The organism is Collinsella aerofaciens (genome assembly GCF_964243765.1).
GTDB classification, from domain to species: domain Bacteria; phylum Actinomycetota; class Coriobacteriia; order Coriobacteriales; family Coriobacteriaceae; genus Collinsella; species Collinsella aerofaciens_BU.
The window spans coordinates 230,000-345,342 of the sequence record NZ_CAXTGI010000001.1 but is presented as its reverse complement, the minus strand read 5'-3'; the positions used below and the strand labels follow the sequence as shown (position 1 = coordinate 345,342).

89 protein-coding genes (2 of these 89 running past the window's edge) are annotated in these 115,343 nt (G+C 61.3%); 27 read left to right on the top strand and 62 right to left on the bottom strand.

What is annotated here, in order from left to right; translation table 11 throughout:
• A protein-coding gene (locus ACESSC_RS01505; RefSeq protein ID WP_055252053.1) for a histidine phosphatase family protein crosses the window boundary here: on the bottom strand, nt 1-465 show its 5' portion. 78 nt of this gene lie to the left of the window's left edge; 465 of the gene's 543 nt are visible here — the first part of the coding sequence; its start codon is at nt 463-465; its stop codon lies off the left edge, out of view.
• Between the two features lie 82 nt (nt 466-547).
• Nucleotides 548-1,219 (bottom strand): nitroreductase family protein, encoded by a 672-nt coding sequence (locus tag ACESSC_RS01500; protein WP_118226686.1) that lies wholly within the window; start codon nt 1,217-1,219, stop codon nt 548-550.
• A 235-nt stretch (nt 1,220-1,454) separates the two neighbouring features.
• Between ACESSC_RS01500 and ACESSC_RS01495 the strand changes: the two genes are divergently transcribed.
• Together ACESSC_RS01495 and ACESSC_RS01490 are read left to right on the top strand one after the other, a co-directional pair.
• Nucleotides 1,455-2,057: an HdeD family acid-resistance protein gene (locus ACESSC_RS01495; RefSeq protein WP_117797862.1), complete on the top strand. Its 603-nt coding sequence runs from the start codon at nt 1,455-1,457 to the stop codon at nt 2,055-2,057.
• Entirely contained in the window at nt 2,058-2,540 is a 483-nt protein-coding gene (locus ACESSC_RS01490) for a YaiI/YqxD family protein (RefSeq protein WP_373160950.1), read from the top strand.
• 19 nt (nt 2,541-2,559) lie between these two features.
• Here ACESSC_RS01490 and ACESSC_RS01485 read toward each other — a convergent pair whose 3' ends face one another.
• Nucleotides 2,560-3,648: a putative manganese transporter gene (locus ACESSC_RS01485; protein ID WP_373160949.1), complete on the bottom strand. Its 1,089-nt coding sequence runs from the start codon at nt 3,646-3,648 to the stop codon at nt 2,560-2,562.
• Between the two features lie 172 nt (nt 3,649-3,820).
• Between ACESSC_RS01485 and ACESSC_RS01480 the strand changes: the two genes are divergently transcribed.
• From ACESSC_RS01480 to ACESSC_RS01460, 5 genes are all read left to right on the top strand, one after another.
• Nucleotides 3,821-4,789, top strand: coding sequence for a 3'-5' exonuclease (locus ACESSC_RS01480; protein ID WP_373160948.1), 969 nt, complete (start codon nt 3,821-3,823; stop codon nt 4,787-4,789).
• A gap of 350 nt (nt 4,790-5,139) precedes the next feature.
• Entirely contained in the window at nt 5,140-6,330 is a 1,191-nt protein-coding gene (locus tag ACESSC_RS01475; RefSeq protein ID WP_373160947.1) for a putative endonuclease domain-containing protein, read from the top strand.
• Nucleotides 6,331-6,749: 419 nt separating this feature from the next.
• Complete coding sequence (locus tag ACESSC_RS01470) at nt 6,750-7,115, top strand: ArsR/SmtB family transcription factor (RefSeq protein ID WP_373160946.1); 366 nt, start codon at nt 6,750-6,752, stop codon at nt 7,113-7,115.
• Between the two features lie 63 nt (nt 7,116-7,178).
• Nucleotides 7,179-7,397: a cation transporter gene (locus ACESSC_RS01465; protein ID WP_117583778.1), complete on the top strand. Its 219-nt coding sequence runs from the start codon at nt 7,179-7,181 to the stop codon at nt 7,395-7,397.
• A gap of 100 nt (nt 7,398-7,497) precedes the next feature.
• Nucleotides 7,498-9,450 carry a heavy metal translocating P-type ATPase gene (locus ACESSC_RS01460; RefSeq protein WP_373160945.1) on the top strand — a complete coding sequence of 651 codons (1,953 nt, stop codon included), beginning with the start codon at nt 7,498-7,500 and terminating at the stop codon, nt 9,448-9,450.
• Nucleotides 9,451-9,870: 420 nt separating this feature from the next.
• Here ACESSC_RS01460 and ACESSC_RS01455 read toward each other — a convergent pair whose 3' ends face one another.
• The 9 genes from ACESSC_RS01455 to ACESSC_RS01415 all read right to left on the bottom strand — a co-directional run bounded on the left by ACESSC_RS01455 (nt 9,871) and on the right by ACESSC_RS01415 (nt 19,677).
• Nucleotides 9,871-10,260 (bottom strand): metal-dependent transcriptional regulator, encoded by a 390-nt coding sequence (locus tag ACESSC_RS01455; RefSeq protein ID WP_373160944.1) that lies wholly within the window; start codon nt 10,258-10,260, stop codon nt 9,871-9,873.
• A gap of 242 nt (nt 10,261-10,502) precedes the next feature.
• The gene (locus ACESSC_RS01450; RefSeq protein WP_373160943.1) at nt 10,503-11,276 is read right to left on the bottom strand and encodes a Cof-type HAD-IIB family hydrolase; all 774 of its coding nucleotides are present in this window, start codon (nt 11,274-11,276) and stop codon (nt 10,503-10,505) included.
• 6 nt (nt 11,277-11,282) lie between these two features.
• Nucleotides 11,283-13,142 carry an ABC-F family ATP-binding cassette domain-containing protein gene (locus ACESSC_RS01445; RefSeq protein WP_373160942.1) on the bottom strand — a complete coding sequence of 620 codons (1,860 nt, stop codon included), beginning with the start codon at nt 13,140-13,142 and terminating at the stop codon, nt 11,283-11,285.
• Between the two features lie 205 nt (nt 13,143-13,347).
• Complete coding sequence (pstB, locus tag ACESSC_RS01440; RefSeq protein ID WP_373160941.1) at nt 13,348-14,220, bottom strand: phosphate ABC transporter ATP-binding protein PstB; 873 nt, start codon at nt 14,218-14,220, stop codon at nt 13,348-13,350.
• Complete coding sequence (gene pstA, locus ACESSC_RS01435) at nt 14,217-15,143, bottom strand: phosphate ABC transporter permease PstA (protein ID WP_373160940.1); 927 nt, start codon at nt 15,141-15,143, stop codon at nt 14,217-14,219. The genes pstB and pstA overlap by 4 nt, the downstream gene beginning before the upstream one ends.
• Nucleotides 15,136-16,044: a phosphate ABC transporter permease subunit PstC gene (gene pstC / locus ACESSC_RS01430; RefSeq protein WP_117862051.1), complete on the bottom strand. Its 909-nt coding sequence runs from the start codon at nt 16,042-16,044 to the stop codon at nt 15,136-15,138. Before pstC ends, pstA begins: the two co-directional genes overlap by 8 nt.
• A 25-nt stretch (nt 16,045-16,069) precedes the next feature.
• Nucleotides 16,070-17,008 (bottom strand): phosphate ABC transporter substrate-binding protein, encoded by a 939-nt coding sequence (locus ACESSC_RS01425; RefSeq protein WP_373160939.1) that lies wholly within the window; start codon nt 17,006-17,008, stop codon nt 16,070-16,072.
• Between the two features lie 482 nt (nt 17,009-17,490).
• A complete protein-coding gene (locus ACESSC_RS01420) occupies nt 17,491-18,927 on the bottom strand; it encodes a M20 family metallopeptidase (RefSeq protein WP_373160938.1) in 1,437 nt (478 codons plus the stop codon).
• Between the two features lie 54 nt (nt 18,928-18,981).
• Nucleotides 18,982-19,677 carry an HAD hydrolase-like protein gene (locus ACESSC_RS01415; RefSeq protein ID WP_373160937.1) on the bottom strand — a complete coding sequence of 232 codons (696 nt, stop codon included), beginning with the start codon at nt 19,675-19,677 and terminating at the stop codon, nt 18,982-18,984.
• A gap of 123 nt (nt 19,678-19,800) precedes the next feature.
• Between ACESSC_RS01415 and ACESSC_RS01410 the strand changes: the two genes are divergently transcribed.
• The gene (locus tag ACESSC_RS01410; RefSeq protein ID WP_373160936.1) at nt 19,801-20,661 is read left to right on the top strand and encodes a DegV family protein; all 861 of its coding nucleotides are present in this window, start codon (nt 19,801-19,803) and stop codon (nt 20,659-20,661) included.
• Between the two features lie 221 nt (nt 20,662-20,882).
• On the opposite strand, the gene ACESSC_RS01405 is transcribed toward ACESSC_RS01410, so the two are convergent.
• Nucleotides 20,883-21,134 (bottom strand): hypothetical protein, encoded by a 252-nt coding sequence (locus ACESSC_RS01405; protein ID WP_147324151.1) that lies wholly within the window; start codon nt 21,132-21,134, stop codon nt 20,883-20,885.
• A gap of 266 nt (nt 21,135-21,400) precedes the next feature.
• Here ACESSC_RS01405 and ACESSC_RS01400 point away from each other — a divergent pair, with 266 nt between their 5' ends.
• On the top strand, nt 21,401-24,385 hold the full coding sequence (locus tag ACESSC_RS01400) for a TOTE conflict system archaeo-eukaryotic primase domain-containing protein (protein ID WP_373160935.1): 2,985 nt from the start codon (nt 21,401-21,403) through the stop codon (nt 24,383-24,385).
• 64 nt (nt 24,386-24,449) lie between these two features.
• Here ACESSC_RS01400 and ACESSC_RS01395 read toward each other — a convergent pair whose 3' ends face one another.
• The 5 genes from ACESSC_RS01395 to ACESSC_RS01375 all read right to left on the bottom strand — a co-directional run bounded on the left by ACESSC_RS01395 (nt 24,450) and on the right by ACESSC_RS01375 (nt 28,544).
• The gene (locus tag ACESSC_RS01395; protein ID WP_117583790.1) at nt 24,450-24,758 is read right to left on the bottom strand and encodes a type II toxin-antitoxin system RelE/ParE family toxin; all 309 of its coding nucleotides are present in this window, start codon (nt 24,756-24,758) and stop codon (nt 24,450-24,452) included.
• A gap of 2 nt (nt 24,759-24,760) precedes the next feature.
• Nucleotides 24,761-25,060, bottom strand: coding sequence for a type II toxin-antitoxin system RelB/DinJ family antitoxin (locus tag ACESSC_RS01390; protein ID WP_117583791.1), 300 nt, complete (start codon nt 25,058-25,060; stop codon nt 24,761-24,763).
• A 112-nt stretch (nt 25,061-25,172) separates the two neighbouring features.
• Nucleotides 25,173-25,931, bottom strand: coding sequence for an LOG family protein (locus ACESSC_RS01385; RefSeq protein ID WP_373160934.1), 759 nt, complete (start codon nt 25,929-25,931; stop codon nt 25,173-25,175).
• 235 nt (nt 25,932-26,166) lie between these two features.
• The gene (gene tgt, locus ACESSC_RS01380) at nt 26,167-27,306 is read right to left on the bottom strand and encodes a tRNA guanosine(34) transglycosylase Tgt (RefSeq protein WP_055250876.1); all 1,140 of its coding nucleotides are present in this window, start codon (nt 27,304-27,306) and stop codon (nt 26,167-26,169) included.
• Between the two features lie 437 nt (nt 27,307-27,743).
• Nucleotides 27,744-28,544 (bottom strand): SDR family NAD(P)-dependent oxidoreductase, encoded by an 801-nt coding sequence (locus ACESSC_RS01375; protein ID WP_373160933.1) that lies wholly within the window; start codon nt 28,542-28,544, stop codon nt 27,744-27,746.
• 294 nt (nt 28,545-28,838) lie between these two features.
• Here ACESSC_RS01375 and ACESSC_RS01370 point away from each other — a divergent pair, with 294 nt between their 5' ends.
• Nucleotides 28,839-30,602, top strand: coding sequence for a coiled-coil domain-containing protein (locus ACESSC_RS01370; RefSeq protein ID WP_373160932.1), 1,764 nt, complete (start codon nt 28,839-28,841; stop codon nt 30,600-30,602).
• Between the two features lie 332 nt (nt 30,603-30,934).
• On the opposite strand, the gene queA is transcribed toward ACESSC_RS01370, so the two are convergent.
• From queA to ACESSC_RS01355, 3 genes are all read right to left on the bottom strand, one after another.
• A complete protein-coding gene (queA, locus tag ACESSC_RS01365) occupies nt 30,935-32,146 on the bottom strand; it encodes a tRNA preQ1(34) S-adenosylmethionine ribosyltransferase-isomerase QueA (protein ID WP_373160958.1) in 1,212 nt (403 codons plus the stop codon).
• 70 nt (nt 32,147-32,216) lie between these two features.
• Entirely contained in the window at nt 32,217-32,792 is a 576-nt protein-coding gene (locus tag ACESSC_RS01360) for an epoxyqueuosine reductase QueH (RefSeq protein WP_373160931.1), read from the bottom strand.
• 10 nt (nt 32,793-32,802) lie between these two features.
• The gene (locus tag ACESSC_RS01355; protein WP_373160930.1) at nt 32,803-33,369 is read right to left on the bottom strand and encodes a DUF3267 domain-containing protein; all 567 of its coding nucleotides are present in this window, start codon (nt 33,367-33,369) and stop codon (nt 32,803-32,805) included.
• Between the two features lie 132 nt (nt 33,370-33,501).
• Between ACESSC_RS01355 and ACESSC_RS01350 the strand changes: the two genes are divergently transcribed.
• Nucleotides 33,502-35,652, top strand: a complete 2,151-nt coding sequence (locus ACESSC_RS01350; protein ID WP_373160929.1) for a methionine--tRNA ligase — start codon at nt 33,502-33,504, stop codon at nt 35,650-35,652.
• Nucleotides 35,653-35,688: 36 nt separating this feature from the next.
• On the top strand, nt 35,689-36,792 hold the full coding sequence (locus ACESSC_RS01345; RefSeq protein WP_117629594.1) for an RsmB/NOP family class I SAM-dependent RNA methyltransferase: 1,104 nt from the start codon (nt 35,689-35,691) through the stop codon (nt 36,790-36,792).
• 24 nt (nt 36,793-36,816) lie between these two features.
• Here ACESSC_RS01345 and ACESSC_RS01340 read toward each other — a convergent pair whose 3' ends face one another.
• Nucleotides 36,817-36,987, bottom strand: a complete 171-nt coding sequence (locus tag ACESSC_RS01340; protein WP_156058414.1) for a hypothetical protein — start codon at nt 36,985-36,987, stop codon at nt 36,817-36,819.
• Between the two features lie 191 nt (nt 36,988-37,178).
• Here ACESSC_RS01340 and ACESSC_RS01335 point away from each other — a divergent pair, with 191 nt between their 5' ends.
• Nucleotides 37,179-38,270 (top strand): beta/alpha barrel domain-containing protein, encoded by a 1,092-nt coding sequence (locus ACESSC_RS01335; protein ID WP_117639734.1) that lies wholly within the window; start codon nt 37,179-37,181, stop codon nt 38,268-38,270.
• Nucleotides 38,271-38,350: 80 nt separating this feature from the next.
• Here the strand turns inward: ACESSC_RS01335 and ACESSC_RS01330 are convergent, their stop codons facing one another.
• Nucleotides 38,351-39,241 carry a DegV family protein gene (locus tag ACESSC_RS01330; RefSeq protein ID WP_373160928.1) on the bottom strand — a complete coding sequence of 297 codons (891 nt, stop codon included), beginning with the start codon at nt 39,239-39,241 and terminating at the stop codon, nt 38,351-38,353.
• A 320-nt stretch (nt 39,242-39,561) separates the two neighbouring features.
• On the opposite strand from ACESSC_RS01330, the gene ACESSC_RS01325 reads away from it, so the two are divergent.
• From ACESSC_RS01325 to ACESSC_RS01315, 3 genes are all read left to right on the top strand, one after another.
• Nucleotides 39,562-41,478, top strand: coding sequence for a fructose-1,6-bisphosphatase (locus ACESSC_RS01325; protein WP_373160927.1), 1,917 nt, complete (start codon nt 39,562-39,564; stop codon nt 41,476-41,478).
• A gap of 78 nt (nt 41,479-41,556) precedes the next feature.
• Nucleotides 41,557-41,952 carry a GtrA family protein gene (locus ACESSC_RS01320; protein WP_117862045.1) on the top strand — a complete coding sequence of 132 codons (396 nt, stop codon included), beginning with the start codon at nt 41,557-41,559 and terminating at the stop codon, nt 41,950-41,952.
• Between the two features lie 219 nt (nt 41,953-42,171).
• Entirely contained in the window at nt 42,172-42,579 is a 408-nt protein-coding gene (locus ACESSC_RS01315; RefSeq protein WP_022095123.1) for a GtrA family protein, read from the top strand.
• A gap of 159 nt (nt 42,580-42,738) precedes the next feature.
• Here the strand turns inward: ACESSC_RS01315 and ACESSC_RS01310 are convergent, their stop codons facing one another.
• The 8 genes from ACESSC_RS01310 to ACESSC_RS01275 all read right to left on the bottom strand — a co-directional run bounded on the left by ACESSC_RS01310 (nt 42,739) and on the right by ACESSC_RS01275 (nt 55,025).
• Nucleotides 42,739-43,632 carry a DUF4430 domain-containing protein gene (locus ACESSC_RS01310; RefSeq protein WP_373160926.1) on the bottom strand — a complete coding sequence of 298 codons (894 nt, stop codon included), beginning with the start codon at nt 43,630-43,632 and terminating at the stop codon, nt 42,739-42,741.
• A gap of 9 nt (nt 43,633-43,641) precedes the next feature.
• Nucleotides 43,642-47,424, bottom strand: a complete 3,783-nt coding sequence (locus ACESSC_RS01305; protein ID WP_373160925.1) for a DUF4430 domain-containing protein — start codon at nt 47,422-47,424, stop codon at nt 43,642-43,644.
• A 431-nt stretch (nt 47,425-47,855) separates the two neighbouring features.
• The gene (locus ACESSC_RS01300; RefSeq protein WP_373160924.1) at nt 47,856-49,619 is read right to left on the bottom strand and encodes an ABC1 kinase family protein; all 1,764 of its coding nucleotides are present in this window, start codon (nt 49,617-49,619) and stop codon (nt 47,856-47,858) included.
• A gap of 8 nt (nt 49,620-49,627) precedes the next feature.
• On the bottom strand, nt 49,628-50,044 hold the full coding sequence (locus ACESSC_RS01295; protein WP_118206541.1) for a hypothetical protein: 417 nt from the start codon (nt 50,042-50,044) through the stop codon (nt 49,628-49,630).
• A gap of 99 nt (nt 50,045-50,143) precedes the next feature.
• Nucleotides 50,144-51,667 carry a C69 family dipeptidase gene (locus ACESSC_RS01290; protein WP_373160923.1) on the bottom strand — a complete coding sequence of 508 codons (1,524 nt, stop codon included), beginning with the start codon at nt 51,665-51,667 and terminating at the stop codon, nt 50,144-50,146.
• Nucleotides 51,668-52,101: 434 nt separating this feature from the next.
• Nucleotides 52,102-53,421: an IS256 family transposase gene (locus ACESSC_RS01285; RefSeq protein WP_373160922.1), complete on the bottom strand. Its 1,320-nt coding sequence runs from the start codon at nt 53,419-53,421 to the stop codon at nt 52,102-52,104.
• A gap of 66 nt (nt 53,422-53,487) precedes the next feature.
• The gene (locus tag ACESSC_RS01280) at nt 53,488-54,390 is read right to left on the bottom strand and encodes a bifunctional 5,10-methylenetetrahydrofolate dehydrogenase/5,10-methenyltetrahydrofolate cyclohydrolase (RefSeq protein WP_373160921.1); all 903 of its coding nucleotides are present in this window, start codon (nt 54,388-54,390) and stop codon (nt 53,488-53,490) included.
• 2 nt (nt 54,391-54,392) lie between these two features.
• A complete protein-coding gene (locus ACESSC_RS01275; RefSeq protein WP_373160920.1) occupies nt 54,393-55,025 on the bottom strand; it encodes a cyclodeaminase/cyclohydrolase family protein in 633 nt (210 codons plus the stop codon).
• Between the two features lie 305 nt (nt 55,026-55,330).
• Here ACESSC_RS01275 and ACESSC_RS01270 point away from each other — a divergent pair, with 305 nt between their 5' ends.
• The 4 genes from ACESSC_RS01270 to ACESSC_RS01255 all read left to right on the top strand — a co-directional run bounded on the left by ACESSC_RS01270 (nt 55,331) and on the right by ACESSC_RS01255 (nt 59,634).
• Nucleotides 55,331-56,002 carry a hypothetical protein gene (locus ACESSC_RS01270; RefSeq protein ID WP_373160919.1) on the top strand — a complete coding sequence of 224 codons (672 nt, stop codon included), beginning with the start codon at nt 55,331-55,333 and terminating at the stop codon, nt 56,000-56,002.
• A gap of 241 nt (nt 56,003-56,243) precedes the next feature.
• Nucleotides 56,244-56,837, top strand: coding sequence for a hypothetical protein (locus tag ACESSC_RS01265; RefSeq protein ID WP_373160918.1), 594 nt, complete (start codon nt 56,244-56,246; stop codon nt 56,835-56,837).
• 305 nt (nt 56,838-57,142) lie between these two features.
• Nucleotides 57,143-57,697 (top strand): hypothetical protein, encoded by a 555-nt coding sequence (locus ACESSC_RS01260; protein ID WP_373160917.1) that lies wholly within the window; start codon nt 57,143-57,145, stop codon nt 57,695-57,697.
• 86 nt (nt 57,698-57,783) lie between these two features.
• On the top strand, nt 57,784-59,634 hold the full coding sequence (locus tag ACESSC_RS01255) for a phosphatidylinositol-specific phospholipase C (protein WP_373160916.1): 1,851 nt from the start codon (nt 57,784-57,786) through the stop codon (nt 59,632-59,634).
• Between the two features lie 92 nt (nt 59,635-59,726).
• On the opposite strand, the gene ACESSC_RS01250 is transcribed toward ACESSC_RS01255, so the two are convergent.
• On the bottom strand, nt 59,727-59,996 hold the full coding sequence (locus ACESSC_RS01250; protein WP_117639757.1) for a hypothetical protein: 270 nt from the start codon (nt 59,994-59,996) through the stop codon (nt 59,727-59,729).
• A 168-nt stretch (nt 59,997-60,164) separates the two neighbouring features.
• On the opposite strand from ACESSC_RS01250, the gene ACESSC_RS01245 reads away from it, so the two are divergent.
• Nucleotides 60,165-61,214, top strand: a complete 1,050-nt coding sequence (locus tag ACESSC_RS01245; protein ID WP_117564489.1) for a PDDEXK nuclease domain-containing protein — start codon at nt 60,165-60,167, stop codon at nt 61,212-61,214.
• Between the two features lie 57 nt (nt 61,215-61,271).
• On the opposite strand, the gene ACESSC_RS01240 is transcribed toward ACESSC_RS01245, so the two are convergent.
• Entirely contained in the window at nt 61,272-62,609 is a 1,338-nt protein-coding gene (locus ACESSC_RS01240) for a TFIIB-type zinc ribbon-containing protein (protein ID WP_117778466.1), read from the bottom strand.
• Nucleotides 62,610-62,827: 218 nt separating this feature from the next.
• Here ACESSC_RS01240 and ACESSC_RS01235 point away from each other — a divergent pair, with 218 nt between their 5' ends.
• The gene (locus ACESSC_RS01235) at nt 62,828-64,009 is read left to right on the top strand and encodes a cation diffusion facilitator family transporter (protein ID WP_117803033.1); all 1,182 of its coding nucleotides are present in this window, start codon (nt 62,828-62,830) and stop codon (nt 64,007-64,009) included.
• Nucleotides 64,010-64,021: 12 nt separating this feature from the next.
• Here ACESSC_RS01235 and ACESSC_RS01230 read toward each other — a convergent pair whose 3' ends face one another.
• From ACESSC_RS01230 to ACESSC_RS01175, 12 genes are all read right to left on the bottom strand, one after another.
• Nucleotides 64,022-65,011: a hypothetical protein gene (locus ACESSC_RS01230; protein WP_373160915.1), complete on the bottom strand. Its 990-nt coding sequence runs from the start codon at nt 65,009-65,011 to the stop codon at nt 64,022-64,024.
• Between the two features lie 179 nt (nt 65,012-65,190).
• A complete protein-coding gene (locus ACESSC_RS01225; protein ID WP_373160914.1) occupies nt 65,191-66,858 on the bottom strand; it encodes a formate--tetrahydrofolate ligase in 1,668 nt (555 codons plus the stop codon).
• A 131-nt stretch (nt 66,859-66,989) separates the two neighbouring features.
• Complete coding sequence (gene ruvB / locus ACESSC_RS01220; protein ID WP_022095140.1) at nt 66,990-68,057, bottom strand: Holliday junction branch migration DNA helicase RuvB; 1,068 nt, start codon at nt 68,055-68,057, stop codon at nt 66,990-66,992.
• On the bottom strand, nt 68,057-68,677 hold the full coding sequence (gene ruvA, locus ACESSC_RS01215; RefSeq protein WP_373160913.1) for a Holliday junction branch migration protein RuvA: 621 nt from the start codon (nt 68,675-68,677) through the stop codon (nt 68,057-68,059). Before ruvA ends, ruvB begins: the two co-directional genes overlap by 1 nt.
• Nucleotides 68,677-69,198: a crossover junction endodeoxyribonuclease RuvC gene (ruvC, locus tag ACESSC_RS01210; protein ID WP_035137351.1), complete on the bottom strand. Its 522-nt coding sequence runs from the start codon at nt 69,196-69,198 to the stop codon at nt 68,677-68,679. Before ruvC ends, ruvA begins: the two co-directional genes overlap by 1 nt.
• Nucleotides 69,199-69,334: 136 nt before the next feature.
• Nucleotides 69,335-71,320 carry an NAD(+) synthetase gene (locus ACESSC_RS01205; RefSeq protein ID WP_373160912.1) on the bottom strand — a complete coding sequence of 662 codons (1,986 nt, stop codon included), beginning with the start codon at nt 71,318-71,320 and terminating at the stop codon, nt 69,335-69,337.
• 117 nt (nt 71,321-71,437) lie between these two features.
• Nucleotides 71,438-71,800 (bottom strand): desulfoferrodoxin family protein, encoded by a 363-nt coding sequence (locus tag ACESSC_RS01200; protein WP_117862021.1) that lies wholly within the window; start codon nt 71,798-71,800, stop codon nt 71,438-71,440.
• Between the two features lie 101 nt (nt 71,801-71,901).
• The gene (locus ACESSC_RS01195; RefSeq protein ID WP_373160911.1) at nt 71,902-75,366 is read right to left on the bottom strand and encodes a DEAD/DEAH box helicase; all 3,465 of its coding nucleotides are present in this window, start codon (nt 75,364-75,366) and stop codon (nt 71,902-71,904) included.
• Between the two features lie 38 nt (nt 75,367-75,404).
• Nucleotides 75,405-79,208 (bottom strand): DNA polymerase III subunit alpha, encoded by a 3,804-nt coding sequence (gene dnaE / locus ACESSC_RS01190; protein WP_373160910.1) that lies wholly within the window; start codon nt 79,206-79,208, stop codon nt 75,405-75,407.
• 178 nt (nt 79,209-79,386) lie between these two features.
• Entirely contained in the window at nt 79,387-83,013 is a 3,627-nt protein-coding gene (locus ACESSC_RS01185) for a UvrD-helicase domain-containing protein (protein WP_373160909.1), read from the bottom strand.
• 3 nt (nt 83,014-83,016) lie between these two features.
• Nucleotides 83,017-86,115, bottom strand: coding sequence for a PD-(D/E)XK nuclease family protein (locus tag ACESSC_RS01180; protein ID WP_373160908.1), 3,099 nt, complete (start codon nt 86,113-86,115; stop codon nt 83,017-83,019).
• A gap of 157 nt (nt 86,116-86,272) precedes the next feature.
• Nucleotides 86,273-86,572 carry a YerC/YecD family TrpR-related protein gene (locus ACESSC_RS01175; protein WP_006235366.1) on the bottom strand — a complete coding sequence of 100 codons (300 nt, stop codon included), beginning with the start codon at nt 86,570-86,572 and terminating at the stop codon, nt 86,273-86,275.
• Between the two features lie 324 nt (nt 86,573-86,896).
• Between ACESSC_RS01175 and ACESSC_RS01170 the strand changes: the two genes are divergently transcribed.
• Entirely contained in the window at nt 86,897-87,262 is a 366-nt protein-coding gene (locus ACESSC_RS01170) for a phage holin family protein (protein WP_022094856.1), read from the top strand.
• A gap of 133 nt (nt 87,263-87,395) precedes the next feature.
• Here ACESSC_RS01170 and ACESSC_RS01165 read toward each other — a convergent pair whose 3' ends face one another.
• A complete protein-coding gene (locus tag ACESSC_RS01165; RefSeq protein ID WP_117842646.1) occupies nt 87,396-87,824 on the bottom strand; it encodes an RrF2 family transcriptional regulator in 429 nt (142 codons plus the stop codon).
• A 253-nt stretch (nt 87,825-88,077) separates the two neighbouring features.
• On the opposite strand from ACESSC_RS01165, the gene cysK reads away from it, so the two are divergent.
• Nucleotides 88,078-89,016 carry a cysteine synthase A gene (gene cysK / locus ACESSC_RS01160; RefSeq protein WP_373160907.1) on the top strand — a complete coding sequence of 313 codons (939 nt, stop codon included), beginning with the start codon at nt 88,078-88,080 and terminating at the stop codon, nt 89,014-89,016.
• A 58-nt stretch (nt 89,017-89,074) separates the two neighbouring features.
• On the top strand, nt 89,075-90,298 hold the full coding sequence (gene mnmA, locus ACESSC_RS01155; protein WP_373160957.1) for a tRNA 2-thiouridine(34) synthase MnmA: 1,224 nt from the start codon (nt 89,075-89,077) through the stop codon (nt 90,296-90,298).
• A gap of 8 nt (nt 90,299-90,306) precedes the next feature.
• Here mnmA and ACESSC_RS01150 read toward each other — a convergent pair whose 3' ends face one another.
• The 4 genes from ACESSC_RS01150 to ACESSC_RS01135 form a co-directional block, all read right to left on the bottom strand.
• Nucleotides 90,307-91,680, bottom strand: coding sequence for a hypothetical protein (locus ACESSC_RS01150; protein WP_373160906.1), 1,374 nt, complete (start codon nt 91,678-91,680; stop codon nt 90,307-90,309).
• A gap of 138 nt (nt 91,681-91,818) precedes the next feature.
• The gene (locus ACESSC_RS01145) at nt 91,819-92,838 is read right to left on the bottom strand and encodes a M42 family metallopeptidase (RefSeq protein ID WP_373160956.1); all 1,020 of its coding nucleotides are present in this window, start codon (nt 92,836-92,838) and stop codon (nt 91,819-91,821) included.
• 335 nt (nt 92,839-93,173) lie between these two features.
• Entirely contained in the window at nt 93,174-94,340 is a 1,167-nt protein-coding gene (gene fucO, locus ACESSC_RS01140) for a lactaldehyde reductase (protein ID WP_117634860.1), read from the bottom strand.
• Nucleotides 94,341-94,505: 165 nt separating this feature from the next.
• On the bottom strand, nt 94,506-95,222 hold the full coding sequence (locus ACESSC_RS01135) for a YoaK family protein (RefSeq protein ID WP_117862013.1): 717 nt from the start codon (nt 95,220-95,222) through the stop codon (nt 94,506-94,508).
• Between the two features lie 253 nt (nt 95,223-95,475).
• On the opposite strand from ACESSC_RS01135, the gene ACESSC_RS01130 reads away from it, so the two are divergent.
• Nucleotides 95,476-97,617, top strand: a complete 2,142-nt coding sequence (locus ACESSC_RS01130; RefSeq protein WP_373160905.1) for a YgiQ family radical SAM protein — start codon at nt 95,476-95,478, stop codon at nt 97,615-97,617.
• On the opposite strand, the gene ACESSC_RS01125 is transcribed toward ACESSC_RS01130, so the two are convergent.
• Nucleotides 97,614-98,525, bottom strand: coding sequence for a CPBP family intramembrane glutamic endopeptidase (locus ACESSC_RS01125; RefSeq protein WP_373160904.1), 912 nt, complete (start codon nt 98,523-98,525; stop codon nt 97,614-97,616). The genes ACESSC_RS01130 and ACESSC_RS01125 overlap by 4 nt on opposite strands.
• Nucleotides 98,526-98,703: 178 nt before the next feature.
• Here ACESSC_RS01125 and ACESSC_RS01120 point away from each other — a divergent pair, with 178 nt between their 5' ends.
• Nucleotides 98,704-99,816: an IS110 family RNA-guided transposase gene (locus ACESSC_RS01120; RefSeq protein WP_373160903.1), complete on the top strand. Its 1,113-nt coding sequence runs from the start codon at nt 98,704-98,706 to the stop codon at nt 99,814-99,816.
• 356 nt (nt 99,817-100,172) lie between these two features.
• On the opposite strand, the gene ACESSC_RS01115 is transcribed toward ACESSC_RS01120, so the two are convergent.
• The 11 genes from ACESSC_RS01115 to ACESSC_RS01065 all read right to left on the bottom strand — a co-directional run.
• A complete protein-coding gene (locus tag ACESSC_RS01115) occupies nt 100,173-100,376 on the bottom strand; it encodes a type II toxin-antitoxin system RelB/DinJ family antitoxin (protein WP_373160902.1) in 204 nt (67 codons plus the stop codon).
• A 215-nt stretch (nt 100,377-100,591) separates the two neighbouring features.
• Nucleotides 100,592-101,947: an ATP-binding cassette domain-containing protein gene (locus ACESSC_RS01110; protein ID WP_373160901.1), complete on the bottom strand. Its 1,356-nt coding sequence runs from the start codon at nt 101,945-101,947 to the stop codon at nt 100,592-100,594.
• 24 nt (nt 101,948-101,971) lie between these two features.
• Nucleotides 101,972-103,030: an ABC transporter substrate-binding protein gene (locus ACESSC_RS01105; RefSeq protein WP_373160900.1), complete on the bottom strand. Its 1,059-nt coding sequence runs from the start codon at nt 103,028-103,030 to the stop codon at nt 101,972-101,974.
• Nucleotides 103,031-103,032: 2 nt separating this feature from the next.
• Nucleotides 103,033-104,844 (bottom strand): NADH-dependent [FeFe] hydrogenase, group A6, encoded by a 1,812-nt coding sequence (locus ACESSC_RS01100; protein WP_443985203.1) that lies wholly within the window; start codon nt 104,842-104,844, stop codon nt 103,033-103,035.
• Nucleotides 104,838-106,670, bottom strand: a complete 1,833-nt coding sequence (locus ACESSC_RS01095; RefSeq protein ID WP_118328150.1) for an NAD(P)-binding protein — start codon at nt 106,668-106,670, stop codon at nt 104,838-104,840. The genes ACESSC_RS01100 and ACESSC_RS01095 overlap by 7 nt, the downstream gene beginning before the upstream one ends.
• Nucleotides 106,671-106,926: 256 nt before the next feature.
• Nucleotides 106,927-108,309, bottom strand: a complete 1,383-nt coding sequence (locus ACESSC_RS01090) for a 6-phospho-alpha-glucosidase (protein ID WP_055310193.1) — start codon at nt 108,307-108,309, stop codon at nt 106,927-106,929.
• A 3-nt stretch (nt 108,310-108,312) separates the two neighbouring features.
• Nucleotides 108,313-109,929: a PTS transporter subunit EIIC gene (locus ACESSC_RS01085; protein ID WP_349108013.1), complete on the bottom strand. Its 1,617-nt coding sequence runs from the start codon at nt 109,927-109,929 to the stop codon at nt 108,313-108,315.
• A 99-nt stretch (nt 109,930-110,028) separates the two neighbouring features.
• Nucleotides 110,029-110,883 carry a PRD domain-containing protein gene (locus tag ACESSC_RS01080; RefSeq protein ID WP_373160899.1) on the bottom strand — a complete coding sequence of 285 codons (855 nt, stop codon included), beginning with the start codon at nt 110,881-110,883 and terminating at the stop codon, nt 110,029-110,031.
• Between the two features lie 18 nt (nt 110,884-110,901).
• Nucleotides 110,902-111,414: a PTS sugar transporter subunit IIA gene (locus ACESSC_RS01075; protein WP_158559620.1), complete on the bottom strand. Its 513-nt coding sequence runs from the start codon at nt 111,412-111,414 to the stop codon at nt 110,902-110,904.
• Nucleotides 111,415-111,757: 343 nt separating this feature from the next.
• Complete coding sequence (locus ACESSC_RS01070) at nt 111,758-112,519, bottom strand: ferredoxin family protein (RefSeq protein WP_117564226.1); 762 nt, start codon at nt 112,517-112,519, stop codon at nt 111,758-111,760.
• Nucleotides 112,520-113,140: 621 nt separating this feature from the next.
• Nucleotides 113,141-115,343 carry the 3' portion of a DEAD/DEAH box helicase gene (locus ACESSC_RS01065; RefSeq protein ID WP_373160898.1) on the bottom strand. It continues 5 nt past the right edge of the window, so only the last 2,203 of its 2,208 coding nucleotides appear in the window; the start codon falls outside the window, past its right edge; it ends in the stop codon at nt 113,141-113,143.

Here is a 115,343-nt window from a genome sequence, read left to right as displayed (position 1 = left end):
GCCAGTCACATACTCAAGAAACTCCTGGCAGGCTGAGCCGTGGGAAACCGCCAGCACGCAGTCGTGCTGCGGCCGGGCCATAATACGGGACAGCGCCGCGACCATGCGCGACTGAAGCTGCACTTCCGACTCGCCGCCAAAGGCCACCGGATAATCGCCCCAGGGCTGCGGCGGCATCTCGCGATTTGATGTGCCCTCCAGCGAGCCAAAATGCCACTCACGCAGGTCATCGACCAGCTCAATGGAACGGCCCTCGCCAACGATAAGCTCGGCCGTATGCCGCGCCCGGCCCAACGGCGAGGAATACACATGATCAAAGGCCACGCCACGCGCCGCAAACGCCGTACGCGCCGTCAGCGCCTGCTCGCGCCCGCGCGCCGTAAGCGGCGAATCGTGCCAGCCCTGCAAAATGCTCTGCACATTGAGCTCAGTCTGCCCATGCCGCACCAAATACAGATCTGCCACACGCCCTCCCCTCGTACCACCACAAAGGGGACAGGCACCTTTGTGGTGGTTTACCGTCTGATCACGCCGCGGTGACGCTCAGCTACACCAGCACGTCGGCGAGCGAACGCTTGGGTACGTGGTGCACCTGTGCCTCGTCGCGCCAATAATTGATGGAGCCATCGGGGTTGGAATCGATCGCATCGATCACCTGTATCTCCGCCGGAACGCCAAAGGCCATGATCAGCTTGAGCTCATACTTGTCGTTATCGAGCCCCATGGCATCGATCGCATGGGGCGTAAAGGCCTTGAACATGCAGGCTGCCACCTCGGGCGTAGCGCTGCGGGCGGCGAGCATCATCGTCTGCGCGGCAATGCCCGTGTCGACCTCGGTAATGGGAGCGGCAGGCTTGCCCGGAACGGCGCGCTCAGCCAGAATCGCGATGTAGCCGGTCGGGCGCTCGCCCTCGGCAGGACCCGGCCAATCCTTAAGTGCGCCGGCCCATGCGAGCTCGTCAAATACACGCGCGCAATCCTCGGCACCGCTCACCACATGAAGACGAAGACGCTGAGCATTGGCACCACACGGGGTCAGGTGCGCCAGCTCCGCCAGCTCGAGCAAAAACTCGCGCGGCACGCGCATGGACTCGTCAAAACGGCGGCACGTGCGGGCGCGGCGGACCAGCGCGTCAAACGTGTCCAGGCCGAGCTTTTCGCAACCTTGCTTCGCCATCGACTCAGCGCTTACCGGCGCCTCGGGAACTGCTTCGTTCATAGGGACCCCCAATACAAGCCAATTGTCCTTAGGAAAATCTAACCTAAAACGTAGGCAATAACGAACAGGGCTGCAATGTTCTACACCTGTTGAATAGAAAATCGCGACGTGGGGAACAACGGAAACAATTCGGGGCCTTTGGGTTACGTTTCGCCCTCCCCGACCCATACGTCAGCGCCCTTAGGGGATACTGGTTGTAACGATCAAGGCTTACGCCGCACGGAAAGGAGACATTATGGGCATCTTTAAGAACGATGACCAAAAATCGAGCCAGTTTGGATTTGACGAGAAAAGCATGGCGGGCAAAGCCGTCAAGGCCGTACGCTGGATCTACGCCATCACGGGCGTCTTAGCACTCATTGCTGGTATCGCGCTGCTTTTTGCACCCGCCAAGTCCCTCGTCTTTTTGACGACCGTCCTGGGTTTTTACTTTGTAATCACTGCTGCCATCAGACTGTTCACTGCCATTTTTGAGCCGCTGCTGCCCACCGGCTGGCGCGTGACGAGCATCATCTCCAACCTACTCATTATCTTGGGCGGCGTCATAATCCTGCGCAACCAGGCCTTCTCGACCGCGACGCTCACCACGATGGTGGTTATCGTGGCCGGCTTTGGCTGGATTGTCGAAGGTGTCATGTCCATTCTGGAGTCCGAGCTTTCGTCCAACCGCGCCCTCGCCATCCTGAGCGGCGCACTTTCCATCATCGCCGGCATGTTCGTGTTTATCTATCCGCTGTGGTCGGCCAAGATGCTCGTCATCTTTAGCGGCGCCGCGCTGCTGGTGTTTGGCGTAACGCTGATTGTTCGCGCTATTCAATTTGGCAAACTGGTGCACTAGATGCCGCGAACGCTCTTTATTGATGCCGACGCCTGCCCGGTCACGCGCGAGTCGATTGGCTGCGCGCGGCGGGCGGGCGTCGCCGTTGTTATCGCCGGCAACAGCACGCAAAACCTGGAACGGCACATTCGCCGCGACGACCCGCGCGATGCCGAGCACGCGCGACGCGGCTTTTGGGTCACGACGCTCGACGTGAGCGTGGGCGCCGACAGCGCCGACTTTGCCATTGTCGAACGCCTGCAGGCGGGCGACGTGGTCGTGACGCAGGACATTGGCTTGGCGAGCATGGTGCTCGGGCGCGATGCCGCCGCTATCGGTGTGCGCGGGCGCGTCTACGACAAAGCAACCATCGACATGCAGCTGTTTATTCGCCACGAGGAAAAGAAGGTGCGCCGCGCCGGCGGACGCACTCGCGGGCCGGCGGCATTTACCAGCGAAGACCGCGCCCGCTTTAAACGCAACCTCACCGAGCTGCTGCGCTAACCAAGGTAGATTTTTGGGCTTAGAGACCAAAGGCAGAGAGAACGATTCCCCAACCGGCGCCGATGACGTACATCATGACCAGGAACATGACGTTCTCGCGGGCACTGCGGTTGGTGCGGAACAACACCAGGTAGCCCACGCCGGCGGAGATAAGCGTGCCGGCGAGCATCGGTGCCAGCTGTAGCGCGCCCTCCAGGTACAGCTGCGTAATGACCACGCTCGCCGAGCAGTTGGGGATCAGGCCGACAAGCGCCGAACCCAGGACGGCGAGCGTCTCGTTGCCACGCAGGAACTGCTCGATCGCGGACTCGCCGAAGGTCTCGAGCACGGCGACCAGAATCAGCGTCACCAGAAAAATGAATACCGATACCTGCACGGTGTGCGAGATGGCGCTGCGAATAATCGACAGGAGGGGCGCGCTCTCGTGAGAGTGGGAGCGACCGTGACCATCATGGTGTTCATGCTCGCCCCCATGACCGTGATCGTGTCCATGTCCGTGTTCGTACTCGTCCTCGTCTTCATCGCAACCGCAATGGTCGCGCTCGCACAGCTCATGGATGTGATCGGCGCTCACGCCCGCCTCGGCCACTTCATCAATGATGTCGCCCCCGGTATGGTCGTCGTGCGCGCAGTTCACATGAGCCGGATTGGAAGCGGTCCCCAGCACGGTACGGCGAATCGCCGCATGCGCGCGAGCGTTACGACGAAGGCCGCGGATAGCCGCGTCCACGATAAAGCCCGTGACCAGCGCGATCAGTGCCTTCGAAGCCAAAAGCATCGCCATGGTCTGCACGGGAACCTGCTCGGCAAGTAGCAGCGGCAGCATCTCGTCGGAGGTCGAAAGGAACACCGCCACCAACGTGCCCAAGGTCACGACGCGACCGGCGTACAGCGTTGCCGCCATGGCCGAAAAGCCGCACTGCGGCACCATACCCAGCAACGAGCCAACCACGGGACCCGCGGCGCCGGCGCGCTTGATGGCCCCGTTAACGCGGTCGCCCGCGACGTGCTCCAAGGTCTCGAGGGCCAGATACGTCACCAACAAAAACGGCACAAGCGAGAGCGTGTCCTTGCCGGCGTCGAGCAGAATATCAATCAGCAAATCCATGACGGATGGAACCTTTCGTGTCTTTCGGCAGCATTGTAAAAGTCCTAGCGGTCAACTAGGGTATTGTAGTTGTCCTAGGCGCGATGCCAATAGTTGCCCATGGTAAACTATCATCTCGCCACATCTCAATGAACCCGAGCCGCGCGCTGCGGCCCGTCCAAGGAGCAGTTATATGAACGTTTCACAAGCACTCGAATACGAGCGCCAGCCGTTTATTCCCATGTTTATCTATGGCGATCACGGCGCCATGGAGTCCGAGCGCCAGAAGGGCGAGGAGGCCCTTAAGGTGCTCGAAACCGAGTACTTTACCGCCGAGGGCGACCCCAGCTTCGACTTTGCCACCGTGCGCGACCTGGCTGACCGCAACCGCGACCTGTGCGACCAGATTGGCGAGGCACGCCTGCGCAACGTGACGCCCGCGACGCTTTCGCGCGGCCTGTCCGATGCCGACACCTGCGCCGCCATCGGTAAGATGCAAAAGCGCACCGCCGCGTCGGTCATGCGCGAGATCCGCGGCGACCGCGACGCGCTCGGCGTGGCCTACGCCCGCAAGCCCATCCAGGGCACCGTGCTCGGTATCGACATCGAGACCACCGGCCGTGCACCCGAGCGCGGCTATATCATCAACGTGGGCTGGGAGATCATGGATCTCACCAGCGACGCCGTGCCGCATGACGCCGAGGCACACTACTGTGGCCTGCCCGACATCTACCGCGGCGAGGATGTGCCGTTGTCGAATATCCACCACATCACCTGGGACGACATTGACAGCAAAAAGCCGTTCCGCGAGAACAAGGAATTGCAGAAGCAGCTGCTCAAGCTTATGAAGAAGTATCCGTACATGGCGCACAACGCGGCCTTTGAGGACAGCTGGTTCAAGATTCACCTGGACGGTTACGCCGAGGCGCGCCGTGCCGGCAAGATCATCGTCATCGACTCGCGCCAGATCTGCCGCAGCTTGGACGCCGACGTGCGCTCGCTCCCCCGCGAGTCCGCGCCCGCTGCGCTCGAGAACTGGGCGCGCCGCCGTGGCACCCTCGCCGCCGACGCCAACGAGCAGCACCTGGGCCTGGACGACACCGACCTCATGCTCCGTACCGTCCAAGCCGAGTTCAACCTCAAGAACCTATTCGCGAAATAGCAACGCCTGTGACAAACACTGCTTGCTCACGAGCGACCTCGCAGCGGGAAACCCCGCTGCGAGGTCGCCCTAAGTTCCATAGGCAGGCCCGCTCCTCACAAATTCTGAACCCTATTTTTTAACTATTTCGACACTTTCCCGACACGTGATTTGTGTTCGGATAGCAATACATCGATACCAAATGTGCAGCAATTGAGTGTTTCTATGCTATAGCCAAGCTGCGAAAACATTAATTTAGGGCGTACCAACCCATAATTGCGTCAAGCTTTTGGACAGCATTTGGTTAGACCTCTAAAACGGCTTTCCCACTCAACGCCATCGACACGGTATTTTCTGACACGATACTTACCATGAGTATCGTATTGTCACATAACACGGCAAAAGCGGTCTACCAGGCCGCCCGCTCAATGTCTGCGAGAGGCATCGAGTCCTGTAGCCCTGTCGCAATTTACGGATCGTGCCCCACCGGAACGCTCCTCGACGCGGCCGCAGAATGGCTTATCAAACATGATGTTGCCCGCGACGCAAATGAATCCCTCGAGGTCATGGTGTTTGATCGCAGGAACGCGCGCTACGCGATGGACTGTCGATGCCACGTTTCGTCAAAGCGATTCTCGTGCTCGCGTTTTATAGAGCTAGAAGATGACATCTACATTGTTGGCGTTGAGCTTTGTGCACTTCAGGCCGCCACTTATCTCCCGTTTCGCGAACTGGTGGAGTACTACTTTGAACTGTGCGGCGCTTATTCCCTTGGAACCGGTTTTTCTACCTCTTATACCGAGCGTTTCCCACTTACCTCGACCGAGCGGTTGAAGCAGTTCTTTAATTCCATTACCAGATGCGACGGTTTGGCCCTTGCCCGAAAGGCTATTCAATGTGTACGCGACGGATGCCGGTCTCCCATGGAAACGGCATTTGTCATGATGCTTACGCTGCCAAAAAGCGAAGGAGGGCTTGGCATCAAGGGGGTTGAGACCAACTACGAGATGAAGGTCGCCGCTGCAGCAAAGGACCTCACAAGACGCAAAAAGTTCTATATGGATGCGTATCTAAAGAAATCTCGCACAGATATTGAATACAACGGTTTTTATCACGACGCGGAAGAAGACCGCGCCATCGACGAAGAACGCAAGAACGCACTTGCGTCCATGGGCTACGGAATCATCACCGTCAGCCGTTATTCCTTTATGCATGCCAGCTCTTTCGTTAGGGTCATGGAGGCAATCCAACGAAAAGAAGGTATACGCCCCTCGCGTCTGCCAAAAGACTTTCGAATCACGCAAGAGGACCTGAGACTGTTTGTGCTCAGACGGTTTATTGAGGAGAAGAAACGAATCCAGGAGGAGCTTCGCCAGGATTCCGAAGAGCGTCAACGAATCGACCTCGAAAAAGCAATGCTCGAAGGCATCACATTGGACGATCCGACGATTAACGAGGCTCCGGCAATCGATGACATGCAGACTGCCGAACCCGACAGCCCATCACTCAACCAAACAAGCAGCTTCACGCCCGAGGGCAGGGTCTTCGGGGCCGGAAACTAGGCTGACTAACAAGGTGGGTACTCTAGCGACGTGCAAAATTGCGAGTATTCAGCAGAGCCGGGTGTCCATTACCCTCGAGTGGATCCAAAAGTGAAGCGAAATCACTCTTGCGTGAGAACGTTAGGCAACATTTGAGGAAGAACTCATCGGTTTACCACCCTAAGATAACTCTTTAGCTGCATTATTTGGCCTGCGATAAATTAACAGACCCCCTATCGTTGCAGAATACTCCAATTTTTGCACGGCGCAGGGGCACCCACCCCGGCATCACCTATCAAAACCGCTTAGTCCGGGATCTCGTCCGCTTTTCCTCATCATTTTGTACGACGGATTGCCTAAACGATATTGACATATGAACATGCGCTCATATACTCGGAAGTAAGTTATATGAGCGCATGTTCATATGAAAGGATATTGCAATGAGCATCCGCGTTGATGAAACGAAACCCGACATCGAGGCCAGCGAACCCGTGATTCCCACCACCTGCTCGCCCGAGGACCTTCCCGACGAGGAGCTTCTCTACGACCTTGCCGACCTGTTCAAGGTCTTCAGCGACACCACGCGCATCAAGATTCTCTATGCCCTCATGGGCCGCGAGCTCTGCGTGGCCGACATCGCCGAAGCGACCGAGACCTCGCAGTCCGCGGTGTCGCACCAGCTGCGCACGCTTAAGCAGTCGCACCTGGTCAAGTTCCGCCGCGACGGCCGCAACATCCTCTACTCACTTGCCGACGATCACGTCTACACCATGCTCAACCAGGGCATGAGCCATATCTGCGAATAGCAACCAACCACGGTACCAGCGCGGCCTGCACCCAAGCCGCAAAACCAGGGAAAGGAACCCACCATGAAAAAGCAGTTTAAGCTCGACGAAATCGACTGCGCCAACTGTGCGCGTGAGCTTCAGGACGAGCTGGCCAAGCTCGAGGGCGTCAAATCCGTGTCCGTCAACTTTATGACCCAAAAGCTGACGCTCGAGGCCGATGACGCCGAGTTCGACGAGGTCCTTGACCGCGTCGTGGAGTTCACGGCCGACGCCGAGCCGGACTGCGAGATCATTCTCTAGCCCAGGTTTACGCCAACCTGCAAGGCCGCGCTTGCCGCGGCCTTTGCTCGCGAAATTATATGAGCGAGTGTTCATACATTCAAATGGGAGGATACGAGTCATGGCCACCGCCGACCCCAAGAAGAAAAAGAAGAAGCGCAAGAAAAAAGAGTCACTCGAGCATAAGCGCAACCGCATCCTGGTAGCGCTGGGCATTTTTGCCGTGGTGTACGCCCTCGACGAGCTCGGTACCCTTACCGCCGCATTCGGCACCCCGGGTGACATCTACGCCAGCTTCGTGCTGTTCCTGGTGCCGTTCCTAATTGCCGGCTACGACGTGCTCCAGAAGGCGTTCAGCAACATCCGCCGCGGCAAAGCCTTCGACGAAAGCTTCCTCATGGCGGTCGCGACCATCGGCGCGTTTGCCATGGTGCTCTTCCCCGATACCGATCCGCACATGGCCGAAGGCGCCGCCGTCATGCTGTTCTACCAGGTCGGTGAGCTGTTCCAGGCATACGCCGTGGGCAAGAGCCGCAAGTCGATCAGTGCCATGATGGACATCGCGCCCGACTACGCTAACGTCGAGCAAGCCGACGGCACGCTCGAACAGGTCTTTCCCGATGACATCGCCGTCGGCACCGTGATCGTGGTCAAGCCCGGCGAGCGCGTGCCTATCGACGGCGTCATCGTCGAGGGCGAGACGCAGCTCGACACCGCCGCGCTCACGGGCGAGTCAGTCCCCCGCCCCGCCAAGTCCGGCGACGATATCATCAGCGGCTGCATCAACATGACGGGCCTCATCCACATGCGCACCACCAAGCCGTTTGGCGAGTCCACCGTCGCACGCGTCCTGGAGCTCGTGGAGAATGCCAGCGAAAAGAAGGCGCGCACCGAGAACTTCATCACGCGCTTTGCCCGCGTCTACACCCCCGCCGTCACCGGCGCTGCCGCGGTGCTCGCGCTCGGCGGCGGCCTGGTCACCGGTGCCTGGTCCGACTGGATTCTGCGCGGTCTGACCTTCCTGGTCGTCAGCTGCCCGTGCGCCCTCGTGATCAGCGTACCGTTGAGCTTCTTTGGCGGCATCGGCGGCGCGTCCAAGCTGGGCGTTCTCATCAAGGGTTCCAACTACCTCGAGACGCTCGCCGACGTGGACACCGTCGTCTTCGACAAAACCGGGACGCTCACCAACGGCACGTTTTCGGTCGTGGCGGTGCACCCCGAGGCTGGCTATACCGAGCAGTCGTTGCTCGAGGTCGCAGCCCTTGCGGAGTCGTTCTCCGATCACCCTATCGCGCAGTCGGTACGCGCCGCCTTCCAGGGCGAGGTCGACCCCAAGCGCGTGACGGATTCCGCTAATAACGCGGGCCACGGCGTGACGGCGACCATCGACGGCAAGCATGTCGTCGTCGGCAACGCCAAGATGCTCGCCACGGCCGGCGTTGAAGCACCGGACTGTGAGGTTGTCGGCACGATCCTCCACGTGCTCGTGGACGGCGTGTATGCCGGCCACATCGTGATTGCAGACACCGTTAAGGCCGATGCCGAGCAGACGATCCGCGACCTGCACGCCGCTGGCATCAACCGTACCGTCATGCTCACAGGCGACCGCGAGGAAGTGGCTGCGTCCGTCGCCGAACAGTTGGGGCTCGACGAGTTCCACGCGCAGCTGCTGCCGGGCGACAAGGTCGAGCGTGTCGAAGCATTGCTGGCGGCCGAAAGCGGCAAGGGCAAGCTCGCCTTTGTCGGCGACGGCATCAACGACGCGCCTGTGCTTACGCGCGCAGATGTGGGCATTGCCATGGGCGCCATGGGATCCGACGCCGCAATTGAGGCCGCCGACGTGGTGCTGATGGATGACAAACCGTCCAACATTTCCCGCGCGATCCGCGTGGCGCGCAAGACCATGTCGATTGTTTGGCAGAACATCATCTTTGCGCTGGGGATTAAGTTGCTGATCCTTGTGCTGGCAGCGCTGGGCATCGCCAACATGTGGCTTGCCGTCTTTGGCGACGTGGGCGTGGCGATCATCGCCATCCTGAACGCCATGCGCGCGATGGGTGTCAAGAACCTGTAGCGTCTGTGGTCCTTCCGGCCGGGACCGGGCTTGATTTTGAAAACATTCTCGCGCATGAGGCCCGCCTTTCCTGCTCCTCCGGAGCAACGGAAAGGCGGGCCTCGCGCTGCGGATTGTTTTCAAACCCAAGCCCGGTCCCGGCCTGCGGTGACGTTGCTGGTGGTTCTTGGGCATCGCTTGCTGGCGGGGTTCCTTGTCTGAGTTGGACTTAGTTGGTGGGGCCACTGGTCCCGGTCGCTGTCCCGCGCCGTTCCGGCGCGGGAGGCGCGCCTCTTTGGGGACGCAGAGATAGCCCAGCTGTGGTGGCGTCGCGCACCGATTGCTGCACTTTGGACTGCGTCGGGCTCGTTATTGTCCGAGCCCCCTCTCCCCTTTTCGCTGGTTCGCGCTTTGCGCGAACTCCGCGCTACTGGGGACCTGTTAGGATTCCGTTGTTGAGTTCGACATCTCTTCCCTAGCGAGCATCGACCTCAGCTTCTCGAAGCTCTCCTCGCTTAGGCAGTGCTCCATGTGGCAGCCCTCCTGCGACGCGACCTCAGCCGAAACGCCTGCATCCTCTAGTAGCTCTACAAAAAAGCAGTGACGCTCCCACATTTGGCGAGCGACCTCAAGCCCCCGCTCCGTCAGACGCACATCGCGCTTGCCCATTTCGACGTAGCCGCTGCGCTCAAGGCTCGACATAGCCTTAGAGACGCTTGCCTTGGTTACGCCCAGGTATTCGGCAACGTCGATTGAGCGCACCGTACCTTGGCGCTGCGACAGAACGTAGATCGATTCGAGATAGTCTTCTCCGGATTCACGCAGGGCCATGGGCCGCCTTTCGCGATGGCTTCTAGTTAGCCTTTTGATACTTTTACCTGATTTACTTTATCGCAAAAGTTGCCCATGTCTTACTAGATGCTTAAAAAGTTAGCCATGTTTCACAAAACACGATGTAGTCATTGGGGACGTTCTTTAACGGCTAGTCGTCGGGGGCAGTCTTTGCCGGTTGGCCGACTCGCCGGTCGGGTTGGCAAGGAGTGTCCCCCGTTGCCGGCAGAAAAGGAACGTCCCTAAATGACGAGTCCGAAGTGCTTGGCGGCGTTGTAGATGCCGTCGTCGTCTACGGCGGTCGTTACGTAGGTCGCTGCGGCCTTCACGGTCTCCTGCGCGTTGCCCATGGCCACACTTGCGCCCACGGCCGAGAACATCGACAGGTCGTTCTCGCCGTCGCCAAAGGCGATCGCCTCGCTCGCGTCGATGCCCAAGCGCTCCAGCGTCGCCGCCACGCCCAGGTCCTTGCCGCCGTTAGCGGGAATAATGTCACAGAACAGGTCGCACCAGCGCGTAGTGAGCGAATGCGACACCGCGTCGGTCACGATATGCTCGTCGGCCGGGTCCACAAAGGCGCAAAACTGGTAGACCGGTGCGTCAAAGGCATGCTCAAACGGCTCCTCGTGGTAGACGATCCCCGCGTTGTTGCCGGCCGCCACCACGCGCTCGGACAGGCGGTTCACAAACGAGTTCTCGCCCTGCATGCACAGCGAGTCGTAGCGTCCCTGCGCCACCTGGTCCACAATCACCGCAACGTCGTCCGGATCGATCGGGCAGCTACGGTAAACGCCCTCGGCATCAAAACAGTGCTGGCCCGAAAGCGTAATGTACGCATCCCAACCAAGATCGAACAGCCAATCGGGCATCTGATAGGTCGGGCGACCCGTAGCAATCACGCACGCAATCCCCTGCTCGCGAAAGCTGTCGAGCACCTGCTGCGCCGACGCCGGAATCCGGTGCGTCTTAAAACTCAGCAGCGTGCCGTCGATATCGAAAAATGCGGCCTTGATCATCCTCGCCTACTCCTCGCCCTCGAGCTTTTCACTCGCCTCGAGCCACGCCATCTCCAGCTCGTCCATGGCGGCGTGGGCCTCGTCAATCTTTGCCTGCTGCTCACCCAGCGCCGTGTAGTTGGTGGGATCGACCTGGGCCATGGCGGCCTCGGCCTCCTCCACGCGAGCGCGCTGCGTTTCCATCTTGCGCTCGAGCGAGCTCACCTCACGACGGAGCTTTTGGCGCTCGGCATTGGAAAGGCCGTTGGGCTGACCGCTCGACTTGGGCTTTTCGGCCGCAGCTGCCGCGGCACCGGTGTCGAACGTACCGGTCTTGGCGCTCGGTGCACCCACGGGCTCGCCCTCGGCGGTGGCGTTGCACAGGCGCAGGTACTGGTCGACGCCGCCGGGCATATGCGTCAGGTGGCCGTCGAGCAGCGCCCACTGCTGGTCGGTCACGCGCTCCATCAAAAAGCGGTCGTGCGTCACCAGAATCAGCGTGCCGGGCCAGCCGTCCAGCAAGTCCTCGACAATCGCCAGCATGTCGGTATCCAGGTCGTTGCCGGGCTCGTCCAGGATGAGCACGTTGGGCTCGTCCAGGATCGTCAGCAGCAGCGACAGGCGACGGCGCTGGCCGCCCGAAAGATCGCCGATGCGGCTCCAGAGCTGCTGCGTCGTAAAGCCCAGACGCTCGCAGAGCTTCTCGGGCGAGGTCTCCTTGCCGTCAATGACGTAGTACTTCTTATAGTGGCTGAGCACCTCGCGGATCGTGTCGCCCATGTAGGGCTCGAGCTCCTCGAGCTGCTGCGACAGCACGCCAAAGCGCACCGTCTGGCCGATCTTCACGCGGCCGCGCAGGGGCGCGATCTTGCCCTGGATCACGTCGAGCAACGTGGACTTGCCGGCGCCGTTCTCGCCCAAAAGACCATAGCGATCGCCCGCACCGATGAGCCAGGTCACGTCGGAGAGCACCTGCTTGGGCGCACCATCGGTATCCGCGTAGCCGGCGTCCACGTCGATGACATCGATAACCTGCTTGCCCAGACGGCTCACCGCCAGGCGCTTGAGCTCCAGCTCGTCACGCACGGGCGGCACGTCGGCGATCAGCTCGCGAGCAGCCTCAACGCGAAACTTGGGCTTGGTGGAACGCGCCTGAGCGCCGCGGGAGAGCCACGCGAGCTCCTTGCGCGCCATGTTGCGGCGGCGTTCCTCGGTAACCGCGGCCATGCGATCGCGCTCCACGCGCTGCAGGATGTATGCGGAGTAGCCGCCCTCGAAGGGATCGACCTGGCCGTCGTGGACCTCCCACATGCTGGTGCAGACCTCGTCCAGGAACCAGCGATCGTGCGTGACCACGAGCATGGCGCCCTGACCGCGCTGCCAGCGAGCCTTAAGATGGCGTGCAAGCCAGTTGATGGTACGCATGTCCAGGTGGTTGGTAGGCTCGTCGAGCATGAGTACGTCGTAGTCGCCGATCAGCAGGCGCGCGAGGTCCACGCGGCGGCGCTGGCCGCCCGAAAGCTCGCCCACCGTGCCCTCCCAGGGCACATCGCTGATGAGACCGGCCAGAATCTGGCGCGTACGCGGGCTCGAGGCCCACTCGTACTCGGGCGTGTCACCGACGACGGCGTGATGCACGGTGTCGGTATCGACCAGGTTGTCCTTTTGGCCGAGTAGACCGATCGTGGTGCCGCGGCGGTGCGTCACGCGGCCGTCATCGGGCTCCAGCGTGCCCGCGAGCACGCTCAGCAGCGTCGACTTGCCGTCGCCGTTTTTACCGACAATACCAATGCGGTCGCCCTCGCCCACGCCGAGCGTCACACTATCGAAAATATGCTTGGTGGGAAACTCTAGGCTGACGGAATCGCATCCCAAAAGAATCGCCATATGCCCTGCTCCTTCGTAGAAATTCAACGTTGTCCATGATAGCATCGAGCCCCACCCCAAACCACCACGAAGGTGCCTGTCCCCTTTGTGGTGGTCGTTTCGGTCGCAGAGCAAAAAGGCGGGCCATCTCGCAAAAGAGATGACCCGCCTCTCCAATCAGCCCCGCGGCAACCGTGGCCGCCGCGGGCCTCAAGCATGTCCCGGACTAGGAGAACATGCCGGTGAGGTAATCATTCAGCCGCTTATCCTTGGGCCGTTGGAAAATCTCGTCGGTCTCGTCGTACTCGACCATATCGCCCATGTAGAAAAACGCCGTGCGGTTGGAAACGCGCGACGCCTGCTCCATGTTGTGCGTCACGATGACGATGGCGCGGTCGGCCACGATCGACGACATGAGGTCCTCGATCGCCAGCGTCGAGATGGGGTCGAGCGCCGAGCAGGGCTCGTCAAACAGGATTACGTCGGGGTTGAGTGCCAGCGTGCGCGCGATGCACAAACGCTGCTGCTGACCGCCCGAAAGCGCGTAGGCGCTCTTGTCGAGCTTGTCCTTGACCTCGTCCCACAGGGCCGCACCGCGCAGGCTTTCCTCGACCATGCGATCGAGCTCGTCGCGGTCGGTGATGCCGTGGCGCTTGGGCGCAAACGTGATGTTGTCTCGAATGGACTTGCGGAAGGGGTTGGGCTGCTGAAACACCATGCCAATGGACCGGCGCAGCTCGTAGGTATTCTCGGTCTTGGTGTTCACGTTGCGTCCGCGGTAGCTGATCTCGCCCTCCACGCGGCAGCCGCGAATCTCGCGATTCATCAGGTTGAGGCTGCGCAAGAAGGTCGACTTGCCGCAGCCCGAAGGCCCGATGAGCGCCGTGATCTCGCCCTTGTGAAAGTCGAGCGACGTGTCGTGCAGCGCATGGTGGTCGCCATAGTACACGTTGACGTCCTTGGTGGAGACCACGACCTCGTCGCTCACGGCCTTGCCGCTCACGCGAACACGTTTCTCGCTCTCCCCCACGCTCGACAAAAAGTCCTGGGTGTCGGACGATGCCGCCTCGGTTGCGGGCGTCGCATTCATCTCGCTCATTCGGCCGTCATCCTCCTTGCCAGTTGCTTGCCCACGATACGGGCGACTACGTTAAACAGCAGCACGCAAATCATCAGCAGTGCCGCGGTGCCCCAGACGATCTGCTGGGCCTCGGAGCTGCCCTCGCCATAGATCTTGTAGATGTGCACGGCCAGCGACTCGCCGGGACGGAACACGTTCCAGGCGCAGGTGGGGCTCGACAGGTTAAAGCTCAAGAAGTTCAGGCGAACCGGCGAGCTCATGCCCGAGGTGAAGAGCAGCGCCGCGGCTTCGCCAAATACGCGGCCGGCCGAAAGCACGATGCCGGTCACGATGGCGGGCATGGCCTCGGGGATCAGGATGTGCAGCGTGGCCTCCCAGCGGGTGAGACCCATAGCCAGGCACGCATCGCGCTGGGCCTGCGGCACGTTCTCGAGCGCCTGCTGGATCACGCGCACCAAGATGGGGATGTTGAACATGGTGAGCGCGACGGCGCCGGAGATGATGGAGTACTTCCAGCCCAGCTGCACCGAGAACACCAAAAAGCCGAACATGCCCACGACGATGGAGGGCAGCGAGGACAGCGTCTCGATGGCGGTCGAGGCGATGTCGCGAATAGGCCCATCGGGCGCGTACTCAACCAAAAAGACCGCGCCGCCCAGGCTGATGGGCACCGAGATGACAAGGGTGATCAGCAGCAGATAGAACGAGTCGAACAGCTGGTAGAGTACGCCGCCCTGGGTTCCGTTGGCGCGCGCGGGCTGCGTGAGGAAGCCCGGCTGGAACAGAGTCGAGATGCCCTCGAACAGGATGTAGGCCACCATGGAGACGACGATGAGCATGACGATGGCGACGATTGCCGTCAGCACACCCGTGGCGATGCGGTCCTGCTTTTGGACACGCCCGAGTCTCGCCTCGTCGATGTGGATGCGCGTGCTAGCCACGAGCCTTCGCCCCCTTGCGGCCAATGAGATGGATGATCAGGATAAAGATGAGGCTCATACCCATCAGCAGCAGGCCGAGCGCCCACAGGACATCGTCCTGGGCCGAGCCCTCGGCATAGACCGCCATGGACGTGGTGAGCGTGGTGGTGATGGTCGACGCTGGCGACAGCAGCGACGTCGGCATGGCCTCGATACCGCCGATAACCATGCGCACGGCAAGCGTCTCGCCAAAGGCGCGGGTCATACCCAGGATGACCGCGGTCATGAGCGACGGCATGGCGCTCTTGAGCACCACGTGCCAGATGGTCTGCCAGCGGGTGTAGCCCAGCGCGAGCGAGCCCTGACGGTAGCTGTCGGGCACGGCGCGCAGGCCATCGACCGAAAGCGTGGTCATCGTCGGCAGAATCATGACGGCCAGCACGATGGCGCCGGGCAGGATGCCCAGGCCCGTGCTCACGTGAAAAACGCTCTTCATAAGGCCGACGACCACGTGAAAACCGATCAGGCCAAAGACGACCGAGGGAATACCGGTCAAAAGCTCAATAAGCGGCTGAAAGACCTTGGAGCCAAACTTAGGCTGAATCTCGACCGCAAAGATGGCAGAGCCGATGGCGATGGGCAGCGCGATGAGCGTGGAGAGCACCATGACCGCAAACGAGGTGACGATCAGAGGCAGGGCGCCAGTGTAGGGCAGGCCGTTTTCGGCTGTGTTGGCCAGGTCCCACTTGGTGCCGGTGAAGAACTCGACGATCGAAACGCCGTCCTTGAGAAAAGCCGAGAGGCCCTTTTGGGCGACCATAAAGATGAGCGCGGCAACGACAAGCGTCACGAGCGCTACGCACGCGCCCGTGACGCCCAGGCCCACGTTCTCAAGGTCGCGCTTTGGCAGCTGTTTTGCCATTGCAAACCTTTCCGGGGGCGATTGCTTATTTAGCAGAGACCTTACCGCTGGCGTCCTTGACGACCTTCATGGCAGAGACGGGGATAAAGCCCTGCTCCTCGACGAGCTTGCCCTGGACGTCGTCGGAAAGCATGAAATCCAGGAAGGCCTTGGTAGCTTCGTCGGCGTCCTTGGAGCAATACATGTGCTCGGTAGCCCAGATCTTGAAGGAGTCGTCGGTGACGTTTGCGCTCTTGGGCTCGACACCCTCGACCTTAATGGCGTTGAACTTGGAGTCGTCGAAGTGCGAGAAGTCGAGGTAGGAGATGGCGTTGTCGGTACTGGCAATCTGAGTCTGGACGTCGCCGGACTTGTCGAGCTCGGCATCGCCCTTAAAGTCGACAGCCTCGTCGCCAAAGACGGCGGCCTCGAAGGTGGCGCGGGTACCGGAGCCGGCCTTGCGGTTGAGAACGACGATCTTGGCGTCGTCGCCGCCGACCTCCTTCCAGTTGGTGATCTGGCCAGAGAAGATGCCTTTGAGCTGCTCGAGGGACAGGTCATCGACCTTGACGTTCTTGGAGACGACGGGGCCCATGCCCACGACGGCGACCTCGTGGTCGACGAGGTTCTTGACCTGATCGGCCTCGAGCTTGGTCTCGGCGAAGACGTCGGAGTTACCGATGGTAACGGTGCCGGCGGCAACAGCGGTCAGGCCCTTGCCCGAACCGTTGCCCGAACCGGAGACGGAGACGTCGGGGTTGGCATCCATGAACTTCTCGGCAGCGGCCTCGACGAGAGCCTGGAACGAGGAGGCGCCGTCGTAGGTCACCTCGCCGGAGACGGACTCGGCAGCAGCGGCGCTACCCTTGTCGGCGGCGTCGGATTCGCCGGAGCCGCCGCAACCAACGAGACCGAGACCGACGATGCTGGCAAGACCACCAGCGAGGCCGAGGAACTGACGACGAGAATAAGCCTGATCGAGCATGATCTTCCTTTCATACATGCGACTCGCGGACACCCTGCCCGCTTTGCTGTTTGGAAAGATACGTCCCCGATCGGGCAGCGCCCGCGCCAACTGCTGTTTCTTACGGGCATTTGATAGACCCTTACCGCAAGCGCGGCTCGGCTTTACAAACGAATAACAAACCCGCCGCCAAGCATGACCCGCCTTTTACAAGGTAGTCATTGGGGACGTTCTTAAACGACCGCCCCAGCGAGCGAGGATTATTGGACACTCAAATAACGAGAGTGGATAATCTCCCACTTTGAGCCTGTACACAGGCCAAAAACGGCAGACTATCCACTCTCATTCCGAGATGAGCTGCTACGCGGGCTGGTAATACCGCGTAACCCCAAGCAAGATATAGGGGTTTCCCAGGTGCCCGAGATTGCCCCGAAAGAGGAGCGCCGCGTACTTTGGTACGCAAGCGACGGTTTGAGGGGCAAGGTCGGGTGCCTGGGGAAGCCCTAGAGCTCGAGTTCGTTGAGGCGAAGGATCGCCACGATATAGATCTTGAGCGCCTGCTTGAGCTGTTCTTCGCTGGCGCACTCGTTGGGGCCGTGCATCTGGCCGCCCCATGCGGGCAGTTCCAGACCAGTCTCCTCGGGACCAAACGAGACGGCGCGGGCAAAATTGCGCGCGTACGTGCCGCCGCCCATGGCAAAGGGCTCGGCATCCTTGCCCGTAAACTCGTTGTAGGTGTCGATGAGCGCCTTCACGGCCGGGTCGTCGGCAGAGACCGAGAACGGCACCTTTGTACGACCCACGCGGCACGTCACGCCAAAGCGGCCCACGAGCGGCTCGAGCTGCTCACGGATGGTATCGGCGCTCGTGCTATCGGGGAAGCGCACGTCGATGACCTGCTCAATGTGGCCATCTGCCACACGAATGACGCCGGGGTTGCAGGTGAGCGGGCCAAACGCCGGGCTCGTCGCGTCGATACCCAGGCCACGACCATAGGCGTCCGCATGCACAAAGGCCAAAAACTTGACAAACTCGTGCTCGGCAGGCGTCAACAGGCGCTCGTTGCGTGCGCCAAACGTATCCTCCACCTCGCGCAGATACCCCACGATCAGGCCGACGGCATTAATCGTTCCCTCGGGCATCGAGGCATGGCCACCGATACCGTGGGCAAAAATCTGCGCATGACCGTTGTCGAGCGTCGTGATCTCAAGGCGATCGGCGTTTTCAACGGGCGCCGGCAGCTCCTCGGCGGCAATCGCAAGTTCGCAGATAGACTGCGACGGAATGGCGTTGCTCGCCTCGGCACCGCTCCAGGACACAATGCGCCCGCCGTCGATCTTGGGGCTCACAAGCGTCGCCCCAAACTGACCCTTCTCGGCATTGCAGACCGGGAACTCGGCATCGGGCGTAAACAGAAAGTCGGGGTTCGCGTAATTCTCCAGATAATGGTGAACGTCGGACATGCCCACTTCCTCATCGCAGCCCAGCAGCGCGCGGAAGGTGTAGCGTGGGGTAATACCGTGCTTGAGCAGATAGGCACCGGCGTAGAGTGACAGCACGGCAGGACCCTTGTCGTCGATAACGCCGCGGCCAAGCAGCCAGCCCTCGCGACGCTCCATCGCAAACGGGTCGGTGTTCCAGCCGGGGCCGGCGGGAACCACGTCCACGTGGCAGATAGTCGCGAGCTGCTTGTCGCCGCGGCCGGGAATGTCGGCGATGCCCACGTAGCCTTCGTCATCGCTTGTCTGGTAGCCGAGCTTTTGCGCAATGCCGAGCGCGCAATCGAGTGCATCACGGACTGGGCGGCCAAACGGCGCACCAGGTTCCGCATCGGCGGCAATGGCAACAGACGGATAGCTCACCAGCTGCTCGATATCGGCGACGACATCATCCCAGACCTCGTCGACATACTCGGCGACGCTCTGCTCCACCTGATTCATGGACGACCTCCTTACCAATGAGCGGCGAGCGCGCTCGCCCCTCACATTACGTCATTAGATAGCGAAAAGTTTAGCAAGCTCGGCCACCGAGTGCACCACTGCATCGGCACCCGCCGCCTCATGCTCACCCGGCGCCGCCGCGCCCGAATAGATGCCGATGCACGGCACGCCCATCGCGTGCGCGCCCTCCACATCGTTAAAGCGATCGCCGATCATCGCGGCATCGTCCGCCGTCGCGCCGAGCGCCGCCAGGGCATCGCGAACCGAATCGGCCTTGGTCTCGCGCCCCTGCGGAGGATTCATGCCAACCACGGCTTCGAACTGAGAAAGACCAAGCTCATGCACCATGTCGATGCATTTGGCCTCCATGCGTGACGTCGCCACGGCCATACGCTTGCCCCGGGCGGCCAACTCATCCAGCAGCTCGGGAATCCCATCGAACACGGGGTACTCCTCCGGTCCCAGCTCATCAAAAAAGGCGCGGTACTCGTCGGCCACCACAAGCGACTCCTCGCGGGAAAAGCCGTAAAAGTCGTGAAAGCTCTTCCACAGGGGCGGCCCGATCATGCGGCGCAGATCACCCATCTGCGTCTCCGAAAACCCGCGCGCAGCCAGCGTCTTGCGCGTCGAGGTCATCACTGCCCGACCCGTATCGGCCACCGTACCGTCAAAATCGAACAGCACAACCGGCCGCTCGCAAAGTTGCAATGCCGCCATCGGCACCCTTCTTCCCCAGTTGATGATTTCCACACCACCGCTTCAAACTGTTGACTATTCAACAATTGAACCTAGCAATGTAGAGCAACTCCACTATACTTGTCGCACTATGCTTTCAGAAGGCGGCGCGCAAGCGCCCCAACGAAAGGTGCAATTATGTCTTTTGCCATCATAACCGACTCCACGTCGGACATCTCCCCCGCCCGTGCCCAAGAGCTCGGCATTTACGTGATTCCGCTGCATGTGATTATCGAGGGCGAGGACCTGCTCGACCAGGTGCAGATTACCGCCGAGGAATACGTCGCCCGCATGGCTGGCTCCGAGCAGCTGCCGCACACCTCGCAGCCGAGCGCCGGCGAGTTCAAGGCGCTGTTTGACCGCGTACGCGCCGATGGCCACGACAGCGCGATCTTTATCTCGCTGTGCAGCGAGTGGTCCGCCTGCTATTCCAACGCATGCCTGGTCGCCGAGACCCACGAGCTCGACGTGCGCTGCATCGATTCGCGCACCGGCTCGGGCGCCGAGGGCCTGCTGGTGGAGTATGCGCTGGCCATGCGCGAGGACGGCCGCAGCTTGGACGAGACCGAGGCGCAGATCCGCGCGACGCTGCCCGACGCCCACCTGCTGCTGATTCCCCGCACGCTCGAGAACCTGGTCAAGAACGGCCGCGCGCCCAAACTCGCCGGCCAGCTGACGCAGATGCTCAACATTCGCCTGGCCGTTTCGCCGGAGTGGCAGTCGGGCGAGATCAAGGCCGTCAAGAAGGGCCGCGGCGCCAAGCGCATCGTCGCCAACACCATGGCCGACTGCCTCGCGTTTTTGGCTGAACACCCGGGTTCGAGCGTGCGCGTGCTCACGACCGGCGCCGCCGAGGAGCAGGAGCTTGTCAACGAAGCACTCGCAGGCCAGGACTACGTAGACGCCGGCACCGGCCCCATCGGCTGCACCATCGCCACCCACGTAGGCGTCGACGCCATCGCCATCAGCTATTGCCCCCGCTACCAACCTGCCAATTAGGGACAGATTTATTTTGGCAGGTTTTATCTGGGCAAACGTTAAACGCTAACAGACCTGTCCGACAAGATCGGACCTGTCGGGGCTGTCGAACAGCCATGGTGCAACCAGCCCCAGCAAAGCCGTCACGCCGGCGCGCCCCAACTCAAAGCGCACCGGCGTTGCTTTAAGAGTTGCGGCGGGACGGTGACCGCTTGAGCCGAAAAGCCGCGAACCGCTTCCCATTACGCCGCAACTTCATTGCCGCCCAACCAGCCAATCGAGAAATTGGCGGCGATCGATGCTTTGTCCAACCCCCTTGCGATACCCTCTGGGCAAAAAATGGCAAATATGAGTACTGTTACCAGTTTAGTAACAGCGAAATCTGGCTGAATATGCCGTCTTCCACCAATTCCGAGCGTCATAAAGTCCCGAATCGCCATGTCGAGAGGGTTGGTTATATCAAATTTCGGCCGATTGGTCTTAAATACGTTCAAAATGATATGATACTACCCCAACAACAGTACTCATATTTGCCATTTTTTGCCCACAGGGTCTATTCGAGGGCGGCTCCCGGGGTCTCCAGCCCGCCTCATAGCCGCTCAAACCCATTCAGCAACAGCCGCCGCACATTTTGACACCAGCTGAACACCACTCACGGAGTCGCATTCCACTATCACCGAACCTAAATCGGAATCGAGCGCCCAAAAAACCAAGATAACGTACCCTCATCTCAATGGACCATGAGAAGAACGGCATTTACATGAGCACCGTCACGCATCAATACGCCCTCATCGGGGGCGCGTTATTCCAATTCAAGGAAGCAGTCTCTCACGTATCGGAGCCGCACAGCCAAATCGTCATCTGCAGCAACGGCCCAGACATCCGCTACGCAACGCTCGAAGAATGGGAGAAAGCCGGAAAATCTTTCGGCAAGCGAGCGCAGGTTAAGGGCCTCGTCACCAGCACGAGTTCAGCGCGCGAAAAACTCGAGCTCTTTCGCAATCTCTTTACTGGCCGCAAAGATGTTTACGCCCATGGGTACCGCAGAAAAGACGGGGGAATCGGCTATACACCCGCCTGCGCAAATGAGTGGAAGTCAGGCATTTGCCCCAAAGCAAACCATCAGAAAGTCAAATGCGCGGAATGCGGCAACCGCGTCTTCCCCGAGTTGAGCGATGCCGCAATCATTGCCCATTTCAGAGGTAACGACGACAGGCTCCGAGACGTCATAGGTCAATACGTTCTCGACAGTGACAGCAACACAAAAGTTCTGGTCATTGATTTTGACGGAGCCGATTGGAAAGAAGCGGCAAACGCCATTCGGCTTGTCGCAAAAAGCCATGGAATCGATGCTGCAGTTGAGCGATCGAGATCAGGCAACGGCGCACATGTCTGGTTTTTCTTCCTAGAGCTCACCGGCGCAAAGACCGCAAGAGATTTTGGAAGCAGCCTTATCGCCGAGGCGGCGATGCTCAACAAGACAATCACCTTCGAAGCTTTTGACCGAATGATGCCCGCGCAGTCCACCATTCCTGAGGGTGGCTTCGGAAATCTCATAGCGCTGCCCTTTCAAGGAAAAGCGCAGCGAGAAGGAAACAGCGTATTTGTTGACGAGCAATTTGAGCCCTTTCCCGATCAATGGCTTTATCTTTCGCAAATCCAGTTGATCCCGCGTACGATGGTGAAAAGTCTGCTCGAGAGCATCGACAATAGACCGCATGGATTATCAGCTGCAGTGGCGGCAAACACCGCCGCACCGCATTCCCAGAGGCCGCGAAAGCGGCTTCCGCTCACGCAGCGGGACTTCCCGCCATCGCTACCCGTCACGCAAGCTGATATGCTCTACATTACCGAAAAGTCCCTGAGTCCCGCAGCCCAAATGGAAGTCCGCAGGCTTGCAACATTTGCCAACCCGGAATTCTTCCGTGCGCAATCAATGCATCAATCAGTATTCGGCAAACCGCGGTACATAGACCTCAGCGAACTTAGAGATGGCTGCGTCGCGATCCCCAGAGGCTGCAAGGCTCAACTTGAGCGGCTGCTTCAAGAAGCCGGCGTTGCTGCCCACTATTCAGACAAGCGCGTATCGGGCAATCCAATTGGGATGGCATTTAAAGGGACGCTTCGCCCTGAACAGCAAATTGCCGCTGAACAGATGCTCGGCTATGAAGACGGGATCATGTCTGCACCGACGGGTTTCGGCAAAACCGTCATTGGAGCCTATCTTATTGCTGCCATCGGTCTTCCAACGCTCGTCATCGTTCCCAAGACTGCGCTCATTACCCAATGGAAATCCCAGCTCGAACGCTTTCTCGACATCACGGACAACAGGGAGCCCGTCCGAACCCCAAAAGGACGAATCAGCAAAAGGCAGCCTCCACTCATTGGACAAATCGGAGGCGGCAAGACCACCATAAGCCGTCTCATCGACATTGCTTCATTCCAGTCTCTGTCCGGCAAGGACCCCCAGACCGGAGAACCAATAGCCAAGGAGCTCGTTCGCGATTACGGTCTCATCATCTGTGACGAATGTCACCATGCGGCCGCGCCACAGCTCGAGCTTGTGCTCAAGTCCGCTCCAGCCAAATATGTATACGGCCTTTCCGCGACGCCTGAACGCTCGGACGGACTCACGCGAGCACTCTCAATGCTCTGCGGCCCGCTTCGCCATGTCATTGATCCAAAAACGCAAGCAATCCAACAGGGAATTCAGCGCGTTATTAGGCCACGTTTTACCGGAGTTCGACTACCCGCCTACGAACCAGGGGCGTCCTTTAATCAAGTTCTCGATCTCCTGTGTGCGCACACAGCGAGAAACAAAGCAATTGTCGACGATGCCCTCGAGACCGCGTCAAACGGTCGACATCCGCTTGTGCTATCCAAAAGGAAAAAACATGCCGAAGAGCTATGTAGACTGCTTCAAAGCCGCGGACACGAACCTATACTCTTAACCGGAGAAATCGACGCCAAAGAAAGAAAGGCAATACTGAACAGCCTTCCCGGCTTCGAGCATGAGCATCGAATTATCATCGCAACCGAAGGCCTTCTGGGCGAGGGTTTCGACCTGTCTTACCTTGACACTCTGCTCATTGCCACGCCGATATCTTGGGACGGCAGCATAACGCAGCAGGCAGGCAGACTACATAGAAGTCACGAGGGCAAGCAGCGGGTTGAGATATTCGACTATGTTGATTTGTCGATACCCATGCTCGCGCGCATGTACCAGAAGAGACTCAAGACCTACGCCAAGCTGGGGTATGAAGTCTTTGCAGCAAATGACAACAAACGGGCCGATCAAAACATCCTCGTTAGGCCGGCAAGGGCCGTGGAGGCATTAGCGGATGACATCGCGCGCGCAATGAAAAGCATTTTTATTGCCGCGCCCTACGCATCCGCTGCATGCCTCGCAAAGCTCGCTGCCGTACTCACAGGCGCCGCCGACCGTGGGATTGCCCTTGAGATTTCAATTGCCTCGACTCCGCACAATGACGTGAAAGCGATTTTTACCGAGATGAACGTCGACTATTCCATCAAAGCCGAAGGGCGCCTGTGCGCGTCAGTAATTGACGAGGAAACCGTCTGGTACGGAACTATTCCATTACTGGCCTTTCCTAAGAAAGAGGACTGCAGCATCCGTTTCAAAAGCAGCGAAGTTGCAGCCGAGCTTTTAAGCGAAATCCAGCGAAGAGGAGAACCGGAGGTCGCAGCCACGAACGGGATGTCTCCAACAGTTACGGTGGAATAGGGGCCGTTTTTGGCCAATCGGCCGCGAATCAATCCCTATTCCCCCGCGAATCATAAGCGAGCAATCAGCCCTGCGGACCCTGGAACAGCTCCTCATGCGAGCCCATTCTGACCAGCCGGATCACAGGATTAGTCTTATGCGGCAAATAAAGAACGACCACATCGACCAAGCCATCGGATAGATGGAAATCGATGTGGCCGTTGTAGTTGCCGCCCGGGTTTGAAAGCTCGTGGGCACCATATTCCGCGGGAAGCGAGCCGTGAGCCGCAAGCTCTGCGACTGCCGCCTTAAACTCGGTTTTTAGCTGCGGATGGATGCGCATCGTCCGTTTGTAATCCGCCTTAAACTGAGCCTCGACCTTAATCTCAAACATCGCTAGTCCTCATCGAGGAATGATATAAGCTCATCAGCGTTATTGAATGACGGGCTGTCGTCCGGCAGAATCCCCAACTCATGAGCTTCGGCGATCACCATGGCACGCCTCGTTGCCTCGTTGGGCACCTCCGCCCTTCCTACGATCTCAAAAGGAATCTTTCGTTGATTTACCAGCTGCCGAACAGCAAGGTTGAGATACGAATTGAGACTCAGACCAACCGTATCCAAGAACTCAGTCGCCTGTTCCTTGAGCCCCTCTTCGATGCGAACCGTCGTAGGCTTAACCGTTGCAGTAGACATACGCGACCTCCTCGCCTCGTCTTTTGCATCAGTATACCCAGTTTAGATAGCATACTGATGTTAAATAGCATCAGTATGCCGTTCACATTGCTATAACAACAGTCACAGCACCCTACATCAGCCCGCTCAGGGCGATATCGACTGCTTCGCTGAGGTCGTCGGTGATGTGCACCAGCTCCTGATCGAGTGGGCTGATCATGCCGGCATCCATCACCGGGCCGTTGAGCCAGTCGAACAGGCCCTGCCAGTACTCGGTGCCCACCAGCACCAGCGGCATGCGCTTGACCTTGTGCGTCTGCACCAGCGTGAGAACCTCGAACATCTCGTCGAGCGTGCCAAAGCCGCCGGGAAATACGATGGCGCCCGAGCTGTACTTAACGAACATGGTTTTGCGCACAAAGAAGTAGCGGAAGTCCATGCCGAGGTTCACGTATTTATTGAGCCCCTGCTCGTGCGGCAATTCAATGCCTAGGCCAACTGACTTGCCGTTGACACTCGCCGCTCCCCTGTTGGCCGCTTCCATGATGCCGGGGCCGCCACCGGTGATGACCGCCACGCCACGTTGCGCGATCTTGCGCCCGACGGTACGCGCCGCCTTGTAGAGCGGATCGGTCTTGGGCGTGCGGGCGCTACCGAAGATAGCCACCGCAGGTCCAAGCTCGGCAAGTGCGCCAAAGCCATCGACAAACTCTGCCTGAATTCGCAGCACGCGCCAGGGGTCGGCGTGCAGCCAGTCAGTCGACTCCTCGGGCGCCAGCAGGTTGGCGTAGGTGTTGTCCTTAGGAATCATGGGGCCGCGCATGACCACGGGGCCGCGGCGGTACGTCTCGTCGTAGGCAGGCTCGCCCTCGACGTTCTCATTCTTAATCATGGGTACTCCTATCGAGAAAAAGAAAAACGGGCGGGGTCGACGCCATGCGTCAAACACCCGCCCGAACATCAACTATTCGGTATGGTACCCACGATGCATCAAGTGCTTGCAAGGCATCGGTCAGCGGTCGTGCAACCGATGCCAGCGAAGGCGATGCCCGGCGCCGGCTGCGCGCGGTCGATTGGCACGCGATCTCGACACCGCGCGAGCGCCCCCGTAAGCGCACCCACAGCTCTTAGTAATCCACCGCCGCTGGGCTGTTCATCCAGTCACTCACGAACGCGCCGTAACGACCCTCGATAATGGCCTGGCGGGCGCGCTGCATCAGGTTGAGCAGGTAGTAGATGTTGTGCATCGACAGCAGAATGCCGCCGAGCATCTCCTTCTGCGTGACCATGTGACGGATGAGCGCACGGCTGTAACCGCCCGTGCACACCGGGCAGGTGCAGGTGGGATCGATGGGACCGTCGTCGTGCGCAAAGCGAGCGTTGCGGAAGTTGAGGCGACCCTCGCTAGAGAATGCCGTGCCCATACGGCCGGTGCGCGTCGGCAGCACGCAGTCAAACATGTCGATGCCCACGCCAACGCCGCGCACGAGCGTGGTCGGGTTGCCGACACCCATCAGGTAGCGCGGCTTATGCTTGGGCATGTACTCGCTCACGAGCGGCGCCAGGGTCTCGAACATGGTCTCGTGATCCTCGCCCACCGAATAGCCACCGATACCATAGCCCGGGAAGTCGCCGCACTCCTCCAGGTGGCGCAGCGATCGCAGGCGCAGATCCAGATGCATGCCACCCTGGACGATGCCAAAAAGTGCCTGGTCATCACGGGTGTGGGCCTTGTAGCAGCGCTCGGCCCACATACTCGACAGCTCCACGGCGCGCTCGACGTAGGCGCGCGTGGCGGGATAGCCGGGGCACTGGTCGAGCTGCATGCAAATGTCGGAACCGAGCTTCATGGCGATTTCCATGTTGTCCTCGGGCGTCCAGAACACGTGGCGACCGTCGTAGTCGTTGACGATAAAGCGCACGCCCTCGTCGGTGAGCTTGACGGCGTCGTTATGGCTAAAGACCTGGAATCCGCCCGAGTCGGTGAGGATGGGGCCGTGCCAGTTCATGAACTTATGCAGTCCGCCCAGCTCGGCGATGGTGTCCTCGCCGGGGCGCATGGACAGGTGATAGGTATTGGCGAGCACGATCTGGGCGCCGAGCTTCTTGACAGTCTCGGTAGGAATGCCCTTGACGTTTGCCTTGGTGCCCACGGGCATAAAGATCGGCGTCTCGATGTCGCCGTGCGGGGTGTGCAGTACGCCGGCGCGCGCGTGCGTCGTCGGATCCTCGGCGATCAGGTCGAATTTAAAAAGGTTCTGGTCCATAAACTGGAACTCCTTGGTTGCGGTTCATACGCAAACCATTATACGAGCAACCCGCAAGAAGCACCGACTCGACAGAAACTGGCGCGAGGAGGATACGGCAGGGACACGGCAAGTGAGCGTGGATTTTTGGACGCTTACCGGATGAGCGTGGATAATCTCCCACTTTTGCCCAAAGCACAGCCCAAAAACGGGAGATTATCCACTTTCATTCTGCGGGCACTCATTTAAGTACGTCCCCGATGAGTGGAGCTATTTACCAGCCACGGCAACGCCGATATTTTGGCAACGTCAGCGAGCGGGCCGCATTTGAGACAAGGTGACGTGAAACGAAAGGGCGCTGACCTTCTGGTCGCGCCCTTGAAGTTGAACGTCAGATTGTCCAAATGCGGCCCGCGCAGCGTCGGCCCGTTACGGCGTTTGGCAAAACGCCGTAACCCCTACGGACGCTGGCCCATGCCACCCTCGAGGGTGACGGTCTCGCCGTTCATGTACTTAAAGTCGGGGCCGCAGAGCTGGACGACCACGCGGCCGATCTCCTTCTCAACATCGCCGTAATGGCCCGCCGGCGGCATGTGAACGTTGGCCTTGAACGCCTCGGGATAGGCATCCTGGAAGTTCTCGAGCGCAGCGGTCCAGGCAAGCGGGCACACAATGTTGACGTTGATGCCGTCCTTGCCCCACTCGTTGGCGGCGACGCGAGTCAGACCGCGGATGCCCTCCTTGGCGGCGGCATAGCTGCACTGACCATAGTTGCCAAACAGGCCGGCGCCCGAAGCAAAGTTGACCACGGAGCCCTTGGTCTCCTTCAGGTGCGGATAGGCCTTCTGCATGTACAGGTAGGTGGCATACAGGCCAGAGTAAATGGCCAGGTTAAACTGGTCCATGGTGTGATCGGCAATGGTCACGCCCGAAGCGCTGGCCTGAGCGTTGTTGACGACGGCGTCGATGCGGCCGAACTCCTCAATCGCCTTGTCGATAACGTTCTGCACGACGGCCTCGTTGTCCTGGCCGGCGGAGACATCGGCCTGAACAGGCAGAATCTTGACGCCGTACTCAGCCTCGAGAGACTCCTTGGCAGCCTCGAGCTTGGCGACGTTGCGGCCGGTGATGACGAGGTTTGCGCCCTCCTTGGCAAAAGCGATATCGATGCCGTAACCGATGGAGCCAGCGGAGCCGTCCTTGAGCGTGGCCTTGCCGCCGCCGGTGACGATCACGGTCTTACCAGTGAAAAGTCCCATACAAAGTCCTTTCAAATCGCGACGGGCCCGCCCGTCGACTGCGCGCATCCAACTTCACGCGCCAAAAGCTGAAATGCAACTTTAGCGGGTTTAAGTTGAAAATAAAGCCCATGGCAGGCGAACGGTGCAACGTCTTTCGGCGAAGGGAATGTCAAGTAAAAATTGGATAGAGCGACCGAGTTTTTGTTAACGCAACGAGTCATCGAACACGTTTTGAAACTTTGCTGCGGGGCGCGGGATGTCGGCGCGAAACTTTATCATAGGGTGACGAACAACGATGAGGAGCACATGCCTATGACAGACGAGCTGGACCCCCAGACTCAACAGCATATTGATGATTCCGCAGACGTCGCCGCAGATACTGACGCTGCGACCTGCAATGATACCGACGTCGACGACGCCACTCTGGATAACGGCGCTGCGACGGAAATCCCTGCGGTCGAAGATGCCGACGAGCAAAACGACGATTCGGCCGCTCAGGACGACGCCCCCGAAAAGGACGCCGCCCCGCAAGCAGCAGGCCCCATCGAGGTGTCTTCGGAAGAAGAGCTCGACGCAGTCATGGACTCCATGATGGATGCCGTCAAAGCGATGAAGGACGCTGTCGCCGATGCCGATGTCGACGCCGAGGAAGAGGAAGCCGCCGAGGCTGCCTCAACGTTTGTACCTGGCGAGACCCCCGTTGCCGATCAGGGCAGCACTATGCCCTCGTTTCTGCAGCTCGAGCATCCCACGATTGGCGCGGACGCCGTCGACCCGCATGCAGCGGGCTTTTCTGTGATCGAAGGCGGCACCGGCAATATCGCCGCGCCGCAGACTGCCGATACGAATGCCGCCGAGGCCGCGCACCCGACCACCTCGCATGCCCCCGCCACGAGCCACGATCTGGGGACCGCTGTCTCGAACACTGCGAACGCCGTGGGCACCTTTATCGCCCAGGGCGCCTCGGCCATGCGCGAGATGAACGCCGCGAAAAAGGCACTTGCCGATGCCCGCGCCCACCTGGCCGAACTTGAGCAGCGCATTGCCGATCAGGCCGAGGAACTCGAGACGCGCCAGGATATCGCAGGCCGCTACGATCAGATCATCGCCGACCAGCGCCAGGCAATCGCCACGGCACAAAAGACCGCTGCGGCCGCCGAGATTGACCGTGACGCCCATGCCGCCAAAGCGACGGAGCTCAAGGGCCAGCTCGAGCAAATGAAGGCAGAGGACGATGCGACCGAGCTCCGCCTGAAGGCTGCACTCGACGCCGTGGAAGCCCGCGAGGCGAGTTCACGCGAGACCGGCAACCGCCTCGTTCGACGTCTTGAGGATTCCAAGCGCATCCGCGACAAGGTGAAGGCCGAGCGAGACGCCGGCATTGCCGCCGCACAACAAACCGTCGACGCCACGCGCGCCCAGCTCGAGACGCTGCGTCATGAGTATGCCGAGCTGCAACGCAATCCCTCGGCAAATCCCGCCAACTATACGGTGCGCACCAGCGAGCTCTCGATGCAGATTTCCGACACGGCAGATGCCCTGCGTAAAGCCGAAGAAGATGTCCCGCGCATCACCGCCGACCTTGAGCACTCGCTTGCCGCAGCCGAGCAGGCCGTCGAGCAGGCTCAAGCCCCTATCGCCGACGCAAAACGCGCGCACCAAGCCGTGACGACCGAAGCCGATGCCGCGCGCGACGAGCTGCAGACGGCGAAGACCGCCGCCGCGACTCGTCAGCGCAAACTGCGCGAGAAGATCGCCGCGGAGGACAAGGCACGCCGCGAGCAGGAGCAGACCATCGCCAACGCCCAAGCAGATGCCGCACATGCACAGTCGATCATCGAACAGGCGACCGAAGTACACGACCACCCAGAAATCACTGAGTCGCTTGCAGGATCCTTGGCCCGAGACAAAGCCGAACACGCCGAGACCGAGCAAGAAGTCGACCAGCTCGAGGCCGCCGAAGACGACGTACGAGAGCGCACCCGCGACTCACGCATCAAATTCACCGGCGCCATCGTCTGCATCGTCGCCGCAATCCTGGCGATCATCCTAGTCTGGCTGTTCGCAAGCAAGTAGTCATTGGGGACGTTCTTAAACGACTAGTCAAACAAGAACGTCCCCAACGACTAGCCCAATGACGAGAGTGGATAATCTCCCACTTTGAGCCCCCAAGCAGGCCAAAAACGGGAGATTATCCACTCTCATTCTGCAGGCACTCATTTAAGTACGTCCCCAATGAGTACCTGCCGATGCTTTGGCAAAGTCAGCGAAAACGCCCCTAAGCGAGCAAGGTGACGTGCAAGAGGAGGGCATTGACCTTCTGGTCATGCCCGACGATTGAACGTCAGATTGCCGCTTAGGGGCGTTTGCAGCGTCGGCCGGTTACGGCGTTTGTAAAACGCCGTAACCTACAAAATGAGCATCGCGTCGCCAAAGCTGAAGAAGCGGTAGCGCTCCTCGATGGCGGCGGCGTAGGCATCCATGATCTGGTCGCGGGTGGCAAGCGCGCTCACGAGCATCATGAGCGTGGAACGCGGCACGTGGAAGTTCGTGATCAGCGCGTCGACCACGTGATAGGTCGAGCCGGGCATGAGGTAGAGCTGCGTCGTAGCGTTCTCGCGCACCACGATATCGCCGCGGCCGAGCGTGTCGGCGCCGTCCTCGCGGCCTTCAAAATAGCGTGCTGTCACGGCCGGGTCGGACACTGGCGCGTTCGTGTCAAAGGCGCTTTCGAGCGAGCGTACTGCGGTGGTGCCGACGGCGATCACGCGGTGCCCCTCGGCCTTCGCCTTATGCACGGCGTCGACAACCTCCTGCGACACGTGGTAGCGCTCGGTGTGCATGACGTGCTGCGTGGGGTCGTCCTCCTCCACCAGACGGAAGGTATCGATACCGACCTCGAGCTCGACGGCGGCAAACTTCGCACCCTTGGCCTCGATGGCGGCCATGAGCTCGGGCGTAAAGTGCAGACCCGCCGTAGGAGCGGCAGCCGAGTGCTCTTCCTTCATGGCGTAGACGGTCTGGTACTTCTCGGGATCGCCCTCGTAATCGGTAATGTAGGGCGGCAGCGGCACGTGGCCGGCAGCGTGGATGGCCTCGTCGAGCGTGCGCGGGTCGCCGGCGGCATTGCAACCGGCCGGCTCAAAACGCACCAGGCGGCCGCCGCGGCTATCGGTGACAAAGTCGACGACCTCGGCCGTCAGCACCACGGGAGCCCCCTCGGGCGCATGGGCTCCGCCGGCGCGATACTCAATCTGAGCACCGGGCTTCAGACGCTTGCCCGGCTTGACCAGGCACTCCCAAACGTGACCCAGCGGGTCAACATCTTCGCGGCGCTTGAGCAGCAGTGTCTCGACCACGCCGCCCGAGCCCACCTTGCGACCGATCAGACGGGCCGGCATCACGCGCGTCTGGTTGATGACGAGTACGTCGCCCGGCTCGATATAGTCGATGATGTCGCGGAAGATGCGGTGTTCAACGGTACCGCCGTGCTCCAGCGGCGTTCCCGCCTGGGAGCCCTTGCGATCCACCACCAGCAGGCGGCAGGAGTCGCGCGGCTCGGCAGGAGCCTGGGCGATCAGTTCCTCAGGAAGGTTGTAGTCAAAATCATCGGTACGCATAGACACGTCGGATACTCCTTATATAGCTAAAGTCCGCTCTACATCCTAGCAGGCTGCCAGCTCAAAAGAACTACTTTTTGGACGCTTTGCGCTCGTCGCGAATGCGGGCGCGGTCCATGGCCGCCTCGACGGCCGAGAATCGGCAGCCGCAGTAATTCTGTCGATACATACCCAGCTCGCGCGAACGACGCGTAGCCTCGGGATAATACGGGCGAAAATCGCGAATCACCGGCGTAAGCCCGCGGGCGGCAGCCAGACGCTCCAACACATCATTGCAGGTATCGAACAGCTGATATGGCGAGACGGCGAGCGTCGTACCCACATATTCGAACCCGCGCTCCTGGGCCACGCGGCACGCCTCGGCCAGACGCAGGGCATAGCACGCGCGACAGCGACGGGGCCGATCGGCGCCCAGCGGTGCCACGCCGGCCTCCCATCGCTCACGGTCCTCCCCTGCCTCAATGAGCTCGATGTCGCCAGCGGCACACCACCGGCGCAGCTCGTCCAAGCGGCGCTGCCATTCATCGCGCGGTTGAATATTGGGGTTGGTCCAGCAAATCGTGGGCTCAAACCCCTCCTCGCGCAGCAGGCGAACCGGCTCAAGCGAGCATGGTGCACAGCACGCATGCAGCAACAACGACTTCATCGACATCTCCTCACCCAAAAAAGCGCACGCCAAAGGACGTATCCTCGCAGGCGACAATGCGGCGGTCGCGCAAAATGGTCCACACGTAATACCAGTCGCCTACACAGCCCGACAAATGCAAGCCGGCCGCCAGATAGCACAGCAGCGGATAGCCCGAAAACGCAAACCCCAGGGCAAACGCTGTCGTCACAACAACCGTCGGCGCCAGGCAAATGGCCATGTACCGAGCACGCGAATACACCACGCCCTCGGCGCAGGCATAGATCATCGCAGTCTCGCGATTCGCCCCAAAAGTCACGTGCGCACCGGCAGGCGCCAGCAGCTTAAAAAACACCGCATGCACCAGCTCGTGCACGGCAAACGACGCTGCAGAAACCGCAACCACACCGACCATCCAGCCCACGACGGTGGTCCAGCCGCCCGCGTCGGCCGCATCCAGATCCGCAGGCCCACCCAGCAGCATAAACACCGGCACCAGGCACACGGCAAATACGCCAAGCACGGCCATCCCCCACACGAAGCAGGCGTGCAGAAAATCCTCGTCCTCAAACGCATGTATGTTGGAAATCTCATTCATAGCATCTTAGGATAGCGCCCCTGCCACGCACCCGTCCGCATGTGCGATAATGTCGAACGATATGCACGAATTGACCACCGCGCTGCCGAACCCCGTGCCCGGCCGCGCTCCCACCATATGCGAAGGAGTCCCATGGCATCCAAATATTCCATGAACGACCGTCCCAGCTGGCCGCGCCGCGCCATCGTTACCGCCGGCGAGCCCTACGGCAACAAGGGCCTGCACTTTGGCCACGTCGGTGGCGTCTTTGTCCCGGCCGACTTCTTCGCCCGCTTCCTGCGCGACCGCCTGGGCCGCGAGAACGTCATCTTCACCTCGGGCACCGACTGCTACGGCTCGCCCATCATGGAGAGCTACCGCAAGCTCAAGGAGAACGAGGGCTACGACAAGTCCATTAGCGAGTATGTCGAGTCCAACCACTCCCGCCAGGCCGCGACCCTCAACAACTACAACATCAGCTGCGATATCTACGGCGGCTCGGGCCTTGAGCCGGCTGCGCAGATTCACAACGAGGTGACCGCCGAGATTATCAAGCGCCTGCACGAGCAGGGCACCATCTCCAAGCGCTCCACGTTGCAGTTCTACGACGCCAAGGCCGGCACGTTCCTCAACGGCCGTCAGGTGATCGGCCGCTGCCCCATCCAGGGCTGCAAGTCCGAGAAGGCGTACGCCGACGAGTGCGACCTGGGTCACCAGTTTGAGCCCGAGGAGCTCATCGCGCCCAAGAGCCAGCTCACCGGGGAGGTGCCCGAGCTGCGCCCAGTCGACAATCTCTACTTTGATCTGCCGGCCTACCTCGACTTTATGAAGACCTATACCGCCAAGCTCGCCCAGAACCCGCAGGTTCGCTCCGTGGTCTCCAAGACCATGGAGGAGTGGCTGCTGCCGGCTCAGCTCTACATCCAGAACAAGTTCCGCGAGGCCTTCGATGCCGTCGAGGACCAGCTCCCCGAGCACACCGTGCTGGAACCCGAGGGCAACAAGAGCAGCTTTACCGTCACCTTCCCCAGCTGGAAGGAGCGCGACGACGCCCACGCGGTGCTCGCCAACGGCGGCGTGCGCTTCCGCAGCGGCAAAGCGCTCGTGCCCTTCCGCATCACCGGCAACATCGACTGGGGCGTTCCGGTACCCGAGGTCGACGGCGTCTCCGACGTCACCTGCTGGTGCTGGCCCGAGAGCCTATGGGCGCCCATCAGCTATACGCGTACCGTGCTCGCACGCGATGCCAAGGCCGCCGGCGTGACCGAGGGCGTCGCCGCCCGGGATGCCGCCCTCATGGGCGAGCCCGCCGCCGACTCCACGCAGGTGCCCGCACCCACCTACCAGCACAGCTCGCTCGACTGGCGCGACTGGTGGTGCTCTGACGACGCTCAGATTTACCAGTTCATCGGTCAGGACAACATCTATTTCTACTGCATCGCGCAGACCGCCATGTGGGAGGCCCTGGGCTGGGACCTCACGCAGAGCACCGTCAGCGCCTGCTACCACCTGCTCTACATGGGCAAAAAGGCCAGCTCGTCCTCGCAGACGCCTCCCCCGCCGGCAGACGACCTGCTCAACCACTACACCTGCGAGCAGATGCGTGCGCACTGGCTGTCGCTCGGCCTGTCCGAGAAGCCGGTAAGCTTTAGCCCCAAGGCATACGACACGCGTGTGACCGGCAAGGACAAGGACGGCAACGAGGTACGCGCCTGCGACGACAAGCGCGTTATCGACCCGGCCCTTAAGGAGAGCGCCCTTTTGACCGGCGTGTTCAACCGTCTGGCCCGCAGCTGCTTCTACGGCGTCGCCGTCAAGGAAGGCGACGAGAGCCCCTACCGCAACGGTTGCATCCCCGCCGGTGCCGCTTCTGACACCGTGGTCGAAGCCGCCCAGCAGGCAGCCCTCGCCTTTGAGCAGGCCATGTACAAGTTCGAGACGCACCGCGCGCTTGCCGTGTGCGACGACTACCTGCGCGCCGCCAACAAGCGCTGGAGCGACGCCTCCAAGGCCGCCAACAAGCTCGAGGGCGAGCCGGCCAATGCCGCGATGACGCAGGCCCTTGTCGACGCCTTTACCGAGCTGCGCGTGGCGACCGTCCTGATGCACGGTATTGTGCCGGCCGGCTGCGAGCTTATCTGCGAGTACTTCGACGTCGACCCGGTCGCTTTCTTTAGCTGGGATAACATCTTTGCCTCCACGGACGAGTTCGTGGAGATCCTGGGCGAGAAGCCCGGCGAGCACCGCGTGAAGCCGCTGCCCCCGCGCTTCGACTTCTTTAGCAAGCACGAGAGCCAGTACTAAACACTCGACATGTAATGGAATGGGAAGGAAAGACGGATGTCCAAGCCGCGTCGTCGTAAGCAGAAAAAGCAGGTCAAGGCCGAGCTCAAGCTCAGGCAGTTTGCCGCCACCGAGCTTTCCGACCAGCTTGCCGCCCTTCCTTGCGCCGCCGACCTGCCGCGCTTTATGGTCGACACGGTCGCCGGCGCCTATGCGCCCGCCGATGCCGAGCTCATGATCGAGGGCTTCGGCGCCGCGGCCACACGCCCGGTCACGCTGCGCGCCAACACGCTCAAGGCAACCGCCGAGGACATCGCTGCGGCGCTCGATGCCGCCGGCATCGCCCACAACGCTGTCGCCTGGTACCCGGACGCCTTTATCCTGCCCGAGGCCCAGGTTTCCGATCTGTGGGATCTCGACATCTACCGCGACGGCAAAATCTACCTGCAGAGCCTGTCGTCCATGATGCCGCCGCTGGTCCTGGGCGCACAGGCAGGCGAGGACATCCTGGACATGTGCGCAGCCCCCGGTGGCAAGACGACGCAGATCGCCGCCCTCACGCAGGGGCAGGCGCACCTTACCGCCTGCGAGATGAGCATTCCCCGCGCCGAGAAGCTCGAAGCCAACCTCCACCGCCAAGGCGCAAAAAACGTGCCCGTCATGCGCATCGACGCACGCGAGCTCGACGAGTTCTTCCGCTTTGACCGCATCCTGCTCGACGCCCCCTGCACCGGCACGGGCACCGTCATCAGCGGCAACGAGAAAAGCCTGCGCGGCCTGACCGAGCAGCTGCTGAGCAAGTGTGCCCGCTCGCAGCGAGCACTTCTGGACCGCGCCATGGGAGCCCTTAAACCGGGCGGCACGCTCGTCTATTCGACTTGTTCGATCTTGCCGCAGGAAAACGAGGACGCCCTGCAAGAGGCCCTCGACAAGCACATGGATTGCGAGCTTATCCCCCTCGACGGCACGCCGAGCGAAAGTGAAACGCGCCGTGCTCAGGAAGTTGGCGAAGAGCCACGCATCGAGTGCAACGCCCTCACCGAGGCCATCGCCGCCAGCCACGTCTCGTCCGTCGCCAACGGTATGCCCGGCACGCTGACCATTCCGCCTAGCCGCGACTTTGAGGGCTTCTACATTGCCCTGATCCGAAAACGCAGCTAGCGCACGGATCCAAAACTCAACAAGCTATCTCTGTGCGCGTTTGCCCTGCTGGTCGCGATGCTGTTTAAGCATCGTGCGCTCCTTGCGTTCGGCCCTTTTGCCCTTAATGGCCGTGACCACAAAGTAGATGACCGCGGCGGCTACGATTGCGCCCACGCATAGGCCAATCGAGCCCAACATTGCCGAAAATTCCATACCGCGTCACCTCTCTTTTAAACGGGACTTTCAAGATAGCACCTCGATCACCGCCACCACAGCTCCTTCACGTTCGCCGGCCCTTCGGTCTAACGGATGGCGCGGCGGGGAAAAATCAACTCGTCAAACGATTTAGCAAGCACAACGCTGCCGGCACCCTGCCGGCCGTCATCACATAGAATCGAGCCTACATGGATACCCTCAACGATCTAAATGAGCGCGTCGACGCCTTCGTCGGCACCAGCTCCTTCGACACGCCTGCCGCGGCAAACGATCAAGCCCCCATCGATGTGCCCGCCGAGGTTCACGAGGATATCGTCGCCTCAGTCGATTTCTCCGAGGTCGAGCTCGCAGACGAGTTCACCGAGCCCCAGGTAGCCGTGACCCCCAACGGACTGCTTCCCATGGAGCCGCTGCCCATCGACGGGCGCCTGCGCAAGGCGGCCCTCCGCATGCCCGACGAGATTGAGGAGGCCAGCGGCTTTACGCTCTTCGGCCGTCGTATCAAATCGCTCATCTACACCACCGACGTGGCTGTCATCCGCAACTCCAATGCCGATGCCGTCTTTGCCGTTTACCCCTTCACGCCGCAGCCGGCCATTACGCAGGCGCTGCTGACCGTCGCCGAGTGCCCGGTCTTCGTAGGCGTGGGCGGTGGCACCACCACCGGCAAGCGCTCCGTTCAGATGGCAGCCGTCTCCGAGATGCAGGGCGCGGCGGGCTGTGTGGTCAACTCCCCCGCCACCGCCGAGATGGTCGAGCACATCACCAACATCGCCGACATCCCCGTCATCGCCACGGTCGTACGTTGCGACGACGATGCTCACGCCAAAGTGCGCGCCGGCGCCAAGATCCTCAACATCGCCGCTGGTAAGAACACGCCGCAGGTCCTGCGCGAGCTGCGCGAGCACTATCCCAACCTGCCGCTCATCGCACCGGGCGGCAAGACGCCCGAGAGCATCCGCGAGACCATCGCCGCCGGCGCCAACGCCATCATCTGGACGCCGCCTTCGGCACAGCAGCTACAGACCGACATGATGCAGCGTTATCGCAAGATGAAGGAAGACGCCACGCCCGTTATCTCGCGCGACGATGTGCCCATTATCGACCAGGTCGCCGCCGCCGAGGTCAGCCAGGTCGAGAACATGAATCCCGACGTGCCGATTCCCGACGAAGTCATCGAGCGCGTCGCTTCGATCCACGAGCGCGTCGAGGAGCGTCGCGCCAACCGCGGCCTCAAGCCGTCACTGCACGGCTTCTTCTTCCGCGGAAAGAAACGCTAGCAAAACATCTTGGCCCGCCCCACAAACGTGAGGCGGGCCGTTTTCGTTTGAGCGATCATGCGGCGATGTGATGGGGCAAATTAATCCACGCGCTTGTCGCCCATAAAGAAGAGCGCCACCGTACCAGGTCCGGTATGCGAGCCAATCAGAGTACCGATGTTATTAATCTCAATCTTGCCTTTAAGCTGCGGAATCTGTTCCTCGATCAGCGCCGCAACTGCCTCGGCATCCTCGCGGCACGCCGAGTGCGACATGACGCACTTACCCGAATAATCCGCACCGTCCTGCACGTGTGCCATCATGGTCTTAGCCATCTCGGAAATCGCGCGCTTCTTAGTGCGAATCTTCTCACGTGGCGACAGCCCACCTTCGCAATCGACCGTCATAAGCGGGCAAATCTTAAGCGCCGTGCCGATGATCGCGCCCGCAGCCGAAATACGACCGCCGCGCAGGTAGCTCGACAGATCGGTCGAGAAGAACCAGTGGTGCAGGTTGAGCTTGTGCTCCTCGATCCAGGCAGCCGTCTCGTCGAGTGAAGCCCCGCTATCGCGCACGTCGGCGGCACATTCCGCCAGCAGGCCAAAGCCCGAAGACGCCGCCAGCGAATCGATGACGCGCACCTTGCCGCCCTGGGGATAGCGATCCGCGAGCATCTGCGCCGCAACGCAAGCCGAGCCATACGTACCCGAAATACCCGACGACAACGTCAGGTGCAGCACGTCTTTACCCTCGGCAACAAGCGGCTCCCAAAACTCCTCGTACTCACCCACGCTCACCTGAGACGTCTTGGGCATGGCGCCCGCGGATATCTGAGCAAAAAACTCGTCCGGCGTAATCGACTGATACAGATCGTCCGTATAGACAACATCGTCGATCTCGTAATGAAAACACACGACAGGGATATTGCGCGATTCAAAGAACCCCCGAGTTCGATCGGCGGCGGATTCACAGGTCAGGACAAAATCACTCATATGAGGCTCCTTACTCATTGCTGCGCAAATTATCGCACAGTGAGCCTACATACGGTACATATGTCCACTATTTACCAAATCGAACCAATAATAGCGAGCATCTTTACCACCATCGTCTCCAGCGACCCCACGCATAAATATCTGAGAAAACACCTTCTGTCGTCTCCACCCAACCGCCATATCTACCTCAACTAAATCGATTTACCAAACCGTTCGGCCAACAATTCGACCTCCCACCCCCAATCGAAACAAAAGCGGCGCATACTGATAAACGTTTGACGCTGTTTATCAGTTTTACCAACCCCATCGGAAGGTGTTTCATGGTCGCATTCGATCGCAATCCGCAAGACTTCAAGTATCTGCGTCTGCTGTCGAAACAATTTCCCACCGAGCAATCCGCGTTTACCGAGATCATCAATCTCTCGGCCATCCTCAACCTGCCCAAAGGCACCGAGCATTTTATGAGCGACGTGCATGGCGAGTACGAAGCCTTTATGCACATCCTCAACAACTGCTCGGGTGTCGTGCGCGAGCATGTCGACGAGATTTTTGGCGACACGCTTTCCTTTGACGAAAAGGGCGAGCTGTGCACGCTCATCTACTACCCGCGCGAGAAGATCGAGCTGGTCCGCAGCCAGCGCGAGGACTCGCCCACCTGGTACAAAACGATGCTTGACCAGCTCATCATGGTCGCTCGTTCGCTTTCAAGCCGCTACACCCGCTCCAAGGTTCGTAAGGCCATCCCACGCGATTACGCCTACATCATCGACGAGCTGCTACACACCCATCCGGATGAGAACAACTATCGTGTGCGCTATCACGAGCGCATCGTGGAGTCCATCCTGGAGACCGCAAGCGCCGACGACTTTATCGAGTCGCTCGCCTCGCTCATCAAGCGCCTGGCCGTCGACCACCTGCACCTGGTGGGCGACATCTTCGACCGCGGCGGCGGCGCGGCCAAGATTATGGACCGTCTGCTCACCTACCATTCACTCGACATCCAGTGGGGCAACCACGACCTGCTGTGGATGGGCGCTGCGGCCGGTGAGCCCGCCTGCATCGCCACGGTGCTGCGCAACAACCTACGCTACGACAACTACGAGATCCTGGAGAACGACTACGGCATCTCGCTGCGTGAGCTTGTCGCCTTTGCCGATGCCACCTACACCGCCGGTGAGTCCATCACCCCGCTGATCAAGGCCATCAACGTCCTACTCTTTAAGCTCGAGGGTCAGATTATCCAGCGCCATCCCGAGTTCGACATGACCGACCGCCTGTTACTCGACAAAATCGATCACGACACCGGCACGGTCACGCTCGCCGACGGCAGCGTGTGGCCGCTCACGACCAATGACTTCCCCACCGTCGACCCGGCGGACCCCTATTCGCTCACGCCCCAAGAGCAGCACATCATCGACAAGCTCGTGTCCGAGTTTGTCACCGCCGATCACCTGCATCGCCATATCGATTTCCTCTATTCCCACGGCTCGATGTACAAGGTCGCCAACGGCAACCTGCTGTTCCATGGCTGCGTGCCGCTCAACGAAGACGGCACCTTTAGCAGCATGAACTGCCTGGGCACCTGGCACGCTGGCCGCGATTATCTCGATTTTTGCGACCACATCGCCCGCCGCGCCTGGCGCGTGGGCGACCGCGACGCTCTCGACTGGATGTGGTACCTGTGGATTGGCTTTAACTCACCCGCCAGCGGACGCCTGGTGCGTACCTTTGAGCGCGCCTATATCGCCGACAAGAGCACCTGGGTCGAGCCGATGGACCCGTACTTTACGCTTACCAAGTCGCCCTCGGTCTGCGACGACATCATGCGCGAGTTTGGCGTCGCGCCCATGGCATGCTCACCGACCGGTCACATCATCAACGGCCACACGCCCGTCAAGACCACCAAGGGCGAGCAGCCCATCCGCGCCGAGGGCAAGCTGCTGGTCATCGATGGCGGATTCTGCCGCGCCTACCATCCCAAGACGGGCATCGCCGGCTACACGCTTATCTCGAGCTCGCGAGGGTGCCGCCTCAAGTCGCACCAGGCCTTTACCACCGTTGCCGAGGCGCTCACCCGCAACATCGATATCGAAAGCGAGACCAACCGCTTTGACGAGGCCGACCGCCGCCGCATGGTGAGCGACACCGATACTGGCGCCAAGATCCGCAGCCAGATCCAGGACCTACGCCAACTGCTCGATGCATATAGAAACGGTGCTATCGAGGAGCGCGCCTAGCTCCACCCGCGGGGATTGGCTAAACTTGCTGGGTTTGTCATCCCCACGGCGCCCCAGCGCCACCCTAAGGCAGGTACCATGCAAAAGCTCCTTGCGCAGATTATGAAGTTTGGCGTCGTCGGCGTCATTGCCACGGTCATCGACTTTGGCATTATGAATCTGCTCCACTACGGTCTGGGCCTCAACATCCTAATCGCCAACACCAGCGGCTTTATCGTCTCACTCATCTTTAATTACGTCGCCAGCATGAAGTACGTGTTTGCGCACAAGGAGGGCATGAGCCGCCGCCGCGAGTTCATTATCTTTGTCGTGCTGTCCATGATTGGTTTGGTGCTCAACGACGGTATCGTGCTGGCGCTCAACGCCGGTCTGGGGCTCGAAGCCAATATCGCCAAGATTTGCGCCACCGCGCTTGTCATGGTCTACAACTTTGTGACCCGAAAGATCTTCCTGGAGGGCGACGAGACCAAATAGCTCGACACCCCTGCAGCATTACGGCGCCCACGGACGACGCGCGCTCAGCGCAGTATCGTCCGTGGGTGCCGCTCGTTTACGGGCAAATTTTCAACGTTTGCGGATTAGCACTTGATAATTTGGCGAGTTCGTATAGTTCTTGGCAAAGACCTTACGTTTCCCTTGCAAAAGCTCTAAAGTATCCTCTGCTCGATTCATCAACGCATTGGATGTGATTACGTGCGCAAGGCACTGGCACAACCTCATACTAAGCAGTTCCTCAAGTTCGCTGTCGTGGGCCTTATCTCCTTTGGCATCGACTGGGGTATGCTCATTGCGCTCGTCGAGCTGTTCCACCTCGACTTTTTGATGAGCACCACGGTCTCGTTCATCACGTCCGTCGTGGTCAACTACTGGCTCAGCATGAAGTACGTGTTCGACCACCGCGAGGGCATGAGCCGCAAGCGCGAGTTCACGATCTTCACCATCCTGTCGGTGATCGGCCTGGGCCTCAACGACCTATACATGTTTGTGGGCGTCACGTTTTTGAGCATCGGCTACCAGGCCATGAAGGCCATCGCTACGTTCCTCGTCACCTGGTACAACTACTTCAGCCGCCGTTTCTTCCTCGAGGGCGCACGGTCGTAGTCGATTCGCTATTTGCTTGAATGTATAACCGGTTGGAATTCCCATTCCAACCGGTTTTTTGTTTGCCGAGAGACCCGGCACCCCAATCCCATTCGCATGAAAAACGGGCGGCCCGGATGTTTGTCCGAACCGCCCGTCTGGCGCGCTATGTCGAGGCCTCTAGCCTGTAACGTAATACCAGACCACGTTGTCGCCGTTGGAGAGAACGTAGTTGCTGCACGCCGTCATGGGCGTTGTGCCGTTGACGGAGTACATCCAGCCGCTCGTGCCGCCGTACTGTTTCTCGGCCAAACCACCAATCGCGGAGACATACGTGCCGTACGACGAGCCATGTGCGTTGACAGAAAGGCCCAGCGCGCACAGGGCATCGTAGACGGTAGCGCCTTCGTTAAAGGTAAAGGTGCCACCAGAAGACACAGGATTGCCCACAGCGCTCGATGTGACCGAAACCGTCACTGTTATGTAGCTGGACTCCTGCGAGCCGCTCTGGCCGCCCGAGGAGGCGTTTCCACCATTAGAGGATGAGGCTCCATCAGACGACTGGCCACCGCCAGACGCATTGGAAGTATCACCGGCTCCCGTATTTTGGGCAGCGGATTTATCGCTAGACTTCTTGCCATCCTTGCCTTCGGACTTTTTGCCATCCGAGCCCTTGTTTGACTCCTTGTTTGAAGACTCGGAATCGTCCTTGGACTTGGACTCATCAGAATGCTTGGACTCATCTTTTGCGTCATTCGATGACTTGGAATCCTTGGAACTGGCCTCGCCCGAAGTCGTAGTCGAGCCAGACACCTTGGTGTCCTTGGTGACGACGCTCTCCCCCGTCACGGTCTGAATGATCCAGTCGATAGACCAGGCACCGCTTGTGGAAGGATGGACGAAACCCAGCGAGACGACGATCAGAATGGTGCACGCGGCAGTCAGAACGCCGAGGAGCGCCTTGCGGCGAGGGGCGGACGCCGCCGAAGCGGCGCCCTTTTGCTTTGCATCGTCAAGCTGGATAAACGAGGAATCTGGTTGCTTGGGGTCAGCGTCCTTGGATTTATTGGACACAGCCCTCACCTACCGACGTTTGGTGAACACGAACACGCCGACGATGGCGAGACCGATGACGCCGGCGGCGATGCCGACGATGGCGAGCGGGTTGGTGCCAGTCTCCTGCTCGGAAACACCAGAGGACTTCTTAGCAGTGGTCGTGGATGCAGCACCCGTATCGGACTTGGAATCGGACTTCTTGTCGGACTTGCTGTCCTTCTTGTCAGACTTCTTCTCGTCCTTCTTATCGGACTTATCGGAGTCCTTCTTGTCGGACTTGTTGTCCTTGGTCTCGGTCTTGGTCGACACCGTCGTCTTGGTCACCGGCTTCTGACCCGGGGCGATAGCGCCGCCGGCCTGCTGGCCCTTAGAGCCGGAGCCGGAACCCGTGCCAGTGCCAGCGCCAGCACCGGAACCGTTGCCAGCGCCACCGTTGCCACCATTAGTGCCAGAACCGCCATTGCCGCCAGGGTTAACAGCATTCTTGGTCCACTTGGCATACAGCGTCAGATCGGCCGTCACCGGCGTACTGAAGTCATACGCCTGCGTGCAAGCCTCATCGGTGAACCAACCGCCGAAAGTGTAGCCATCGCGCGTCGGATCGGCCGGCTTGACCAGCTTGCCGTCGGCCGTAGCAACAAACTTAGTGTCGCAAGCAGACCCGCCGTTGGAATTAAAGGCAACCGTCCAAGACTCAACAGCCCCCAGCTTGAACAGAGTACCCGAATCATTGATGTAGTACAGGTTGCCAGAAGCATCGGCAATGACCGGAGAGTCACAGTACTGGTAATGGCCGGCCGCATCATAGATCTGCGTCGCCTCTGCATCGCCGAGCGTATAGCGATACACGCCACCACCAGCAGAGTAGTTGACGTAATCCTTGCTATCCGCGCTGTTCACGGTGAAGTACACATAGGTCTTGCCGCCCTGAACACTCACCAGCGGAGTAGCGGCAATACCGTTGAGGCCAGCCGGCAGCGTCTTGCCGTCGGCAGCAGCGACCATCGTGGTCTTGTCCGTCTTCAGGTTATAGAGAACCAGAGCAGAGCCCGTAGCCGTCTGTCCGCCGACAATCAGATTGTCACCAGACACCGCAGGGGCGCTCAGATTATTCGTAAGGCCCAGATCAACCGTCTTCTGTTCACTCAGCACGCCCTTTGCCGAAAGCAAAATCACATGGAGCTTTCCGTCGTGCGTCATCTGATAGAAGGTCGAACCATTGGACGGATCGGCAATGCAATCGGCATTTGCGACAGCGCCGAGCTTCATGGTCGAAACGACATCGCCCGTCGTCTTATCAATGCACTTAAGCGTGCCCGCGCTCGTAGGAACAATGGTGTACTTATCCGTCAGCGCAGCGCCAGTCCAATAATAGCCCTCGGAAGGGTCAATGTTCTGCCAAGAGACTTCGCCCGTGGCAATCTTGATACGCTTCAGGGAGCCGTTGCCGTAGGTCGCGTTGTAATTCTCGTCATACGAAATATCGACCGAGCCTACATAGACGTACTCGCCGTCCGAAACGACGGTGCAGGAGCTCTGCGTCAAGTCCGTCAAACCAGGCGTCAGCCACTTGCAGATCAGCTTGTCTGCAGTAATCGCCTGGACCGCACCGCCGTTGAGCGGAACGATGATAAGGCCATTGGTATAGATCGGACGAGAGGTATAGCTCACCTTGGAGGCAAGCGGCGCAGAGGCAACCTTTTTGCCCGTGGACGAATCGATCTTAATGAGCTCGTTCTCGGTCGCGATGTACACAAAACCGTTAGCAATGACAGGCTCGCTGCAGTTGGCATACTGCTGACCAGACTCGGCCTTCCAATCGAAGGCCCACTTAAGACCGGCGGCCTGCGCAGGCGTCTTGGCGTCCGTAACGGACGTACCGTTGCCGCTGTTGCCGTAGCCGGCCCACTCGGCATCCCAATCAGGAGTCGTCGCACTCGGGTCCACGACAATCTTGTCGGGATCGGGCATGGGCGAATCGTCGGTGGTATAGGCAAGCATAACCTTATCGCCGCTCTTGAGCGTAATCTGGTTGGCGCAGAGTAAGGAGGGCTCTCCATTGATATACAGGTGCCAAGATTTATTGGTCGCAGCATCCCAGGCATACGGCTTGTGATCGAACGGCGAGTTGATGGAATTGAGGAACCAGTACTCACCACTCTGGGAGCCGTTGTACGTAACGCCCTTGGCCTTCAGGACCGTCTCAATAAGGTTCTGGGCAGTAGAGCCTTCGGGCAAAGAAACACTGCTTGCCGAGCCCCAGCAAGTATTGTTGCCGTTGACATCGGGGCCGACAACATCGACAGACCCAAGAACCTGACCGGGGAGGGCATCGGCGTCAGCACCATACATAAAGGTGACGGCGTCGCCCTCTTGGAGCTCGTAGTTGCCGGCACCGACCGTGGCGGACTTGCCATTTACATAGAATTGCCAATAACTGCGGGTCGCAGGATCATACTTATAGGTCTTACCGTCAAGCGGCGATTTAATGCCGCTGAGGTACCAGCCCCAAGACTCTTCACTAGCAACGAGATCAAGACCAGTCTGCTCCAGCAGATCCTTGGCAGTAGAGCCCGCCTTGAGACTCATCTGACCCGTCGAAGCCCAAACCTGCTGCTTGCCGTCCTTGTCCTTACCGAGGACCTGAACGGAAGCATGGACAGAATCGGAGGGCAACTGGTCGCCCCAGCCACCGTAGAACCACGTAACGGTATCGCCAGCATGAATGGTGACATTGTCTGCCGTGCAGTCGCTCGACTTGCCGTTGATGAACAGCTGCCAATAGGTCGAATAATCGAGCGGCTTACCCAGCTCAACGCCGTTGTACTTAAGGCTCAGAATGAAGGAGCCCGCAACAACGGCATCGATGTCATTCGCCTCGAGCGCGACCTTCGTAAGGTCAAGTGCGTTCGAGCCGGACGTCACCACATACTGCGCGTTATCGACCCAAGTCTGAGTCTTGCCCTGGGCATCGCGACCAATGACGGTCACATTTGCGGCAACCTGGTCCTTAACGACAGGGGACGAGCTACCAGCCGTATAGGCAAACTCAATCTTCTGCCCCTGGGTGAGCTTGACGCCGCTCGCGCCAACCGAGGAAGACGCGCCGTCAACAAACAGCTGCCAGTAGGCATAAGTCGCCGGATCGAAGGCAAGCGTGCGGCCATCGCTCGGGGACGTGATGTTTTCGAGGTAAAAACCGTATGCCGTGTTCGGATCGTATTTCGCCTTGAAGCCCACCTTCTGCTGCAGCTTAACGAAGGCGTCCGCAGCCGTCGCGCCCTCGTCGAGCTTGAGTTGCGTAGGTGCCACCCAGGTCTGAGCCTTGCCGTCGGCATCGATGCCGATAATCGAGAACGAGACCTCGACTTGCTTCTTGGCGACATCGCCGGTTTCTGTCGGGTTCTCTGTCTGGACGGCAGTCGCGGCGGCAGATCCTGCTTGGCCAGCGGATGCCGTCGAAGACCGCTCGCTCGCGGTAGGGTTCTCCCCCGTCGCCGAGCCCTCGTCGCCAGTTGCCGCCTCTGTTGTGGCGGCACTAGCTGCAGGCGCGCCCTCGGAATCCGAAACCTCGGCCTTACCCTGGTCGGCAGCACCGTCCGCGGCCCCCGTGCCCTCACTCGGCGTCGTAGCCTGAGCCACAGCCTCGGCAATGCCCTCGGCGCCCTCGGCCCACAGCTGAGCCGGCGTGGTGCCAAAGGCCATCGCGAAGGCCAGGAATGCCACCAGGCCGCGCTTAGCTACACCGCGTGCAATCGCGCCACGGCGATGCAACGAGGCGCGCTCGCGCTCGCCCTCAAACATATCCATTTGTCCCCCATTGTCTGTACTTGGAGCGTTGCCTTGAGGCTGCCCCACGTCATCGCGCATGTTGCGCTCGAGTTCCCCCATCGGGGTCCCCCTTCCCTCCAGAGCCCTATGCACACCGGCGGCATACGCCGCAGCCGCATGCAAGATGGGAGGCGATCCGACTTAACCTTAACGACTCGGGCACGTCGTCCGATCTGCGACGCGAACATCCCGAGCCAAGAGGAATTACGGTTACTGGTACAGCCGGGGACTTGCACCCCAATTCTCCCAAACGCGCAGGTAAACCGCGCATTCGTGCGTCTCCGCACCACCATCTAGGCCATCGATTATTACCGTCAAAATGGTATCACGCAAAAGGGCCTCGCACGCAGGCGAAGCCCAAGGTAAAAGCTATTGTTTGCGATAGGAAAATGCGGTGACGGTCGCGGCCTCTAGTGCTTGCCGCCGTGACTGTTGAGCCAGATATTGCGGCCCAGCATAAGCGCCAGCACCAGTGCGCTGACGTAGCCCATAAAGCCAATGACCGGGATACCAAACACAACCGGCTCGATGCGCGCGTAGTACACCACCGACGAACCGATAAACAGGCCAGCAATCACAATTGCCATCGACATACGGTCGATAATTCCGCCCAGCTGTCGCAGCGCCTTATCGCTGCTCATGATCTGCGTGTTCACCTTAAGCTGGCCGCGCGTGAGCATGCGCGAAGCCAGGCCAAGATACTCGGCCGCCTCGAGCGAGCCCTTCGCCGCGCGATAGCTGCTCGCGGCAAGATCGCGCCCCATGTCGCGCACGCGCGTATAGGTGCTTTTCTCGTTTTTAATGTGCGTTTGGATGATCTGGATCATGTTGACGTTGGGCATGTACTCGGTCAGCAAACCCTCGAGCGTCACCATGCCGCGCGCGAACATCGTTACCACGCTCGGCAGCTCAACGTCGTTTTTGCGCGCCAGGTTTAACAGCGAGGTCAAAAACTCGCCGATATCCAGATCCTTCAGGTCAAGGCCTGCAAAGTCAGCCACGATAAAGTCCAAATCGGACAAAAAGGCCGAATGATCGAGCTCAGCCGAGTCGCCACGCGTCACGGCGAAGCGCATGAGCGAATCCTTGAGCTTGGGCACGTCACCCTCGGCCACGGCGAAAATCATGTCCTTGACGATACCGCGATCGTGACTCGACATGCGTCCGACCATGCCCAAGTCGATAAAGTAAACGATGCCGTCCTTGAGAATAATGTTTCCCGCATGCGGGTCGGCATGGAAAAAGCCGTCATCGAGCACCTGCGTCGAGTAATCCTCGACGATTGCGGCACCGATCTTTTCCAAGTCATAGCCCTCGGCCACCAAGCGTTCAGGATCGGCGATCGAAATGCCGTCGACGTAGTCCATAACCACCACGTGCTCGGTGCACAGGTCCAGATAGGATTTAGGGCACGTCACGCCATGAACGCTCTTATGGAACTCGTAGAAGTCGTTGAGGTTTTTGGCCTCGGCCAAAAAGTTGGTCTCCTCGCGAAACGAGGTCCACAACTCCTCGACTACGCCGTGCAGGTCAACGAATTGATCGGTGTTGACGAACTTGGAAACGATACGCACCACCGAGCGGATGATATCGATGTCCTGTGCCATAACCTGCTGCGCACCGGGGCGCTGCACCTTGACGGCCACGTCCTCGCCCGTCACCAGACGAGCGCGGTGCACCTGCGCGAGCGATGCGCTACCAAGCGGATTGGGGTCGATCGCATCGAACATCTCCCCCAGGCGCAGGCCGTATTCTTCTTCCAGACAACTGAGTACGACCTCGTACGGCACCGGCTCCACGTCGGAGCGCAGACGACGTAGCTCGTCGCAAAAGCGTTGCGGCAAAATCTCGGACCGGTTGGCCAGAATCTGCCCCATCTTGACGAACATGGGGCCGAGTTCCTCAAGCAGGCGGCGCAAACGAACCGGCGTGAGGTTATCCCACACACGGTACTTTTTGACCAGGCGAACAATCTGCCCGATGCGTTCGCGACGACCCGCCGGCGTGAGCTGGTATTCCTCGTCCGGCGCCATCGCGTCGGGCTCCTCGGGGACCATATCGACAGCGCGCGGCTTCTTGCGAGCGCCCGAGACGGCGGCATCGACCTCATCGACAACCGCCGCCTCGTCACCCAAGGGATCTAGATTGTTGTAATCGGTGGTGGAATCTGCCATCTGCGCTGCTACTCGGCCTCTTCGGTATCCTTCGCATCGTCGGGCTCAACGGACTCGACGGGCACCGAGGTCACGTTGTCCTCGACCGAATCGACGATGTCGCGCACATGGGCCAGGAAGGCCGTGCGCTCGGGCGCGGTCATAACGCGGACGCGGGCAAGGATGAGTTCGTCGAGCACGCGCTGGGCCGCGGTCTCGCCCTGCATGCCCAAGCGCTCGGTCAGATCGGAGATGGTACCACCGGCCTGCTCGAACATGTCGGACACACTGCGGGCGATATCGGGAGCGCCTGCGTCCTTGCGCACCTGCTCGCCCTTGGTATTAAGGTCGTCGAGAACCTTCTTGCCGCCTTCGACAGCAACGGCGGCAGCGCCAAAGCCCACGTTAATGGCGCCGTTAACAAGCTGATCGAGTTTCATAACCATGGTTGTCTCCAATCACAAACAACTGCATTGGCGTTCTTGTACCCAAGATTGAGTGAAAGCGACAAAGCGTTTTAGCGCTATTCAACCGATAGGGAATCCCTACCTCACGTTATCGTTCATTGCGAAGGAGTTCTTCATGGCGCAGCTCGTGGTGTAGAGCACCTTGCCCAACAGAGCATCGGTTTCTACACGAACACGCTCGGCAAAGGCCTCGTTGGCGCGTGCAAGCTCGGCGGGCACCTCGGCCTCGGGCAGAACGGCTACGGCAGCGTCGACGTCATGGATCTGCTTGTGGCCCATGCCGCCGACTTTCTCCTGGTAGTCCTCGACGGCGCGACCGCACTCGTGGAAACGGACATCGGCCAGGGCGCCGATCAGGCGGTTGGCCCAGTAGAAGTTCTCGGACGTCACGCGAGCCTGGGTGCCGGCGTAGTACTCGGGCATGGTCTCGACGTTGGCGTACAGCGGAACCAGTGCGTTAAACGAGTTGGAGCCAAAGGCCATCCACTGCACGGCGCGGTAGGCCGGCTGCGCATAGGGACGCAGCTGCAGTATGGCGAGCTGGCTGTTGCGGTTGATGCCGATGGGGCGATAGGCGCCGCGTGTGGCGGGCGTGCCCTTGCTGCCGTAGCAGTCGTACTCCGTGCCCTGGTAGTGGCTCGAAAGCACGTACTTAATGTCCTCGATGGTCACCTTGCGCTCGGGCACGCGGCTCCAGGGGATGTCATCGCTCTCGGGCGTGTAGTCGGCCTCGGGACCGTCCCACACATCGCTGGGGTTAAGGCAGCGCTGCATGTACCACGCGCGCGGCGTGTTGTAGACGTGGTCGCTGTCGCTGTGCGAGCCAAAGGCCTCGCGCGGGTTGAAGACCGTCGCCGGACCGTCGCCCTCAACGCCCAGCGTCAAGTCCAGATGCCACTCGGCCATCCAGGCACGCAGGTCGGCGGAGCACATGTGGTCGGCCTGGGCGCCCTCGGCGTCATCCAGGTCAAAGCTGTCGATACCCAGCTGGTTGGGCATGGTCACATAGGCGTCATCGGGCACGCGCTTGGCGATCCAGTGGTGGCCGCCGATGGTCTCGAGCCACCAGATCTCGTCCACGTCGCTAAAGGCGATGCCGTTGTTCTCGTAGGTGCCATAACGCTCGAGCAGGTCGCCCAGGATACGTACGCCGTCGCGGGCGGATTTGGCATATGGCAGCACCAGGGTCACCATGTCCTCCTCGCCCAGGCCACCGGGCTGTGCCGGAACATAGCCGTCCTCGTCCTCGTTGCCCTTGGCGGGCACGTAGTCGACGAGCGGGTCGGCGCCGCGAACGCGCTCGTTGGTGGTGAGCGTCTCGGTTGCGGACATGCCCACATTGAGCTCGTTGAAACCGGCCTCGGCCCAGATGCCGTGGCCCGGGACAACATCGGGGACGCTCGTGTAGCGCATGGGGTTATCGGGCAGTTCAACGGTCAGGTGACTCAGGACGCTCGTGTAGACGCGCGGCTGCTCGTCGGGATGCACCACGCGCATACGCTTGGGCTCAAACACCCCGTTGGACGAGTCCTCGTTGCGGGCAACCAACGTCGACCCGTCGTAGCTCGCGTTCTTACCAACCAAAATCGTTGTGCACGGCATGCGCATCCTCCTTGAGCGAAGAAATCAAACGATAACAGTGTATCGCTTCGGCGCAGAAAGGGCGAAAACACGGCGCTGGCAACCCCTGTGGTCAAAAAATGCCAAATATGAGTACTGTCACCAATTTAGTAACAGCAATTTTGCTACGTATGGGTGTCGAAAGTCTACATTTGTTCAGAAATTAGATGATTTAATTCCTCATAGGTCCAATAAAATAGGCTCTCTAACGATAATAAATATCGTTAGAGAGCCTATTTGACCTAAAATATATGTGACTATCTTGGCAACAGTACTCATATTTGGCATTTTTTGTCCACGGGGTATAGAACTAACCCCTCAAACAGCCCAAAACGCCTATTTCGATGCGCGCTCGGGGTGGCGCGCGCAGACGTGGTGTAAGAGTGTCCTGAGGTCCGTCGCTGCAAGCTCCGATGTTACTCCTTCTTGAGGCCGCGCCTCTCGACTATCTCGTCCACTATCTCCCTGGCGCGCCGCCCGAGCGCGCGGCGCCTCCCCTCTGTCGGGGCCGGCCTGTCCGCGGGCTCGGCGAAGCCCTCGGCGGCCGAGGCCTCGGAGAACACGCGCTGCTGGGACCACTGCCCCTCGGTCTCCATGAGGCTCGCGCACGTCAGGCGCAGCATCGACTCCCTCGAGGGGAAGGACTGCACGACCCTGTAGCGGCGCTTGATCTCGCGGTTGGCGCGCTCCTGGACGTTGTTGGTGCGGAGCTTGGCCCAGTGCGCCCTGGGGAAGGCCGTGAACGCCAGCGCGGAGTCCTCGGCCTGCTCGAAGACCTCGCCGGCCCTGGCGGACACCGACGCCACCCAGGGCGCCGCCTCGGCCCACACGCAGCGCGCGAGGTCGGGGTCGTCCTGGTAGACCGCGGCGTGCACGAGGTCCCTGACGGCCGCCTTGGAGTCCTCGGGCCTGCCCGAGCAGGCGCTCTGGAGGTTGCGCTGCAGGTGCGTCACGCAGCGCTGCCAGGCGCAGCCCTGGAACAGGCGCGAGACGGCGGCCACGAGCCCGGCGTGGCTGTCGGAGACCACGAGGCGAACGCCGGCCAGCCCGCGCTCGCGCAGCCCGCCGAGGAATGCCGCCCAGGAGTCCTCGCTCTCGGTGTCGACCACGTCGCAGCCCAGGAAGTGCTTGCGCCCGTCGGCGCCCAGCCCGATCGCGGTCACGACGCCCTGCGAGACGACCGACGAGCCGACCCTGCAGCTCATGTAGGTGGCGTCGAGCCACAGGTAGCAGCACGGCGTGCCCGACAGGTCGCGGCGGCGGAACTCCGCCACCTCGGCGTCGAGGTCGGAGCAGAGGCTCGAGACCTCCGAGCTCGACAGCGAGGATATGCCCAGCTTGGACGCCACGCGCTCGACCTTGCGGGTGGACACGCCGCACACGTACATCTCCTGCACGATGGCGGCCACCGAGGTGTCGACGCGCGACCATCGCGCGAGCATGCCCTCGGGGTAGTAGGTGCCGTGTCTGAGCTTGGGTATCTCGAGCTCCACGTCGCCCACGGCGGTCTTGAGCGACCTGGGGCGGTAGCCGTTGCGGCTGTTCTCCCTGCCGTCGCTGCGCTCGTTGCGGCTCGCGCCGCACATCTGCTGGGCCTCGGAGTCCATCAGCGCGTTCATCACGCCGCCCAGCACCCTGCACGCGAACTCGCGCGCGTCGCCGCACTCCTGCCAAAGCCTCGCCGCCTCGAGGGCCTCGTCGCGACCGAGGCGCAGTACACTCTCTTCTTGGGGCATCGCCTTTCCTTCCATTCGTCACCTTCATTACTCCAACGACGAATTCTAGGCGGTGTCCCCTCCCTTTCAAGAAAGGGCGGAGGCGGGGCATGCCCCGCCTCTTACACCACATCTCTGTGCGCTACCGCGCTCGGCCGCTTCGATCACGTGTTTGGCGAGAATCGCCGTTGTCACGGCGCCCACGCCGCCCGGCACGGGGGTGATGGCACCAACAACCGGCTCCGCGGCAACAAAATCGACGTCACCCACCAGCTTGCCAGCGTCCTCATCCCAGTTAATGCCCACATCAATGATCGTCTGGTCCTCGCGAACGGCATCCACGCCAATCGTGCGCGCGCGTCCAACGGCGGCAACCACAATATCAGCCGCACGGCACTCGGCAGCAAGGTCGCGCGTATGCGTATGGCACGTCGTCACGGTCGCATTGCGCGCCGTAAGCATGGCAGCAACAGGACGCCCGATCACCAGCGAGCGCCCGACCACAGCAACCTTAGCTCCATCCAGCTCAACGCCATAATGATCCAGCAAAGCAAGCACGGCTTCGGCTGTGCAGGGGGCAAAACCCTCACCGCGCCCCGAAAGCGTGGTGAGCAGCGAAGCCGGCGTCATGGAGTCAACGTCCTTGGCGGGATCGAGCGCTGCGGCGACGGCGTTCTCGTCAAGGCCGGCGGGCAGCGGGCGGAACATCAGACAGCCATGGACAGCCGAATCGGTATTGATGTCCTCGATGGCCGTCAACAGCTCGTCCTGCGAAACATCGGCGGGAAGCAAAATGCGACGAACCTCAATCCCCACTTTTTCACAGCGCTTGAGCGCACCGCGCTCGTAGGATAGGTCGTCCTCGCGCTCGCCCACGCGAACGATGGCGAGCGTCGGCACAACGCCGCGCTCACGCAAAGCGGCACAGCGAACAGCAAGTTCCTCGGTCAGCGCGCGAGCAACAGGAGCACCCTTCAGTAGCTCAGCCATGGCTATCCTCTCTTCCTTGCAGCGTCGGCGGCGCGGCGCGCCAGCGCATCGGCGCGCGGCAACCATGTGTCGAGCAGCTCATCACACGCCGTCTCGAGCTCCTCGGCACGAACGCGATCTTTCATAGACGTGGTGTTCGCAAAGAGCGTCAAGCTCGCGCCCTGCATAGCGGCACGGCAGAACACGGCGCCGCACGCCACATCGGACAGCAGCTGACGCGAACCCTTGTCGGCCATGTCCTCGAGCAGCGCCAGCGCACGCCCGCAGGCATCCATAATGCGATACGGCGGCATAGCGGCCACATGCAGCGCATCCTGAATCGCGGTCGCTCGAGCCGGATCGTCACGCGGAATACCGTACGCCGCGGACACCTGCCCATAGGCACGAACGTCCTCGGCAACCAACTCGACAAGCTCCTGGGCCAGCTCATCAGCCTGGGCAAACGCGCGCGTCAGGTCATCCGCGCGATCGGCAAGCGTGGGGTTGGTCGCGCCGTAGCGCGCGACCATCCCGCACAGCGAGGCGCCCAGCGCACCCACAAAGGCGCTCGCGCTGCCGCCGCCGGGCACCGGCTCGCGCGCGGCAAGCGCCTCGGCAAACCCGCGGCAGGTCTTGTCCATCATCTCTTGGCTCATACACATGCACCTTCAAGTCATATACATCGGTCGAGCGGCAACCGCCGACCGACCGCATCGATCACATAATGGTGCTAAGTCTAGCCCATAAGCACATGGGCGTCAGCGCACCTGGCCATCGCGGATTTCTATGGCACACGATAGGCGGCAGCGACACAAACATGGGACACATGGCCCACGTTTCGAGACTCCCGGGCAGCGGCAACTGGGGCATACATATAGGTAAGGAGCCCTATGTTGGGGCAACGCTCGCCACGACACCGGACGACGAATGGAGGAATAACCGCACAGCAAACAAAGGCATCATGTGCATGCGTAACCGCCGCCCCAGCGATCCGCGGCACACGATGTCCCTGGCAGACAAGGAGGACGCCACCATGAAGAAAAAGACCCTATCGATCCTTTCCCTTTGCATCGCCCTCTTTGCCGTGTTTGCCCTTGTCGGCTGCGGCGGGAGCGCATCGGGCGGCGGCAGCGCCTCCAAGAGCGAGAGCAAGGAAAAGGTCCCCGTCGCCAAGAAGACCGACTTTATCTGGTTTAAGGTCGAGATGCCCGAGGGCGTCGGCGTAAGCGACTCCGCCGGCAAGAATGCCGACAGGGTTCAGCTCACCTTCCCCGAAGACGAGAACGCCTCGGCCGATCGCTTTATCCCCGTTTGGAAAAAAGCGCTGACGGCCGAGGAATCCCACGCCGACCAGGCGGAAAAGAAGGGGGATACGTTCCAGTGGAAGGATGGCGGGTCCGTCGAGTATAACGGCAGGACGTGGCTCGTCGGAACATACGAGGACAACAGCGGCATCTCAACCATGCTTTTTACCGACGTTGAGCCGGGAAGCGCCTACGTCCTCATCTCGAACTTCGACCAGCACAAGAAAGAAGCCGAGACACTCCTCAACTCCATCGAGTTCCCCGACGACATGAAGAAAGCAGTTGACGAGGCACGCGAAGTCGAGATTTCGAGCATCGAGATCAAGTAACGGGGCACCCGCACGTGCCTATGCGCACCCGCGCACATGCGCTCCATTAAAACAACGGGCGCCCAACCCGGGGAGGGCCGACGACATCGGCCCTCCCCTCTTTTGTGCCCGCGTATATTGCCACTTGTCGGCGCAAATCCTGCCCCCAGAATGGGACACATGGCCCACCCGAACGAGCCGCTCGCGCGTACAGTAAAGACAGGTAATCCATGGGCGGTTACAGATCGAGGAGGACACGACCATGAAAAAGAAGGCCTTTGCGATTCTCACCCTCTGCATGAGTCTTTTTGCCGCGGTTGCCCTGGTGGGTTGCGGCGGAAGCGGTGGCGCTGCTGGCAGTGGCGGTGGCGGCGGCGCAGAAAAGCCAGCCGTGGATATAAGGACCGACTTCATCTGGTTTAAGGTCGAGGTGCCCGAGGGCGTCGAAATCACGGACGTCGCAGGCGACACGGCCGATAGGGCCCAGTTTAAGTTCACCGAGAGCGAGCACGCCAGCGACCGCTTCATCCCCGTCTTCGACTCTGACAAGAACGCTGACGAGCTGTTCGACTACGAGGCCAAATGGAAGGCCAACTTTGAGTGGACCGAGAATGATCCCGTCAAGTACAACGGCAAGACCTGGCGCAACGCTTCCTATACACACTCGGGCGGCGTGACGACTGAGTACTTCACCGAAGCAGGCGGCGGCAGCGTATACGTGAGCATCGACAACGTCGAGGAGCACAAGGACGCCGTCGAGACCATGATGAAGTCTCTGGAATTTGCCGACGACATCGCCGAAGCCAAGACCGAGGCCATGGACGTCAAGCTCGACGATATCGAGATCAAGCGCTAAGCGACTGGCGAGCGCAACGGGAAACACGGTCGCAGTGCAAACAAGCGACGGTACCCCAGCGCTTCGTACCCAGGGAGGGCCGGTAAACCGACCCTCCCTTTCTTATGCCGGTAGCCGACGAACGCGAGGATGCCGGACGCCGGAACCGCCCCAAATGTGGCAACAGTACGAAAACGATAAACACCCCAACACGTCCGCCCACCGATTTATTGCGCCGCGCAGACAATTAAACCAGCATCTTTAAACATCTGGGCAGTATAGTGACCAAAACTATCGCATAACCGCACCCTGCGAATGGAGGAGTCATGGCCGAACATCATGCCATCAGTCGCCGAGCATTTACGCTGGGCTTAGGTCTTGCGGCGCTGTCGCCGCTTGCAAGCCTGCCAGAAACCGCGGCACCGGGCATTCCCCTGCGAGCGGCATTTGCAGACGACACGCCCAAACCGGCGGACAGCCTCGACAATTTCGTCATTCGCCTTCGCCCCGCGGGCTATTTTCGCACCGCGAGCGTCAACCAAGACGGCAACGTTCGCGGCAACGTCTGCCACCTGTTTAACGACGGCACGTCCAGCAAGCTCATCCTTGAGAACGTAACGACCAAGAATGACGATACAAACTGGTATGCTATCCGCACCTTGCTCAATTTCGAAGAGCATAAAAGACGGGCTACAGCATTTGGTCGGTCGACGACGACTCTGACAAAGATGGAAAGGTCATCCACGTATGGGGCGGCGAGTATGACAACAAGCCCAGCCGCGCTTTTGCGTTCGAGCGTCAATCAAACGGAACCTATATCATCCGAGACCGCACGGTCGAGAAAGAAACCGAGAAAAAAGACATTAAGTACCTGGCAATAGAATCGAACGGCGAAGACCAGGACAACAATAAGATCTGCCATAAGAGTAAGAGCATTCCGTGGGAGCTCGAACTTATCGGTTACGACATGAAAAAGAACGATGCCACGGTTAGCAGCCTCGACTGGATCACGTACAGCAGCTACGTCGATGGGCCATGTTGGATGAAATACGTCGACGACAACAAGTTCCTCGACGAGCTGAGCATCCCGGGTACGCACGATTCGGGCACCTGCAGCGTGGACAACGACACTGAGCCCCAATCCTCGCAAGTAAAATGCCAGCAGGATTACATTCCTACGCAGTTGCTCGAAGGCATTCGCTATTTTGATATCCGGCTCGGAAAGGGCGACGACCCCGGTATCGACCACGGGGATTACTACCTGCTCAAAAAAGACGCGTACTTTATGCATCTTTCCGATGTCATAGGCTACTTCAAAACGTTTTTGAACGAAAACCCGACAGAAGCGCTCATCATGCTGGTGTCACGAGGCAACGACGAGGCTACCGACGAAAGTGTTACGACGGCTTTCGCCAAGGTTTTGGACGACAACCCCAAACTGTTCTATACGTCGAGCCGAATCCCCACGCTACACGAGGTGCGCGGAAAGATCGTTCTGCTGCGTCGATTTAGGCTCGCCGGCAACAGTGTAAGCGGCCACACGTGGGGCCTCGACCTTACCGAATGGGATGACAAGATCAAGGCTCACTCCGACAGCGCCACTATGTGTCTCGTCCAAGACGCGCGGGGCTTTGAAGCCGCGGGGGAAACAGGAGACAAAGAGCCCTATTGCACCAAGGTATACGCCCAGGACAAGTACAAACTCACGGGAACCGACAAGCTCAGCTGGGTCGATAATGCGCTGAAGGAAACGACCGGGCGCACGCGCAACAAGGTGGACGTCGCGGACGATGACGGGGCCAAGGTGCAAGTCCAGGAGCGTTGCTGGTCTATCAACTACACCAGCTGCACGGGCTTGTCGCACGGAGGCAATCCTTTTACCTCGGCACGAGTAGTCAACGAGCATCTGTATAAGAGCCCGTACATCAATCCCAGCGGCATCGAGGATACAAAGTCAGATTACCTCGAGCACATTGGCATCATCGCATCCGACTTTGTTGATGCGGCGCTGGCCCGGAGCATCTACCAGCGCAATTACGATTACGATACACAGCACAAGCAGACAGCTTCGTACTACCTCCCGACCCGCATGCGCATGACGTACGGCGACTCGCTGAGCGATGCCTCGCTCCAGGATGGCAAGACCGTTGGCGAGGGCCATTTCCGCCTTGTCGACAGCAGCAACGTACTCAACGTGGCGGCTTCGGGCCATGCGTTTGCCATTGAATACGTGGATGTTGATGCCCTGGGCAACGAGACCGTTACAAGACTGCAGGGCTTTGTGCCTATCGATATCGATCCACGCGCGCTGACGCCCCATTTTGAGGGACTCGAAGGCCTTAAGGCCGGCGAAGACGTGCGCGCCAAGATTGCGGCATCACTCGAGGGCAAGCTCGAAACCGATGCCTGCACGGCCCAGCTCGAGTTTGTGCACGACGCGGACGGCGCTCCGGGCACGGCAATGGCCGAGGGCGAAACATTTGCCGCAGGAACGTACTGGGTGCGCGTGAACGGTCTCTTGGGCGACGCGGCGCAGAACTACACGCTCGCCAGCGACGGAGCCGCAAGCTTTACCGTAGCGGCCTCGGGCAGTGCAGGCGGCACCGGCAGCGACACGGGTTCCAACGCAGGCGGCGCCGACAAGAACGGCAAGAGCAACAAGAGAGGCCAGGGCAAGAGCTCGGGCGGAAAGCTCGCCAACACGGGCGACGGCTCTGGCGTTGCCGCCGGGCTCGCTGCCGCCGCCGTGGCGACAACGGTCGCAGGTGCAGCAATGCTTGCCAGTGACCGCGACAATACCGAGGACGTTAACGAATAGGCAAGCCAGTCTTTTGGGCGCATTAACTCAATCGGGGCGCAGAATACCGTTCTGCGCCCCGATTTTTACCTTGGCCCGAACGCCGCTATCGGCTACATCACCATGTTCAGAGCTTTCACAAATTCCTGGGCCTTCGCACGGCTACTCAGGCTAAAGACGCAAGCGGTCAACAGCCTGTTACGCAGGGAAACGTCGCGACCCTTGATCCTGTTGACCCCCGTGATGTCCTTAAGGTAGACAATCTCGGTGTGCCTGTCGCCAAAAGTGCCCTTCTTGAGCACCTCGATACGATTGGGGTAGATCTTAACGTCTTTAAACCTACCCGAACCTTTGTCCTGGAATAGCAGCGTGTTGTTGTCCATACGCGTCACTCCCGTGGGGTTCGCTAAAACTGTCTCTATTGCCACATTTTAGTCACCGCAAGGCTCCCATGCGAAGGTGCCAGACAGCACAGCAATTCGTGTCCGCGCGAGGCTTTAAACTAGATGCGATAAAGATGCATTCCACAAGAGGAAAGTGGGGCGACAGTGATGGGCGAACTGGTAAACCGTGGAGAATCGGCAATCGTGCCCGAAGGTTTTTACAAGCAGGTTTCCTCGATTCTCAACGCCGCTCGCGACAAGGCCTATACCGCCGTTAACTTTGCGATGGTTGAGGCGTATTGGGAGATCGGCAAGAGCATAGTTGATGAGCAGGGCGGAGAGGAGCGCGCCAAGTATGGAGAGGCGCTGCTCAAGGCCCTCGCAATCAGACTTACCAAGGATTTTGGTAAAGGTTTTGGAGCAAGAGAGCTGCGCAAAATGCGTCAGTTCTATCTTGCATTTCCAATTCGGGACTCACTGCGTCCCGAATTGAGCTGGACACATTACCGCAGGTTAATACGCATTCCTGACCCCGAAGCTCGCACCTGGTACATGAACGAATGCGCCGACTCTCGCTGGAGCACGCGCCAGCTCGAACGCCAGATCAACACCATGTTCCGCGAGCGCCTACTTGCCAGCAAAGACAAGGAGGCTGTCACCCAAGAAATCCAAAAGAGCGCCCCAGCTCGTCGCCCCGAGGATATCATCCGCGATCCATATGTACTGGAGTTTTTAGGTTTCTCGGACGATACTGCGTTTCGCGAGAGCGATCTAGAGCAGGCGCTCATCACACATCTTCAGAAGTTCCTGCTGGAGCTTGGCCGTGGCTTCGCTTTCGAGGCGCGCCAAAAGCGCATCACCTTTGATGGGCGCCATTTCTATATTGACCTTGTTTTTTACAACTATCTGATGCGCTGCTTCGTGCTCATCGACCTTAAGACCGATGACCTTACGCATCAGGACCTGGGCCAGATGCAAATGTATGTGAACTACTACACGCGTGAGCTCATGAACGAAGGCGACAATCCGCCCATAGGCATCGTGCTCTGCGCGGACAAAAGCGATTCGATCGTCGAGTACACGCTGCCCGAAGACAACGACCAAGTGTTTGCCGCCAAATACCTGCCGTATCTTCCAAGCAAGGAAGAGCTGGCGCGCGAGCTGAGTGCCGAGTACCGCGCCATCAACGAAGCGACCAATGGCGAAACGCAAGGGTAGCAGCACGTTGCGACCGAAACGCCCGCACGCCTGTGAGCCGTCCCGCGCTGCGCTTCCCTACTTCCCAAAGATCGCAGCGAGCAAGCCCTTGCGTTTGGGCTTTTCTTCTCGGTAGGAACCCTCGACGGCGGCTGCAACCTGGCGCGGTTGCTCGCCGCCTCCACGGCGCACGATCTGGTACAGAAACGGCGACTTAACGTATTTGACCTCGATGGGCGTGGCGTGCACGGTGCTCTCGCCGGACAGATGAAGGCTCAGGTTGAGCGGCGCCACGATATGCGTCTCGCGCTTGTCGCTAAACACCACCGCGGCCGCGCGGCCCGTCTGGCCGTTCACGGCGATGCGCACCTGCTCGCCGTCGCGGCTATCCGTCGCCGGACGATCGACAAAGTAGACCGGCACCATCACCAGACCGTCCTTTTGCTTGCGGGCCTTGCGCGCCCACATGCGAATGCTCTTTTTATTGAGCCCCAGTACCGCCTCGGCATCGTTGCCGGCAATGTCGAGCGCCAGCTTATCAATGACCACCTGGTCCTTGGTAGATGCATCGACGGAGACAACGCGAAAGTCGCCCTCCTGCATGGCAGGATCGAACGGCCCCACCTTGCCAAAGTCCCACGGCTCCAAAATGCCCATAAGACGAACGTCCAGGTAGTTTGCCCGCGGATACGCCCAATCGAGTACCTCGTAGTACACCAAGGTCTCCTTGCTCAGGCCCTTGCCCGGGAAGCTCGCCATCATACGCAGGTCCGCCAGCGCCATGGGGAAATAGAAGAGCATCATGTCGTTTTGGATCGCGTCTTCCACGTCGTGCCCGGCAAAGGCATCCGGGTACTGGCGCACCAGCTGCAGCGCGTTGGCACGTGCCTGCTGCGGTGAGATTTCGCAGGGAATACCCTGCTCCGGCACATACTCCGCACCCACGCCCATGGTCAGACGTTTGCTAAACGTACCGGGCTTGAGCAGGTCGGCAATGCCGATCTTGTTGCCGCAGGACGGGCACTCAAACACACGCTGCGTTGACTCGCCCTCAAAGGACGCGCCGCAGAAGGGGCAGGGAATGCTCACGTGCGTGGCTTCTTGGAACTCCTGCGCCGTGCCGCGGTCCTCCCATAGCAGATGCTCCAGAACCGACTGATTGCGCCAGTGCGAATTAAAGAAATACCAGTCCGGGTCCTCCGGGCGCTCGAGCTGCGACACATGGGTGAGCTTAAGTAGCCCATCGACAACCGTCAGCGGCGCATGGCGAATGCCCAAAGCGCTCTTGGGCTCCCCCGCATCGGCCTGCCACGGAACGACCGTGCCGCAATAGGCGCACTCAAAGCTGCGTTTAGCCTGGTGTGAGTACATAGGGCCGCCGCAGTTTTGGCATTTAATGGCAAACATCTCGTCCATGGAAACGTCCTCCTTTGCACAGGGGCTGTCGACATTAAGTATGTCGAGCAAACTGGCACATGCCCATACCCATGTGGCCCAAAATGGACCACCCAGGCAGACGGGAAGGCCTGCTCGTTAGCGCGGGCAGACCATTGCTGCATTTTCTGAGCACCGGCGCACGGTGCGCCCATGCGAGCTACACTATCCCCTTAAACATGATTGTGAGGACGACCGCTATGCTATTTGTAAATCGGCTGGTACATACGCTTGTTCCCGGCAGCGAGGGCGAGCCGGTCGATGCCTCCTGCCGCACCAACGCGGGCTTCGCCGCAAGCCTCATCTGCATTGGCCTCAACATCACCCTGTGCCTGGCCAAGGGCATCGCAGGCCTGCTCGCCGGCTCCGTCTCCCTCATCGCCGACGCTTTCAACAACCTCTCCGATGCCTCGAGCAACATCGTGAGCCTGCTCGGGTTCCGCCTTGCCAGCCGCCCTGCAGACGAAGGCCACCCCTATGGCCACGGCCGCTACGAGTACCTAGCCGGCTTGTTTGTCGCCGTCCTGGTTTGCGCCGTCGGCATCAACCTGATCCTCGAGTCGGTCACTAAGATCATCAAGCCCTCCCCCACCGCCTACACGCTGGTCTCCCTAGCCGCTCTCGTCTTGTCCATGCTCGTCAAATTCTGGATGGCCGCATTCAACCGTGCGCTGGGCAACCGTATCGATTCCGAAACACTCATCGCCACAGCACAGGACTCCAAAAACGACGTCATCACCTCGGGATCGGTCCTGGCCGCAGCGCTTATTTCGCAGACGACCGGCTTTGACCTTGACGGCTGGGCGGGCCTGGGCGTGGGCGTCTTCATCTGCATCAGTGGCATGGGCCTGGTGCGCGACGCCATCAGCCCGTTGCTGGGGCAAGCGCCCGACCCCAAGCTCGTCCAGGCAATCCGCGACAAGATCATGTCCTATCCGCAGGTCTTGGGCACACACGACCTGATGGTGCACGACTACGGCCCCGGTCGTCAGTTTGCCAGCGCCCACGTGGAGATGCCCGGCGAGGGCGACGCGTTTGAACATCACGAGATCCTGGACACCATCGAGCACGACATCAAGCGCCAGATGGGCATTGACATCACGCTGCACTGCGACCCCATCGCGACAACCGGCGATGATTTGCGCGGCTGGGTCAAGCGCGGCATCATGCAGATCGACCCCGCACTCTCCATCCACGACCTGCACGAGCACGACGGGTTCGTTTCGTTTGACCTGGTGCGTCCCGACGGCTTTGATATATCCGACGAGGAGCTGCTGGAGCTCGTCACGCGCATCGTGCACGAGCGCCGGCCCAACGTCTCGTGCGTCGTCACATTTGATTCGGGCTTCAGCTCGCCCGAGCGTCCGGCCGAGCAGCTGTAGCCCACTTACCAGCTAGTTTCCCTGCGCGCCCGAGATGCCGTTTTGTAGGGCGTTCCAGGCATCCGTCGCCATGTCGCCCAAGTTCTGAGCGGTGTCGCCCAGGTTCTGAGCCGTATCACCCAGCTCTTGGGCCTTATCCCCAAGCTCCTGTGCCTTGTTGCTCAAGTCCTCCAGCGTATTGGAGCTCGAGCCGTCGGTACCGCTTTGGCCGTCGGACGAGTTGCCCGAGCTGTTCTTGTGCGTGAGCTGAATTTCGAGGTTGCCGTTGTCGTTATAGTAGGCAGAAGTAACGACCCAGTTGGCATCGACGACGGGCGTTGAGCCATCATCAGTCAGGACCACGGCATTCGAAAGATCGGCGCCGCGCGACTTGAGGATCTTCTTGGCGTTGGACCAGTACTGCCCCGGGATATCGCTCAGATCGACGGTGCCGGACTGGGTAGTCTCAGTTTGCTCGGCAGCGGTATCGGCCGTTGAACTCCCTCGCTTGTTGAGCATGCCCGACACAATGGCAAACACAACCGACAGCGCAAAGAAGATCGCCAGCACGATGAGGATTTTCTTGATCACGCTCGACGAACGCGACGGCTTCTTCTCCTCGTCCTCGCCATATTGCGGAATCGACTTGGGGTACTCGCGATACGGCTCGCGCGACTCGTAGCGAGACTGCGCCGTGCGAGGCATATACGTCGTCTGCTGAGGCTGCGGAATGGGATTTTGCGGCAGGTCATCATAGGGATTCGGCGTCGAGGCGGCATAAGAATCCTGCGGCGCGTAATCAAACGGGTCCGGAGCTGCGTTGCCATAGGGGCCTTGCGAAGATGCAGCGTAAGAATCCTGCGCCGTGTCGCCATAGCCCATAACCCGGGTGGGCTCGGCAGAAGGCTGCGTCGCGGCGGGGTCGGTATAGCCGGGGTTGGGAACAACGCGGGTCGCATCGGCGCTATCGCCAGCCTGCGCGGAACCGTAGCCGCCCATCACGGTTGTCTTGTCCTGATCCATGCAACGATTCCTTTCCGTCGCGCGTGAGCCTCAAGTTATCCATGCATTCTACCCGCGCAAAAGCCTATGATGGGCAGAGCCCGTCGGTATCTACAAGACATGCGCGGGCCTAAGGATAAAAAAGCCCCGCCGGGCCTTGGGAGCGCGACGGGGCGGGCAAGCAGCTATGGGCAACAGGCTTAGAACAGGCCGGTGATGTTGCCGTCGTTGTCGACGTCGATGTTCTCGGCCGCGGGAACCTTGGGCAGGCCCGGCATGGTCAGAACACTGCCAGTCAGTGCGACCACAAAGTGGGCACCGGCGGAAACCTTGAGCTCGCGCACCGTGATGCGAAAGTTCTCGGGAGCGCCCAGGGCCTTGGCGTTGTCGCTAAAGCTGTACTGCGTCTTGGCCACGCACACCGGCAGGTTGCCAAAGCCGTTCTCGCGCAGCTCGGCGAGCTGGCGCTTGGCGGCCGGCGTAAAGTCAACGCCGTCGGCGCGGTAGACCTTGGTGGCAATGGCCTCAAGAGCGTCGGCCACATCGGCGCCGTCCTCATAGGCAAACTTGAGCTCGCTCGGCTGCTCAATCAGACGCATGACCTCATCGGCAAGCTCGAGCGCGCCCTCGCCGCCCTTGGCCCAGACCTCGGAAAGCTTAACGTTGACGCCGAGCTTCTGGCACTCGGACTCGATGAGCGCAAGCTCTGCCTCGGTGTCCGTCGGGAAGCGGTTGATGGCAACCACGCAGGGCAGACCGTAGACATTCTGAATGTTGTCGACGTGGCGCAGCAGGTTGGGCATGCCGGCCTTGAGGGCCTCGAGGTTCTCCTCGTTGAGGTCGGCCTTGGCAACACCGCCGTTGTACTTAAGGGCACGAGCGGTGGCGACGACCACGACGGCGTTGGGACGAACGCCCGTCATGCGGCACTTGATGTCCAGGAATTTCTCGGCTCCCAGGTCGGCACCAAAGCCGGCCTCGGTAATGGCGACATCGCCAAAACGCATAGCCATACGCGTGGCCATGATGGAGTTGCAGCCGTGGGCGATATTGGCGAAGGGACCGCCGTGGACAAACGCGGGCGTACCCTCGAGCGTCTGCACCAGATTGGGCTTGAGCGCATCCTTGAGCAGTGCGGCCATAGCTCCCTGGGCCTTAAGGTCGCGTGCGCGGACGGGCTCGCCGGCATAGTTGTAGCCGACAACGATCTCGCCCAAGCGCTCCTTAAGATCGTTGATGCTCGTGGACAGGCACAGGATCGCCATGACCTCGGAGGCAACGGTGATATCGAAGCCGTCCTCGCGCGGCACGCCCTGGGCCTTGCCGCCAATACCGTCGATGACATGGCGCAGCTGACGGTCGTTCATGTCGACGACGCGCTTCCAGGTGATGCGCTTAACATCGATACCGAGCTGGTTGCCCTGCTGAATATGGTTGTCGAGCATGGCGGCCAGCAGGTTGTTAGCGGCACCGATAGCGTGGAAGTCACCGGTAAAGTGCAGGTTGATGTCCTCCATGGGGATGACCTGCGCCCAGCCGCCGCCAGCGGCACCGCCCTTGACGCCAAAGACGGGGCCGAGCGAAGGCTCACGCAGGGCCACAGCGCTCTTGACGCCGCGACGGCGCAGGCCATCGGCCAGACCGATGGTCGTGGTGGTCTTACCCTCGCCCGCAGGCGTGGGGTTGATGGCAGTCACGAGGACGAGCTTGGCCTGGTGATCGGTCGGCTCGTTGAGCAGGGAATAGTCGACCTTAGCCTTGTCGAAGCCGTACGGAATCAGATGCTTAACGTCGACGCCGGCGTTCTTGGCCACCTCGGTAATGGGCAGCGGCGTGACGGAACGTGCGATTTCGATGTCAGTAGGCATGGGCGGTCCTTTCGTTACCGGATGAGAAAAAGACCAATTCAGCATAGCACGGGCGCGCAATAGTAAAGCACCCGCAACCGACAAACGGCGATATGTTTATCCAATGCTCAGCAATAGCCTACAGACCCGTCCTAAACGGTCGGCTCAATTCCCAAATGCTCAAAGGTGCGAAGCGTTGCCTGGCGGCCCTGGGGTGTGCGAATCATCAAGCCGCACTGCAGCAGATAGGGCTCGTAGACGTCCTCAAGCGTACCCGGGTCCTCGCCCACCGCACTGGCAAGCGTGGTCAAGCCAACGGCACGGCCGGAGAACGTCTTGGCGAGTGTCTCCAAGATACGAATGTCCATCCAGTCCAGACCAAGCTCATCAATCTCGAAGAACTCGAGCGCCTGACGACAAATATCAAGCTCAATAGGACCGTTGCCGCGCACCTGCGCGTAGTCGCGCACGCGCTTGAGCAGACGGTTGGCGAGGCGCGGCGTACCACGCGAGCGTGAGCCGATCTCGAGCGCGCTGGGATGGTCGATCGTCACGCCCAGGATGGTCGCCGAGCGCGTCACAATCTGGGCAAGCTCCTCGACGGTGTAGTAATCCAGGCGATACGAAATGCCAAAACGGTCGCGTAGCGGGCCGGTCAACATGCCCGAGCGAGTCGTTGCCGCCACCAGCGTGAACTTGGGGATATCCAGGCGAATCGAGCGTGCAGCCGGACCCTTGCCGATCACGATATCGAGCGCAAAGTCCTCCATAGCGGGATACAGAACCTCCTCGACCGAGCGGTTGAGGCGGTGAATCTCGTCGATAAACAGCACGTCACCCGGCTGCAAGTTAGTCAGGATAGCCGCCAGGTCGCCGGTACGCGCAATAGCGGGGCCGCTCGTCGTCTTAATCTGAGCGCCCAGCTCGTTGGCGATAACCGTGGCCAGCGTGGTCTTACCCAGACCCGGAGGGCCCGAAAAGATAACGTGGTCGAGCGTCTCGCCACGGCTCTGCGCCGCCTCGATGAGCACGCGCAGGCTCTGCTTGATATGCTCCTGACCGCAATAGTCGTCCAAGCGCTGGGGACGCAGGGTGCGGTCGACATCGAGGTCCTCGGCCGTCAGCTCCGAGCCCACCATGCGCTCGCCGTGCGCCATGGATGCCGCCGGCGAGTTGCCGGGCGTCGCCCACAGGTCCTGAGAGTCATCGGCTTCCCACATCACGCATCCATTCCGAGTCGCTTAAGCGCCGCGCCGAGCAGATCCTCGACACGCATATCCTGCCCATCATACCCGCTCAGGGCGACATCGGTCTCCTGCGGGCTAAAGCCCATGGAGAGGAGCGCCGCGCGGGCGTCATCGATCGCCGAAGGAGCGGCGGCGGGAACCGGCATCGAAACCTGGCCGGGAATCACGTCGACCGGCACAAAGCCCTTGTCATTGGCAAAGGTACTCTTGAGCTCCAGGATCAGACGCTGCGCGGTCTTTTTGCCTACACCGGGAACCTTGGCCATGCCCTTGTCATCCTCGGCCATCACCAGGGAATACAGCTGGCCCACGGTATAGGTGGAAAGCACGGCAAGCGCCAGGCGCGGACCGACGCCCGAGACGGACACGAGCCGATCGAACATCGTGCGCTCGTCCTTGGAGGCAAAACCAAAGAGCGTCATGGCGTCCTCACGCACCTGCATGCGCGTGTAGAGGCGAACCTCGCCGCCAGGCGTCGGCAACGTGGCCGCAGTGCTGCCCGAAATACCGAGCTCAAAGCCCACGCCCGACACATCGACGACGGCCAAGCTCATCGTGGCCTCGACAAGCGTTCCATGGAGCTGGGAAATCATCAGTATCCGGTTCCTCTCTGTTGATAGAACTCGCCACCGGTAAGCGCCCGCGTGCGACTGAGGTTGACGTGACAGATGGCGCAGGCCAGGGCATCGGCGGCATGGTCTGGGTGAGGGTCGTGATCGAGCTGCGTGAGCGTGCGCACCATGTAGGCAACCTGCCGTTTATCCGCAGCGCCCGTACCCACCACGGCCTGCTTGATCTGCATGGGCGTGTATTCGCCTATCTCGAGCGCGCATTCCGAAAGCGCCACGAGCGCGGCACCGCGGGCATGCGCCGTGGGGATGGCCGAGCGAACGTTGGCGCCAAAGTAAATGCTCTCGATAGCAGCGGTATCGGGTCGATAACGCTCCACGACACCCTTGAGGTCGCGGGCGATATGCGACAGGCGCACCGCGAGCGGGCTGCCCGCGCTCGTCTCGATACAACCGTAGGCACGGCAGCGAACCTCGCCGCGCCGCTCCTCGATAATCCCCCAACCCGTATGGGCCAAACCGGGGTCGATACCCAAAATGACCAAGCCAGCCTCCCCTCGTCACCAGCAAAGCACAAGGCAAGGCCCCGCGCATCATTCACGAACGTCTGTTCTAGAATAACACAACGGGGCCAAGACGCTTAGTGAAGTATCGGGGTTGGGAGCGAATCCCATCCCATAGTTAGTTTTGGCTGAAGAATGGGAACTGCCTCGGATCAACCGGCGGGTGCGGCATCGGTCCGCCCTGGGGCCCACCCTGCGGTCCGCCCTGGCCGCCCATCATCTTTTCGATGGCGTCCTGGACCTCGCCCTCAAACTTCTTCATGCCCTCGTGCAGGCGGCGCTGGCCGTCCTCGGAGCGCAGCTCCTCCATCTGCTCGGGCGAAATACCCAGCAGCTCGCCCAAAATGCCCATCATCTCGCCACGCATGCGATCGCTTGTATCCTCGTCGGCAAAGCGGCGCACCTCAGCGCGCGCCAACGAATCGACCGTCATGCGCTCCTTGCCGCTCAGCCCCAGGTCGGACCACGCGAGCATGTACGGCCAGGCGCGCTCGACAAACGAACGGGCCGAGACGATCGGCGCCGCCGGCAGCTGGCGGCGAGCCGCCTCTCCCTGGCGCACGAGCATCAGCAGCAACGAACACGCCTCGGGCTTGCCGGTGGCCATTGGGATGTCGTCGAAGGGTCGGTTGCGGTCCACGTGCGACTCAAGCGCACCATCGACCTCGCCCGGCTCAAGCCCGCCAAGCAGCTGCGCCGCGCGGTCGAGCATGTCGACCGGACCGTCAAGCGTCGAGAGCGCTTGCGCCAGCACGCGCTCCATGCAATCCTCCACCGCGTTGAGCGTCACGAGCTCCTGCGGCACCACGGCAGACGTACGGTTGCGCACGCGCGCCACAAACTCGAGCGTCGACAGGTATACGTCGCCAAAGGGTGCGTAATCGCCCTGGTAGCCACCGCAAAGTGCCGGTGCCGCCAACGCGTACTCGGTCTTGGAAAGCGGGCTCAACGCCATCGCGCCCAGCTCGAGTGCCGTGTCCTCCAGCATGAGACCCAGCGTGCGAGAGCGCAGGCGCTCGGCGTCGCCCGCCGACACATCGCGGTCGAGCACACGCGCGGCATCCGGCGCATCGCGCTCAACCGTGCGAATATGTAGGCGCTCGGCAATCGCGCGGACGGCGGCACAGCGAGCAGCCTCGGCCTCCTCCTGCGCCGGCGTAAAGATGCGGTTGCGTCCCAGCACCAGGCCGACCACATTACGCGGACCCAGGGCGTCAACGGCAAGCGCCGCCAGCAGGGACGACGGCAGATCGCCCTCGAGCGCCACCACGGCGCGCGACGTACCGCGGGCGCGGGCGTTATCGCGAACGGCGAGCACCAGCGCCTGCCACAACCACTCCTCGGAACGAAACTCGGGCAGCTCGTGATCCTCCAAGGCATCGAGCATCACACCGCGCTGAATCTCCTGAACCAGTAGGCTCTCCTCAAAACACGGCGCTTGGGCCACCACGCGGCCGCAGTCGTCGAGCACAAACGAGCCGCCGGTATACACCGACTCGTCGTACGCACCGACCGGCGCCATGCAGGCAAACCACACGCTGCGCTTGGAGGCGATCTTGCGGTAGGCTCCGCTGCGCACGGCGGCGATCGCGGCGGTCTCGCGGTCGGTCATATCGAATGCGTTGAACTGGAAATACGCAATGAGGTCGACGCCGGTCGGCAGCATCTCGAGCTCGCGGTCCAGGTCGAAGATCACCGCGATGCGCACGCCGTCCACGTCGAACACCGGCGGCGCCCAACGCGCGTCGTTGTTCTCGCCACGCTGCAGGGCAATGCTCGAACGGGCCGGTACCACATGGCCGTCCTTGAGCATCATGTAGTCGAGCAGGGGCTGGCCCTCAAACGAAACCGCCGCGGGCACGATGCAGATCATATCGAGCTCTTGGATACGCTCGGCGACGCCGGTCAGACCCGTCAGCATGTCGTGCTCAAAGTCGGCAGCGCCCACCAGGCCGCCGGGCAGGGCCCCCATAAAGAGCGGAGCCGGCACGCACAGCACGCGCGCACCGCGCTCGTGGGCCAGGCGCGCCTGGTCCTCGATGCGACCGCAGATACCCTCAATATCACCCAGGCGCATATCGATCTGTGCAAGTGCGAGCTTCATGGCTCAGCCCTTTCCGTCGTAAACCGTCGCTATCGCAGTAAAAGCGCCGGCCGCATGATGCAGTCGGCGCTCGCATGTGCATATGCTAGCTATGATACCCCGAGCGGGGGCGCGCTCCTAGAACGTCGCGGACCACAGCCCGTGCAGGTTGCAATAGGCATAGACGGTACCGGTCTTGGAACCGCCGGCAAAAAACGTCGCAGGCTTCATGCCGGGCTGGAGGTAATGGACCTCCAGACGGCCCTCGGCCTCAAGGGCGATCCACTCGATGTAGTGCTCGGGCACCATAGGATGCTCGACCGAGCCCACGCGTGCGCGGATCACGTGACCGTCGCGCTCGCTCTCAACGACGGGCACGTGCTTCTCGTGCGCCGCGTCCTCGGTGTTCGCGGTCAGCTCCGTGCAGCCGGCAGGGGTTGCAACGTCGTTGCCAAGGGCGGCAATGAGCTTGCCGTCGGGGTCCTTAAAGAATTTCGCCATGATGTTCTCCTTTGCTGATGTGCCGGTGTTCTCGATGCTTCTTATGCCCAAAGGCAGGCGAACCATCCACGGCATGGCAAATGAACACATAACGAGCGAGACTAGCGCCCGTCGCCGCCGAGCAGCGCCAGAACATCCTCGCGGGTAAACAGCGCCGACGAGATGCCGTCGCCGCCGAGCATGCTATTGACCAGGTCGCGTTTGGACTCCTGCATCTGCATGATGCGCTCCTCGATCGTGTCCTTGGCGATGAGCTTGTACACGGTCACGGTATGTTGCTGGCCAATACGGTGCGCACGGTCGGTCGCCTGGTCCTGCGCGGCCACGTTCCACCACGGGTCGTAATGGATGACCACGTCGGCAGCCGTCAGGTTAAGGCCCACGCCACCCGCCTTGAGCGAAATCAAGAACACCGGCACCTCGCCCGCTTGGAACTGCGCGACCATCTTGGCGCGGCTCTCCTTAGACGAAGCGCCCGTGAGCTTAAGAAAGCCGACGTCCTCCTTGGCCAAGCGCTTGCCGATAATATCGAGCATGCCCGTGAACTGGCTGAACAGCAGAATGTGGTGCCCGCCGTCGAGCGCACCGTGCACGAGTTCCATGCAAGCGTCGAGCTTGGCGCTTCCCGCCTTGTAGTCCTCGTAGTGCAGACGCGGATCGCAGCAAATCTGGCGCAGCTTGGTGAGCTCGGCGAGCACCTTGAGCTTGTCTTTCTTAAACTCGGATGCCTCACGATGCTGCACCTGCTGGGCGATGCGGTCTTGGTTGGCCAGGTAAAGCTTGCGCTGCTCGCCGGTGAGCTGTGCCATGACGGTGTCCTCGATCTTCTCGGGCAGGTCTGCCACCACGTCTTCCTTAACACGGCGCAGCACAAACGGCGACACGAGCGACTGTAGGCGAGCGGCGCTATCGCCCTCGGCATGCTCGATGGGGCTCTCAAAGCGCTTGGCAAACGACTCGCGCGTCCCCAAAAGGCCCGGCATCAAGAAGTCGAAGATGCTCCAGAGCTCGGACAGGCGGTTTTCGATGGGCGTGCCCGTCAGGGCAAAGCGCACGCCGGCCGGCAAGCGCTTGGCGGCGCACGCCACCTGCGTGAGCGGGTTTTTAATGTACTGGGCCTCGTCGAGCACGACGCGGGCAAAGTCCTGCTCGGCATACTCGTCGATATCGCGCCGCATAAGGTCATACGACGTCACGACCACGTTATGCTCGGCCACGCCGGCGATCTGCACACGACGCTGAGCCTTGGCGCCCACGATGGCGCACACATCGAGCGACAGGGCAAAGCGCTCCAGTTCGGCGGTCCAGTTGTACACAAGCGACGCAGGGCACACCACAAGCGTGGGCTTAGTGTCCCCCGCCTCCACGCGCGCCAGGATATGTGCGATCATCTGCAGCGTTTTGCCCAGGCCCATATCGTCGGCCAAGATACCGCCGAGGCCCAGGTGCTCGAGCGAACCGAGCCACTGGTAGCCGTCGACCTGATAGCCGCGCAGTGTGGCCTTGAGAGACGCCGGCACCGTAAAGTCCATCTTGCCGAGCGTATCCAGGCGCTCGACGGTGCGGCGGAACGCGGCGTCGCGATCGGCCTCGAGCGCCGGCGTGCGCGCGAGCATGCTATCGACAAACAGGGTACTCGACGCGGGAAGCGACACGCCATCGAGCAGGTCGACGGCGTCGACACCCAGGTCCTCGGCAAGACCAAACGCGGCGCGGGCACCCTCGTCCAGGCGTACAATGTCGCCGGACGTCAGGCGCGCAAACGTCTGGTGGCGCTTGTACGAGTCCAGATAGATGGCAAGATCTGCCGCCGAAAGACCGCTCGCGCCCAGTTCGACATCGAGCAGGTTGCTCTTGACGGTCGCGCGCACCGAAAGCTTGGGCGCAGGGCGCACCGAGATCTGGCGCAGGCGGTCGCTGAGCATGACCTCGCCCAGCTCGGACAGGGCGGAAAGACCCTCGGTCAACAAGTGGAACAGGCTCTCGTCATCGCGTTCCTCAAACGCCAGGCCGCCCTCGTGGAAATCGAAGTACATGGCAGCCGTGTCCATAACGCGAAACTCTGCCACCTCGTCGCGCGGCGGCACGCCAGGACGCTGGTCTTCGAAGGGGCTTCCCGGAGCGCCCAGGCTAAAGAGATCTGCCGACCAGTCGCCGTAGGTAACCGTAATTGTGCAGGTCACGAGCCCATCGTCGACACCGATTGCCATGGCAAAGCTCGGCTCGGGCGCCACGGTGTCGAGCACGGCGGGAGCGGTGAGGTCAGTGTATTCGCGCAGCACGGGCAGCGCCATGCGGCAGAATTCGCCCACCTGCTCGGCGGCGATATGGACCGGCGTGCGACAGGGCAGCAGACGCGACAGAAACGGTGCGGCATGCTGGGCAAACGCCGCATCGGCGCGGCGCGCGCGGTGCGTGTCAACCAGATAGGCAACGTCGCCCGAGACAAAGCAGTACATATCGGCGGGCAGGCGCAGGTCGTAGCTACCACCGGCCGCCGGCGCGATCTTGGCGGCAAGGAGCGGCGGTTGTTTTGCCGAGGCCTCGTCCTCCCCCACCGGCGACGACTCAACCGCCACCTCGTAGGAACGATGCGTCGTCGTTCCCCGCGACCAAGCGGGCTCGAAGGAAATGGTCCGGCCGCGCAGCAGGTCCAGCATGTATACGATGTCATGCTCGGACAGCGGCAGCTGGCGCTCGGCGACAAAGCCGCTGCGTGCAAAATCGTACGACGCCGAACGCGAACTCGTGATGTCGCTCAGATACACAACCGTTGCCACAACAAGGTCGAGCAGACGCACCGAAACCTCGTCAAAGGCCTCAGGCGTATGGAGGAATGTGAGCTTCTTGCCGTACGAGAAGGTGCCGCCTCGGACATAGGCGTCGGCCATGCCGTCGATATCCTTGACCACGTAGGACACCGAACCGCAGCGAATGCGGAACTCGAGCGCCCAGCTAAAGCGGTCGGCGAACAGCGGATTGTAGTACGGCACCAACGAGGGCTCCAACGCCGCTTTGGGGGCGTCGGGGTCGACAGTGCCGGCGAGCTTGCGGCGCATGCCCGCCAACTCATCCATGCGCGCGTCCGAAAGATCGGAGAGCGCCGCCATGAGGCTCGGGCTCGTGGGAACTGGCGCCGGGAAGGGAAAGTTAGGGTTGACCGCCGGCGCGGTGGACGCGGGACGCACGGCTTGCTTGGGCGCCGCCGAAAACGTGCGGACCGGCGTGCGCAGGCCCTCGACGGGCTCGGTGCCGCTTGCGTCCAGATACGCAAGCGCCGTGGCGATAGCGTGCTTGCACATGCCGGGGTAGCGATAGGCAGCGGGGCAATCGCAGTCGTAGTCGATCACCTCATGCTCGTCCATATCGAGCGCCACGCGCGTCTTGTACAGGTCGCCGCGCGAGCCGCGCACCGAACCCTCAACCGTCACGTTTTTGGAGAAGCGCGAGCCGCTGTCCTCAATCGACAGCACGGCGCCGTTGAGCATGAGCGAGCGGCCCTTCATAAAGGTGCCGCTCAGCGCCGCCTCTTTCCGGAGCGCCTGCACAAACGTCCCCTGTGCCATCACTTCCTCCAATCTCGCGCGGACCAGCAACGCCGTCCCTAGATAACCGTCACGCGACCTTGGTTACCGACGATGGCCTTGGCCTCGGCCAACAGCGGAATCGAGCGCGCGTTGACCTTGGCAGGTACCTCGGCGCGCAGCACGCGCCCGTCCACCTGCTCGATAAAGATCTCCACGCGGTCGCCGCCCGGGTTAGCGGTGAGCACCGTGGCCAGGCGCGCCATATTGCCCTGGCTAAAGCGGCTGTTGGGCACCATGACCTCAAACACCTTGGGCTTGTTGTTCTCCTCGTTGAGCTCAAGCGGCACGATCTCCTGCGCGATGATCTGGTCGCCGCGGTCCGAGCGCTCGAGCTTGCCCTTAATGCGCACAAACGCATCGGACAGCTGCACGCCGGTCTCGGGATCGACCTCGCCGTACAGATACCCCTCGGCCTCCTTGTAGGTCTTGGGGAACACCACGACCGTGGCCTCGCCTTCCATGTCCTCGAGCTGCACGATGCCCATGGGGTCGCCGTTTTTGGTCACGCGCTTGGACACGCTCGAGACCATGCCGGCCCACCACAGCGCCTTGCCCTCGGGAATCTCCTGGTTGATGGTACCGCCCGTGGGGTTTTGCACCTCGTAGCCGGTATCGATCTGCGAGAACGAGAAGTCGCGTGCCTTGGCTAGTGCATACTCAAACGGGCGCAGCGGGTGGTCCGAGACATAGATGCCCAGAACCTCCTTCTCCTGGCTCAGCTTAAGGTGGCGGTCCCATTCCTGGCCATCCGGATCGGGCACACTCACCTCAAAGCCCGAGCCCTCAACGTCGCCAAACATATCGAAGAACGACGTCTGGCCGCTCGCACGATCCTTCTGGCGCTTCACGGCGGCATCGATGATGTTCTCAGGGTTGTTCTTATCCACAAAGTGCATCATCTGGCGACGCGGATACCCCGTGGAGTCGAAGGCGCCTGCCTTGATGAGCGATTCGATCACACGGCGGTTGGCCTGGCTCGAGTCCACGCGCTCGACAAAGTCGTGCAGCGTCTTAAACGGACCGCCCGCCTCGCGCTCGGCGATAATCGCCTGCGCCACGCCGGTGCCCACGCCGCGGATGCCAGCCAAACCAAAGCGCACGCCTTCCTTGGTAGCCGTGAACTCGGTACCGGACTCGTTGACATCTGGCGAAAGCACGGGGATGCCGTCGTGACGGCACGCCGAGACGTAATGCACGATCTTGTCGGTCTTGCCCGTATAGGACGTCAGAACGGCCGCCATGTACTCGTGCGGATAATGCGCCTTGAGCCACGCCGTCTGCATAACCAGGATGGCGTAGCCGGCGGAGTGCGACTTATTAAAGGCGTAGGACGCGAACTCGAGAACATCGTCCCAAATCTTCTGGGCGACCTCGCGCGTGTAGTTGTTCTTGATGGCGCCGTTCATCCAGTGGTCGTAGGTGGTCTCGTCCGAGCCATCCTCCCAGTGGAGCACCGTCGACGTGAGCAGTTTGATCTTTTTCTTAGCCACGGGCTTACGGATACGCGAGTCCGATTCGCCCTTGGAGAAGCCGCACATCTCGACGGAGATGAGCATAACCTGCTCCTGGTAGACCATGGTGCCGTAGGTTTCGCCCAGGATGTCGTCCAGACGGTCGTCGTAGGAGACGGCCGGTTCCTTGCCGTTCATGCGGTTGATGTAGGACGAGACCATGCCGGCGCCCAGCGGGCCCGGGCGGTACAGGGCGATCAATGCCACGACATGCTTGTACTCGGTGGGCTTCATGTTCTTGATCGTGGCCGTCATGCCGGCGGACTCGACCTGGAAGACGCCGGCGGTGTGACCGGAGCCCATGAGCTTAAAGATCTCGGGGTCGTCAAAGGGAATCTCTTCCTCTTTGATGTCGATGCCGAAGTTCTTTTTGATGTTGGCCTTGGCCTTAGAGATAACCGTCAGCGTGCGCAGGCCTAGGAAGTCCATCTTGAGCAGGCCCATGTCGGCAACGGTATGGCCCTCGTACTGGGTAATCTCGACGCCGCCCTTGGTATCGAGCTTGGTGGGCACATGCTCGTTGACGGGGTCGCGGCAGATCAGAACGGCGCACGCGTGCACACCCTCGCCACGGGTGAGGCCCTCGATCGAGAGCGCCGTGTCGATGATGCGGCGGGCGTCGTCATCTTTTTTATAGGCCTCGGCAAAATCGGGGTTAAACAGATCCTCTTTGCCGGGTTGCTTTTCGAGCACCTGCTTGAGCTTGACCTTGGGGTCGCTCGAGACCATCTTGGACAGGCGCTGGCCCATGTAGACCGGGTAGTCCAGGACGCGCGCGGCGTCGTTGATGGCCTGCTTGGCCTTAATGGTCGAGTAGGTGATGACGTGGGTGACCTTCTCGGGGCCATAGAGCTGGCGAACGTGCTCCACGACCTCGAGGCGCCGCTCATCGTCGAAGTCCATATCGATATCGGGCATCTCGGTACGCTGCGGGGACAGGAACCTCTCGAACATCAGGCCGTTCTCGAGCGGGTCGAACGCGGTGATGTTCATGGCGTAGGCGACGATAGCGCCGGCGGCCGAGCCACGGCCGGGGCCGACGCCGATGCCGTTGTCCTTGGCCCATTGCACGTACTCGGCGACGATCAAGAAGTAGGCGGCAAATCCCTTGTCGCAGATGACTTTGTATTCGTACTCAAAGCGCTCTTTGATGTTGACGCCGCCGATCTCGCGCGTGGCCCAGTCGTCACCATAGTGCTGGCGCAGGCCTTTCTCGCACTCGCGGCGGAACTGGCTCTCGTGCGTCTCGCCGGGATCGAGCAACGGGAAGCGCGGCAGGATGATGGAGTCCCAGTCCAGCTCAACGTAGCACTTGTCGGCGATCTCGAGCGTATTGTCGCAGGCCTCGGGGCAATACGGGAACATCGCCCGCATCTCCTCCTCGGTCTTCATGTAAAACTCCGAGCCGGTCATGCGCATGCGGTTGGGGTCGTCGACCTTGGCGTTCATGCCAATGCACATGATGACGTCCTGCACGGGCGCGTCCTCGCGACGCAGGTAGTGGAAGTCGTTGGTGGCGATGACCTTGACGCCCACCTGCTTGGCGATGTCGATGAGCGTGCGGTCCATCTGCTCGTCGGTCAGGCCGTTGTCGGTGGTGATGCCGTGTTCCTGGATCTCGATGTAGAAGTCGCCGGGCTCGAAGGTGTCACGGAAGGTCTCGGCCCACTTGATGGCGCCCTCCATGTCACCGCGGTCGATGTACTTGGGGATGATGCCCGCGATGCAGGCGCTCGTGCAGATCATGCCCTTGGCGTGGCGGCGCAGGTTGTCGAGCGTCACGCGCGGCTTGTAGTAAAAGCCCTGCACGGCGGCCTCGGAAACCGTCTGCATCAGGTTGACGTAGCCCTCCTGGTCCTTGGCCAGAAGGATCATGTGGTAGAGCTCGGGCTTGTGGTCGCGAGCAAGGGTCTCGTCCGGCGTAAAGTAGACCTCGCAGCCAAAGATGGGCTTGATGACCAGGGGCGGCTTGAGCTCGTCGATGTTGCCCTTCTCGTCCCACATGGCCATGTCCTTCACATACTGGGCATGCTCGCGCGGGTTTTCCTCGGGATCGGGCTCCACCAGCTCGTCGCGGCGGTCCTTTTCCAGGAAGGCCTTGTCGTGGCTCCAGGTTTTGTACTCGGGCGTGTTGTGGTTGACGGCGTCGCAGGCCAGCGCCAGGTCGGGCACGCCGTACATGTAGCCGTGGTCGGTAATGGCCACGGCGGGCATGCCCAGCTCAACGGCACGGTTGACCATATCCTGGATACGGGTTGCGCCGTCGAGCATGGAAAAGACAGTGTGGTTGTGCAGATGGACGAATGCCATGTGATGAGCTCCGATGCGGGTTCGTGATCTTAGGGTTACGATTCTACCGCACAGCGCGGACGGCACCCGAACCTAGCCCAAACCCACACGGCTCCTCTTGCAGTTGCGGTGAAATGCGGACTGTTTGGCGGCTTTTTTGACCAAAACAGTCCGTATTCCACCGCAAGTTATCTGAGGACTAGAGGTTGTAGGTGACCACCTGAGGCTCGGCGGGTTCGACGAAGATGGTTGGATTCGCCCGCTCCACGCGAACGAACTTGACGGTCACGACCTCAAAGCCCGCCTTGTGCAGAACGTCGGCGTAAACGCGCGCCTGCAAGGCGTGTTTCTCGAGCAGCTGCTCCGGCGTCTCGTCCGGCGTGCCACCCGTCTTGTAGTCGATGACCAGTGCACACGACGGATCGGCCGGGTCGGTGGCCAGTGCATCGATGGCGCCCTCGGCATATGCACCGTAGCGGGCAATGTCCTCGTCTTCGCAACCCAGCGAGAAGAACGGTACCTCGGCACGAACGCACGGCCAGGCAAGCAGCTCGGCACGGACCGCCGACTTGAGCCAGCGATCCAGAGCGACATCGAAGCGCTCGCGCTGTTCCGGCGTCAGGTGCCACAGGCGAGCCAGGGCCTCGGCACGCTCAGCGGGCAGCGCATCGGCACACATCTCGATGAGCCACTGGCAGGCAGCGTGGAAGGCCGAGCCCAGCGCCATGGGGTTGCCAACGGGCTCGACGGCGGCCACGTCTGCATCCGTCATCTCGGAACCATCCGACTCCGCATCATCGCCGGACTCGTCCATGGGAACACGAGCCTCGGCGGCACGGTCTTCCGCCTCGGCATGGAGCGCCGCGGCGATTGACGCGTAGCTATACGAATCACGCATCGGATACGGACAGATGCCCATGCGCACGCCCACTGCCTGGGGATACACAAGCTCAAACGAATCGGGCTTGGGGTCGGCAGGACCGGGCACAGTTGAGCGCGCAGCATTATCAGCGACATCGACATCGCCGCGAACAAGCCTGCCCTCGACATCCAGCGAAGCGTTGGCCTCAAACGCCTGCTCGCCAAACGTAAAGTCCGTCAGCGAAATGAGCTCGTAGTCGCCCGGTTGGGAGTTGTCGAACACCAGGCGGTCGCTATCGAGCTGCGGCATGTCCAGACTGTCGGTCGGCAGGATGCGGCGCAGGACGTCGTAGGTCAGGTCCGTCTCGACATCGAAGGTCGGCGCCGTCACCTTGCCACGGCTCACGCCGGCGTCCATCGCCAAGATCACCAGCTCGCCCGCACGCGTCATGGCAACGTAGAGCAAGCGGGCCCGTTCCTCGAGCGAAAGCTGCAGGTCGTCGTTGCGCAGGCGGGCAAATGCCTCGGCGGGAGAGCCCGTCGCGCATACGTCCTCCATAAGCTCTGGCGGCAGCCACAGCGACGTGCCCTTGCCCTTAAACGCGTGTTCAAACTGCTTTTTGACGTCATCGCCCTTCACGAAGGTTCCGTCGGCAAGCTTAACGCCATCGAAGCGCGCCGGCAGCGCCACGACTTGCGCTCCGCCCTCGACGCGACCCATCTGTGCCGCACCGGACGATTTGCGCACGCCAAAACACTCGGCAACCGCCACGACCGGATACTCCAGGCCCTTGGACGCATGCACGGTCATGATGCGCACCGCGCCGTCGCCCTCCTCGTTGAGGGCGCCCGGGGCCTCCTTGCCCGCCAAGAAGCGGTCGAAGGCGAGCGCGATGGAGCGCGGAGAATTGCCGAGCTCGGCCTCTGCCTCGGCCACGGCGTCGAGCGCCTTGAGCACGTTGGCGGCAATGGCCTTGCCCTCGGGGCCGCGCTGCGCCAGACGCACGAACCAGCCGGAGGCATTGACCACATCGCGCGCGATGGCGGCGAACGAATCGCGTCCCACGCGACGAAGCGCGTAGCGCAGCACCTCGCGGGCGCGCGTCACGAGCGGCAGGTCTTGCAGGCCCGGCACATCGGAATCGCTCATGATGCCCGCGTCGATATTCCGGCGGGAGGTCTCCCCCGTCTCGCTATCGAGCTTGGTCGCCAGCGCCAGGAACTCCTGGGCGCCGAGCGCAAACATCGGCGAGGCGAGCAGCGGCATAAGGCCCTGCGCCGTATCGGCCAGGTTGGCGAGCGCACAAACCAGGGCGCGCACCGTCTGCACCTCGGCAGCCTGCGCAAAGACCGAGCCACCCGCGATCACGCAGTCGAGCCCTTGGTCGCGGAATGCCTGCGCATAGACGTCGGCGTTGGTCATGCGGCCCAGCAGCAGCACCATGCCGCCCTGGGGCTGGCCGGCATCGGCAAGCGCGCGGAAGCGTTCGGCGATCGCACGGGCCTTGGCCTGCGTGCGCTCCTGCGTACTGCCGCCGGCAACAAAGAGGGCCTGGCGACGCGAGGCGTCCGCCACCAGCGTGTCCTTACGGCCGTCGCTCGCCTCAAGATCCAAAAAGCCCTGCATCAAACCACCGGTGTCGCCGTCAAAGACGCGCGCCACGTAGCGCAGCACCTCGTCGTGGCTGCGGAAGTTGCGGACAAGCTTGACGAGCTCGCCGGCGGGGGCATCGGATGCGACAGCCGTCTCGGGCGCAGCAGAGGAGCCCACCTTGCGCTCCTGGCGGCGAAACACCTCAACCTCGGCGCCACGGAAGCGATAGATCGACTGCTGCGCATCGCCCACGGTGCACAGCGCGCGCTCGCCCGCACCCGTCAAATAGCGAATCAGATCGACCTGCATCTGGTCGGTATCTTGGAACTCGTCGATCATGACCATCTTAAAGCGGCCCTCATAGGCAGCTCGAATAGCCGGGTAGTCGCGCAGCGCCTCGTACGCCATGCGCAGCAGGTCATTGTTATCGAGCGCGGACTGGTCGGCCTTGAGCGCACGGTACTCCGCCTCTACGGCACGGGCAAGCCCCACCAGCGCATCGAGCGCCGGGCCGCCGCAGGCAAGCACGATATTGATAAACGCATCGGCGGCCTCGGCCTTGAGTAGCTCCACCTGCTCCTTAGGAAACGCCTTGCTCGCCCGAGGCATACTGCACGACATCATGAGTCGCGCCGCATCCTCCATGGTTTTGCCGCTCGCCTCAAACGCGTCGATGGCGTCGAGTGCCACCTGCGCTTTCTCGGTCGTGGCCTTGCTTGCGCCCAGCGCCGCACGATAGGCATCGGCAAGCGCCGAGGTGTCGGCCTGGCCGCGCGCCACGCACACATCGTCCATGCCGCCCGGAAGCTGGCTCGATAGCTCCAGCAAGTCGCGCACCAGGACTTTGATGGTGGTACCGGCGCCAAACGTCCCGCCCTCACCCGCCATGGGATACCAGGCGTAGAGGGCCTTAAGCGAAGTGGCGAGCTCGGGCGCGGCATCGGGCGCCGTCGCGCGCCCCAGCACATGCTCGACAGCCTGATCCATAAGCTCATCGGTATCGGTAAGCACCGTGAACTCGGGGTCGATGCCCAGCTCCAGCGCATGCGCGCGCAGGATACGCGAGCACATGCCGTGAATGGTCGAGATCCAAGCGTCGTCGACGGTCAGGGCCTCCTCGTCCATACCCTCTTCGATAAGCGCACGGCGCACGCGGTCGCGAATCTCGGCCGCGGCGTCTTTGGTAAAGGTAATGGCGAGCACCTGGTCCAGATGCTCGACAAACGGACCGGATTCGGGCGAGAGCGCATAGACGATGCGGCGCGTGAGGGTAAAGGTCTTGCCCGAGCCGGCACCTGCCGAGACAAACAGCGGGCGGTCGAGCGTTTTGACGACTTGCAGCTGTTGCGGCATCAAGGTCGAAAGATCCATGGCCTACACGTCCCTCCTTACAAACGTTCCTTCGTGGTTATACGAGCAGCGCGCATGCGCGGCTTGCGCCGACGTCGGGTCGACAGCGGCGACGATGCCCGCCTCGAGTTCGCGCAAGCGCTCGGCGATGCCGGCCTCCACGCGGTCGAGCAGCGCATCGAAGTCCATGTTGCCGCCCTCGCCCGGAAAGCCCTTCTTAAGGCCCGGAATGCGGCCGTCGCCGCGCTCTTCCTCGAGCAACTCGGCACTTGCGGCACCACGCAGTGCGGGCTTGCCGCCCTTGGTCGAAAAATAGAGCGCCGCACGGGCATCTAGACCCAGCGCCCGGCGCATGGCCTGCGCGTAGATGAGTGTCTGGGTATGGGGTGGCAGCCAGCGCGGATCGTCGATGGGGGCCTCGCCCGACTCCTCGTCGCGCACCGTGGGGTCGGCGAGCTTAAACTCCTCGACACCCGAACGATGCTTGTAGTCAATCACCACAGCGCGGTTCTCGGCGTCCACATCCACGCGGTCGATGCGCCCGCCGAGCGGCCAGCCGGCATACTCGACCTGGAGCTCGTTGAACGCAAACTCCAGGTAGCGCGGCGCGAAGGGCGCGAGCGCCTCGGACTCGTAGGCGAGCACGCCCTCCAGTTGCGGCAAGATCTCGGCCGCCTGGCGCTCCTCCACTGGAGAGAGCGGCACCAGCGGGCCCTCGGTACCGCGCTTGCCGGCGTGCTCGGCCAGGGTCTCGGCAAAGACCTCGTGCAGCAGCTCCTTCGCGCGCGGCAGATTCATGGGCGTCACGCGCTCCATGCCCTCCTGCGGAAGACGTGCATGCAAGTGCTCCAGCACGTCATGGACAAAGTTGCCCTTCTCCATATTTCCAAAGCCCGCGTCGATGGACTGAGGCTTCACGCGATACGACACGAACCAGCACAGCGGGCACGTCGAGTACGCCTCAATCTGCGAGGCGGACGTCAGACGCGGCACGAGCGGCGCGTTCTCGCCCTCGCCATCGCGGCGACGCAGGATCAGGTACGGCACAGCCGCCTCACTCAAATGCTGAGGAGCCTCGCACGCGACGCGCTTGTACTCGATGCCCTCGCCGGCCGCTGGATCAAAATCGGCGACGATACCGCCCTCGCCCACGCGCGCAACCTTGGCGGCGCCAGCGGCCTCGGCATGCGCCCGCAACTCGGTCCACACGGCAGCCGGATAGCACTCGCGCGCCTGGCGATCGTGGGTCACGCGGGCGAGCACAACGGGGCCGCGTGCCGCCTGCATCGCGCGGCCAAAGCGCACGCGCAGCAGGGCCGCGGGCTCAAGCGTCACGCCGCTGCGCCCCAGCTCGGCCGTCAGCGTAGCTAGCGGGCCCTCCTCATGTGAGAGCGGATAACTGTCCAGGTCGACGTCGGCAAACAGCACGGCATCGTAGCTGTCGGGGCGCAGGGCTGCCGCATCGGCAAGCGACGCAAAGCGCACCTGGGCGCGCGGCGCGCGGTCGACCTCGTAGGTCTCGTAATCGTATGCGGTGCTGCGCTTGTCCACCTTGGTACGGACGCCGTCGAGCACGGGCACGGTCGCGGCCTGCGACACGTCGAGCGCGCGGGCATCGTTCATAAGGATTTCGATGGCATGGCGCAGCAGAGCCGTCTCTGCCTGGCGACGGGCCTGGCCGTCAAGGCCTCCAAGGGCGCAATCGGGCAACGCCTCGGCGACGGCGAGCATTGCCTTGAGCGCCGTCACGGGTTTGTCGCGCCACAGCGCCTGGAACACGTCCGAGGCCACGCACGGCACGTTCTTAAACCAGTTCTCACCACTGGCAGCCTTGCGCGTGCCCCTAACCTGGCCCTGCACGCTCTGCAGCAGGCTCTTGACGGCCGAGGTGGTCTTGCCGCGCGACAGGCGCATGTTCTTGTCGAAGGTGCACGCGCTGGCGGCATCGGCACCCGAAAGCGGACTGTAAATCCAGTCGGTAAGCTCCGGCGCGGGCCACCACTCGGTCTTTGACGCCATGCCCTCATCGGCGGCCTTCATGCGCTCAATCAGATTGACGAGCGCCGTGAACTGCCTGCCCGCGATGGATTGGGAAAATGCCGTGAACTCGGTTGTCTCGGCCGCAATATGACGCGCCGCCAAACGGGCAGCGAGCTCACCAAACAGCTGGGGCGCCCGGGCAGACACCACGAGCACGCGGGCGGGGTCCGCGGACGCCGCGACGCTGCCGTCGACCTCGGCGTCCTCACACGTTTTTACCAGCTCATCGATTGCATCCACATAGGCGTGGGCGCGGGCGTGAGGGCCGGCAACCTCTACAAAGGTAGGCTGAGCGGCGGTCCCGCAAGCGGCATCAGACGCGGCGGCACCCTCCCCCAGCGGCGCGGCCTCAAACAGCACGCCGCGGGCATCAAATGCCGCGGCAAGCTCCTCGCGCATTGCCGCCTGCTCGCGGGCAAGCAGCACAACGACCTCTCCCCCATTGTTCGCCACGGCCGACAGCAACTCGAGCAGGCCGTGTGTAAACGACGTGACACCGCGCACGCAGACGGCGCGGGTGCACGCCGGAAGGTTGTCGGCCAGCACCTCGCCCATAAGGTCAGCCGCCTCGCAGGGCTCGACCATGCCTCGACGGTCCAAGCCGCTCGCATAGGCGCTCAACAGCTCGAACACGCGAGCCTCGGCGTCGCTCTTGGGATCGGGCTGGCAAACGTCGCCGCAGCAGCGCTCGGCACCCGTTCCCGCTACGCCCGGCAGCACATCGCGGGCCATGCGCGCGAGCATGCGCACCGTGCCCCGACTGCGCGAAAGCGGCTGCAGGTCGGTATCGTCGCGACGGGCGATCATGTCCGAGAACAGCATTTGGCGTTGCATGTTGTCGACGAAGCCGCGGCCATCGCCCATAAGCTCCCACAGCGAACGAAGCCACGACGCGGGGGTTTTGTAGTCAACGCCCAGCGAGGCGCCAGCAACCGCAGCATCGTGACGGCACAGGTCGAGCTCGGCAAACGAGGGCGCCAACAGAACGGCGCGCCCGTGGCGGGCAACCAGGTCGGCCAGCAGCGCCGCCTCGGCATCGCTCAAATCCGTGCCGGCATTAGTGGTATAGATTCGAACAGGCATGGTCCTCCACTCAAACCGTTCGCAATAATCAATGCATCCATCCTACCCGCCCACGCGGACAGATTTGCCCCACGCCAACAGATTTCCTCCGTCCCCGAGGGATCAAAAAACCGCCCCCGAAGGGACGGTTCTGCGCAATTCGTTTGTCGCCGCTGGCCTACTCGCCATCCTCCAGTTTGATGAGGATCTTGCGATAGCCACCGTACTCGCCATTAAGCGCCTTGGACACGCGGCTCACCGTGGTGGACGAAGCGCCGGTGCGGGCCTGAACCTCAACATAGGGCTCGCCCTCATCCAGATAGCGCGCGACCTGCAGGCGCTGAGAAAGATCGCAGATCTCGCGCGGTGTGCAGATATCGGTTAAAAACGCCTGGATATCGTTCTCGTCGTCCAAAAGACTAAATGCGTGGACCAGCTGCTTGACATCAGGCTTGTCAAACATGTTCTCGATATTCATCGATCACCGCCAAACCCGCCAAAAGGCATCGAAGTTGATACTGACATCGGGCATCGTTCGCCCGTTCTATGCAATAAAACTAATGCATGGAGCATTTGCCCGTAGCAGTGTAGCACACCACTAAACTAAAGCGACAAGACTCTCTGTCAGCGGCACGTTTTTCAGGACGAACGCCGCTTAGAAACCGAATGCGCACGTAAGCTCCACGAATATTTGAGACAATGGGCGCCCAAACACCGCGGCGCGCCCGCGCAACCATCAAGTCGCCGCCACCAGCCGCTTCACGCGACGCCAGCAACCCCGGCGCAAGAAAGGATTCATGCCATGCGCTTTATGCTTAACTGGCTCTTCACCTCGATCGCCATCGCGATCGCCACGTTCCTCGTCCCCGGTATCCAACCTTTCGGCTTTGCCGAGGCCTGGGTCTGCTTTGCCTTTGTGGGACTGTTCCTCAACATCGTCGATTCGTTCGTCAAGCCGTTCCTCACGGTCATCTCGCTGCCGCTCACGATCATTACGCTCGGCATTTTCCAGCTCGTGCTCAACAGCTTTATGCTGGAGCTCGCCAGTTACCTGTCGGTCAACCTGTTGGGCGTCGGCATCTCCATCGCCGGCTTTGGCTCGGCCTTTATGGGCAGCATCCTAGTGTCCATCATGCGCAGCATCCTCGATAGTATTGCCGAAGAGTAGAACGCCCCCGACACAGACGCATCGGACCAAATCAAAGGCCGCCCATCGCAAAATGGGCGGCCTTCTTATTTGCCAAGTCTCAGAGGGCAAGAAAATCTACCATTTCCACCCCATCCCAACATGGCAGGTGGGGTTAGATGACGTAGTCGTAGCCATGGTTGGGAGCGACAAGTTGATCAAGCGTCACGCCGTCGAGGTAGTCGTTGATGAGCTTGTCCAGGTTCTTCCACACGTCGAGCGTGGGGCACTCATCAGCTCGCGAGCAACCCTTGCAGTCGCCATCCAGGCAGGCGACCGGCGCCAGACTGCCCTCGGTCAGGCGCAAGATCTCGCCCACCGTGTACTGCTCGGGCGGGCGCGTGAGCACATAGCCGCCACCCTTGCCGCGCATGCCCGAGAGCATGTTGGCGCGCACGAGCGTCGCCAGAATATTCTCGAGGTACTTCTCCGAAATACCCTGACGCGCCGCAATCTCTTTAAGCGGGATACGGCCTGTCGCCTGGTGCTCGGCCAAGTCGACCATAACGCGCAGGGCGTACCTGCCCTTAGTAGAAACCAACATATATAGTGCTGCCTTTCGGTCTTTTAGTCCGTTGAAATTCTAGCCGAAAAATTGGCTTTGAAAATACCCGTTCCGGTCAAGATGGTTAATCAACTTGCAATAATCTCCTATTTCCTATTGCATTACTAGGCTTTGGTGTCTACTATGCTTCCCAACAGCTAAACGAACAACCTATAAGGTTTATGGGTTTAGCTGCTAGACGCACCGTAAAACCACACGGTATCCAGTCATTTGAACACTTTGGAGGTTCATCATGAGCAAGGTTTACACGTCCATCGATCAGCTTATCGGCCACACCCCGCTCCTGGAGCTCACCCACTTTGAGGCCGATGAGGACCTCAAGGCCCGCGTGCTCGTCAAGCTGGAATACTTCAACCCCGCCGGGTCCGTTAAAGACCGCGTCGCCAAGAACATGATTGACGAGGCCGAGAAGGCAGGCAAGCTCGTGCGCGGCGGTGACTACACCATCATCGAGCCCACGAGCGGCAACACCGGCGTCGGCATCGCCTCGGTGGCGGCGGCTCGCGGCTACAAGGTGATCATCACCATGCCCGAGACCATGTCCGTCGAGCGCCGCAAGCTGATGCAGGCATACGGTGCGCAGCTCGTGCTCACCGACGGCTCCAAGGGCATGAAGGGCGCTATCGCCAAGGCCGAGGAGCTGCAGAAGGAGACCCCCAACAGCATACTCGCCGGCCAGTTTGTGAACCCCGCGAACCCGGCCATCCACAAGGCCACGACCGGCCCCGAGATCTGGGATGACACCGACGGCCAGGTCGACATCTTCGTCGCCGGCGTTGGCACCGGCGGCACCGTGACCGGCGTGGGCGAGTTCCTCAAGGAGCAGAACCCCGAGATTAAGGTCGTCGCCGTCGAGCCCGCCACCTCCCCGGTGCTCTCCAAGGGCCAGGCAGGCCCGCACAAGATCCAGGGTATCGGCGCCGGCTTTGTGCCCGACGTCCTCGACACCCAGGTCTACGACGAGATCATCCCCGTCGAGAACGAGGACGCCTTTGCCACCGGCCGCGCCGTGGGCCACAAGGAGGGCGTGCTCGTGGGCATTTCGTCCGGTGCCGCCGTGTGGGCCGCACTGCAGCTGGCCAAGCGCCCCGAGAACGAGGGCAAGATCATCGTGGCCCTGCTTGCCGACACCGGCGAGCGCTACCTGTCCACGGCACTGTTCCAGGACTAGAGCTTCTCGTTCTTAAAACGAGTCCAAGGCACGCCGGTCTTCCCTCGCTTCTGGCAGCCTGAGCTCATCCCAACAGGGTGTCCCACACGACGCCCGAACTTGCTACAATGTCTGCGGCGCGGAACCAGCCTCCCGCGCCGCTTTTCTTTTTTGGCCACATGCCACCAAGGAGAACCTCCCCATGCACAATAAGCGCGTGCTCGTCGCCATGAGCGGCGGCGTCGATTCCAGCGTGACCGCGTATCTGCTCAAAAGTCAGGGTTACGAATGTGTCGGTGCCACCATGCGCCTCACCTGCCCCGCACCCGATCCCGTCACGGGCATAAGTAAGGTCGACCGCGACATCGCCGACGCGAAGGCCGTCGCCGAGCGCCTAGGCATTCCGCACCATGTGCTCGACCTGCAGCAGACCTTCGACCGCAACGTGATCGAGCTCTTTGTGAACGCCTACCAGGAGGGGCTGACGCCCAATCCGTGCATTATCTGCAACCGCCACATTAAGTTTGGCGCGCTGCTCGATGCGGCGCTGGACATGGGCTGCGACTACATCGCAACGGGACATTACGCCAAAACAAGCCAGGCGGCAGACGGCACCTGGCAGCTACATCGCGGCGAAGATCCCAAAAAGGACCAGAGTTACTTTTTGTATTCGCTTACGCAGGAACGCCTGGCACACACGATCTTTCCGCTGGCAGGCCTAGACAAAGAGCGCGACGTGCGCCGCGTAGCCGCCGAGCAGGGCTTTACCAACGCCAAGAAGGCCGAAAGCGAGGATATCTGCTTTATTCCAGACGGTGACTACGCGGGTTATATCGAGCGCCGCTGCGGACATCCCGCCGCACCGGGCGACATTGTGTGGCGCGACGGCAGCGTGGTCGGGCGCCACAACGGCGCGCTGCGCTACACCATCGGCCAGCGCAAGGGCCTGGGCGTTGCGATGGCGCATCCCGTGTACGTAACGGGCGTCGACGCCGCCAACAACACCGTGCATCTGGGCGAGGCCGAGGACCTGGCGGCCACAGCGCTCACGGCCAACGACTGGATCTGGAGCGCCCCCGCCGACCACATGGAGGCGGAGCTCGACGCCGGCGGCATCCGCGTGGGCGCCAAGTACCGCTACCGTCAGAAAGACCAGGCAGCAACCCTTACACGTGGCGCCGGCGGACAAATGCTGCTAACTTTTGACGAGCCGCAACGAGCCATCGCCCCCGGCCAGGCCGTTGTAGTCTATCGCGGCGACATCGTCCTGGGCGGCGGTACCGTGACCGGCGCACTTAAGTAGCCGTGGGTTTATCGCTGCATGTGTCGAAGTACCTCAACAGCGGCACCAACCTCGATTACGCGACGCTCGAGGCCGCGGCAAATGGCCTCGAGTCGACCCTCCGCCGTCGCCCATTCGCTCTGCGAAAGAATCTCGATCGCCTCATCAACAAATCCGTTGAGCCGAGATGAATCGAACCAATCGAGCGAGTCCGCAAGCGCCAGCTGAGCGGAAGGGTCGGGCCCAAACGGCTTAGCGGAAAACCCAAACTCCCCAGCCGCGAGCAAGACGGTTGGCACGTTATACCACAGACAGTTGCCGCTATCGAACAGCGGTGCAGGTTTTATCTCCAGGGTGTCGACATTACGGATGATGCCGAAGTTTCGCCAATGGCGGTCGCTGTTGGCCAAAAGGGCATCGCAGACAATCATCTGCGACATAGACCTTCTCACAGCGACCTCATCGGCACCATGCTTGCCAAGGTAGCGACAGTATCGATCGTATGTCGAGTCTCCCCGCTGGCTACCAAGTGCGCCCTTAACGTAAACAGCCGGAACGTATTCCTCGCGGCCGTCAAGAAAGTCGTCGCACAGACACACAGGGCCATCGAACATCCGCTCAACCGTATAAGGAACAAACTCGCCCTCCGACAGCAAGCGACGATGCAGAGCCGTTGCAACCGCCTCGTTAAAGGGACGCTGATCGTCCACGCCGCATCCTTTAGCCAAAACGCGAATGCCGTTTCGGATCATCCACGATTTAGGGAGCTCGCCCTCGGACGTGTTATCCGGATTTTTAAGACCGATGCCTTCCAGCCAACCCGAACGCCCCTCGGGCGCCGATCGCTCAAATTCGTTCTCAAAGTAATTGAGGTTTCGCCATTCGAACCCGTCGCATTCTGCCGGCCGCAACCAATAGCAATCCGAAAGCGAGAGACCCAGGCACTGAACCGGCACCTCAATGCCACTGGCAATTCCCAGCTCGCGGTAGCGCGAGATAAGCCCAGGACGAACATCGGGCACCGACCGATGCCCCCACCACGCGTTGAGCTCCCGCTTATTCACCGTTGGAGAAGAGCTCGAGCATGTGCCAAACGGCATTCGTTGCGCATCGAGGACCTCGGCGATTTCGAAGGGAAACTCACGCGTCGGATCAAATGAGACATGCGCGACCTCATGGTCGGCCGACATCAGCGTAAACTTGCGTCCCACATCGGCCGCAGGACGGCGTCCTCGCTTGCGGACCTTTTGATAGGCGAGCGCAGAATTGTACTCGACCAACTTCCGGCCGCCCACAATATCGCACACAAGCGTTCCCGATGCGGCAAGTTGAGATATGCGGGCTTTCGTAACGCCCAACAGGCGGGCAGCATCACCCATAGACAAGTACTCAGACGTGTCCATACACCGCATCACCTCGTTAAGTAATTTACACGTTTAGTTAATAGATTACAGACATCATAATACTAAACAACCCAAAGTGAAAAAAGGCCCGAGAAATCGGGCCTTAGCGATTGGTCAGCCGAGTCGCAAGCTGCTCCCCTAGCGCTGAACGTAGGCGCGAACCAGCTCGTAGGTATTGCGCACGCCGTCGATGTGGCTGCGCTCGTAGTTGTGGCTCGCGTACACGCCGGGGCCGATCAGACCATGGCGAATGTCGTAGCCGGCCGAGAGCGTGGCCTCGACGTCGGAACCGTAATGCGGGTACACATCGATGGCGTAATCGAGCTCCAGCTCGCGCGCGATGTTGGATAGTGTGGTTACCAGGTCGTAGTTGTACGGACCGCCCGAATCCTTAGCGCAAATCGAAACCATGCGCTCGGTGCAGCCCAGGTCGTCGCCCACGCAGCCCATGTCCACGCTGATCATCTCGCGCGTGTCGGCCGGCACAAAGGCACCGCCGTGACCGACCTCCTCGTACACGGTAAAGAGCAGCGACACCTTGCGCGAGAGCGTCACCTCGCCAGCGGCGACGGCACGCGCCAAGCCCAGCAGAATCGACGCCGACAGCTTGTCGTCAAGGAAGCGACTCTTAATGTAGCCGCTCTCCGTCACCGTGGTGCGCGGATCCATAGCGATGATGTCGCCAGTCTGAATACCCAGCTCGAGCACATCGTCCTTGCTGTCAACGTTCTCGTCGAGCAGGATCTCCATGTTCTTCTCGATGGCCTTGACCGGCTCATCGGCCACATGCGCCGAAGGCTCGGTATTGAGGACCACACCCGTGTAGACATTGCCATCGCGCGTGTAAACGGTGCAGTTCTCGCCATCGGCCGTAGACCACTGATGCCCGCCAAGCGTCGTGGGACGCAGGCGACCATTGTCCTTAATGGAGCGCACCATGGCGCCCAGGGTATCGACATGGCTCGCCAACACGAGCGGCTCACCCTCACCACCAAGCTCAACGAGCACATTGCCCTTGTTAGAACGCTCGGGCCCAAAGCCCATATCGCGCAACGTCTCCATCAGATAATCAGTCGCCGCACGGGTATAGCCCGTAGGCGAAGCAATCGAGGTAAGCGCCTTCAACTGGTCAGTAATATAGGAGAGCGTAGAATCCATCTTGGACACCAAAGTCACCCTTTCATATCGAATTAAACCCACAGCAACAATACCACCGCGAACCATCTTTTTACCTAGCGAGATGGCCCATCGAGCTCTTCAGAACTGCGCCCGCCACGATAAGCAGATACAAGGCGCCATCCAACAATGCGCCCCTCACATCCCGCCTTTCCGGCACCCCGGCATCTGAGAAAAGAACGCAGGCGATCCCGGGCTTCCCTCCGGGCGCATTCCGCAGGACGCAAAAGGCCCCGCCGCGCAACGCGCGCAGCGGGGCCTTTTACATGTCCGAGGACGCATCCGGAGGGAAGCCCGGGACCGCCGACGGGAGTAATTTACTCAGCCGGGCAAATCTTCTTGAAGAGCTCGATGACGTCGTCGAGCGTCGCCTCGCGCGGGTTACCCGGGAAGCAAGCGTCGGCCATGGCGTCCTTGGCCAGGACCTCGATCTCGTCGGCCTTCATGGCCTCGCAGACGTGCGGGATGTTCACGTCGGCGGAGAGCTGCTTGACGGCGGCGATGGCGGCGTCGGCAGCCTCGTCGGTGCTCATGCCCGTGGTGTCAACGCCCATGGCGACGGCAACCTTGGCCAGGCGCTCGGCGCAGACCGGCTTGTTGAACTCCATGGCGATCGGCAGCAGCATGGCGCAAGCGACGCCGTGCGGGGTGTCGTAGTGAGCAGACAGGGTGTGAGCCATGGCGTGGTCGATGCCCAGGCCAACGTTGGAGAAGCCCATGCCGGCGACATACTGACCAAGAGCCATGCCCTCGCGGCCGGAGCCGGGCTGGCCGGACTTGGCCTCGGCAACGGAGTCGCGCAGGTTCTCGCTGATCAACTTAATGGCCTCAAAGTGGAACATGTCGGAGAGCTCCCAGGCGCCCTTGGTGGTGTAGCCCTCGATGGCGTGGGTCAGAGCGTCCATACCAGTGGAAGCGGTAAGGCCGGCGGGCATGGAAGCCATCATGTCGGGGTCGACGACGGCAACCTCGGGGGCGTCGTTGGTGTCGACGCACACGAACTTGCGGACCTTCTCGGGGTCGGTGATGACGTAGTTGATGGTCACCTCAGCAGCGGTACCGGCGGTCGTCGGCACGGCGATGGTGAACACGGCGTGGTTCTTGGTGGGAGCAACGCCCTCGAGGCTGCGGACGTCGGCGAACTCGGGGTTGTTGATGATGATGCCGATGGCCTTGGCGGTGTCCATGGAGGAGCCACCACCGATGGTCACGATAGCGTCAGCCTCGGCGGCCTTGAAGGCCTCGACGCCGTCCTTGACGTTCTGGATAGTGGGGTTGGGCTTGATCTCGGAGTAGAGGCTCCAAGCGATGCCGGCGGCGTCGAGCTCGTCGGTCACCTTAGCGGTAACGCCAAACTTAACCAGATCGGGGTCGGAGCAGACGAAGATCTTCTTGTAGCCGCGACGCTGGAGCTCACCGGGGATCTCCTTGATGGCGCCGGAACCATGATAAGAAATGGTGTTGAGAACGAAACGATTAGCCATTGATAGCCTCCCATCGTGTGCGGGGCACCCATTACGCCCCACGCTATGAGTCCCATCCTAACGCTTTTGAAACGAAAAACACGTGAGAACGTTAAATTGTTAAAGCGTTTCAACAGAAGATGAAAAAATAATGCGGCAAAGGGACGGCCCCTCTGCCGCATTCGGTTACTTTCGACAGCCCTCTTTCCAAGCCTCGGCCGCAACCTTCCAGCGAAAACGCAAGTCGCGCTCGCGGTCGATGAACATGATGGCAAACGCGACAAACAGCAGCACGCTCGCCACGACGATGGCGTGCAGGCCTATGCGCTCAATACACCAGTTGCCCAGCACAGCGCCAAACACAAAGGTAAAGATCACGCCAAAGTACAGCAGGCCGTTTTCCAAAAAGCCGCGCTTGTGGGTGATGATGTAATCATCCACGTTTTGCAGTGCGTTGCGCAAGTTGCCGATGCACATGGTCGTGGCGATGCCGTGACCGTGGATCTTGCGGAAGCTCTCGACTTGCATACCGCAGGCAAACGAAGTGAGGCAGTTGGCGAGCAGGTTGAAATCGCCACCGGGAATAAAACTCACGCCCAGCAAGATGACGGCTTCAAAGAACACCGTCACCTGGCGCCAGTGAATCACACTGCCAAACCGCTCGTGAACCAGGTCGGCAAGCATAATGCCCACGGCAAACGACACCACGGGGAAGAAATAGCGTCCCGCCAGCGCCCAGTTGCCCTCCGAGATGCTTACACCCACGAGCAGGATGTTGCCCGTCTGAGCGTTTGCGAAAACATGGTCGCGCCCTATGTACGAATAGACGTCCATAAAGCCACCGGCGAGCGCCAAGATGATGCCCAGCTCAATAGACTCCGATATCTGTTTGGCACGCTGCATCGTCGTGCATCCTCCTTGTTGACGACCCTCTCGTGCGTTGGCGGAAACATAGCCGCCGTTCATACTGTAACCCATTGACAACATGGCGCGCCCACGAGACGGGTCTCCCAATGCGCAGATACACAGTCTGGAAACAAACGGCACCCGCACCGACGCGCCAATCCGCCAGCTCATGTTCTCCACCAGTCTTTTTAGCCCCGTCCCAAAAAGACTGGTTACAATTACGTGCAGCATACAAACACCGGGAGGGATCGTGGCAAAAAAGCCTCAGCACGCTCAGAACAACCAGCGCAGTCAGCAGGGCAAACAGGGCCAGCAGCAAAAGCGCGGCGGCAAGGCGCAGGGTGGGCACACCACTCATACTCCAGCAGCGCCCGCCCGCCCCTGGCGCCCGGGCCGCGATAAATTCCTCCCCGTCAGCCGCGCCGACATGGATGCGCGCGGCTGGGACCAGTGCGACTTTGTCTACATCTGCGGCGATGCCTACGTGGACCATCCGAGCTTTGGCATGGCCATCATCAGCCGCGTGCTCGACGCGCACGGCTACAAGGTAGGAATCATCTGCCAGCCCGACTGGACCGATCCCGCCAGCATCACGGTGCTCGGCGAGCCGCGCCTGGGCTTTTTGGTCAGCGCCGGCAACATGGACTCCATGGTCAACCACTATTCGGTGACCAAGCACCGCCGCCACACCGACGCCTATACTCCCGGTGGCGAGGAGGGGCACCGCCCCAATCGTGCCGTCACGGTCTACGGCAACCTCATCCGCCAGACGTTCAAGGACGTTCCCATCATCATCGGCGGCATCGAGGCAAGCCTGCGCCGTCTGGCCCACTACGACTACTGGCAGGACAAGCTCAAGCGTTCGGTGTTGCTCGACTCGGGCGCCGACATCCTCATCTACGGCATGGGCGAGCACGCGATTGTCGAGATCGCCGATGCGCTCGACGCGGGACTGCCCGTCGACCAGATCACCTATATCAACGGTACCGTCTACCGCACGGGTTCGCTCGACGAGGTCTACGACTACGACCTGCTGCCCAGCTGGGACGACCTTACCGCCGACAAGCTCAACTACGCGCGCAGCTTTAACGTGCAGCAGCAGAATATGGACCCCATCACCGGTCATCGCCTGGTAGAGCCCTACCCCAACAGCGTCTATGTGGTACAGAACCCGCCATCGGCGACGCTCACCACCGACGAGATGGACGAGGTCGCCGAGCTCCCCTACGCACGTGACTGGCATCCCGACTACGACGCGGCGGGCGGCGTGCCGGCCTTTGCCGAGATCAAATTTTCCATCAGCTCCAACCGCGGCTGCTTTGGCGAGTGCTCGTTTTGTGCCCTCACCTTCCACCAGGGTCGCGTGCTGCAGATGCGCAGCCACGACTCGATCATGCGCGAGGCCGAGCTGCTCACGCGCGATCCCGAGTTTAAGGGCTATATCAACGACGTGGGCGGACCGACGGCAAACTTTAGCCGTCCTGCCTGCGACAAGCAGCTCAAGCACGGCGTGTGCAAGAACAAGCGCTGCCTGTGGCCGAGCGTGTGCAAGAACATGGTGGTCGACGAGAGCGGCTACACGCAGTTGTTGCGCGACCTGCGCCAGCTGCCGGGCGTCAAAAAGGTCTTCGTGCGCAGCGGCATCCGCTTTGACTACACCATGGCCGATGCCTCGGACGAGTTTTTGCGCGAGCTGCTGGAGCATCATGTCTCGGGCCAGCTGCGCGTAGCGCCCGAGCACGTGAGCGACGCGGTGCTCTCCGTGATGGGCAAGCCGAGCCGCGCCGTCTACGACGCGTTCTGCCGTAAATTTGAACGCCTGAACCGCGAATACGGACTTAAACAGTATGTGGTGCCGTACCTGATCTCGAGCCATCCCGGCTCAACGATGAAGGAAGCTGTGGACCTTGCCGAGGCCGTGCGCGACATGGGCTACATGCCCGAGCAGGTGCAGGACTTCTACCCCACCCCGTCCACTATGTCGACCTGCATGTACTACACCGGCGTGGACCCACGCACCATGCAGCCGATCTACGTGGCCCGCGACCCGCACGAGAAGGCCATGCAGCGTGCGCTCATCCAGTATCGCAAGCCCGAGAACTACAAGCTCGTGCGTGAGGCGCTGGAAAAAGCCGGCCGCCGCGATCTGATTGGCTACACCAAGCATTGCCTGATTCGCCCCGTGCCGCCACGCCCGGGCGAGACATCTGCTGGCGGGGGGCATGGCACCGGCAAGAAGGGCGGCAAGGCCCACGGCGGCGCTGGCGGTGCCGGCAAGGGGCCCAAGGGCAGCAAGGGGCACGGCGGCATGTCGCGCGCGCAAAACACTGCCGGGCGCAACCGTGCAGCTCAGGGACGTCAAGGCGCCAACGGAGGCGGACGCCGCAACTAGGGCAGCGGTGCGCTCGCTGCATCCATCCCACACGCGCGGCGCAGCGACCGCATTGCCTCAACGAGGATGACGCCGGCGATGGCGACCGTAATTGCCACGTCGAACGGCGTGTTCACAAACCAGAGCAACGTCATGAGATACGACCCAGCATTAAAGGCAAAGTGCAACAGGATCGTGTAGCGGAGCTTTCCGGTCGTCACGAGCACCCAACCAAAGATGAGGCCAGCGGCACCCGCGTAGCAACCTTGCACCCAATTCATGTGCATAAAACCGAAGATTGCCGCCTGCAGCACAATCGCCGCGGTGATACCCCACGTGCTCGTGGCCGCCCAGGGCACCATGGCGCCGTCCTGCGCACCCGCACGACGCCGGCGCTTCCAAAGTGGGCGGCACTGCGGATTAAACGCTCGGAGCGAAAACTCAAAAATAATGCCGCGTACCAGCAGCTCTTCACAAAATGGGGCGCCGAGCACCGTAGTCAGGACGGCGAGATAGCTGGTGCCGCCCATGCCTGTTTCCTCGACAAGCTCGCTGTAGTCGGCCGCAGCCTCGGGCAACAGCGACAGCACGGCGTCGGTCACGTAGCCAACGACCACCTGCAGGGCAAGGCCGATCACGATAACGCAGGCGATGCGCTTCCACGCCCCACGCGCTCCCCCGCCGAGCGGATGCGCGCTTTGCCGGCGTGCCATAAACGAACGCGGCCACAGATAACGCCACCACAGCAGCGCCATTAAAAACGATGCCGTCTGCGCGACAGCCTGAAGCAATTGAATATCGAGGCCGTCAATCGAAAAGCCCATGAACACCGATGCGACGCCCAGAGCGGAGAACAAAACCACGCTCAGGGCGATATCGGCAGCGACGACGCCAAAACAGGCAAGCGCCCAAATCATCGCATTGAGCATGCCAACCTCCTCAAAACCCGGCACTTGGGGACGTTCCTTAACTGCCGGCAGAGACGATATGAGCAGGACATAAAAACATTGAGAGCCCCTGCTGCATGAAAGACCGCGGATCAGGCCGACAATGGTGAGTGTCTAATTCAGCCGCGGCGGCCACGCCGCATTCATGGAAGGGGCTCCCATGCTCGATACTACCACCTTCGTCGGCCTCGACGTCCACGCCCGCTCGATAAAGGCCGTCTCCCTCGACGTCATGACCGGGGAGGTGCGCTGCGCGACCTTCGGCTACGACGCCGTCGCCGTCGCGGAGTGGGTCCGCTCCGTGGACCCCAGGGCCAGGTGCGTGTACGAGTCCGGGGTCACGGGCTTCGACCTGCAGAAGAGGCTCTCCGGCCTGGGTGCCGACTGCGCGGTCGGCGCCGTCTCGAAGATGATCAAGCCCAGCGCGGACAGGCGCAGGAAGAACGACCGCAACGACGCCGAGTTCCTCGCCCGCATGCTGTCGGTCGGCAACGTGGTCGAGGTGTGGGTCCCCGACGACGAGTGCGAGGCCGCCCGCGACCTGACCAGGGCGCTCGAGGACGCGAGGGACGACCTCTCGCGCTCGAAGCAGCGGCTCTCCAAGTTCCTGCTCAGGCACGGGCTCGTCTTCGACGAGAGGACGCCCACCGGCCGCAGGAAGGGGAACTGGACCCGGGCGCACTGGTCCTGGATCGAGTCGATTAGGTTCGCGGAGGGGGCCGACAACGACGTGCTCGCCTACTACGTCGACGCGGTCAGGCGGGCGGCGGAGGAGAAGGCGAGGCTCGAGGGGCTCGTCGAGGCCGAGGCCCGCAAGCCCAGGTGGCGGAGGAGGGTCGACTCCCTGCGCTGCCTCAAGGGCGTCGACACCGCGACCGCCGCCGACCTCGTGTTCGAGGCCGGCGAGTTCTCGAGGTTCAGGAACGCCCGCTCGTTCGCGGCGTGGGTCGGCCTGACGCCCTCCGAGCACTCCAGCGGGGAGAGCGACCGCAGGGGCGCGATCACCAAGGCCGGCAACAAGCACCTGAGGAAGACGCTGGTCGAGGCCGCGTGGCACTACCTGACGTGCTCGGGACGGCCGAAGGACCTCGCCAAGGGCCAGGCCCCGGACCGGGGCGCCCGGAGGCATGCCGCCAAGGGCGTGCGGAGGCTGGTCGAGAGGCGGGAGGCGCTGCTCGCGCGCGGGGTCCACAGCAACAAGGCGAACGTGGCCACGGCGCGCGAGCTCGCCTGCTGGGTGTGGGCGGTCGGCCTCATGGCCGAGGAGGCGTAGGGGGGCGGTCCCCCGCACATAAGCCAGTCACCCCGGAAGCGGTTCGATCCGAAGCCGTTGAGGCGAACCTCAGGTCCCTTTTCTGCGAGCGCCCAGGGCGCCACGCGCGTGCACAGACTGTCGGTTCGACGTAGAAGCCTCAGCCGTAGCAACGGATTGCCCAGCGAGAGATCGCCACGGGCGGATATTAAACTGCAAAGACGAGCGTCGGTAAGACACGCCGAGGTCGCCGCGGACGGGTTGATATAGGGAGAGGGCCTGACCCCATATCGTTGGGGCCAGGCCCGATTTTGCCTCTTGACAATGTCCTGCTCATATTAAAAGGAACGTCCCCAAGTGCCGGCAGTTTGGGACAGTCATTGTTGATGAGAATCGGGCACAATGCCAAAAGCCCCGTTGGGCGAGATGTCGAACGGGAAGGTGCCGCAGCGATTGAACGCGGCGATAAACATGCGGATGGCGTTGGACGGCGTGGTGCCCACGAGCTGGGTTGCCGCCGCGAAGGCTGCCTTCTCCTCGGGCAAGACCTTCGCGACTACGGGGGTCATGTGTTCTGCCATGGCGCTTCCTTTTTGAAACGACGGTAGTGCGGATAGATGCGGGCCACGCGGCTGGGCGACGGGCTGTGAAGGCAACCCGATTGGCCCGCATCCGGAGTTTGTTTCTGCGGCGTTGGTATTACTTGGTATTCCTAAGTATTACCCCGCAGTTAGAATACCACACCCGACCCCATAGGGACGGAGGAAAACGAATCATTTTGTTGCTGAGTTAGTTTTTAGAGCGTGATGATGCCCGAGATATCGAGGGCCTGAGCGTCGGCGACATCGTGCGTGGCAAGCAACAGCATACGGCCGTCGAGCAGATCGAGCACGACCTTAGTCGTCGCATCGCGCGCAGCGGTATCTAAACCGGTAAAGGGCTCGTCAAGAATCACCGCGCCGCCCGGGCACAGCAGGGCGCGGGCGATCTCGACGCGACGGCGCTGCCCGCCCGAAAGCTCGGCCACGCGAGCATGCACATCGATTCCCGGCACCAGCAGGCGCAGCAATGCCGCGGCGCTCGAAGCATCCACACGCGCATCGGCGCACACCAGCACGTTATCCAAAGCCGAGACGCCCTCTACCAGACGTGCATCCTGAAACACCATCGAGCACGGCGCGCACTCCCCCGCTGCCAACGAAAGCAGCGTCGACTTGCCCATGCCCGAAGCGCCCATCACACAGATACGCCCACCCGCAGGCACGTTGAGCACTAGACCATCCAGCGCCGGCGCCCAGGGCGCACGATCGCCCACGGCAAGCGCAAGCTCCGCTGCGGCGCCATCGCTCGCGGCCCCCGCACGCCCGCGAGCGCCGCGCCCATGCGCCCGCACGGCCGCGCGCCACGCCACGGGTCCCGAAACCCGCAGCAGCCACACCAGCACGCGCTCACACGCCCACGAGGCGGCAACGACCAGCACGGTCCACGCCAGCAAATCAGCCGTCTCAATCAAAAGCTTTGCCTGATAGATGCGCTCACCCACGGTGCCCGTCGCCATGCCGATAAGCTCCGCCGCCACGCCGGCCTTCCAGCTCATGCCGATCACGGCGCGGGCGCACGAAAGCACAAACGGCAGGACTTCGCGCCAGGTATGGGCGCAAAACAGGCGCCAGCCGCGCACGCCATGCAGACGGAACATCTGCTCCAGCGGTTTATTCACCTGTGCCAAGCCCTCGGCCAGCGAAAAATACACGCCCGGCAGCGCCATCAAAAAGACTGCCGCGATGCTCACGCGCGCCGACCCCAGCCAGATAAGCAACAGGACCACCACGCAGGCGACCGGCGTCGCCTTTACAAACGACAGCGCCGGAGCCACCAGGTGCGCAAACGCACGCGAACGTGACGAAATCCCGGCAAGTACGCCACCGCACACCGCGGCAAGCGCCAGCCCAGCCAGTATCCGCGCGCCCGAGCCCGCCAAAATCGCCCAGGTACCGTCATCGCATACCAAGCGCAGCAGCGCCAAGGCAACAGCACCCGGCCCCGGCAAAATCAACGGCTGCGCCACCAGCGCCGCCACCAGCATCCACACGGCAAGCCAAAAGGCGGCGACGACACCTGCTGCCGCCACCGCCTTCATACGCTCTGTCATTTGTCGAGCAAACGCACGCACGGGCTACTCCAAGTAGTAGAAATCGTCAGCCGGAAGTTTACCACCAACGGCGCTCGCGTCCGCGTCGAACAGTACCTGCAGATACCCGCTAAGTGCCGCCTTCATATCCTTGCCCGTCTGGCAGACAAGCATGCACCCGGGAATCGCCTTCTCGGCGATCTTGGCGTTATCCACGATGCCGGCATCGACCACGGCCTGAGCCCAGTCTGCCGGCGCCGCATTGACAGCCTTAACGCTCGCCGCATGGCAGCTCAGGAATTCCGCCACGGCCTCGGGATGTTCCTCGGCAAACGCGCGGCGCACCACGGTCACACCCGTCAGCAAGCGCGAGCCCGTGTCTCCTGCCAGCTCGTCCCACACATCGGTCAGACTTACCGGCGCCGACAGCTTGCCTTCGCTCTTTGCGATGGCAGCGGTCTTGAACGGCTCCGGCAGCACGCCCACGGCGGACGGGTCGGCAAGCAGCGCCGACAGCACCTCGGTGGGCTCGCTCTTAAACTCAAGCGCCACCTGGCCTGTCAGGCCCGCGCGCTCCAGCAGGTAGTTCATGACGTACTCCGGCGTGGTGCCCTTGCCCGTCATATAGACGGTACGCCCCGCCAGATCGCCAAACGAGGCCACGCTCGCATCGCCCGTCACTACGTTCAGCACGCCCAGCGTGTTGATGTCGATGACCTGGACCGCGCCCTCGGTCTTGTTGTAGAGCACGCTCGCCACGTTGGCGGGCACCAGGGCAATGTCGATATCGCCCTGAATGACCTTGGGCACAATCTCGTCGGCGGCAGTGTTGATCGCAAAGTCGAACTCATTGTCCGTCTCGCCATCGGCAGCCTGGTCCATAAACTGCGCCAGGCCAATCGAGGTCGGCCCCTTGAGCGAGGCGACGTGCACCTCAACCGGCTCCGCGGCGGCACCGTCAGCGGCAGACCCGGCAGCCGAACCCGCGGCGGACCCGGCACCGGCAGCCCCGCCGCCACAGCCCGCGAGCGCAAGCGACAGGGCGCCCGCGGCGAGCGCCGAGGCAAACCCCCGGCGCGACATCTCAAAATCAAACGCGCGCATCGCTAGCACGTCCCCTCGTTAGGCATCGACCAGGCGTGATGGTCGGTATGCAGCAGTTCCTCGGCCAGCGGCGAGAGCGGCTCGCCCAAGAACTCGCGGTAGCACGCCTGGACATCGGGGTTCTCGTGCGAGAAGCGAATGTCCGCAGCGGCATCCAGACCCCACAGCACCTGACCGCGCTCGGCTGCCAGCTCACAGCCGTCGTGGATGGGTTGACCGCCGCCACCGACGCAGCCGCCCGGGCACGCCATGACCTCAACGAAGTCATAGCTCACGCGGCCGTCGCGAATCGCGTCGAGCAGACGGGCGGCGTTGCCCAGCCCGTGCGCTACGGCGACGCGCACCTTGGTGCCATCGATATCGGCCACGGCTTCCTTCCAGCCGTCCAGGCCGCGCACGTCGGTAAAGAAGTCGGCGTCGGGATTCTTGCCCGTCACCAGGTAATATGCCGAGCGCACGGCGGCCTCCATCACGCCGCCCGTGGCGCCAAAGATCACACCCGCGCCCGTGCCAAAGCCCAGCGGCGTATCGAGCGGCTCCTCAACCAGCGTATCCACGCTCACGTGGTTCGCGCGGATCATGCGCACCATCTCGCGCACCGTCAGCGCAACGTCAACGTCGGGCGTGCCGTCCTCGCCCACCATGCTCGGCAGCGCGCACTCGGCCTTCTTGGCCGTGCACGGCATCACGGACACCACAAACAGGCGCTCGGGCTCCACGCCCAGCACCTTGGCGTAGTAGGTCTTGGCGATGGCGCCGAACATCTGCTGCGGCGACTTGGACGTGGACAGGCTATCGACAAACTCCGGATAGCGTGCCTTTACAAAGCGTACCCAGCCCGGGCAGCAGCTCGTGAACATGGGCCAGCCGCGGCTGTCGCCCTCGCCCTTGGCGGCCTTACCCAGGCGCTCGAGCAGCTCGGAGCCCTCCTCCATAATGGTGAGATCAGCCGAGAAGTCGGTGTCGAACACGTACTCAAAGCCCACGCGGCGCAGCGCGCAGGCCAGACGCTCGACGGTAGCCTCCTCGCGTGAAATGCCGAGCTCCTCGCCCCAGGCGCTACGCACGGCCGGCGCAATCTGCACCAGCACGATCTTGTCGGGATCGGCGATGGCGTCGAACACGGTCTCGGTATCGTCACGCTCGCGCAGGGCGCCCGTCGGGCAATGCGTAATGCACTGGCCGCACGCGACGCAATCGGTCTTGCCGATCGGCGCACGCCCGCGGGTGCCCACGGCGGTATGCGTAGCGCGGTTGGTCAGGTCCCAAATCCCTAAGCCCTGCACGCTCTCGCACACCTTGATGCAGCGCATGCATTTGATGCACTTGTCGTTATCGCGGATGATGGGGAAATCGAAGTCCCAGCCCTCGCGCGCCAGGTGCTGCTCGTACGGCAGATAGAAGATGCCCAGGTCGTTGGCGATGGTCTGTAGGTTGCAGTTGCCGCTGCGCACGCAGCTCGTGCACTGCGAATCGTGCTGGGACAGCAGCAGCTGCACGTTGGTGCGACGGGCCTCGCGGGCCTTGGGGCTGTTGGTGTGGACCATCATGCCGTCGAGCACGTAGTTGTTGCAGGCGGCAACCAGCTGGTCGCAGCCCTCGACCTCGACTAAGCACACGCGGCAGCCGCCGATTTCGTTTAAATCGCGCAGGTAGCACAGGGTGGGAATCTGAATGCCGGCGGACTTGGCCGCATCTAGGATCGTGGTGTGCTCGGGCACCACGACCTCGCAGTTATCGATAATGATCTTGACCATGTTGTGCGCTCCGTTTTCGCTGTTGTCGCCGACGGTGGTTTTGTTGAGCTCTACCATTCCAGGTTCCTCCCTCCGCGGAACGCGCCAAAGCCAAAGTGGTCGCAACGCAGGCAACGACTCGCCTCTTGGCGTGCCTCCTCCTCAGTAAGGCCCTGTTCGACCAGATTCCAATCGTGAATACGTTCGCCGGCCTCGCGCTCGCCCAGCTCGCAGCGGCCGCACTCGTGCTTGCCCTTAAACTGGACGGTCGGCAGCTCGACCTCGAGCTTGATCTTGTGGTCGAAGCCCAGGTAGCGGTCGATATTTGCCGAAGCCACGCGGCCGGCGTTGATGGCGCGGATAACGGTGGCGGGGCCGGTCTGGCAGTCGCCGCCGCTAAAGAGGCCGTCGAAGTTGGGCACGGCGCCATCCGAATCGGTGACCACGCAGCCCCACTTGCAGGCAATGCCTATCTCCCCAAACGGCTTGGAATCGATGTCCTGGCCAATGGCCACAAAAACGCGCTCGCAGGGAATGACGCGCTCGGGCGTGGCGGCGGCACGCGGGGCCGGACGCCCACGACGGGGCTCGCCGATAATCTGCGGCTGCACGCGCAGGCCGCTCACGCGACCGTCTTCGCCCGTCTCGATGGCGAGCGGAGCCGTCAGCTCCAGCACCTCGCAGCCCTCGGCCTGGGCACCGGCGATCTCGGCGTCCTGGGCTGTCATATCGCAGATGCGCCGGCGGTAGACGATGCTCACCTTTTCGGCACCGCAGCGCACGGCGGAGCGCGCCACGTCCATGGCCACGTTACCGCCGCCGATGACGCACACGCGCTGGCCGCTCAGGTCGGGCAGCTCGTCATCGCCGATGGCGCGCAGCATCTTGACGGCCGACTCCACGCCGGGAGCTTCTTCGCCCGGAAGGCCGAGCTTCTTATCGCTGTGGGCGCCAATGGCCAGGTAGACGGCATCGAACTCGTCGCGCAGGCGGGCAAGCTCCTCGCCGTTGACGGAGTGGTCGAGCTCCACGTCGATGCCGGCGCTCAAGATCCAGTCGATCTCGGCCTGCAGGCGCTCGCGCGGCAGACGATAGCTGGGGATGCCATAGCGCAGCATGCCGCCCAGGTGGTGGCGCTGCTCAAAGATGGTCACCTTATGACCCATCACGGCCAGGTAGTAGGCACAGGAAAGGCCGGCCGGGCCGCCGCCGATCACGGCGACGCGCTTACCGGTGTCGTCCACTACATGCGGCTTGTGGTCGTTGAGGTCGCTGTGCTCAACGGCAAAACGCTTGAGGGCGAGAATGTTCATGGGGTCGTCGACCATGCCACGGCGGCAATGCATCTCGCAGGGATGCTCGCACACCAAGCCGCAGACGAGCGGCAGTGGGTTGTTCTTGCGGATGACCTTGACGGCGTCGGCATACCGGCCGGCCTCGACCAGCGAAATGTACCCGGGAATGTCGACGTGCGCCGGGCAGCCCGAAACGCACGGGACGCGGGCCTCGCGGTCAAAGCCGCAGGAGTGCTCGCGGATGTGATGCTCAAAATCGTCGCGGAAGCCGCGAATGGCCGTGAGTGCCATGGCGCCAGCTTCGTAGCCGATGGCGCAGTCGCTCGAAAGGTAGATGGTGCGGGCCGTGCGCTCAATCAGGTTGAGCGTGGACTCATCGGCGCGCCCTTCGAGCACATCGGCGAGCAGGTCGCTCAGCGCGCTCAGGCCCACACGGCAGGGTGTGCACTTGCCGCAGCTCTGGGTGGAGCACAGGTTAACGAGCGCTGCCGTAAACTCAACGGGACACGGGGCGAGCGAACTCACCGCCAGACGGCGTCCGAGCGCATCGTGCAGATCGTCCATGACGGCCTGAGCGTGGCTGCGTTCCATTACGTGCAGTCGAGCCATAAGATCCCCTCTCACATGGCAGCCCGGAGGCGAGACCGGGCGAAGTTGCTACACGCACAACACTGACCTATAAAATTGTTTGGCAGCGACACGCTTCGGCAGGCGGTATGAAACGTCGTCCTTAGCGGTGAAAACGAACATTTCCGCAGATAAATGCCATATTTGATAAATCGCGTTACCAAATGACAATGCCCCGTCCACGCAATCACGTGGACGGGGCATTGCTCTAGGCATGCGGCCAGCGACCCTGTTGCTTTTACTTAAGCTCGGGCCAGTAACCCTTGTTGGCCTCGATCATGTCGTCGAGAACTTCCTTGGCGACTTTCATCGACGGTACGGTCTTGTTGAGCGTGAAGGCCTTGAGCGCCTTCTCGTAAGAACCCTCGATCGTAGCCTCGACCACGAGCTTCTCGGAGTTCAGCTGCTGCATCATGAGGCCCTGCTGGAACAGCGGAATGTTGTCGCGGCTGATGACCTCGGGGCCGTTCTTGCCAATGTAGGCAGGCAGCTCGACCATAGCGTCGTAGGGCATGTTGGGGATAGCGCCCTTGTTCTCGCAAATGACCAGGAAGCGCTGCTTGGTATCGTTCTTCAGAGCGATAGCCAGGTCGGCAATCCAGTCGCCGTGGCTGCCCGCATAGAACGTGCTCTCGTCGATCTCGCCCGTCTTCTCGTAGTGGTCGATGCCGTCGAAGAGGTTCTTCTCACGCGTCTCCTCAACCTCGTTAGCACGGGTGCGCTCGGGGTTGGAATGCTCGACGAACTCCTTCTGCTGCAGGTAGTAGTTCAGATACGTGTTGGGCAGGTACTCCGGGAAGCACTCCATGATCTCGTACTCGCCCTTCCAGACGTAGTACCAGCTGCCCTTGGTGTGGCGGTTCTGCTCGGGGTGCTCGTCAGTGGCCTCCTCGGGCTTCTTTGCCATGAGCGAGCCCATGCCCTTGAGGTAGGAGTCGGGCAGCAGAATCTCATGCTCCTTGATGTACTCGCGCAGCTGCGGGAGCACCTCCTCGCCCTTGTGGCGGATCGAGGTGAACCAACCAAAGTGGTTGAGGCCAAAGTAATCGTACTCGACATCCTTCTTGTCGATATCGAGTGCGGCGCAAACCACGTCGATGATCGCGATCGGCATGTCGCAGATGTTGATGATGCGAGCGTTGGGACGCAGCACGCGGCAGCCCTCGGACACGATGGCAGCAGGGTTGGAGTAGTTGAGAATCCAGTAGTCCTTCTTAGCGTACTTCTCAACGTCATCGATCAGCTCGACCATGGGGAAGATGGTGCGCATGCCGTAGGCAAGGCCGCCGCAACCGCAGGTCTCCTGGCCCACGCAGCCGTGACGCAGCGGAATCTTCTCGTCCTGCTCGCGCATGGCGTAGCCGCCCACGCGCATCTGGGCAAACACGAAGCTGGCATCCGTAAAGGCAGTCTCCTTGTCGGTGGTCACCGTGAGCTTGATGTCCAGGCCGAGGTCCTCGTGCAGAATCCAGTCCACGAGTACGCCGATCTTGCGCTGGCGCTCCTCGTTGATGTCGTACAGACGAATCTCGTCAACGTCGAGCTCGTCCTTGCGCAGAGCGATGGACTTGACGATGCCGGGGGTAAAGGTGGATCCGCCACCACACAGAGTAATGATCATTGTTTACTGCTCCTTCTCAATTGCGTTTTCGACCTTGTCGCGCATCTCGGCAACCTTCATGCCAAAGATGATCTGGATATTGTTGCCGTTGCGGTTGATGCCGCTGTTGGGCACGTGGTTGATGAGGCTCTCATCGATGAGGTCCGGGTTCTTAACGTTCACGCGGAGACGCGTAAAGCAGTTCTCGAGCTCCTCGATGTTGTCCTTGCCGCCAAGACCTGCGACCAGGTCGGCAATACCTGCATCGACGCCCTCTGCGGGAGCTGCGGCAACAGCGCCCTGCTTCACCGCGACAGACGCGGCGGCCTCGCCCTCGGCAACGGACTCGGCGAGCTCGGACTCCTCCTCGCGACCAGGCGTGTGGAGGTTGAGCTTCTTAATAAGGAAGGTGAAGAGGAAGAAGTACAGCGCGGCGTTGACGACTCCGAGCACGAGCATCATCGGCCAGTTGGTCTTATCGACACCAAGAACCAGGTTGGAAACCACGATGTTGATGATGCCGCCTGCAGTCGAAGCGGGCACGGAGAGGACCTTGAGCAGGACCAGGAAGATGCCGGAAAGAACCGAGTGAACGACAAAGAGCACGGGAGCGGCAAAGACAAAGAGGAAGTCCATGGGCTCGGTCACGCAGGAGAGCACGGCGGTGATGATCAGCGGGATGATAACGGCCTTGGTCTTATCCTTGTTCCCCTTGTAAGCGGTGAAGATAAAGGCGAGACCGATACCGATGTAGGGCCACAGGTTGTTGAAGGTGTAGCTGTTGAAGTAGGTGCTATCGGAGAAGGGCTGGCCCGTCATCGCCATCTCGGCAACACGGATGGGATAGGCGCCGGCGATAACCTGATCACCCAGCGTAAGGGTGCCGCCCACATCGGAGAACTGGAACGGGGTGTAGATGAGGTGGTGCAGGCCGGTGGGAACGAGCAGCTTGTTGAGCATGCCGTAGATAAACAGACCGATGTTGCCCGACTCCTTAATGATGCCGGCAACGGAGGAGATGGCGCCCTGAACCGGAGGCCAAACGATGCAGAAGCCAGCGCCCATGATCCAGGAGATGATGATCATGATCAGGAACGGGAAGCGAACGCCCGAGAACATCGAAAGGGCAATGGGGAACTGCTTGTTCGAGTACTTGTTGAACACGGCACCGGTGATGCAACCAAGAATGATGCCGCCAAACACGCCGGTATCGAGCACCTGAATGCCCATAACGGTGCTCTGACCGGTTCCGGTAAGACCGAGCATGCCGCTCGCTTCGGCAAGAGAGCCGGTGGCGTTGAGCACGATGTTGTTAGCCTGCAGGAACAGGAAGAACGACATCAGGGCGATCAGCGAAGCATGGCCCTTGTTCTTCTTTGCCATGGCGCCGGCGATGCCCACGCAGAACAGAATCGAGAGGTTGTTGATGATAAACATCAGCGACTGATAGACAACGGCGCCCACAAGCTGGAACGGACCGGAGCCCAGTACGGGGATCAAGGCGCAAATGGTCTTGTTGGTCAGAATAATGCCCACGATGAGCAGAATGCCGGCAACCGAGAGATACATCATCGGCTGAACGATTGACTTCGCGAACACCTCCAACGGCGCTTTGAAATTGAACTTCTTTTTTGCGGTCATAGCGGTACTCCCCTTCCTTTTCCGCAAATTAAGACAGATGTGCCCTGGACAAGGCCATAAGCCCTGCCTCATATCAATCGATGTGTGGGCACGTTATGCCTAGAGACCAGGTTCTCCAAGCAGGTTAACAATGTGGTAAGCGAGATAACTCTTCTCGGCATTGGTAACGACAACGTTATAGGTAGACGACAAGTGGGCGGCTATGGCGTCCGCGCACGAGAATGCGCACGGGTACACCGTTTCATCGATTCGGAACAGCGCGTCACCATTGATTTGCCCGGCCGCAGGATCGAGCGCTCGCTGCGCGAAAAACTGCAGGTGACGAACGAAACGTTCGTAAGGCAGCGAGGTGTCATCGAGGGTCGTGGCATAGCGCTCGGAAACAATCGCGAGCACGTCGCGAACAAGCTGGACCGAGATGATGAGACGGTCAGAGCGCTGCGGCATGGTGGCGTTGACGATATGCAGCGTAATAAAACCCTGCTCTTCTTCGCTCATCTGGATGCCCATATACTCCTTGATAATCTGCAGCGCACGGCCCGCAAGCGCGTACTCCTTGCGATAGAACTGCTGGATCTCGAGCAGCAGCGGGTTCTCGCAGGGAACGCCTTTGCGCTCGCGCTCCAAAGCAAGGCTGATATGGTCTGCGAGAGCAATGAGAATCTTGTCGTTGATATCAACATTGAGCTCTCGACGGAGCATCTGAACGATGTCCTCGGAAATCACGAGGTTGACGGTGGGGATGGACTCCAAAAGATGTGCCAAGCGGTCAATCGTACGCGAATCCTGAGAAGTTCCCTCCTGCAGCGCATAGGTCTTTTCGACCGACGCCTCGTCGATAGCGTCGCCGGCATGGCGGCCAAAGCAGAGGCCTCGGCCGATGACGATGAGCTCGGAGCCATCGTCCGAAGTGACCATTGCGACGTTATTGTTGAAAACTCGCTTGATAACCACGGTACCCACCACAAGAATTTACTCGGAAAGCCAGACGACAGGCTCTTTAACAGCAACAGGGCCGGAAGCATGCTCACGAAGAGTCGAGTTCTCCGAACGCTCGCACACGATAACGAAGACCGTGGGGTCGAAGCCAGCGGCGCGAACCGCCTCGAAATCGACCTCGACGAGGGGCTGGCCCGCGTCGACATGGTCACCCTGAGCAACAAGCGCATGGAAGCCCTTGCCCTCAAGTTTAACAGTGTCGATTCCGATATGCAGCATCACCTGAGCAGAGCTGTCGTCGGACATGATGCCCAGCGCGTGCTCAGTCGGAAACAGCGCCGCGACGGTGCCGGAAACAGGAGCGCACACCGTTCCCTCTTGGGGAACCACGGCAACGCCATCGCCCACGGCACGGCTGCTAAAAGCGGGGTCATTGGTATTTTCTAGATGAACAAGCTCGCCGGAAACGGGAGCGAGGATTTCGAACTCGGAAGCTGCAGTCTTCTGCTCATCCGAACCGCCCATCAGGCGAGAAAAGAAACCCATGGTGGCATGTCCCTTCATAAATATAGCCCAACCAAAATCAAGCGAATGCATCCATAGAGACACACCCGTTCAAAGACTTTGGTTAGGCCCACGTCCGAGGGACTCGGTAACCTTCCGCATTTCTTTTTACGGGACCTATTGTAGACAAGCCCAAAGCCAGAATAGTCATTATGACCGGTGAGCGGTATTTTTTCTTCGATAAACGGTATTTAGGCAGCACTTGGGGACGTTCCTTTTCTGCCGGCACTCGGGGACACTCCTCACTCTGGTGCATTGGGGACAGGTTTGCTTGCACCAGGTTGGTGCAGATTAACCTGGCCCCATTGCACCAATTTCGTATGCGCTAGACAAAGAGCTCGCATTCCTTCCGCACGACGCAAACCTTGCTCAGCATCTGGGAAACAGCGGATAGCTTGTTGGGATCAAGCTTACGAGCGCCTCGCGGGCATACGGCAATGCAGCGCATGCAGGAGATGCACGCCTCGCCAGCTGCTCGTTTGGGGTCACCCTTGTCGATAGCACAAACGGGGCACGCCGCGGCGCATGCACCGCAGGAGACGCAATCCTCTGTTGCCTCAGGTGCCATGCGGTGACCTCTGGCTTGTTTGTAAGGACGATTGCCGGGAATAGAGGGCTCGGATGTATCCTCAGCCAACAGCTTTTGCTGAATTTGCTGCGCAAACTCTGCGAGCTGCGCCGCATCCTGCGCATCCGGTCGCCCAGCAGCAAACTGTCGCGCAATGGAATGTTCTGCAATGGCTGCAACTGCCGCGATTACCCGGAATCCCGCATGCTTCGCAACGTCCTCCAGCTCTACGAGCGTGTCCTCAAACGCGCGGTTTCCGTAGACGCACACCAGAACGGCCCGCGCTCCGTTGCCGTGAACCATGTTCAGTCGGTCGACCACCACGGCAGGGACTCTGCCGGCATACGCTGGCACGGAGATAACAGCCACGTCGTCCTTCGTCATCGAGACCTCGTGGAAATCCAACCCGCTATCGGTCAGATCGACGGTAACGGTATTCTTGTCCAGCGCTCCAGCCACAAGGCAAGACACCTTCTCCGTTCCACCCGTCGGACTAAACACAATTTCAAATACGCTCATCTAGACACCCTCCCCCTACGCTCAGCAACGCGTCAAGCCGTTTTCACATCCAGCCAGAGTATACGGCACGTGGGGTCCCCATTTTGGCGCACCAAGCACCCCAATGCACCAACCCTACGCTGCCTGCCTCTTCGTTTTGTATAAATTACGGTACAGATTGTATATATTTACGGGATGCTGCCGTGTTCTCCCAAGGTACCCCATCCTGGCCCGTGCAAAAAACGGAGTATTCTGCAACGTGACCGCGCCAGCACCGCCGCGGGTGGGCAAAACTGTAGGGCGCCGTATCATTTTAAGTCCCGACATGGCGAGAATAACGCGTCCCTGCTCCGGAAAACGGCGAAATCTGGCTCAAAACGCTCTCTAGGGATATCCGAAGACCACCGTTGGCGACGTCGAATCATATGCAGACAACTCGAACTACAGAATACTCCAAAAAATGCACGGCGCACCCCATGGGACCCATTGCCGCATGGCAGGAAACAGGCCCACGGCATCCTCTAGATGCATTCCCGAGGAAATCACATTTGAACTAGCGATCGGATACGGCAAACAAAAAGGGCCCCGAGCACAGTCTGCTCGGGGCCCAAACTCATCTCGCCTTACCGCGCGACGCGTGTGTTACTTGCGCTTGCCGCCGCCGTCACCGGGGCGACGGGAGCTGCCGCCGCGCTTGCCACCACGGCTGTTGCCATAGCTGCCACGGTTATCGCGACCGCCGGCACGGCCGCCACGGGAGCCGGTCTGGTTGCCGCCACGCCCGCCACGATAGCCGCCACGACGCTCCTCGCGGGTATCGTCGTAGTTGCGCCAGTCATCGCGACGATCGCGGCTGGCACGCGGGTCACGACGATCGCGCGACTCGTTAGAACGACCAGCGCCGCCGCGGCCGCCATTGCCGCGAGCACCCTCGCGACGCTCGCCGCCGCGGCTACCGCGCTCTTCAAAGCGCTTGCCGCCACGGGACTCGCCGCCGCGGGTGCTACGCTCACCACGGCCCTCGCCGCCGCGGCGCTCGTCACGGCCACCGCGCTTGCCACCGCGCGAACCGCGGCCCTCGTCCTCGCGCTCGACACGACGACGGCCACCGCGATCCCCATCCTCGCGACGGCGGCGATGCGCCTCGCCCTGGAACTGCTTGGCACGACGCTCGGCACGGTTACCGCGCGGGGCCTGCTCGACGGCAGCGGCACCGCCGCGCTCCTCGGCAGCTACCTCGCGGGCCACGCTCTCAACAGCCTCGTCTACGCGAGCCTGAACGCCCTCGCGCACGCGGGTCTTGCCGCCGCGCTTGGGACGGCTCGGACGCTCGCCGTCGCCGCGGCGCTCGTCGCGACCGCGGTTGGAACGACCGGCAACATCGCCGTAATCGTCGCCGTTGCGCTTGCCGTCGCGACGCGCCTGCTCAAGCTTCTTCTTGCTCTTGGACTTGCCGCGCTTGGTCTTCTTCTTCGCCTTAAAGGCCGCAGGGTCGCGCTCGGGATCAACCGCGGGCGGGTTGGGACCCACGTGCAGGTCGCCGGCCTCGTAGATGTCGGCGGTCTTGTCCATGAGCTTCTCGATCTCGTAGAACTCGTCCACGTCCTGCTCGGTCACAAACGTGATGGCCCAGCCCAGCTCGCCGGCGCGGCCTGTACGGCCAATGCGGTGGATATAGTCGGTCGGCTCGGCCGGCACGTCAAAGTTCACGACGTAGCGCACGTCGCTAATGTCGATGCCGCGGGCAAGCACGTCGGTCGCCACCAGCACGTCGACGGTGCCATCGCGGAAGGCAGAAAGCGCGCGCTCGCGCTGGGCCTGGCTGCGGTTGCCGTGGATTGCGGCGGCCTTGATGCCCTTGCGCTCCAGACGACGGCAGCAACTGTCGGCGCGGTGCTTGGTGCGCATAAAGACGATAGTGCGCTCCGGACCCTCCTTCTTGAGGAACTCGGGCAGCAGGTTGTTCTTGGCCTCTATGGACACCGGGAACACAAACTGGTCGACGGTGTCGGCGGTCGACGTGGCGGGCGCGATCTCCACGCGAGCCGGGTCGCTCACCAGGTCGGTGATCTCGCCCACGGCCTCCTCGTCGAGTGTCGCCGAGAACAGCAGCGTCTGGCGCTCGGCCGGCGTCTCGCGCACAATGCGGCGGACGGCGGGCAAAAAGCCCATGTCGAGCATGCGGTCGGCCTCGTCGAGTACCAGCACTTTGACCTCGCCCAGGTGGCAGGCACCCTGCTCGATCAGATCGACCAGACGGCCCGGCGTTGCGACCAGGATGTCGCAGCCGTACTTAAGTGCCGCGGTCTGCGGCTTGTAGCTCACGCCGCCCACGACGGTCACGGCAACATGACCGGTGACGTCGGCGATTTTGCTTGCGACCTCGTCGATCTGCTGGGCAAGCTCGCGCGTAGGGGTGATGACGAGCATCACAGGGCCGCGGCCGTTGCCCTCGGGCTTTTTAGCACCGCGACGACGGTTGCGGCCGCTGCGCTCGCGCACGGGTTTGGGAGGAGCGATGTGCTCCAGGTTGTTCATGGTCGGCAGCAAAAAGGCAGCCGTCTTGCCGGTGCCGGTCTGAGCGGCGGCAAGCAGGTCTCGGCCTTCGAGCACCACAGGGATCGAGCCGGCCTGAACGGGCGTCGGCGCCGTGTAGCCCAGGTTCTCGATAGCACGAAGTATCTCGTCCGAAAGTCCCAGCTCGTCAAAGGCGGGCAGGTTCTCGGTAGCGGACTCGACGGCCTGGGCAGCATTGGCCTCATCGGCGGCATCGAAGGCAGCCTGGGTCATGGCCTCACGGGTCTCGTCCAGGATCTCGGCGTCGGTGACGTCGGATACAGAATTA

Bases quoted from the DNA above. Each gene is read 5' to 3' on its own strand.
- ACESSC_RS01500 (WP_118226686.1), bottom strand. From the start codon at position 1,219: ATGAACGAAGCAGTTCCCGAGGCGCCGGTAAGCGCTGAGTCGATGGCG.
- ACESSC_RS01495 (WP_117797862.1), top strand. From the start codon at position 1,455: ATGGGCATCTTTAAGAACGATGACCAAAAATCGAGCCAGTTTGGATTT.
- ACESSC_RS01490 (WP_373160950.1), top strand. From the start codon at position 2,058: ATGCCGCGAACGCTCTTTATTGATGCCGACGCCTGCCCGGTCACGCGC.
- ACESSC_RS01485 (WP_373160949.1), bottom strand. From the start codon at position 3,648: ATGGATTTGCTGATTGATATTCTGCTCGACGCCGGCAAGGACACGCTC.
- ACESSC_RS01480 (WP_373160948.1), top strand. From the start codon at position 3,821: ATGAACGTTTCACAAGCACTCGAATACGAGCGCCAGCCGTTTATTCCC.
- ACESSC_RS01475 (WP_373160947.1), top strand. From the start codon at position 5,140: ATGAGTATCGTATTGTCACATAACACGGCAAAAGCGGTCTACCAGGCC.
- ACESSC_RS01470 (WP_373160946.1), top strand. From the start codon at position 6,750: ATGAGCATCCGCGTTGATGAAACGAAACCCGACATCGAGGCCAGCGAA.
- ACESSC_RS01465 (WP_117583778.1), top strand. From the start codon at position 7,179: ATGAAAAAGCAGTTTAAGCTCGACGAAATCGACTGCGCCAACTGTGCG.
- ACESSC_RS01460 (WP_373160945.1), top strand. From the start codon at position 7,498: ATGGCCACCGCCGACCCCAAGAAGAAAAAGAAGAAGCGCAAGAAAAAA.
- ACESSC_RS01455 (WP_373160944.1), bottom strand. From the start codon at position 10,260: ATGGCCCTGCGTGAATCCGGAGAAGACTATCTCGAATCGATCTACGTT.
- ACESSC_RS01450 (WP_373160943.1), bottom strand. From the start codon at position 11,276: ATGATCAAGGCCGCATTTTTCGATATCGACGGCACGCTGCTGAGTTTT.
- ACESSC_RS01445 (WP_373160942.1), bottom strand. From the start codon at position 13,142: ATGGCGATTCTTTTGGGATGCGATTCCGTCAGCCTAGAGTTTCCCACC.
- pstB (WP_373160941.1), bottom strand. From the start codon at position 14,220: ATGAGCGAGATGAATGCGACGCCCGCAACCGAGGCGGCATCGTCCGAC.
- pstC (WP_117862051.1), bottom strand. From the start codon at position 16,044: ATGGCAAAACAGCTGCCAAAGCGCGACCTTGAGAACGTGGGCCTGGGC.
- ACESSC_RS01425 (WP_373160939.1), bottom strand. From the start codon at position 17,008: ATGCTCGATCAGGCTTATTCTCGTCGTCAGTTCCTCGGCCTCGCTGGT.
- ACESSC_RS01420 (WP_373160938.1), bottom strand. From the start codon at position 18,927: ATGAATCAGGTGGAGCAGAGCGTCGCCGAGTATGTCGACGAGGTCTGG.
- ACESSC_RS01410 (WP_373160936.1), top strand. From the start codon at position 19,801: ATGTCTTTTGCCATCATAACCGACTCCACGTCGGACATCTCCCCCGCC.
- ACESSC_RS01400 (WP_373160935.1), top strand. From the start codon at position 21,401: ATGAGCACCGTCACGCATCAATACGCCCTCATCGGGGGCGCGTTATTC.
- ACESSC_RS01395 (WP_117583790.1), bottom strand. From the start codon at position 24,758: ATGTTTGAGATTAAGGTCGAGGCTCAGTTTAAGGCGGATTACAAACGG.
- ACESSC_RS01390 (WP_117583791.1), bottom strand. From the start codon at position 25,060: ATGTCTACTGCAACGGTTAAGCCTACGACGGTTCGCATCGAAGAGGGG.
- ACESSC_RS01385 (WP_373160934.1), bottom strand. From the start codon at position 25,931: ATGATTAAGAATGAGAACGTCGAGGGCGAGCCTGCCTACGACGAGACG.
- tgt (WP_055250876.1), bottom strand. From the start codon at position 27,306: ATGGACCAGAACCTTTTTAAATTCGACCTGATCGCCGAGGATCCGACG.
- ACESSC_RS01375 (WP_373160933.1), bottom strand. From the start codon at position 28,544: ATGGGACTTTTCACTGGTAAGACCGTGATCGTCACCGGCGGCGGCAAG.
- ACESSC_RS01370 (WP_373160932.1), top strand. From the start codon at position 28,839: ATGACAGACGAGCTGGACCCCCAGACTCAACAGCATATTGATGATTCC.
- queA (WP_373160958.1), bottom strand. From the start codon at position 32,146: ATGCGTACCGATGATTTTGACTACAACCTTCCTGAGGAACTGATCGCC.
- ACESSC_RS01360 (WP_373160931.1), bottom strand. From the start codon at position 32,792: ATGAAGTCGTTGTTGCTGCATGCGTGCTGTGCACCATGCTCGCTTGAG.
- ACESSC_RS01355 (WP_373160930.1), bottom strand. From the start codon at position 33,369: ATGAATGAGATTTCCAACATACATGCGTTTGAGGACGAGGATTTTCTG.
- ACESSC_RS01350 (WP_373160929.1), top strand. From the start codon at position 33,502: ATGGCATCCAAATATTCCATGAACGACCGTCCCAGCTGGCCGCGCCGC.
- ACESSC_RS01345 (WP_117629594.1), top strand. From the start codon at position 35,689: ATGTCCAAGCCGCGTCGTCGTAAGCAGAAAAAGCAGGTCAAGGCCGAG.
- ACESSC_RS01340 (WP_156058414.1), bottom strand. From the start codon at position 36,987: ATGGAATTTTCGGCAATGTTGGGCTCGATTGGCCTATGCGTGGGCGCA.
- ACESSC_RS01335 (WP_117639734.1), top strand. From the start codon at position 37,179: ATGGATACCCTCAACGATCTAAATGAGCGCGTCGACGCCTTCGTCGGC.
- ACESSC_RS01330 (WP_373160928.1), bottom strand. From the start codon at position 39,241: ATGAGTGATTTTGTCCTGACCTGTGAATCCGCCGCCGATCGAACTCGG.
- ACESSC_RS01325 (WP_373160927.1), top strand. From the start codon at position 39,562: ATGGTCGCATTCGATCGCAATCCGCAAGACTTCAAGTATCTGCGTCTG.
- ACESSC_RS01320 (WP_117862045.1), top strand. From the start codon at position 41,557: ATGCAAAAGCTCCTTGCGCAGATTATGAAGTTTGGCGTCGTCGGCGTC.
- ACESSC_RS01305 (WP_373160925.1), bottom strand. From the start codon at position 47,424: ATGGATATGTTTGAGGGCGAGCGCGAGCGCGCCTCGTTGCATCGCCGT.
- ACESSC_RS01300 (WP_373160924.1), bottom strand. From the start codon at position 49,619: ATGGCAGATTCCACCACCGATTACAACAATCTAGATCCCTTGGGTGAC.
- ACESSC_RS01295 (WP_118206541.1), bottom strand. From the start codon at position 50,044: ATGGTTATGAAACTCGATCAGCTTGTTAACGGCGCCATTAACGTGGGC.
- ACESSC_RS01290 (WP_373160923.1), bottom strand. From the start codon at position 51,667: ATGCCGTGCACAACGATTTTGGTTGGTAAGAACGCGAGCTACGACGGG.
- ACESSC_RS01285 (WP_373160922.1), bottom strand. From the start codon at position 53,421: ATGCCCCAAGAAGAGAGTGTACTGCGCCTCGGTCGCGACGAGGCCCTC.
- ACESSC_RS01280 (WP_373160921.1), bottom strand. From the start codon at position 54,390: ATGGCTGAGCTACTGAAGGGTGCTCCTGTTGCTCGCGCGCTGACCGAG.
- ACESSC_RS01275 (WP_373160920.1), bottom strand. From the start codon at position 55,025: ATGAGCCAAGAGATGATGGACAAGACCTGCCGCGGGTTTGCCGAGGCG.
- ACESSC_RS01270 (WP_373160919.1), top strand. From the start codon at position 55,331: ATGTGCATGCGTAACCGCCGCCCCAGCGATCCGCGGCACACGATGTCC.
- ACESSC_RS01265 (WP_373160918.1), top strand. From the start codon at position 56,244: ATGAAAAAGAAGGCCTTTGCGATTCTCACCCTCTGCATGAGTCTTTTT.
- ACESSC_RS01260 (WP_373160917.1), top strand. From the start codon at position 57,143: ATGGCCGAACATCATGCCATCAGTCGCCGAGCATTTACGCTGGGCTTA.
- ACESSC_RS01255 (WP_373160916.1), top strand. From the start codon at position 57,784: ATGAAAAAGAACGATGCCACGGTTAGCAGCCTCGACTGGATCACGTAC.
- ACESSC_RS01250 (WP_117639757.1), bottom strand. From the start codon at position 59,996: ATGGACAACAACACGCTGCTATTCCAGGACAAAGGTTCGGGTAGGTTT.
- ACESSC_RS01245 (WP_117564489.1), top strand. From the start codon at position 60,165: ATGGGCGAACTGGTAAACCGTGGAGAATCGGCAATCGTGCCCGAAGGT.
- ACESSC_RS01240 (WP_117778466.1), bottom strand. From the start codon at position 62,609: ATGGACGAGATGTTTGCCATTAAATGCCAAAACTGCGGCGGCCCTATG.
- ACESSC_RS01235 (WP_117803033.1), top strand. From the start codon at position 62,828: ATGCTATTTGTAAATCGGCTGGTACATACGCTTGTTCCCGGCAGCGAG.
- ACESSC_RS01230 (WP_373160915.1), bottom strand. From the start codon at position 65,011: ATGGATCAGGACAAGACAACCGTGATGGGCGGCTACGGTTCCGCGCAG.
- ACESSC_RS01225 (WP_373160914.1), bottom strand. From the start codon at position 66,858: ATGCCTACTGACATCGAAATCGCACGTTCCGTCACGCCGCTGCCCATT.
- ruvB (WP_022095140.1), bottom strand. From the start codon at position 68,057: ATGTGGGAAGCCGATGACTCTCAGGACCTGTGGGCGACGCCCGGCAAC.
- ruvA (WP_373160913.1), bottom strand. From the start codon at position 68,677: ATGATTTCCCAGCTCCATGGAACGCTTGTCGAGGCCACGATGAGCTTG.
- ACESSC_RS01205 (WP_373160912.1), bottom strand. From the start codon at position 71,320: ATGAAGCTCGCACTTGCACAGATCGATATGCGCCTGGGTGATATTGAG.
- ACESSC_RS01200 (WP_117862021.1), bottom strand. From the start codon at position 71,800: ATGGCGAAATTCTTTAAGGACCCCGACGGCAAGCTCATTGCCGCCCTT.
- ACESSC_RS01195 (WP_373160911.1), bottom strand. From the start codon at position 75,366: ATGGCACAGGGGACGTTTGTGCAGGCGCTCCGGAAAGAGGCGGCGCTG.
- dnaE (WP_373160910.1), bottom strand. From the start codon at position 79,208: ATGGCATTCGTCCATCTGCACAACCACACTGTCTTTTCCATGCTCGAC.
- ACESSC_RS01185 (WP_373160909.1), bottom strand. From the start codon at position 83,013: ATGGATCTTTCGACCTTGATGCCGCAACAGCTGCAAGTCGTCAAAACG.
- ACESSC_RS01180 (WP_373160908.1), bottom strand. From the start codon at position 86,115: ATGCCTGTTCGAATCTATACCACTAATGCCGGCACGGATTTGAGCGAT.
- ACESSC_RS01175 (WP_006235366.1), bottom strand. From the start codon at position 86,572: ATGAATATCGAGAACATGTTTGACAAGCCTGATGTCAAGCAGCTGGTC.
- ACESSC_RS01170 (WP_022094856.1), top strand. From the start codon at position 86,897: ATGCGCTTTATGCTTAACTGGCTCTTCACCTCGATCGCCATCGCGATC.
- ACESSC_RS01165 (WP_117842646.1), bottom strand. From the start codon at position 87,824: ATGTTGGTTTCTACTAAGGGCAGGTACGCCCTGCGCGTTATGGTCGAC.
- cysK (WP_373160907.1), top strand. From the start codon at position 88,078: ATGAGCAAGGTTTACACGTCCATCGATCAGCTTATCGGCCACACCCCG.
- ACESSC_RS01150 (WP_373160906.1), bottom strand. From the start codon at position 91,680: ATGGACACGTCTGAGTACTTGTCTATGGGTGATGCTGCCCGCCTGTTG.
- ACESSC_RS01145 (WP_373160956.1), bottom strand. From the start codon at position 92,838: ATGGATTCTACGCTCTCCTATATTACTGACCAGTTGAAGGCGCTTACC.
- fucO (WP_117634860.1), bottom strand. From the start codon at position 94,340: ATGGCTAATCGTTTCGTTCTCAACACCATTTCTTATCATGGTTCCGGC.
- ACESSC_RS01135 (WP_117862013.1), bottom strand. From the start codon at position 95,222: ATGCAGCGTGCCAAACAGATATCGGAGTCTATTGAGCTGGGCATCATC.
- ACESSC_RS01125 (WP_373160904.1), bottom strand. From the start codon at position 98,525: ATGCTCAATGCGATGATTTGGGCGCTTGCCTGTTTTGGCGTCGTCGCT.
- ACESSC_RS01120 (WP_373160903.1), top strand. From the start codon at position 98,704: ATGCTCGATACTACCACCTTCGTCGGCCTCGACGTCCACGCCCGCTCG.
- ACESSC_RS01115 (WP_373160902.1), bottom strand. From the start codon at position 100,376: ATGGCAGAACACATGACCCCCGTAGTCGCGAAGGTCTTGCCCGAGGAG.
- ACESSC_RS01110 (WP_373160901.1), bottom strand. From the start codon at position 101,947: ATGACAGAGCGTATGAAGGCGGTGGCGGCAGCAGGTGTCGTCGCCGCC.
- ACESSC_RS01105 (WP_373160900.1), bottom strand. From the start codon at position 103,030: ATGCGCGCGTTTGATTTTGAGATGTCGCGCCGGGGGTTTGCCTCGGCG.
- ACESSC_RS01100 (WP_443985203.1), bottom strand. From the start codon at position 104,844: ATGGTAGAGCTCAACAAAACCACCGTCGGCGACAACAGCGAAAACGGA.
- ACESSC_RS01095 (WP_118328150.1), bottom strand. From the start codon at position 106,670: ATGGCTCGACTGCACGTAATGGAACGCAGCCACGCTCAGGCCGTCATG.
- ACESSC_RS01090 (WP_055310193.1), bottom strand. From the start codon at position 108,309: ATGATCATTACTCTGTGTGGTGGCGGATCCACCTTTACCCCCGGCATC.
- ACESSC_RS01085 (WP_349108013.1), bottom strand. From the start codon at position 109,929: ATGACCGCAAAAAAGAAGTTCAATTTCAAAGCGCCGTTGGAGGTGTTC.
- ACESSC_RS01075 (WP_158559620.1), bottom strand. From the start codon at position 111,414: ATGGGTTTCTTTTCTCGCCTGATGGGCGGTTCGGATGAGCAGAAGACT.
- ACESSC_RS01070 (WP_117564226.1), bottom strand. From the start codon at position 112,519: ATGAGCGTATTTGAAATTGTGTTTAGTCCGACGGGTGGAACGGAGAAG.